The following is a 110,995-nucleotide window of genomic DNA, read 5'->3' on the forward strand; positions in this document are numbered from 1 at the left end:
CATCAGGCCGCCGACGGTGCCCAGGAAGACGACGTAGAGCAGCGAGATGAACAGGTCGAGCTGGCCGATGGAGCGCAACAGCGCAAAGACGACGCCGCCGGCAGCGGAGCCGGCGATGCCGCCTATGAGCAGCACCGTGCCGAGCTTGAAGTCGAGGGTGCCGCGCTTGAGATGGGCGAGCGCGCCCGAAAACGACGAGGCGATGACCTGGTTGGCGCCGGTGGCGACGGCGATGGCGGGCGGGATGTTGTAGAAGATCAGCAGCGGGGTGATCAGGAAGCCGCCGCCGACCCCGAACATGCCCGACAGGAAGCCGACCGCCGCGCCCATCGCCAGCAGCACGAACACATTGACCGACATCTCAGCTATCGGGAGATAAATGCCCACCCGTCAGTACTTCCCAGAAAGCTGCTAAAGTCTCAGCTGGCAATCCGCAATTCTTGCGGTTCTTATGCCTGCCGGCGTGATGTCGTGCCGCGTTGGACCGGCGTGTCGTCCGGCCTTGTCTTGCGCAAGGCGGCAGGCCCAGGGCCACGCATGTAGTGCTTCTCCGGATGATATCGTTCACGCGTGCCGGTGCCCAACAATTCGGTAACGGTCCTCATAAGGACGAACAGTTTTTGAAGCGATGGCATTTGATTACGTCGGTCAACGGGATTGATGAGACGCTATCAGCACCGTGAAGGCATTACGTATAGCGACTGTGACCAACTGCATTCCTGGAAGGAATGGCAATCAGGCTGAGGCCTGCGAACAAGGTCGGTAAGCTGCTATCGCGGCAATTGCTTGCCAGGGCTTTCTTGCTGTTTGGGAGCGGTGCGCGGGCGAAGAGGCTCGAAATCAAGGAAACTTGATTGCAACACAGTGCGGGACGCTGGCTTGTCCTGCAAGAAAATGCGCTGGTCACGAGAAATAGTGGCTGGGGAACCTGGATTCGAACCAGGACTAACGGAGTCAGAGTCCGTGGGTCTACCGTTAACCTATTCCCCAACGAGGCCGATCTTCAGTTCGGCCGCGACGCAGTCATCAACAACGCCGCCGGTGCGCGCCTTGTAACCGGAGCCGGAAAATAGTCAACCCCGCAAGACGCGCCAATTTTTGATTTTCACACATCGCCCTCGCGGCCGCGCCGGCCGAACTGCGAATGCTCGAAGCCGAGCACCGCAATCACGCCCAGGATCAGCGGAATGATGAGGTAGAACAGCCGGAAGACGAGCAGGGCGGCAAGCACAGCTGCCGGATCCATTTCCGACAGGCCGGTGAGGAACACGACCTCGAGCACGCCAAGGCCGCCTGGCGCATGCGAAGCCTGCGCCACCGCAAACGAGAACAGGAAAATGCCGAGCACGATCAGGAAGCCCGGATTGTTTTCTGCCGGCAGGGCGAAATAGATGATCGCAGCGGCAGCGACGATCTCGAGCGGGCCGATGATCAGCTGGCGCGCGACGATCGGCAGGGCAGGGTAGTGCAGACGGAACTTGCCGATCGCCAGCGGCTTGAGATGCAGCCAGCTGCCGAACACATAGGCAGCGACGAACACCAGCATGCCGATGCCGAGCGCGATCCACCAGGCTTCGTGGCTGCCTTCGGTATAGCGGTCGAGCAGTCCGGGTTCGATCAGGATCACCACGCCGCCGACGAGCACCGAGGACAAGACGAAGGTGAACCAGCAGATCGCCACCAGCACACCGACATCCTGGCCGGTCAGCCCCTTTGTGCCATAGGCCCGGTAGCGGATGACCGCCCCCGAAAAGACCGAGCCGCCGATGTTGTGCGACAGGGCATAGGTGGTGAAGGAACAGACGGTGACGAAGAACCAGGAGACGCGCTTGCCGATATGCAGCAGCGCGATGTGGTCGTAGCCTGCAAGGGCAGCATAGGCGACGATGGAACTGAGCGCCGCCAACAACCAGCCATGCGCAGGGATGGCCTCAAGCCCGCTCCAGACATCTTCGAGGGAGATTTCGCGCCACTCGTGATAGAGCAGCCAAGCAGATACGGCGACAGCGCCGAGCCCGACGACGGGCCAGATATAATCTTTGATTCTCATGCGGTTGAGCTTGCCCGCTCCTTTCGCTCCTGCGTTTCTTCCCCTCGTTGGGCCGCATCGCCGCTCGCTTTGGGCGACCCATGTATGAGGTTTGCCTGATCGACGCCGGCTATTCAACCCAAGGCGTTGCTTTCTGTGCGGAAAGGGGCAGTACAGGGTGCGCCGGCAAAAATACGCAGGCGTGGCCTTGGTGATCGTGGCCGGCACTGATAGTCTCATTTTCAACACAAGATGAAATGCGCGTGCAGCGTCCGAAAGGTTCGCGCGGCGCCGGAAGGAAATTGCAAGGTGAAGGACCGCGAAGCTGACGCTGGCGCGTCGGATGCGGGTGTCCCAGGGGATGGTCCGTCGCCGCAAGGCACGGGGCGGTCCCAACGTGGCCGCAAAGCCACGGCGCGGCCGCAGAATGGCCAGGCCAACGGGGATGTCACGCAGCAAAAGACCAGGAAGAGGCGTAAGCGCCGCCGCGGACGCAAGGTTTTTGCGCGCGACGGCGCGCAGCCGCAGGCAGCTGGAGATGGTGCCGCGGCGGCCGCACATGCCGTGCCGAGCAAGTCTGCGACAGCACCGGCCACTCAGCCGAAACCTGCGGCAAAGCCCGCCCAATCCGATTTGCCGCGACGGCCTGCGGTCTCGGACCTGCCTGTCTTTGCCGCGCTCGACCTCGGTACCAACAATTGCCGCCTGCTGGTGGCAGTGCCTGGCCGACCCGGTCAATTCCGCGTCATCGATGCCTTTTCGCGCATCGTCCGGCTGGGCGAAGGACTTTCGGCGTCGGGGCGGCTGGGCAAGCCGGCCATGGACCGGGCCATCGAGGCGCTCAAGATCTGCGGCGACAAGCTGCGCAACCGCAAGATCAGGCGGGCGCGCCTGATCGCCACCGAGGCCTGCCGCTCGGCCGAGAATGGTGAGGAGTTCATCGACCGCGTCGAGCGCGAAGCCGGGCTGAAACTCGAGATCATCGACCGCCAGACCGAGGCGCGGCTTGCCGTCTCCGGCTGTGGCTCGCTGGTCGAGCGCGACACCGATGGCGTCGTGCTGTTCGATATCGGCGGCGGATCGTCCGAGATCGCGCTGATCGACGTCTCGCGGCACCGCTCGCCGCGACTTGCGAATCACATCGTCTCCTGGACATCGCTGCCGGTGGGCGTCGTCTCGCTCGCCGAGCGTTTCGGCGGCCGCACGGTGACGCGCGAGATTTTTGCCGCCATGGTCGACGATGTTGCAGCCCGCCTGCATGCCTTCGACGGGCGCGACCGGCTCAGCCACATCGTCGCGAGCCCGAAATTCCACCTGCTCGGCACGTCGGGCACGGTCACCACGCTGGCTGGCGTGCATCTGGAACTCGAACGCTACGACCGTCGACGTGTCGACGGTCTGTGGATGGACGGCACCAGTGTCGATCGCATGATCGAGAAGGTGCTCGGCTGGGATTTTCACGAGCGCGTGGCCAACCCCTGCATCGGCGCCGACAGGGCTGACCTTGTGCTGGCAGGCTGCGCTATACTTGAGGCCATTCGCGCCGTATGGCCGTCCGAGCGGCTCAGGGTTGCCGACCGCGGCCTGCGCGAGGGCATATTGAGCGAACTGATGGCCGATGACGGCGTGTGGCGGCGCAACTGGCGGAGCGGACAGCGCGGATGACCAAGAAACCGACCAAGTCAGGCACTTCTGCAGGCGCGACCCGCGTTCTCCGGACCAAGATCAAGAAGAAGAGCGGGCTCAAGGAATCGTCGCGCCGCTGGCTCGAACGCCACATGAACGACCCTTACGTGCAGCGCTCGAAGGCGGATGGTTATCGGTCTCGCGCGGCCTACAAGCTGATTGAGATCGACGACAAGCACCATCTGCTCAAGCCGGGCCTGAAGGTTATCGATCTCGGGGCCGCACCCGGCGGCTGGTGCCAGGTGGCGGCAGCCCGCACAAGTTCGACGGCCGAAAACCCGCATGTCGTTGGCATCGATTATCTCGAGATGGACGCCGTTCCAGGCGCGCCCGTCCTGTTGATGGATTTCCTCGACGACGATGCTCCGGCTCGCCTGTCGGAGGCGCTTGGTGGCGCACCCGACCTGGTATTGTCAGATATGGCGGCGCCGACGACCGGTCATCGTCGCACTGATCACATCCGCACGATGCATCTGTGCGAAGTGGCGGCCGATTTTGCCATTTCGGTGCTTAAGCCAGGTGGCCATTTCCTCGCCAAGACGTTCCAGGGCGGAACCGAGGCCGATCTTCTGACCTTGCTCAAGAAAAACTTCCGCACCGTCCATCACGTCAAGCCGCCGGCATCGCGTGACGAATCGGCCGAACTCTATCTGCTCGCCAAGGACTTCAAGGGCCGCAGCGAACCCGAACAGTCATAGCTGCTGCGGCTCTTCCGCCGGCATTTCGGACTTGCGGTGGCCTGAGATGGCGCCGCCGGCATCGGGCGCCATCCGCGCGAACATCAGGATCGGCATTGCCGTGATCACGGCAATGACCAGGAAGGCGAAGGTGAAGCCGGCGCCGCCGATGGCCTGGTCGGTGAACAGGCTCCAAAGTTCCAGCGCGCCACCGCCAACGGCGACGCCGAGGGCAACCGTGATCTGCTGTGCCGCCGCCGAAATCGCCGTTGCCTGTCCGCTCTGGGCCGGTTCCACGTCGGCGAATACCAAGGCGTTGGACGAGGTGAAGAACAGCGAGCGCAGGAAGCCCGCCAGGAACAGCACCGACAGCACCACCAGATAAGGCGTCTGCGCGGTGAAGAAGCCGTTGATCGCAATCAGGCAGGCCGACGCTCCCGAGGCGACGAGCAGCACGGTGCGAAAGCCGATCAAGCGTAGGATGCGTGGCGCCACGAACTTCATCGACAGCGCGCCCGCGGCGGTGGCGAAGGTGATCATGCCCGATTGGAATGGCGTCAGCCCGAAGCCCAGCTGGAACAGCAGCGGCAGCAGGAAGGGCGTTGCACCGACGCCGATGCGAAACAGCGAGCCGCCGACGATGGCGGTCCTGAAGACCGGGTTGGAGAACAGCTTGAGATCGAGCAGCGGATAGGCCGTCTGCCGCGCGTGCTGGATGTAGAGCAGGGCGCAGACCACGCCGACGCTGATGGTCATGGCTCCCACGACGGGCGGCAGCGCCGGCAGGCTGACGACCGAAAGGCCGAAGACGATGCCCGATGCCGCAATCGCCGACAGGAAGAAGCCTTTGACATCGACGGGCTGCGTCGGCTCCGGCGGAATTTCAGGCAGGAAGCGCCCCGACAGCCAGATGCCGACGATGCCGATCGGGATATTGATCAAGAAGATCCAGTGCCAGGCGAAGAAGGTGGTGATGAAGCCGCCCACGGGCGGCCCGACCAACGGGCCGATGAGAGCAGGGATCGTCAGCGTCGCCATCGCCGAGACAAGTCCGCTCTTTTCGGTCGTCCGCACGAGCACCAGACGCGCCACCGGCGTCATCATCGAGCCGCCCATTCCTTGCAGGAAGCGCGCCAGCACGAAGGCGCCCAGCGAGTTTGACAGCGCACAGGCGATCGAGCCGACCATGAACACGCCGATTGCCACGCGGAACACACGCTTGGCGCCGAAGCGGTCGGCCATCCACGAACTGATCGGAATGAAGATGGCGAGCGAGACGAGATAGGCGGTGAGTGCCAGCTTCAGCGCAATCGGGCTTGTGCCGATGTCGGTGGCGATCGCCGGCAGCGACGTGGAGATCACGGTCGAGTCCATGTTCTCCATGAACAATGCAACCGCGAGAATGAGCGGGGTGGTTCGGTTTATGGATGCACTCGACATTGAGCTACTCTGGGCAACGGCTGGCTGGCCGATTGGTGGGCTATCACGGAAATGCCAACGTGTCCGCTGCCAGGGCCGGTTGCTGCTCGGGCCAGTCAGTTCGAGGCGGTAATCTCGCGGGCATAACGTTGTGTTTCGGCGATGCGTTCCGGGGTTGCAGGGTGTGTTGACAGAAAGTTGCCTTCGGCGTGATCGCCGAGCTTGTTACGCAAAAGTTCGAAGAAGCGGGCAATGGCGGCGGGGTCCTTGCCGGCCTTGTGCATGAGCTCCACGCTGAAACGGTCGGCGTCGGTCTCGGCGTCGCGCGAGTAAGACAGGCTGAGCAAGGCCGCGCCCTGGACCATGATGTCTTCGGTTCCCGAACCGATGTCGCCGCCGATCAGCATGATAAGTGCCGTAACGCCTGCCGCACGATAAAGCTGACGCAGGCTGTGCCTGTGGTCGACATGGCCGATCTCGTGTCCGAGCACACCAAGGATCATGTCGTTGTCCGCGCCCGCCAGCTCCACCAGCTCATCGGTCAGGACCACGGTTCCATCGGGCAGGGCAAAGGCATTTGGCCCGATGGGACCGCCGGCGCGAAAGTTGAGCGAATAGGCGGGACGCTTCGACGCCGGCTCGTCCGTCAGCGCGACGAGTTCGGCAAAGCCGTCGCTGAGTGACTTCTGGCGTTCAGGGCTGAGCTTGCTCGGCTCGAAGATCGCCTGGTCGAGCGAGGCCAGCGTGCCCTTGCTCATCAGGGTGCTGACCGCAGGTGGGGTGACCGCAACGGCGACCTCGACCAGCAGCGGCACGGCGTAGCGATAGACTGCGGCACCAAGCAGGACGGTTGCAAGCACGAAGGCGATCAGCCGCGGGCGGAACCGCTCCAACTGGTGGATGAAACCGACAGGACCTTTCGCGTGGCGCCCGACAAGCCGGTCGATGCCGTCATTGTCTGATGTCTCGAACACGCCGCTGCCGGGGAAGGTGATCTTCCGGGGGATCGAGCCGACGCGATCGGACACCTTGGTGCCCTGAAATGCGCCCCAGGCAAGCACAGTGCCCGCGCCGTCGGTGACGGAGGTCGTGCCATCGGCGGCAATCGCCAGTCGCGCATCGACGGCTCGGGCTTCTCCCGCTTTCCGCCAAAGGCCGGCGACGGGCGCCTGTTCAGAAGCCAAGGTCGAACCCCTCTACATCAAGGAATTCGGAACCTGTCGCTGTACCTGCGTTCTGCAGGTCGCTGGCATAGGCGTCCAGCGACCCGGTCGTGTCGAGTGCGGTCACCGTCGCCATGTAGCTCGCCATCCTGATCGCCGCCCATGGCCGGGCGAGGCCGAGGGTGAACAACGTGGCGAAGAGATTGCTGATCGAGATCCAGGCAAAGCGCCCGCGGCCGATGGACGAGGCCAGCATGTGCCGCCCATCGATGACGGTTTCGTTGAAGACGACATTGCGGACGCCGGCGCGATAGATCAGGCCGGCCAGCATGACCACCAGGAACAGCGGGATCATTGCGACATACAGGGTGACCACCATCATCCCGATCGACCAGCCGCTGGGATTTGCGCTGTCGATTTCAGGTAGTCTTCCCGACATCAGGATCGCCATCACGATGCCGAAGCCGATTATGCCTCCGCCGATCAGAATGAACGCCGGCAGCCACATCTGGCCGTAGAGCTTGTTCAGCCGGGGATCGCACTCGATTGGCCGCCCGCCATAACGCAGGTTGCCGAGCATGTAGTGCCACATCCAGCGCGAAGAGATGGGCGTGAGCAGCCCGGCGGAGAGATAGATAAGCAGGCCGCCGACAATATAGGCCATGAAAGCCCCCCAATATCCGCCGGTGAAATCGAAGCGGACATTGCGATAGCTCGTCACGCGCGCGTTGAAGCGCAGCCCGCGCATGATGAACCAGGGGATCGCAAACAAGAAGATCGCGAACACGAGCAGGCCGAACACAGGGAAGAAGTTCACGACGACGTTGTAACTGACCAGCATCGCAACGACGATGATGCGCCCGACAAGGATGCGCCATGGCAACGCGTGATAGTCGAAGGTGGCACCGGCAAGATGCGTGTTGCCATAGAAGTAACGCTGGCGGCGCACCTTGGCCCATGCCGAGTAGATGCCAAGTGTGAGGATCGTCAAAAGCACGTTGACGATCCAGATACCGAAATATTCGCGTGGGGTACCCGTGAAGCTGAATGGCTCACGGTGCATTGCGAGACTTGGCACGGCAGCCGGCAGCGGGCCTGACATGTCGTTCATGTTGCTTTGTCCCCTGCAATTCCAGGCTGAATGCCACTCTGAGCACCTTGCCAAAAAAGTGAGTCGGCGCAAGCGGTGGCGATCCCTGCTGCGTCGATTGGCCTGCAACGCGCGCTTTTCATTGGCGCGAAGACGTGTTACCAGCCAGCGCCAATCCTGAAAGGGAAATTGAGGAGTCGGCGCTGCATACCTTTGGTTCCAGCGCCCTTTTTCGCATTCCCTTTTCTGCACATATGTAAGGAGTGGCCATGGCGAAAATCATCGAATCCTCCACCGGCGCGCTGGCGCTCACTTTTGACGACGTGCTGCTGCAGCCCGGTCATTCGGAAGTCATGCCCGGCGAGACAGATATCCGCACCCGCATCGCCGGTGATATCGACCTCAACGTGCCGATCATCTCGGCCGCCATGGACACGGTCACCGAGGCGCGCCTCGCCATTGCCATGGCCCAGGCCGGCGGCATCGGCGTCATCCATCGCAATTTCACGCCGGCCGAGCAGGCTGAGCAGGTCCGCCAGGTCAAGAAGTTCGAATCGGGCATGGTCATCAACCCGGTCACCATCGGGCCGGATGCCACGCTCGCCGACGCGCTGTCCTTGATGCGCCACTATACGATTTCGGGCATTCCGGTCGTCGAGAACGGTGGCACCGGCGGTCAGAAGACCGGCCGTCTGGTCGGCATCCTCACCAATCGCGACGTGCGTTTCGCTTCGGACCCCGCCCAGAAGGTCTACGAGCTGATGACGCGCGAGAACCTGATCACGGTCAAGGAGAACGTCGATCAGGAAGAGGCGAAGCGCCTCCTGCATAAGCACCGCATCGAAAAGCTGCTGGTCGTCGACAAGCAGGGCAATTGCGTCGGTCTCATCACTGTCAAGGACATCGAGAAGTCGCAGCTCAACCCCAATGCCACCAAGGATTCGCAGGGCCGCCTGCGTGCTGCCGCCGCCACCAGCGTCGGCGATGACGGCTTCGAGCGTGCCGAGCGCCTGATCGATGCAGGTGTCGACCTTCTGGTCATCGACACGGCCCACGGCCATTCGCAGCGCGTCCTCGACGCCGTTGCCCGCGCCAAGAAGATCTCGAATTCGGTCCGCATCATGGCCGGCAATGTCGCAACCGCCGAGGGCGCCCAGGCGCTGATCGACGCGGGCGCCGATGCGGTCAAGGTCGGCATCGGCCCCGGCTCGATCTGCACCACCCGCATCGTCGCCGGCGTCGGCGTGCCGCAGCTTTCGGCGATCATGTCGGCGGTGGAAGCGGCGCAGAAGTCGAATGTCACTGTGGTGGCCGACGGCGGCATCAAGTTCTCGGGCGATCTCGCCAAGGCACTCGCCGCAGGCGCTGGAGCGGCCATGATCGGCTCGCTGCTGGCTGGCACCGACGAGAGCCCGGGCGAGGTCTATCTGCACCAGGGCCGCTCCTTCAAGGCCTATCGCGGCATGGGTTCGGTGGGCGCCATGGCGCGCGGTTCGGCCGACCGCTACTTCCAGGCCGAGGTGCGCGACACGCTCAAGCTCGTGCCCGAGGGGATCGAGGGCCAGGTCCCCTACAAGGGCCCGGTTGCAGGCGTGCTGCACCAGCTCGCCGGTGGCCTCAAGGCGGCCATGGGTTATGTCGGCGGCCGCGATCTCGAGGACTTCCGCCAGCGCGCTACCTTCGTGCGCATCTCCAATGCCGGCTTGCGCGAAAGCCACGCCCATGACGTGACCATCACCCGCGAAAGCCCGAACTACCCGGGCGGCGCGTGATCCAAACGATCCTCAGGCTGCGCCGACACGCAGCCGCACTCAGCTTCGCCTCGGCGGCGGTCTTCGCCGCCATGACGATGCTGGAGTTCCTCTACTTCCGCAGATTGAGCGGCGGCATGTCGTCGCTCGATCTCCGGTTCTGGGGTTTTTCCGAGAGCGAGGGCTTTGCCTGGGTGGCGGGCCTCGGTCGCCCCGGCGCCGAGACCATCCTGGTCTGGCATTACCTTACCTTCGATCTGGTCTTCCCGACATTGCTGTCGGCCACGCTGGTCAGTCTGATCCTCAAGTCAGGAGATCGCCTGCCGCGCTTTTCAACCCTGTCTGATCGCCTGCGGGCAACCCTCGCGCTGGTTCTGGTGCTGCCTTACACGATATCGGATTACGCCCAGAACCTCGTCGTCGCGCGCATCCTCTCCGACCCGCCATCGGCTGGTGCCGAGGCGATGGCGCTCGCATCCGGTCTGATCGTCGTCAAGTTTGCATTCCTGGCGGTGCCGGTCATTACAATCGCGGCCCTTGTCCTGGCGGCGAGGCGAGCGCGGCCGAATTCAGCTGACCTCGGAAGCCACGGGGCCAGCTGATCGGCTCACAGCCGTATCGAGATTTTCTGCTTCTTCTCGGAGACCGATCCGTCGATGAACTCGAGGTAGTGGGCAAGCAACCCGCGCAGGGTTTCGCCCCTAGTGCGTTCGTTGCGGTCCTTCCTGGCGGCGTCCAGGGACATGGCCGTCAGGTCCAGATCCGGCTCGTGGCCATCCTCGACGGGCGCAGTCTGCCAAGAGGATGCGGCTCCACTTATGCCGCTCAGTGCCTGGACAATGGCCCGTGCCGCCTGTGAACCGTCCGCGCCCGACGGTTCCTTGCTCGCCTGGGCTTCCTTCAGTGCCTTCTGGACTTTCTCCGGAATGGCTGCCGCTTCCTCGAGCTTTTCCTTGGCTTCGGCGGTCTCGATGGCCTTCAAATCCTCGGCGGTCGTTTCCTCGTCAACGACGTCGATCGAGGATTTCTTCTGGCCAACGAGCGTCTCTTCGACCGACTTGGCTCCCCAAGTGACTGCTTCCAACCGTTGCGACGCCTTGCTGCCGGCCTGGCCGGCAAGCCCTTCCGATACCGCCTCGTAGACCCTTTTTGCGGACTCGCCTTCAGGTTCGGCGAATGCTTCGAAGAGGTCGACGACGTTCATGCCGCCGAGGCGGAAGCCAATGGCATCCTCAAGCATCTTCCTGAGACCGCTGTCGCTTGCCAGAAACTCGGTCTTGAATTTTTCGAGGACGAGCTTGGCGACGGCACGAAAGGTGACGCCGTTCTCGCCGGGTTTCGGGATCGAAAAATCGTCCTGCGAGCCGACGCCGATACTCTTGATCAGAGCCTTGTCGCGCCAGCTGCTGCCTTCCTCGACGGCCTTTGGATCGCCGTCACGGCCGACACCCATCTTGCCGTTGAGATAGTCGACGGCCCTCTCGACCATTGCGAACATTGCTTCCATCGGCGTCAGACTGATGCCGAAATAGTGTTCGTTGATCGCCTGCATGTCCTTTGGACGCGCCGGCGTTGCCGGTGCCATTCCGTTGAGCGGCGCCAAGCCCGAACCCCGAACGTCCTCGCGCATCGCGCGCTCGCGTGCGTAGGTTGCCGACTGAATGACGGTCAGGGCAGGCTGATAACGATTGGCAGTTGCCGGAAGCATCATGTTCGGTCGATCATTGAACTGCGTTGGGAAAGATTCAGCCGAAACCTGTAAATTCTCCATTAAGCACAGCGGGCATGCAATGCTTGAGCTTAACCTGAAATAGATCGCTGATCCGAGGAAAACTGATGAACCAAACTGCCATCTTCTGGCCCATGCTTGCGCAAGTCTTGCTGGTCTATATCGTCTATGGCGTGCTTTCGGCGCGGCGCCGGAACGCGGTCCGCTCGGGCGAGGCCCGCATCAATCAGTTCAAGACGCGCGCTGCCGAGCCCGAATCGAGCATCACCGCCGCCAACAACATCATCAACCAGTTCGAATTGCCGGTGCTCTTCTACGCCGCCTGCCTGTCGCTCTACATGACGTCAGGCGTGTCTTATGTCGCGCTCGTTCTGGCCTGGCTGTTCGTAACGACGCGCTATGCGCATGCCTGGTTCCACCTGACCACCAACAGGGTCAAGTTCCGCAGCCGGGCATTCATCCTCGGCGCAGCGCTGCTGGCGTTGTTGTGGATCTGGTTTGCGCTGCACCTCGCAGGCGCAGTCTAGGAAGAGGAGGGGCGAGGCTCTGCGCCTCAGCCCTCGATGTCGAAAATCGCGATGCGGCGCTTGTCGAACTTGATTGCGATCTCGCCGCGCACCAGCCGGAGCGCAGATTCGCCGAACACGGCACGGCGCCAGCCCTGCAGGGCTGGCACGTCGGCGGCTTCGCCTTCGGCGGCGATCCGGTCGATGTCGTCGCCCGAGGCAAGCACCTTGGTCGCCACGCCTTCCTTCTCGGAAACCAGCCTGAGCAGGACCTTGAGCAGTTCGGCTGCGGCGCTCGAGCCTTCCGGCGGCTGGAACGTCTTGGGCAGGCGGGGCATCTGGTCGCGCGGAATGTCGAGTGCCGCGTTGACCACGGCAAGCAATGACGCTGCCGGCGACGAGCGTTCCCAGCCCTTGGGCGTGGTGCGCAGACGGGAAAGTGCGGTGGCGTCGCGCGGCGCCTGCTGGGCGATCTCGTAGATGGCGTCATCCTTGAGCACGCGGCCGCGGGGCACGTTGCGATCGCGCGCCTCGCGCTCGCGCCAGGCGGCAACCGCCTGCACGATGGCGAGCTCCTGTGGCTTGCGCAGCCGCATCTTCAGCCGCTTCCAGGCATCCTCGGGATGCGGGTCGTAGGTATCGCGGGAGGTCAGGACCTCCATCTCCTCGTTCAGCCAATGGGCGCGGTTCTCGCGCTCCAGCTCGGTCTTCAGGTGCTCGTAGACGCCGATGAGATGGGTGACATCGGCCAGCGCATAGTCGAGCTGCTTTTCCGACAGCGGGCGGTGTCGCCAGTCGGTGAAGCGCGACGACTTGTCGATGCGCCCGCCCGTCACCTTCTGTACGATCTGTTCGTAAGAGACGCTGTCGCCGAAGCCGCAGACCATCGCCGCCACCTGGGTGTCGAAGACAGGGTGCGGAATGAGATTGCCCAGGTGGAAGATGATTTCGATGTCCTGCCGGGCGGCATGGAACACCTTGGTCACCGCTTCGTTGCCCATCAGCCGGAAGAACGGCGCAAGATCGAGGCCGGGCGCCAGGGGGTCGACAAGCGCCGACACGCCGGGTGCCGCCATCTGAATCAGGCAGAGCTCGGGCCAGAAAGTGGTTTCGCGAATGAACTCGGTGTCGACCGTAACGAAATTGGATTTTTCGAGCGCGGCTACGGCAGTTTCGAGTTCTTCCTGGGTCGTTATTACATGCATAATATTGCTTTGGTCAGAACGCGTTGTCTTTCCATTTCAGCCACGCGCCCATTCGTCAAGCGTTCGTCGCGCCGTCCGACGGTTAGACGGCGTTTGAATCGTTGCCATTGCCTGTGCGGCCGGCAAAACGCGCAAAAATCGGCGATGTTCTCAAGAGGGCGAAGAATCGGCTGCGATGCCCTGCGGGCACCGGCGAGCGCGCGCCCATGCGATAGGCGATGACGACGATGAAGATGAGATAGATGCTGGCGGCGAATGCAAACAGCGAATGCGGCCCATAGCGTTCCATGAACAGCGAGGCGACCAGCGGTCCGGCAATCGCCCCCACCGAGTAGAACAGCATCAGCGCTGCGTTCACCAGTACGAACTCGCCTTTCTCGGCCCGGTCGTTGGCGTGTGCTGCCGACAGCGAGTAGAGCGGCATCGCAAACGAGCCGAAGACGAAGACGAGCGCGAAATTGGCAATCGTCGAGTTGCCGGCGAGGAAAACGAGCATCAGCGCCGAGATCATGGCACCGGCGGTGGTGACGAGCAGCACAAGCCGCCGGTCCCACAGGTCTGACAGATAGCCGAGCGGGTACTGGATCAGCGCGCCGCCGATGATGCCGACGCTGACGAAGGTGACGACGTCCGTCACCGACATGCCGATCTGCTCGGCATAGATCGGGCTCATCGTGCGGAAGGCGCTGTTGGTGATGCCGACGAAGATGCAACCCACCGCACCCAGCGGTGAAATCTGCCAGGCGCGCTTGAGGTCGAGCTTGACGTCTTCGGGCGGTGTCGGGTTGGAGCGGTCGCCGAGCGACACCGGCACCAGCGACAGCGTGATCATGATCGACATGATGGCGAAGATGGTGAAGCCGCCTGCGCCAAAGACGGGGATCATGAACTGCGCGCCCGTTACCGAGCCGATGTCGATGATGCGGTAGATCGCCAGCACCCGGGCGCGGTCGTGGTTGGAGGCGCCGGAGTTGAGCCAGCTTTCCATTACGGTGAACAGCCCGGCAAAACAGAATCCGGTGGTGAAGCGGATCAGCGACCACATGAACGGATCAATGATCAGCACCAGCGTCAGCGTCGCGGCCGCGGCGATGGCTGCAAGGGTGGCGAAGGCGCGAACGTGGCCGACGGCCTTCATCATCCGGGTGATGAAGATGCAGCCCAAAAGGAAGCCGATGAAATAGGCCGTTCCCATCAGCCCGATGGTTGCGGGCGTGAAGCCTTCCTGGGCGCCGCGCAATGCGATCAGCGTACCCTGCAGGCCGTTGCCGCCCAGCAAGATGCCAGCCGTGATGAGAAGGGGGATCAGGGGGCGTATGGAGTACATTCGACAGCGCGACAAAAACCTGACTTGGCTACAGTTACCCCGACCGGTCAACGTCTTACCGTCACTGGTGCGACATATTTCGTCGGCTGCGCCAACCTTGGCTTTCAGGTAGCGGATAGCTTGCGCTCCCGCCCTCAGAGCGCAGGGAGCCTGATATGACCACGCTGACCGTCAGCACGAGCATCGACAGCGAAACCGCAAGCCTCATCGGCGACGGGCTTAATGCCTACAACCACAAGGCGGCCGGGCCGCACAACGACCAGGATCTGTGGATCGTCGCCCGCGACGGCCAGGGCATGGTCGCAGGCGGCCTCAAGGGCTCGTCAGAATACACCTGGCTGTTCGTCGAGTGGCTGTGGATCGGACCTCAGCATCGCGGCAGTGGCCTCGGCACGCAGCTTCTTGCCAAAGCAGAGGAAGAAGCCCGCCAGCGCCGCTGCATCGGCATCCATCTCGATTCGTATACGTTCCAGGCGCCGGAGTTCTACAAGCGGCAGGGATATGAGGAGTTCGGCCGCATCGACGATTATCCGGTCGGTCATTCCAGGGTGTGGCTCAAGAAGCGGTTTTGACCCCACTCTAAGGCGGTCTAAAAACCGCTTTACCTTGACAAAGCCGGGTACGCATGCGCTTTTCGCGCGAATTTTAGGCCCCGGCGCATCAGGCGCTGACGGCGCCGCGCAACAATAGCCCGAACCGGAACTTTGCCATGCACCGTTACCGCAGCCACACCTGCGCACAATTGAGGAAATCCGACGTCGGCTCCGCCGTCCGCCTGTCCGGCTGGGTGCACCGCGTCCGCGACCACGGCGGCCTGCTGTTCATCGACATGCGCGATCATTATGGCCTGACGCAGATCGTCGCCGATCCTGATTCGCCCGCCTTCAAGGTCGCCGAGACCGTGCGCGGCGAGTGGGTCATCCGCGTCGATGGCGAGGTCAAGGCGCGCATGGCCGAGGCCGTCAACGGCAACCTGCCGACCGGCGAGATCGAAGTCTTCGCCAAGGAAATCGAGGTGCTGTCGGTTTCCAAGGAATTGCCGCTGCCGGTGTTCGGCGAGCCGGAATATCCTGAAGACATCCGCCTCAAGTACCGCTTCCTCGACCTGCGTCGTGAAACGCTGCACAAGAACATTGTCGCGCGCACCAAGATCATCGCCGAAATGCGCAACCGCATGGGCGCCGAAGGCTTCACCGAATATTCGACGCCGATCCTGACGGCTTCGTCGCCGGAAGGCGCTCGCGACTTCCTGGTGCCGTCCCGCATCCATCCGGGCAAGTTTTTCGCGCTGCCGCAGGCCCCGCAGCAGTACAAGCAGCTGTTGATGGTCGCTGGCTTTGACCGCTATTTCCAGATCGCGCCGTGCTTCCGCGACGAAGACCCGCGCGCCGACCGCCTGCCGGGCGAATTCTATCAGCTCGACCTCGAAATGAGCTTCGTGACCCAGGAAGACGTCTGGAACACGATGGAGCCGGTGATGCGCGGCGTGTTCGAGAAGTTTGCCGACGGCAAGCCGGTCACCCAGAAATTCCGGCGCATTCCTTATGACACGGCGCTGCGCACCTACGGCAGCGACAAGCCCGACCTGCGCAACCCTATCGAGATCCAGGAAGTCACCAGGCATTTCGATGGCTCGGGCTTCAAGGTTTTTGCGGGCATGATCGCCTCGGACCCGAAGGTTGAAGTCTGGGCGATCCCGGCCAAAACAGGCGGCAGCCGTGCATTCTGCGACCGCATGAACGCCTGGGCGCAAAGCGAGGGCCAGCCAGGCCTCGGCTATATCTTCTGGCGCAAGGAAGGCGACAAGCTCGAGGGAGCAGGTCCGATTGCCAAGAACATCGGCGAAGAGCGCACTGAGGCGATCCGCCAGCAGCTTGGCCTGTCGGATGGTGACGCGGCATTCTTCGTTGCTGGCGACCCCAAGAAGTTCGTCTCGTTTGCAGGTGCCGCGCGCACGCGCGCAGGTGAGGAATTGAACCTCGTCGACCGCGACCGCTTCGAGCTTTGCTGGATCATCGACTTCCCGTTCTACGAATGGCTGGAAGACGAAAAGAAGATCGACTTCGCCCACAACCCGTTCTCAATGCCGCAGGGCGGCCTGGATGCGCTGACCAACCAGGACCCGCTGACCATCAAGGCCTATCAATACGACATGGTCTGCAACGGCTTCGAAATCGCATCCGGTTCGATCCGCAACCAGCTGCCCGAGCTGATGGTCAAGGCGTTCGAACTGACCGGCAAGACGCGCGAAGAGGTCGAAGAGCAGTTCGGCGGCCTCTACCGCGCCTTCCAGTACGGCGCGCCGCCGCATGGCGGCATGGCGGCCGGTGTCGATCGCGTCATCATGCTGCTCGTCGGGGCAAAGAACCTGCGTGAAGTGACGCTGTTCCCGATGAACCAGCAGGCGCAGGATCTGCTGATGAACGCTCCGGCCGAAGCCACGCCGCAGCAGCTGCGCGAGCTGTCGCTGCGCGTCGCTGTGGCCAAGAAAGAAGCTTAAGACATCAGCGCAAGCGACTCTTTCGACTCGATAAAGTCACTACAAAAAAGCCCGGCATCGTTGCCGGGCTTTTTCGTTTCAGGCTGGAGCAGCCAGGATCAGTCCTGGTTGGCCTTGACCGTGAGGCCGAGCGTGTTCGGCAGTTCCTTCGGGTTGGCCATGCCGTTGGCGGCCAGCAGCGCGAACGGAACCGGCGAACCGGGCTTGGCCGCGATCTCGAGCGACTTCGGGTCGTCTAGATAGGCCGTCACGGCGTCCGTCACCTGCTTCGTCAGCTCGGCGTTGTTGAGCTCCATCATCATGAACGGCACGATCGCCTTGGCCTGGTTGGCAATGTCCTTGGCCGTCATGCCCTGCTGCTTGGCGACGTAGTCGAGCACCTTGTTGGTGATCGAGTCGTCGTCGAAGCGCACCGTTGCCGCGTTGAAGGTCAGCTGCTGCATCAGGCCGAGCATGGCCAGGCCCTGGGCCGAATTGTCGGCACCCTCAGGCTGGGCAGCCATCTGCTTCTGCAGGTCCTGCACCGACTTCAGGAAGGCCAGCGTGTAGCCGCCGAGGTCGAAGGTCATGCCCAGCGTGCCGGCGTTGTCGACGGTGATGTCGTACTTGGTCAGCGCCATGTTGCCGTCGGTCGGCTGCCATGTGCCGGCCATGTCGAAGCTGCCGCTGATCGCCTGATAGCCGAGAGCGTCGATCACTTCCTTGGACTTGGGGTCCTCGACGAGACTGAGATCGGCCGTGAACTTCTCGGCGCCGCCGGTGAAGTCCATCGCCTTGCCATCCTTCGGCGGCGTGATCTGGGCCTCGAAGTTGCTCATCTGGAAGGCCTGCTTGTCGCCGACCTTGATGCTGACATTCTCGAGTGCCGCCGTCTCGTACATCATGATGGAGCCGAGCGGCTCGGTGGAGCCTTCTGCCGGCAGCGAAACGTTGCCGAGCGTGAACTCGCTCACGTCGACCGTCGCACCGTCCTTGTTGAGATTGTACGGCTCGGTGCTGATCGTCTCGATCTTGTAGCCGCCATTCTCCTCAGTGACCCCGCTGAGCGTCAGCTTACCGATTTCGAAGGGCTTGTCCTCGCCCGCCACCGTGATCGTGGTGCCTTCGAGCACCATCTCGGATGCGTCGCCGGACACGCCGCTCCAGCCGAGGGTCACGTTCTGCAGGGCCATCAGGCCTTTCAGCCGCTCGGCGACCGCCGTGGCGTCCTGCGCAAATGCGCCATGCAGCGGCAAGGCCACGAGAAAGGTTGTAAGTGCGAGCTTGCGGAATGCAGAGCGGTGTTGCGTCATCATGGTTCCCTGAGACTGTGAGGAATCGTTTCGCCTTTCGTCCGTCACGAACTGGACTGGAAGAAGGCACCGTGGCGACAATGGCCGCAATTCGGCGAAAAAGGCAATCGCTGCAATGCAACACGCGTAAAAATGGTGAATGAGCCGCTGATCCAGAGAATGCTACTTTAGCGAGCGGAGAAATTTGTCGCATCCGGGCGCCATCCGCCCTTGCTTTTGCCGACAAGGCTTGCTGCGAATCGCCCGTTCCGTTAGTCCAAACCCCATGGGAAAAGGGCTTGTGCCGCCTGCTGGCGGCAGTGACAACATCGAACCGGTCGACCTCAAGAAGGCGCTCGAAGAGCGCTATCTCGCCTATGCGCTGTCGACCATCATGCATCGGGCGCTGCCCGACGTGCGCGACGGGCTGAAGCCGGTTCATCGCCGCATCATGCATGCCATGCGGCTGCTCAGGCTCAACCCGGACCAGGGCTTTGCCAAATGCGCCCGCATCGTCGGCGAGGTCATGGGCAAGTTCCACCCGCATGGCGACCAGTCTATCTATGACGCGCTGGTGCGCCTGGCGCAGGATTTTTCGGTCCGCTATCCGCTCGTCGACGGGCAGGGCAACTTCGGCAACATCGATGGCGATAGCGCTGCTGCGATGCGCTACACCGAAGCGCGCATGACCGAGGTGTCGGTCTCGCTGCTCGAAGGCATCACCGAGGACGCGGTCGATTACCGCCCGACCTATAACGAGGAGGACGAAGAGCCTGTCGTCCTGCCGGGCGCGTTCCCCAACCTGCTCGCCAATGGCTCGTCCGGCATCGCGGTTGGCATGGCGACGTCGATCCCGCCGCACAATGCGGCCGAGCTGTGCAGTGCTGCCCTCTACCTCATAGACAATCCCGAAGCCTCGGTCACCGACCTGATGACCTCGCCGGGCGAGTGGGACCGTATCAAGGACGATCCCGAGCAGCGCTTTGCTTGCAAGGTGCGCGGTCCCGATTTCCCCACCGGCGGCAGCATCGATGACGACTGGGCGACCATCGTCAATGCCTATGAGACCGGTCGCGGCGGCTTCCGCGTCCGCGCCATGTGGGAGCAGGAGGATCAGGGCAGGGGCACCTGGAACATTGTCGTCACCCAGATCCCCTATGGTGTGCAGAAGGCGCGGCTGATCGAAAAGATCGCCGAGCTGCTGATCGCCCGCAAGTTGCCCTTGCTTGAAGACATCCGCGACGAAAGTGCTGAAGACATCCGCGTCGTCCTGGTGCCCAAGAGCCGAACGGTCGATCCGGGCCTGTTGATGGAATCGCTCTACAAGCTCACCGAGCTTGAAAGCCGCTTCCCGCTCAACATGAATGTCTTGTCGCGCGGCAAGGTGCCGAACGTGCTGTCGCTGAAGAGCGTGCTGCGCGAATGGCTCGACCACCGCCGCGAGGTGCTGGTCCGCCGCTCGAAGTTCCGCCTCGGCGAGATCGAGAAGCGGCTGGAAATCCTCGGCGGCTACCTGATCGCCTATCTCAACATCGATGAGGTCATCCGCATCATCCGCGAGGAGGATGAGCCCAAGCGTGCCATGATGGCGCGCTGGGACCTGACCGACAATCAGGCCGAGGCCATCCTCAACATGCGCCTGAGGGCGTTGCGCAAGCTCGAGGAATTCGAGATCCGCAAAGAGCACGACGCACTCAGCACCGAGAAGAAGCAGATCGAAGCGCTGCTGGCATCCGACACCAAGCAGTGGGCGACCATCAAGTGGGAAGTGAGCCAGGTTCGCGAGCATTACGGACCTGAGACCGAGCTTGGCCGCCGACGCACCAGGTTCACCGATGCGCCCGACCACGACCTGACCGACATCCAGCACGCGATGATCGAGAAGGAGCCGGTGACGGTCGTCGTCTCCGAAAAAGGCTGGCTGCGAGCGATGAAGGGGCATCTCGCCGACTTCTCGCAGCTGTCCTTCAAGGAGGGCGACAGCCTCAAGCTCGCCTTCCATGCCCAGACGACAGACAAGATTCTGGTCTTCACCACGGGCGGAAAATTCTACACCATCGGCGCCGACCGACTGCCGGGCGGCCGCGGCCACGGCGAGCCGATCCGCATCATCGTCGACATGGAAAACGACCAGGACATCGTCACTGCCTTTGTCCACGATCCCAAGCGCAAACTGCTTTTGGCCAGCTACGAAGGCAATGGGTTCGTGGTGCCAGAGGAAGAGGTCGTCGCCAACACCCGCAAGGGCAAGCAGGTGATGAACATCAAGACACCGGATGAAGCCAAGCTGTGCGTGCCGCTGGCCGGCGATCACGTCGCCATCGTCGGCGAAAACCGCAAGATGCTTGTGTTTGCCTTGCAGGAAATCCCCGAGATGACCCGCGGCAAGGGTGTCCGCCTGCAGAAATACAAGGATGGCGGGGTGCTCGACCTGAAGACTTTCGCCATGGAGGCTGGCCTCACATGGCAGGATTCGGCCGAGCGCACCTTCACACGGACGCGTGAAGAGCTGATGGAATGGATCGGCACGCGCGCGACCGCCGGCCGCATGGTGCCCAAGGGCTTCCCGCGCACCGGCCGCTTCGGCTGATGGCACGGGACTTAAGCCCGGTCACAAAGTTTTCGTGCGTGGCGATGTATAAGGCACTATGATCCTCGCACCGGCGACCTTGCTGTCGCCGGGCGTGCAACACGGGTCCACTGCAGGGCCGAGGAGATCAAGGCCCTTGAACGCGAAAGACCCACGCAAACCAGAACGCGAACCGAGATTGCTCGGCCCGGCGACGCCTCTGCGGGCAGCCCTTGTACCGCCATTGTCGGCGGCGCGCTGGCTTCTGGTTCTGATCGTTGCGGCGGGCATCTACTTCTTCCACGGCTTCCTCGTGCCGGTGCTTGCGGCGCTCGTCATCGCCTTTGCCAGCTGGCCGCTCTATCGGCGTTTGCTGGTCGCCGTTGATGGCAACAGGACCATCGGCGCCACGCTGGCGCTGCTGTTCATCATCGCTTTCCTCGTGGTGCCGATCTCGTTCGCCTCGACCTACGCCATCAATGAAATCCGCGAATGGTTCAGCTGGGCCGTAGACACCAACCGGCATGGCGCGCCGACGCCTCTGTGGATCGCCAATTTGCCCATAGCGGGCGAATGGCTGAACGAGCAGTGGACGCGCTACATCGGCCATCCCGGCTCGATCGGCGAACTGATCCAGATCGTCAGCGGCGCCAACATAGGCACCATCTATCGCGGCGTGCTCGCCGCCGGCGGCAGCGCCTTCGGCATTCTGCTGACGTTGCTGTTCATGTTGATTGCACTGTTTTTCACCTATCGCGATGGCGAGCATTTCGTCGGCCAGCTCGACCGTCTCGGCGAGCGCATCCTGCCGATGCGCTGGGAGCGCATCTCGCGCGTCGTGCCCAAGACGATCAGCGCGACAGTCACGGGAATGACACTGATCGCCATCGGCGAAGGCGTGGTGCTGGGCGTCGCATACTGGATTGCCGGCGTACCCTCGCCAGTCACGCTTGGCGTGCTCACCGGCTTCATGGCTCTGATTCCCGGAGGCGCGCCGCTGGCCTTCACCCTGGTGTCGATCTACCTGGTCGCCAGCGGCTCGCCCGTGGCAGGCGTAGCCCTGTTCGCATGGGGCTCGATAGAACTCTTCATTGTCGACAAGACCCTGCGTCCAAAGCTGGTCGGCGGCCCGATCAAGTTGCCGTTCCTGCCGACCTTTTTCGGCCTGATCGGCGGCGTCAAGACGATGGGTTTCCTGGGGCTGTTCATCGGCCCCGTGCTGATGGCGCTGCTGGTCGCCATCTGGCGCGAATGGATCCGTGAGATCGAATTGTCCGACGAGGCGACCCTGATTGCCGCCAACGCCCCGCTGGAAGGCGAGGCACCCCGGGCGCTCGAGCCGCCGCGGGACGAAACCCAGCAGAAGCGTACCCAGGCTGGCTGAGCCTGGGTTAAGCCGCCTGCTGGAGGGCGGCGCCGAAGCGGCGCTTGCGGCTTTCGGAAAGCTGCCAGATTGAATGGGCAACCAGCGTGACGATGAGGATCGCGCCGCCGATCAGGCTGTTGGTCGTCGGCACCTCGGCAAAGATCATCCACACCCAGATTGGCGCCAGCACCGTCTCCAGCAGGTAGAACATCGCGACCTCCGGTCCAGACAGATATTTCGGGCCATTGGCGAGACAGAAGAACGAGATCGGCATTATCACCGCGCCGTTGAAGATGATCCACCACGGCGCGTCGATCTGGAAGCCTGTCTTCGACACCATGAACATCGCAACCAGACAGGGGAAAAGCACGCCGACAAGTGCCGTGAAGCCCATGTCCTTGCCGCTGGCCCGCGAGATGGTGATGGCGGAGGCGATGCAGAACGCCGAGCAGACCGCCATGAAGTCGCCGAACAGATGGCCGGTGCCGATCGAACCGCCGACGATGATCAAAACGCCGCCGACCATGAACAGCATTGCCAGCATGGTTGCGGGGCGTGGCTTCTCACGCAGGAATATCCACGACAGCGCGGCCGCGAAGACCGTGTTGAAGGCGAGGATGAACACCAGGTTTGCCGTAGACGTGTTGTAGACGGCGGTGATGAACGTCACCGAGCCGATGCCGTAGAGGCTCGCCACCACAAGGCCAGCCTTGCCGGGAATGAGTTTCGGCGCGTTGCGATCGAACGAACGCCAGATGGACCAGATCACGATCGCCGCAAGGAATGTCACGCCGCTGCGTGTCATCAGGATCGACCAACTGTTGCCGGCGGCAAGCTTAATCAGAGGAATGTCGACGGTCAGCGCCAGCCCGCCAATCCCGGTCAGCAACAGTCCCTTGGAATGATTGGATTGCATGCCCGCCACGTTTCCCTCTGCCAGATGGTCGACGGCAGCGTGGAAAACGGGCCGGACTGTTCAGCTCTAGCCTTCGAAACGTTCCCAGCCCTTGGGGCCGAGATGCTCCTGCGGCGTGAAGCGCACCTTATAGTTCATCTTGCGCGAACCGTTGACCCAGTAGCCAAGATAGACGTGGGGCAGGCCCATGGCGCGCGCCCGGGCTATATGGTCGAGGATCATGAAGGTGCCAAGCGACCGCTCGTCCATTTCCGGGTTGTAATAGGAATAGACCATCGACAGGCCGTCGGCCATCTTGTCGGTCAGCGCAACCGCCATCAACTCGCCTTGACCCTTGCCGGTGATGAAGCTGTCGGGGCCACGGCGGCGATATTCGATCACCTTGGTGTCCACATGGGTGTCCTCGACCATCATGGCATAGTCGAGCACGGTCATGTCGGACATGCCGCCCCTGCGGTGGCGAGCGTCGAGATAGGAGCGGAACAGCGAATATTGCTCGGTCGACGGCTCTGCGTCGTGCATGGCGCCGATAAGATCGGAATTTCGATCGATCACCCGCCGCATGTTGCGTGTCGGCAGGAACTCCTGCGCCAGGATGCGGACCGAAACACAGGCTCGGCAGGTCTCGCAGGCCGGTCGGTAGGCAATGTTCTGCGACCGCCTGAAACCGCCCTGCGTCAGCAGGTCGTTCATTTCAGGCGCCTTGTCGCCGACAAGATGGGTAAACACCTTCCGTTCGAACTGACCCTCAAGATAGGGGCAGGGAGACGGCGCCGTCAGGAAGAATTGCGGAGAATGGGTAGGATGCTGCGTCATTGCGCGTCAGGAAGACTCCCCACGAACACCCCTAGCTTGGCCTTGGCGGCGAAAATTTCAACATGAATGTGAAGGCAAGTGGGTATTTTGCCTTCACATTTTGGCGCAAGCGCAGGTTTTGACTCGGTTTCTGCTCATTTCAGCGGTCGCTGCGGCTCACCACAGTGCCGAGAAGCAGGTCGTGCAGAGTGCGCTTGCGGTCCGAAAACAGCGTCACCAGCAGGATCAGCGGCGTCAGCACCACGTTGCCGGCCCAGAAAAGCACCGAGTGAACCACGGCCAGCATGCCGTCGACCGGCCTCCCGTCGAGGCGGTCGAGCCGGATACCCATCATGCGCATGCCTGTCGTCGCCTGGTTCGGGCCGCCCAGCGTCGACCACACATACATGATCGCCACCAGCGGGAATAGGAGACCGAAAAGCGCCCAGCCAAGGCCAAGCGTCAGGATGCCGAGAAAGAAGATGATGATGGCGAAGGGGATCATCAAAAGGCCGACGATCAAGTAGTCGACGCAGAACGCCAGTATCCGCCGCGTCCGCACCCCGTCATAGGCCCTGACGTCGTCGAGCCTGCTGGTGATGATTTCGCCGTCCAGAACGCGTGCGGTCATTGTTTCCTCTATGGCGGGCGAGCGTGCCCGCGCACGTATTCAGATGGGAATTGCTACGACGGATTCAAGAAACGCTATGGGTATCCGTCATGCTTGGAGGGAGTTCAGCCCTTCAGCATCTCCGCCACCTCGGGCGCGAAATAGGTCAGGATGCCGTCGCAGCCGGCGCGCTTGAAGGCCAGCAGGCTTTCCAGCATCGCCTTCTCACCGTCTATCCAGCCATTGGCACCGGCGGCCTTGATCATCGAATACTCGCCCGACACCTGGTAGGCGAAGGTCGGCACGCGGAACTCTTGCTTGAGCCGGTGGATGATGTCGAGATAGGGCAGGCCGGGCTTGACCATCAGCATGTCGGCGCCCTCCGCCAGGTCCTGCTCGGCCTCGCGCATGGCCTCGTCGGCATTGGCATGGTCGAGATAGTAGGTCTTCTTGTCGCCCTTGAGCAGGCCCTGCGTGCCGATCGCCTCGCGATAGGGGCCATAGAAGGCCGAGGCGAACTTGGTCGCATAGGACATGATCGCCACGTCCTGGAAGCCGTTGTCGTCGAGCGCGTCGCGGATCGCGCCGATGCGGCCATCCATCATGTCGGAGGGGGCGATGATATCAGCGCCGGCGGCGGCCTGCAGCACGGCTGCGGCCGCCACCTGGGCGACCGTCTCGTCGTTGACGATGATGCCGTCGCGCAGGATGCCATCATGGCCATGGCTGGTGAAGGGGTCGAGCGCGACATCGGTGATGATGCCGATCTCGGGCACCGCCGCCTTGATGGCGCGGGTCGTGCGATTGATCAGGTTGTCGGGCTCCAGGATGTGCGAACCCGTCTGGTCGCGCAGGCCCATGTCGACATTCGGAAAGGTCGCAAGTGCGGGAATGCCGAGCTTTGCCGCGCGCTCCGCTTCCTTGACCGCGAGATCGACCGAAAGACGGAACACACCGGGCATGGCCGGTATGGCTTCGCGGCGGTTCTCGCCGTCGATGATGAAGATCGGCCAGATCAGGTCGTCGACGCTCAGCTTGCTTTCCTGCACGAGGCGGCGCGACCAGTCGGCCTTGCGCATGCGGCGCAGGCGTCGGCTGCCGGTGATCTCGTCGACGCTACGCGCGCCGGCTGGCTTGGCGGGGGTGAACTTGTTCATCGATGGTCTCCGGATTGTGCGGTTTTTAGCATGCCGCTTTGCCGAAGACCAAGCCGCTGCATGCTGCCTGCGGCATTGACGCACCCACGCGCAGCACATTAGCTCTGCGGACGGCTTCGATGTGAGGGAATCTCTTGGACAAGGATTTTGGCGGCGGCGACGAAATCCGCTTCGAGCGGACCGGCAGGGCCGGCATCGTTACGCTGACGCGACCGCAGGCGCTCAATGCGCTGACCCACAACATGGTCCTTGCGTTGTCTCGCGCGCTCAAGGCCTGGGAGCACGACCGCGACGTGGCGCTGGTCGTAGTCAAGGCCGAAGGCAGGGCATTTTGCGCCGGCGGCGACATCATGAATGTTTACGAAAGCCGCAACATCGGCTCCCCGCCCGTGCAGTTCTTCGCCGACGAGTATCGGCTCAACGCGCATATCGAACGTTACTCCAAGCCCTATGTCTCGCTGATCGACGGCATTGTCATGGGCGGCGGCGTCGGCATCTCATGCCATGGGTCGCACCGGGTGATGACCGAGAACGCCTTGTTTGCAATGCCCGAGGTCGGCATCGGCTTTTTCCCCGACGTCGGTGGCAGCCATATCCTGCCCGACCTCGGCGGCTATTTCGGCATGTATCTGGCGCTCACCGGCAACCGCATCCGTTATGGCGATGCGCTCTGGTCGGGGCTTGCCACCCACACCATTGCCGCCGAGGGCCTGACAGGCCTGCTCGAACGCCTGTGCGAGACAGGCGAGGCGGAGGCTATCCTGCGCAATTATTTCCGAACCGCAACCCGCGAAACCGATCGCGACACGCTGGAGGCGATCGCGCTGCACTTCTCCAGGCCGACGCTTTATGACGTGATCGAAAGCCTGCAAGCTGAAGCAGCGTCGAGCGCGTTTGCCTCAAAGACCCTCGCCACCATCCTGACGCGCTCGCCGACCAGCCTTGCTGTCACGTTCCGGCAGGTGCGCGCCGGCCTCACCATGTCGATGGACGATTGCATGCGGATGGAGTTTCGCATCCTCAACCGCATGCTTTCAGGCCACGATTTCTACGAAGGCATCCGCGCCGTCCTGGTCGACAAGGGCTCGACGCCCGTCTGGCAGCCGGCGCGTCTGGATGATGTCGACCCGGCCGACATCGACCGTTACTTCGAGACCCTTGATGACAGGGAACTCGCCCTGTGAACGGAAGCGTCAGCCAGCTCCGCGAACTGCATCCTTCGGCAGTGGAAAGCGCATTTGCGATTTTCCTGCGCGTCGTCGCTGCCTATTGCCTGCTGTTCGGCATTCTTTACTGGACCCGGCTCATCGGCATCTATGAGGGTCCGCTCTGGCGTTTCGATCTGATGCCCATCCATTGGCAGGTCGCATCAGTCACCCTGTCCGTCTTCTTTCCCTTTGCGGCCATCGGCCTGTGGATGTTGTCGTCCTGGGGGCCGGTGATCTGGTTCATCTGCGCGACAACCGAGACCGTCATGTATGTCGGCTTCCCCGATCTCTTCGGCAGCCGGCCGTTGATCGTCGCCGCCCATCTGGTGGTGGCGCTCGCCTACACTGCATTCCGCGTCGTTTTGCACCTGCAAAGGCGCGGCAAAGAGCAGTAGCCAGCGCTTTCAACGCGTTGCCGGCCGTTCAATAAAATTCAAGGTTAATTATTCTTGCTCGGACGGGGGTTCGTTAACCCTCTTTCGAAACCAGTGCTTGGTAAGCCCTTGTTAAGCCTGACGTTTAAGTCGAATTTTATGGGTATTCGATAAGTTCGCGATCAAGGTGACAACAAACAAAAAAGTCACCAGGCGACAACAGAGAGGCAAAGACAATGATCAATTCGCGTCAGGCGGCCAAGCCCGCAATGGTATCCGAAGATCGCAACGAAGCGATCCGTTCGCTTTACATGGAATCCCTGCAGCTGGTCGAAAGACTTCATCGCCGTCTTCTTGATGTTATCAAGGATGAGTTCGACCGCAATGGCCGCAGCGATATCAATGCGATCCAGGCTCTGCTGCTGTTCAACATCGGCAATGCCGAGCTGACCGCCGGTGAATTGCGCTCTCGTGGCTACTATCTCGGCTCCAATGTTTCGTACAATCTCAAGAAGCTTGTCGAGCTCGGCTTCATCAACCACCAGCGCTCGCGCATCGACCGTCGCTCGGTCCGCGTCAGCCTGACGCCGAAGGGCCAGGACGTCGCTGAAGTCGTCGCCGGTCTCTATGACCGCCACGTCGGCTCGATCGAGCAGGTCGGTGGCATCAACACCGACGAATTCAAGCAGATGAACCGCGCTCTGCAGCGCTTGGACCGCTTCTGGAACGACACCATCGCCTACCGCATGTAAGCCTGACGGCTGGCGCGGCGCCGCAAGTCCGCCCAAAAGGAAACGACCTCCAGTCGCAGGGCCGGTTGCAGAAATGCACCGGCTCTTCCTTTTTTGGTCCGTGGGCTTGCAATGAAAGGCCTCATAGCCATTTTGCCGCCATATTCGGATGAAAACCGAAATGTCTGTGATGTGCCAAATGCTGCCAGTTCGGCCGTCAGCAATCCGCACGGTGACGCAACGTCTTCTGCGTCGGCGATGCAGGATTATGGTTGGCTAATTGTTAAGCATGGCCGTCGTATCGTCGCGGGGAAATTTTTCCTGCCGGTTGAGTTGCACGAACATGTCTGGGAAGCCCATGAAAACTAACCGCCGTTTCTTCCTCACCGGTGCCGGCGCGATCGCTCTGGCTGCCATCTCTGGCGTTGCCAGTGCCCAGGACGCGGTTAATGAAGTTCTCGGCTCCTCGCGCCGCGGCAACTGGGACGACGAGTTTGACGCCAAGGTAAGCCAGGGCGCCAAGGTCGCCTCGACGCTGCCCGTGTTCTCGCCCCAGACAATCGGCTTCACCCAGCAGGCGATTGCCCAGTACCAGAACATTGTCGCCCAGGGCGGCTGGCCGGTCGTTCCCGCCAACAAGAAGCTTCGCCTCGGCGACGAGGATGCAGACGTTGCCGTGCTGCGCAAGCGCCTGATGGTGTCGGGTGACCTGTCGCCGCGTGCCGGCATCTCCAATTCCTTCGACACCTATGTCGATGCCGCCCTCAAGCGCTTCCAGGCACGTCATGGCCTTCCGGCCGATGGCGTCATGGGCCAGTACACCTATGCGGCGATGAACATCAGCGCCCAGGTTCGCCTTGGCCAGCTCGAGACCAACTTGACGCGAATCCAGGCGCAGGCCGGCACGCTTGGCCAGCGCTACGTCAACGTCAACATTCCCGCAGCTCAGGTCGAGGCCGTCGAGGGCGATCGCGTCGTCCTTCGCCACACGGCAATCGTCGGCAAGGTCGACCGCCAGTCGCCGATCGTCAATTCGAAGATCAACGAGATCGTCGTCAATCCGTACTGGAACGCGCCGGTGTCGATCGTTCGCCGCGACATCATTCCGCTGATGCGCAAGAACCCGAACTACCTCACCGACAACAAGATCCGCCTCATCGCGCCCAATGGCAGCGAGGTCGATCCGATGACTGTCGACTGGTCGACGGAAGAGGCGGCCAAGTATCTGTTCCGCCAGGACCCGGGCGCCATCAACGCCATGGCTTCGGTGAAGATCAATTTCCCGAGCCCCGATGGCGTCTACATGCACGACACGCCGCAGCAGAGCCTGTTCAACAAGCTCATGCGCTTCGATTCCTCGGGCTGCGTGCGCGTCCAGAACGTGCGCGACCTCGTCACCTGGATCCTGCGCGACACGCCGGGCTGGAGCCGCCAGCACTTCGAGCAGACCATCAAGTCGGGCGCCAACACCCCGGTTCCCGTCACCAACCCGGTTCCGGTTTATTTCACCTATGTCTCTGCCTGGTCCACCGGAGATGGCGTCGTGCAGTTCCGCGACGACATCTATGGCCGCGACGGCGTCGACGAGCTGCAGATCACTTCGGCGCTCTGAGCCGACGCACAAGATGCAAAAAAGGCCGCCTTCGGGCGGCCTTTTTTGTTGCTGGCCGAAATGCGACCACGAAATTTCGCAGCCTACGTGGCGACGCTGGGGCAAGTATGTTAATTGCCCGCCGAACCTCCCCGATGCCCCTCCGGATCATTGTCCGGACCAGCAAGGATCAGAACCGATGGCAGCTTCGAAACACCTCGAATCCTTCTTTGGAACCCCGCTTTCGGAGGTGGATCCGGAGATCTTCGGCTCGATTCGCAATGAGCTTGGTCGCCAGCGCCATGAGATCGAGCTGATCGCTTCTGAGAACATCGTCTCTCGCGCTGTGCTCGAGGCTCAGGGCTCGATCATGACGAACAAATATGCCGAGGGTTATCCGGGCAAGCGCTACTACGGCGGCTGCCAGTTCGTAGACGTTGCCGAGGAGCTCGCCATCGAGCGCGCCAAGAAGCTGTTCGGCTGCAACTTCGCCAACGTCCAGCCGAATTCCGGCAGCCAGATGAACCAGGCGGTGTTCCTGGCGCTGCTGCAGCCGGGCGACACCTTCATGGGTCTCGACCTCAATTCGGGCGGTCACCTGACCCACGGCTCGCCAGTCAACATGTCCGGCAAGTGGTTCAAGGTCGTCTCCTACGGCGTCCGCAAGGACGACCACCTGCTCGACATGGACGAGGTTGCGCGCCTGGCCCGCGAAACCAAGCCGAAGCTGATCCTTGCCGGCGGCACGGCCTATTCGCGCATCTGGGACTGGAAGCGCTTCCGCGAGATCGCCGACGAGATCGGCGCCTATCTGATGGTCGACATGGCCCACATTGCTGGCCTCGTCGCCGCCGGCGTGCATCCGTCGCCGCTGCCGCATGCGCATGTCGTCACCACAACCACACACAAGTCGCTGCGCGGCCCGCGCGGCGGCATGATCCTCACCAACGATGAGGATATCGCCAAGAAGGTCAATTCGGCCGTGTTCCCCGGCTTGCAGGGCGGCCCGCTGATGCACGTCATCGCCGCCAAGGCCGTCGCCTTCGGCGAAGCGCTCAAGCCCGAGTTCAAGACTTATGCCGAAAACATCGTCGCCAACTCGAAGGCGCTTGCCGAGAGCCTCAAGGCCACCGGCCTCGACATCGTCTCGGGCGGTACCGACAACCATCTGATGCTGGTCGACCTGCGTCCCAAGAATGCCACCGGAAAGCGCGCCGAGGCAGCCCTTGGCCGCGCCAACATCACCTGCAACAAGAACGGCATCCCCTTCGACCCGGAGAAGCCCTTTGTCACCTCGGGCGTTCGCCTCGGCACGCCGGCCGGCACGACCCGCGGCTTCGGCACGGCCGAATTCCGCGAGATTGGCCAGCTGATTGCCGAAGTGCTCGACGGCCTCAAGGTCGCGAACTCGGATGAAGGCAACGCCGCCGTCGAGGCTGCCGTGAAGCAGAAGGTTGTCGCCCTGACCGAGCGTTTCCCGCTTTATCCCTATCTGGGGTAAGCTGACGCATCGGCCCGAAGATCGGAATCGGTTTTCGGAAAGCACGACTGAGGCCACAAAGGCCTTCACAATTTGAAGCCCTATGCCGGTCATCCCGGCATAGGGCTTCTGCTTTTCGGGATCATGCATTAAGCCTTTCCCGGTCGAGGATTCGAAAGACAAGGCCGAACATGCGTTGCCCCTATTGCCAGTCTGAAGACACGCAGGTGAAGGACTCCCGTCCCGCCGAGGATGGGGCCGCGATCCGCAGGCGCCGCATCTGCCCGGTCTGCGGAGGGCGCTTCACCACATTCGAGCGCGTCCAGCTGCGCGATCTCGTCGTGCTCAAGAAGTCCGGCCGCAAGGTGCCGTTCGACCGCGACAAGCTTGCCCGCTCGGTCGAGATCGCCGTGCGCAAGCGCAATGTCGACCCCGAGCGCATCGAGCGCGCCGTCACCGGCATCGTTCGCCAGCTCGAAAGCTCGGGCGAGAGCGAGATTCCCTCGGGCGAGATCGGCCGGCTGGTCATGGAGGCGCTGAAGTCGCTCGATGACGTCGCCTATGTGCGTTTTGCCTCCGTCTACCGCAATTTCCGCGAGGCCAAGGACTTCCACGAGGTGCTTGGTGAGCTCAAGGGCGACGAGGACGCCGGTTGAACCATGGCCGGTAGCGTCACTGCTGAGCAGGATCTCGTCGATCGGCGCTTCATGGCCGCCGCGATCCGCTTGTCTCGCCGCAATCTCGGCCTGACCTCAACGAATCCTTCCGTAGGCACTCTGATCGTCCGCGATGACGGCAACGGCCCCGTCATCGTCGGATGTGGCGTCACCGCCGTCGGCGGTCGTCCGCATGCCGAGCCGCAGGCGCTTGCCGATGCCGGTGAGCTGGCACGCGGCGCCACAGCCTATGTGACGCTCGAACCTTGTGCTCATCATGGCCGCACCCCGCCTTGCGCCAATGCGTTAGTCGACGCCGGCATCGCCCGCGTCGTCGGCGCGGCCAGCGATCCCGACACGCGCGTTTCCGGCAAGGGTTATGCCATCCTGCGCTCCGCCGGCATCGAGGTGCGCGAGCGCGTCCTGGCCGCCGAGGCTGCCGATCAGCTGGCCGGTTATCTGAATCGATCCGTCAACAAGCGCCCGGAAGTGATTCTGAAGCTTGCGCTTTCGGCCGACGGCATGATCGGCAGGCGCGGCGCGGGCCAGATCGCGATAACGGGCGAGATCGCCCGCCGGCAGGTCCACGTCATGCGCGCCGAATGCGATGCGATCCTGATCGGCATCGGCACTGCCATCGCCGACAATCCCGAGCTTACCGTCCGCCTGCCTGGCCTGCGCACGCGCTCGCCTGCACGCATCGTGCTCGACAGGCTTGTTCGCCTGCCGGTCACCTCGAAGCTGGCGATGTCGGCAAGGGATGTTCCGGTGCTCGTCGCTGCCTGTTCGGAGGGCGACGCCCCAAACAAGGCTGCCCTTGAGCGGTTGGGCGTAAAGTTCCTGGCGACCGAGAGCTTTGACGGCCGCGTCGCCTTGCCCGAGCTGCTCGAGGATCTGGCCAGCAAGGGCATGTCACGCATCATCGTCGAAGGCGGCGCCGATACGGCGCGTGCCTTCCTCGACGAGGGACTGGTCGACCGCATCGCGCTGTTCTACGGCCCGGAAGCCATCGGCACCGATGGCATTGCAGCACCCATCGGGCGAGACCATATACCGGCAGGGTTCAGCCTGGTGCGCGAGGCGCGCTTCGGCGAGGACATCTTTGCCGAATGGATAAGGGAAATCTGATGTTTACCGGTATCGTCACCGATGTGGGGACCGTTGCGTCCGCCGTTCCGCTCGACCAGGGCGTCCGCCTGCGCATCGACACCGTCTACGACCCCAAGACGATCGATATCGGCGCGTCGATCGCCTGCTCCGGCGTATGCCTGACCGTCGTCACCCTGCCGGAAGACACCTCCAATGCCCGCTGGTTCGAGGTCGAAGCATGGGAAGAGGCGCTGCGCCTGACCACGGCCAGCGACTGGCAGGCCGGGCGGAAGATCAATCTCGAACGCGCCCTCAAGATCGGCGACGAGCTCGGCGGCCACATTGTTTCGGGCCATGTCGATGGCATGGCCGAGATCGTCTCACGCGAAGACGAGGGCGAGGCGGTACGCTTCAGACTTGAAGCCCCGCGCGAATTGGCCAGGTTCATCGCGCCCAAGGGCTCGGTGGCACTCGACGGCACCTCGCTGACCGTCAACAAGGTCGAGGGCACCCGCTTCGACGTACTGTTGATCCACCATTCGCTCCAGGTCACGACCTGGGGAGAGCGCAAGGTCGGCGACCGGGTGAACATCGAGATCGACACCATGGCTCGCTATGCGGCGCGGCTGGCCGAGGCTGCGAAGGAAGGGCTCTGAGGGCAGGGGCGGCCCCGCGGTCATGGACCAGCAGTTTCCTTATGTGGTCATTAACACTTCGCTTGCGAACTCCCCCGGTTCGGCCTAATTGACCGGCTCTGCCGGAGATCGAACATGGCCAATGACAAGCAACTGAAGCTCCTCATCATCGAGGCGCGCTTCTACGACGACCTCGCCGACGCCCTTCTGGACGGCGCCAAGGCCGCGTTGAGCGAAGCCGGCGCTTCTTATGATGTGGTGACCGTGCCCGGCGCTCTGGAGATTCCGGCCGTGATTTCCTTCGCGCTCGACGCAGCTGACGACGAAGGTACCGAATATGACGGCTATGTCGCGCTCGGCACCGTCATCCGCGGCGAGACCTATCATTTCGACATCGTCGCCAACGAATCCTGCCGCGCCCTGATGGACCTCTCGGTCGCCGAGTCGATCGCTGTGGGCAACGGCATCCTGACAACCGAGAACGAAGAGCAGGCCTGGGCGCGCGCGCGCCGCAGCGAAGGCGACAAGGGCGGCTTTGCCGCGCGCGCCGCACTCACCATGATCGCCCTGCGCGAGAAACTTGGAGCGGCCCGATCGTGACCTCTTCCGAAGGCAAGGACCAGCCAGTCGTCCGCCACGCCAACAAGCGTGGCGCAGCCCGTCTTGCCGCCGTGCAGGCGCTCTACCAGATGGACGTGGCCGGCAGCGGCCTGCTCGAAATCACCGCTGAATACGAGGCGTTCCGCCTCGGCAAGGAAGTCGACGGGGCGCTCTACCGTGAAGCCGATGCCCAGTGGTTCCGCGCCATCCTTGCCGGCGTCGTCGAGAATCAGAAGTTCGTCGACCCTGTCATCCGCGAGTCGCTGACCGAGGACTGGCCGCTGTCGCGCCTCGATTCCACTTTGCGCGCTATCCTGCGCGCCGGTGTATTCGAGCTGATGAAGCGCCAGGATGTTCCGGTTGCGGTGATCGTCTCGGAATATGTCGACATCGCCAAGGCTTTCTACGTCGATGACGAGCCCAAGCTCGTCAACGCAGTGCTCGACCGCGTCTCTCGCAAGCTGCGCGGCGAAGGAAAGGGCAAAGACGCATTATGACCGGTGGCGAACGCGAAGCGCGGCGAACTGCCTATATCCTCGCCGCATCGCAGGCCATTATCGGCTCAGCTGCTCCCATTTCCTTCTCCATCGGCGGTCTCGCCGGCTACTATCTGCTCGGCGACGACAAGTCGCTGGCAACGCTTCCCATCACCGGCTTCAGCCTCGGCCTGGCGCTCGGCGCCCTGCCGGCAGCCGCCATCATCCGCGCCATCGGGCAGCGCAGCGGCTTCATGTTCGGCACCGCCGTCACGGCAGCTGGCGGCGCCATCGCCACGCTCGCGCTGTTCCGCGCCGAGTTCTGGCTGTTCGTTTTCGGCCTGCTGCTGCTCGGCGCAGGCGGCGCCTTCGTCCAGCAGTTCCGCTTTGCAGCTGCCGACAACGCGCCGCCCGAATTCAAGGCCAACGCCATCTCCTTCGTGCTGGCAGGCGGTATCATCACCGCCATCGTCGGGCCGCAGATCGTCATTTTCACGCGCGAGATGTTTGCGCCGGTCATGTTCGCCGGCTCCTTCGCCTCGATCATCGGCCTGGCTGCAGTCGGCGCCATCATCCTCTCCTTCCTGCGGGTCAAGGAACCTGCGCAGGGCCATGAGGCCGCATCCGATGCCGGCGCGCGGCCGCTGATGGAAATCATTTCCGAGCCGCGCTTCGCCGCGGCACTCACCTGTGCCGTCGGCAGCTATGCGCTGATGACCTTCATCATGACCGGTGCGCCGCTCGCCATGGTCGGCTGCGGCTTCTCGCCCGACGAGGCGACTTTGGGCATCTCCTGGCACGTCATGGCGATGTTCGGCCCCAGCTTCTTCACGGGCCGCATCATCCAACGTTTTGGTGCTGAGCGCGTCGTCGCCTTCGGCCTCTTCCTGCTCATCGGCTGCGCCATCGTCGCGCTGTCGGGCATAGCGCTCTGGCAGTTCTGGACCGCGCTCATCCTGCTCGGCCTCGGCTGGAATTTCGGCTTCATCGGCGCCACAGCGATTGTGTCGACGGCCTATCGCCCGTCCGAGAAGAGCAAGGTCCAGGGTTTCCACGATTTCGTGCTGTTCGGGACGGTGGCGCTCGCTTCACTGATGTCGGGTGCAGTCTACAACGCCTATGGCTGGGAGACGCTCAACTGGGTCGTCTTCCCGATCTGCGTCATCTGCCTGGCGGCACTCGCAACGCTCTCGATGGCGCGCCGCCGGCAGCCCTCTTGAGCCTTGTGCAGGCAAGCCAGAGCCCTTGATAAGGGCGGAGAGTGCATCTCGCCGCCTCCGGTGATCGCACAAGATCGGCATTGCACCGGCTTTAGGGCCGGTCACCTTCTCTCTGTATTGGTTGTCACGATCCTCTCCATGAACTTGTAAGGCCCTCAGCCTTCCTTAGGGGGGGCCTGAACCGTCTGCACTGGACTTCGTCTTGGAGTTCAGTGCCAAGAAACGGCAGGGGGCCATATGGTTTTCAGACTTGTGACTGGTGCAGCCATCCTGCTCACTTGCGTTAGCGGCGCAGGCGCAGCAACGTCCGCCAGTTGGAAAAAAAACGAACCAGACGGTACGCGAGGTTTACGTTTCTGGGCTTGGTGAGGGCATGAGTTGGGCGAATGTCTCAGCCAAAAGTGACTTGGGGTAAGTCCCTCTATTGCCTGCCTTCTCGACTCAGCCTCTCAGGCAGGAATTACATTTCAATCCTTGAAGACTACGCAGAGCGATACAGATTTGCAGGACCCTACGATCAAGAGGTCGCACTTCTTCTCCTATCCGCCCTACAAGAGATGTTCCCTTGCAAAGATTGACGTTGAGATTGCCAATCTCGAGTCAGGCGGCTCCTGACAAGACGTTGTCGGGAGGATGTCCTCCCGATTTTCTTTGATATTCAAAAAAATATTGCGCAGCCCCGGCGCATTGTGAAACCGTGTGCCCCGACGGAAGCTGGGTCGCCATGCTCATATGCGGCCACCGAATCCGAGAATGAGAAGGGGCTTCACCATGTACAAGATATCAATCGCCGCAGCAGTCATCGCGCTTGGCCTGGCCACGGGCGTTGCCAACGCCCAGGTGGTCGTGTCTTCCAAGATCGACACCGAAGGCAGCGTGCTCGGCAACATCATCAAGTCGGTGCTCGACGCCAACAACATCGCCACAACCGACCGCATACAGCTCGGCGCGACACCAGTGGTGCGCAAGGCGATCACAGCAGGCGAGATCGACATCTATCCCGAATACACCGGCAACGCTGGCTTCTTCTTCGAAAAGGCTGACGATCCGGTCTGGAAGGACGCCGCCAAGGGCTTCGAGACCGCCAAGAAGCTCGACTATGATGCCAACAAGATCGTCTGGCTGTCGCCGTCGCCGGCCAACAACACCTGGGCGATCGCGCTGCGCAAGGACGTCGCCGAGACCAACAAGCTCGCCACCCTCAGCGACTTCGGCAAGTATGTCGCCGGTGGCGGCACTGTCGTGCTGGCTGCGTCGTCCGAGTTCGTCAATTCGGCGGCAGCTCTGCCGGCCTTCCAGACGACCTACGGCTTCACGCTCAAGCCAGAACAGCTGATCACCCTGTCGGGTGGCGACACCGCTGCCACTATCGGCGCAGCCGCCAACCAGACCAACGGCGTCAACGCCGCCATGGTCTACGGCACCGATGGCGGCATTGCGCCGTCTGGTCTGGTCGTGCTCGACGACGACAAGGGCGTGCAGCCTGTCTACCAGCCTGCGCCGATCATCCGCGAAGCGGTGCTCAAGCAGCATCCGGAGATCGAGACCCTGCTCAAGCCGGTGTTCGAGAAGCTCGATCTCGTCACGCTTCAGGAACTCAACGGCCGCGTTCAGGTCGGCGGCGAGCCGGCCAAGGCCGTCGCCGAAGATTTCCTGAAGAAGAACGGTTTTCTGAAGTAAGCTTCCCTGGTGCGCCCCATGTACAGCGCCGCGCGTCCTTTTCGGATGTGCTAAGGACGCTGTAGGATAAGGCAATCTGTGCATGGCCCCGAAATCGGTTTCGGGGGCATGCGTCAGGGGGCGCGGCTCAGGAACTGGGGACGCATCGCAGTCGTGAGCATCAGGTTCGACAAACTGGGCGTGTTGATTGCCGCGATTGCTGGTTATGGCGCCTTCGTGGCGCCATTTGCCACTTTCCGGGCCAACCGCATCGTCGCGGGTGAGCCCCGCTCAATCCTCGAGGCCTTGCCGCAGCCATTGGGGCTTCTGCTGCTCGGTATTCTTGTCGCGGCAGCACTTGTCGCCTTGTTTCGCACGCCGCTGGTTCTGCGGCTGGCCGCCGGCGTCTCGGCTCTTGTTGCGCTCGCGGTCCTGGTCGGCGTCGCCGGCGCCTATCTCACGCCCGAGGGTAACACCTTCGCCCGCGTCTCGCCCGCTTCGGGTTTCTGGATCGCAATATTCGCGTTTACGCTGCTGCTTGCCGACGGCCTGACCCGGCTGCAGCTTTCTCCTTTAGGTCGCGTCGCCGTGCTTCTGCTCACTGCTGCGGCCATATGGGCGCTGCTGGCTTCCGGTGGATGGGACAGCCTGTCGATCCTAAAGGAATATGGAAACCGCGCCGACAGCTTCTGGAGCGAGGCAAGGCGCCATGTGACGTTGGCCCTCGGTTCATTGATCGGTGCCGTCGCCGTCGGCCTGCCACTCGGTATCTTCTGCCATCGCGTCGAAGCGTTGCGGGCAGGGGTGCTGAACACCCTCAACATCATCCAGACCATCCCGTCGATCGCCCTGTTTGGCATCCTGATCGCGCCGCTTGGCTGGGTCGCCGCCAACATTCCGGGCGCTGCCGCCATCGGCATCAGGGGCATCGGCGTCGCGCCCGCCTTTGTTGCGCTGTTCCTCTATTCGTTGCTGCCTGTCGTCGCCAACACGGTGGTCGGCCTTGCTGGCGTCCCCAGTGCCGCCAACGATGCGGCTCGCGGCATGGGCATGACCGGCCGGCAGCGGCTGACTGGAGTTGAATTCCCGCTCGCCTTTCCGGTCATCCTGACCGGCATCCGCATAGTGCTCGTCCAGAACATCGGTCTTGCCACGATTGCCGCCCTCATCGGCGGCGGCGGCTTTGGTGTCTTCGTCTTCCAGGGCGTCGGCCAGACGGCGATGGACCTCGTCCTGCTCGGTGCTGTGCCGACAGTGGCGCTGGCCTTTGCCGCCGCCATCCTTCTCGACGCGGTGGTCGAAACCATTGCGACCCGCAAATCCACCGAGGTGGCTGCCGCATGATCGAAATCGAACACATCACCAAGCGCTACGGCGAGACATCAGTCGTCGACGACGTCTCTTTGGTTATCCAGCCGCGCACGATCACGGTCATCGTCGGCACGTCGGGCTCCGGCAAGACCACGCTGCTGCGCATGATCAACCGCCTGGTCGAGCCGACATCGGGAACGATCAAGCTCGACGGTACGGACAATCGCTCGCTGCCTGGCCCGCAGCTGCGCCGCAGCATCGGCTACGCCATCCAGGGCAATGGCCTGTTTCCGCACCGCACGGTGGCGCAGAACATCGCCACTGTGCCGGTTCTGCTCGGCTGGGATGCCGCCCGCATCAAAGCCCGCGTCGATGAGCTGTTGTCGCTGCTGCAACTCGATCCCTTGGCCTTTGGTCCGCGTTATCCGCACGAACTGTCGGGCGGACAGCAACAGCGTGTCGGCGTCGCCCGTGCGCTCGCGGCCGAACCCAACGTGCTCCTGATGGACGAGCCCTTCGGCGCGCTCGACCCCATCATCCGCACCAAGGCGCAGGAAGACCTGCTCGCCATTCAGAAACGTTTCGGCACGACCATCGTGCTCGTCACCCACGATATGGAGGAGGCCGTGCATCTCGGCGACCGCATCGCGGTCATGGATGCGGGCAAGCTCGTGCAATACGCGACCCCGGCCGAAATCCTCGCCCGGCCGGCCAATGGTTTTGTCGAGACGCTGATCGGTGCGTCCGACCGTCCGTTCAAGCTCTTGTCTCTCGGTGAAGTGCGCGACGTCGTCGAGCCGGGCAGGGCTGACGGTAAGGCGATCGACGCCGAAGCCACCCAGCGCGACGCTCTGGCCGAACTGCTCTGGTCCGGCCGCTCGGCAATGCCTGTCGTCGGCGAGGACGGCCGGGCGCTCGGCCGCGTGACGGTCGACGAGCTGCTCAAGCGCGCCGCGAGGCCTGTATGAAGGCTTGGGTTCCCACTGCTCTCAGGCTCATCCTGCTTGCCGTTTTGGTGGCGTTTCTTGTCAATCCGGCATGGTTCGAACCGGTTTTCAAGCCGCTGACGCAGAACGGCGCGCCGGCCATCTACAATCAGGGCAGCCTGATGTCGCTGGCCCTCCAGCACCTGCGCACGGTGGCCATTGCCACCGCCGCGGCTATCGCCGTTGCCGTTTCGCTCGCCATCCTCGTCACGCGTCCCGCCGGTGCCGAGTTTCTACCGCTGTCGCGCAGCCTGGTGAACATCGGCCAGACCTTTCCGCCGGTTGCGGTGCTGGCACTGGCGGTCCCGGCAGTCGGTTTCGGCGAAAAGCCGACCCTGATCGCGCTGTTCCTCTACGGATTGCTGCCGATTTTCGAGAACACTCTGACCGGTCTTACCAGCACGCCTGCCAATGTCGTCGAAGCCGCGCGAGGCGCCGGTATGACCGGCTGGCAGCGCCTGACTCAGATCGAACTGCCGCTGAGCCTGCCGGTCATCCTGGCCGGCATCAGGCTGTCGGTGGTCATCAGTCTCGCCACTGCAACCATCGGCTCTACCGTTGCGGCTAAGACCCTCGGCGAGGTCATAATCGCAGGCCTCCAGTCCAACAACCTCGCCTTTGTGCTGCAGGGCGGCCTGGTCGTGGCGGCGCTCGCCGTGCTGATCTACGATGTCTTGTCGGCTTTGGAGCGCATGGCTGCCAGGCGCATGGGACAGGTGCCTGCGTCAGCCTGAGGTAAATCCTTCTTTGACGCGATTGCCCTAACGCCCGCGCATCGGATGATCGAGCGTGATCTCGAGCCGGCTGCTGCCGGCAGAAAGCACCCAGCGGCGCCTCAGTATGTAGAAGTCGGCGTCTCCGACTGAAACGATATCGCCTGTCTGGCAATCGCCGGAAATCCCCGCGCTGGCAAGCAATGAGGTTAGTCCCTGCCTGTCGGCGTAAGTTTTCGCCGAGGCTGTCAGGGAAATGGTCGCCGCCAGGCCTGTTGCGCCTTTGGCGCGACTCGCTTCTTCATTTGCGGGATGCCCCGATACTTGCTTTTCAGGAGATCTGGCCATGACCTTGCGTCTCTCTAAGATCGTGATGTCCCTTTGCCTTGCGGCATTCGCCTTCCTTGTAGCCTTCGGCAACATCACTGACTACGGCTCCAATTTTGCCTTCGTCCAGCACGTTCTGAGCATGGACACCACCTTCCCGGGCAATGCGCTTATGTATCGCTCGATCACCAGCCCGGCGCTGTGGACCGCTGGCTACTGGCTGATCATCTTCGGCGAGGCGCTCACCTGTGTGCTGTTCCTGATCGCAGCCCTCAGGCTGTGGCAGGCGCGCCATGGCACCGGCAAGGAGTTCAACGACGCCAAGGGTTTTGTCGTCATCGGCGCCACCATGGGCTTTCTGGTCTGGTTCCTCGGATTCATGGTCGTCGGCGGTGAGTGGTTCGCCATGTGGCAGTCGAGCACCTGGAACGGCCAGGAGGCCGCCTTCAAGTTCTACATGACGATGTTGGCCGTGTTGATCTTCGTCAACCAGCCGGATCACGATCTCGCTTGAACTGAATTTGTTGTTTGCGATCAGCTTATTCGGGGCGGGCGGCGAAAGCCGGGACAAAAGCTTGGCGATGTCTTGACGTTCGCTGCCCTGTTTCGGATGGTTGGCGGGAGCGGGGAAGCTGCACATCAAGGCTTGCCTGCCTCATTCACTCGCCCGGGGAGGGGAATTCCGGGCACAATCAGGGAAGAGAATTGGCAATGACAATGCTTTACGTGGTCATCGCCTGCGGCCTGCTTTCTGTCCTTTACGCCATTTGGGCGACGCAGTCGGTGCTCGCATCCGACCAGGGCAATGCACGCATGCAGGAAATCTCTGCTGCCATCCGGGAGGGCGCGCAAGCCTACCTCGCGCGCCAATACACAACCATCGCCATCGTCGGCGTCGTCGTGTTCCTGCTCGCTTGGTGGCTGCTTTCCGCAAGCGCGGCGATCGGCTTTTTGATTGGTGCAGTTCTTTCGGGCGCCGCCGGCTTCATCGGCATGCATGTTTCGGTTCGCGCCAATGTGCGCACGGCACAGGCCGCTTCCAACAGCCTGGCTGCCGGCCTCGACATCGCCTTCAAGTCGGGTGCCATCACCGGCATGCTGGTGGCCGGATTGGCCCTGCTTGGCGTTTCCGTCTACTACTGGGTCCTGACCGGCCCGATGGGGCATGCCCCGGCCGACCGCGCAGTCATCGATTCGCTTGTGGCGCTCGGCTTCGGCGCTTCCCTGATTTCCATCTTCGCCCGCCTCGGTGGCGGCATCTTCACCAAGGGTGCCGACGTCGGTGGCGATCTCGTCGGCAAGGTCGAGGCTGGCATCCCCGAGGATGATCCCCGCAACCCGGCCACCATCGCCGACAACGTCGGCGACAATGTCGGCGACTGCGCCGGCATGGCTGCCGACCTGTTCGAGACCTACGCGGTGACCGTGGTCGCCACCATGGTTCTGGGCGCCATCTTCTTTGGCGGCTCGGCGGTGCTGTCGAGCGTCATGCTCTATCCGCTCGCCATCTGCGGCACCTGTATCATCACCTCCATCGTCGGTACTTTCTTCGTCAAGCTCGGCGCCAACGGCTCGATCATGGGCGCGCTCTACAAGGGCCTGATCGTCACTGGCCTGCTGTCGATCCTTGGCCTCGGTGCAGCGACCTCGCTCACCATCGGCTGGGGCGAGATCGGCACGGCCGGCGGCATCGCCGTCAGCGGCAAGAACCTGTTCATCTGCGGCCTGATCGGCCTTGTGGTGACGGGCCTGATCGTTGTCATCACCGAGTACTACACCGGTACCAACAAGCGCCCGGTCAATTCGATCGCCCAGGCGTCGGTCACCGGTCACGGCACCAACGTTATCCAGGGTTTGGCCGTATCGCTCGAATCGACGGCACTTCCAGCTATCGTCATCGTTGGCGGTATCCTGGCCACGTTCCAGCTTGCCGGCCTGTTCGGCACTGCCATCGCTGTCACCACCATGCTTGGCCTCGCTGGCATGATCGTGGCGCTCGATGCCTTCGGCCCGGTCACCGACAATGCCGGCGGCATCGCCGAAATGTCGGGCCTGCCCAAGGAAGTGCGTCATTCGACCGACGCGCTCGATGCGGTGGGCAATACCACCAAGGCCGTCACCAAGGGTTATGCCATCGGTTCGGCCGGTCTCGGCGCGCTGGTTCTGTTCGCAGCCTACAGCTACGACCTACAGTACTTCGCGGCGAACCCAACACAGTTCCCGTATTTTGCCGACATCGGCACAGTGTCGTTCGATCTGTCCAACCCCTATGTCGTCGCCGGCCTGATCTTCGGTGGCCTGATCCCCTACCTCTTCGGCGGCATTGCGATGACCGCCGTGGGGCGGGCGGCCAGCGCGATCGTCGAGGAGGTGCGCAAGCAGTTCCGCGAGAACCCCGGCATCATGCAGGGCACCGCCAAGCCGAATTACGCGCGCGCCGTCGATCTGCTCACCAAGGCCGCGATCAAGGAGATGATCATCCCGTCGCTGCTGCCGGTGCTGGCTCCGCTCGTCGTCTATTTCGGTGTCCTGCTGATCTCGGGCTCCAAGGCATCCGCCTTTGCGGCGCTCGGCGCTTCGCTGCTCGGCGTCATCGTCAATGGCCTGTTCGTGGCTATCTCGATGACTTCGGGTGGTGGCGCCTGGGACAACGCCAAGAAGTCGTTCGAGGACGGCTTCACCGACAAGGACGGGGTCAAGCATCTGAAGGGGTCAGAGGCTCACAAGGCATCCGTGACCGGCGATACCGTCGGCGACCCCTACAAGGATACGGCCGGTCCTGCCGTGAACCCGGCGATCAAGATCACCAACATCGTCGCACTGCTGCTGCTCGCCGTCCTGGCGCACAGCGGCATCTGACGGTCAAGCCATCCAGGAAAGCCCTGGCCGTGTTGAGCGGTCGGGGCTTCTTCTTTGCCGTTCCGGAAAAGAGAAAACCCGCGGGATTGCTCCCGCGGGTCCTGTTGCCTGAGATTTCTGGAGCCTGCCAGGCGGCTTATGTGCCGCCGAAGATGCTGCTGGCCGCACTCGAGCCCATCTTGCCGGCACCTGCGAGCAGCTGTCCCAGGAAGTTCTGGTCCTTGCCGCCGGTCGGCGTCGTGCGCGAGATGAAGTCGAACACCTTGCCGTCCTGCATGCCGTAATTGGCGATGTTGGTGACGCGACCGTCGGCGCCGAAATAGACGGCCAGCACGCGCTGTTCGATCAACTTCGGCTTGGCGAAAGCGACAGAGCGCTTGCGCGTCTGCGAGATGTAATAGAACACCTCGTTGTCGAAGGTCGCGGTCGTCGACGGCGTACCCAGCGCAAGAAGCACCTGCTCGCGGCTCGAGCCGACAGGCACTGAATCAATCGACTGCTGGTCGATGACATAGCCCTGGGTCAGCGTTTCGCTGGGGGTCAGGTCACCGAAGGTCTTGGACGTATTACACGCCGAAAGCATGGCCGCGGCCGCAATAAGCGAGACCGCGCCGACCGGGCGCAACGAAAATGGCATCTTGAATTTCAGCGCGTGCAACAACAACTCCATCCTGTCGTGCCAGGGGCTCTAGCTTGCGCGAAGCCGCAAAACCGGTAAACCAGCTTGCGTGCCGATGCAACAAGGCCACCTAACGAAACGGGTCCCCGGGAGACCGCCCTCTCATGTTCCAGCGTCTGTTTGGCCGCGAACGCCAAGCCAACCGCGCTATCACCGACGCGCTCTATACACGAATCGTGGCGGCTGCGCGGCAGGAACCATTTTATTCTGCATGGAATGTACCTGACACGCCGCTCGGACGTTTCGAGATGCTTTCCCTGCATATGTTTCTGTTTCAGGACCGGCTTCGCGGCGAGCCGGGGGCTTCCGCCGAGATCGCCCAGCGGCTGATCGACGAGTTTTTCCTCGACGTCGATCATTCCCTGCGCGAGCTCGGCATCAGCGACACCGGCGTTCCCAAGCGGATGAAAAAGCTTGCGAAAATGTTCTACGGGCGGACGCAATCCTACAAGGATGCGCTGGAGCGCGACGATCATGCTGCACTTGCTGCGGCCCTCATGCGCAATGTACGGCCTGACGCCACCGAATGGCCCGAAGCGGCTGCGCTGGCGAGCTATGTGCTCGAGGCGAATCGCGTGCTTTCGGCTCAGCCATCCGAGGACATCTGTGCCGGCAACCTTATATATCCGGCACCACAGGCAGCCTGAAGGAGGCCACCCATGCACCATGTCGAAATCAAGAGCCCGGTGTCCTTCCCGGTCAACGTCGCACGCCTGCCGCAAAAGGGCACGACCGTCGTCGTCGAAGCAACTGAGGCGCAGCGCGCCGCACTTGCCGAAGAGCACGATCTTCTCTCCGTCGAGCGCTACCATGCCGAACTGCTCGTCACCAAATGGAAGCGCAACGGCGTCAAGGTTCGCGGCCGCGTCGAGGCCCGGATCACCCAGGCCTGCATCGTCACCCTCGATCCGGTCGAGGCAGTGATCGACGAAGAGGTCGAGGGTGTGTTCCTGCCTGAGGATTCGAAGCTTGCCAGGCACGGGTTCAATGCCGCAGGCGAAATCCTGCTCGACGCCGAGGGGCCGGACAGTCCGGAAACCTTCACCGGCGACACGATCGATGCCGGCGCGCTGGCAGAGGAATTCTTCGGCCTGGCGATCGATCCCTATCCGCGCAAGACGGGCGCTTCCGTGGCGACCGCCGGCGACGATATCGAGCCGGTCGAGAGCGAATTCCAGAAAAAGCTCCGTCTTATTTCCAAGAAGCTTTGAAAACGGCCCGCGTTTCGCGTAATCCCGGTTGTGCGGTCATTCAAAACCGCTATTTTCGCCGGACTTTTGCGTGCCCCTACGCCAACAGTGAGATGACCGACGCGTGATCAAGATTTCCATTGATGCCATGGGCGGCGACCACGGACCTTCCGTGATCATTCCCGCGCTGGCCAAGGTTGCCATCAGGCGCAGCGACATTCGCTTCATCATCTATGGCCGCGAGGAACTGGTCCGTCCCGAACTCGCCAAGCAGCCAAGGCTCGCCGCCGTCAGCGAGTTCGTGCACTGCGAGGTTTCCGTGCGCATGGACGACAAGCCGAGCCAGGCCCTGCGCCACGGCCGCTGGAAGTCGTCGATGTGGAAGGCCATCGAGGCGGTCAAGTCGGGCACGGCTGACGCCTGCGTTTCCGCCGGCAACACCGGCGCGCTGATGGCGATGTCCAAGTTCTGCCTGCGCACTATGGCGACCATCGACCGTCCCGCGATTGCTGCCCTTTGGCCGACGACGCGCGGCGAGAGCGTCGTGCTCGACGTAGGCGCCACCATCGGTGCCGACGCGCATCAGCTTATCGATTTCGCCATCCTCGGCACGGGCATGGCGCGCGCCCTGTTCGGCGTCGAGCGGCCGACCGTCGGCCTGCTCAATGTCGGGGTCGAAGAGATCAAGGGCCAGGAAGAGGTCAAGGAAGCCGGGCGCATGCTGCGCGAGGCCAACATGGCGTCGATGAGCTACCAGGGTTTCGTCGAAGGCGACGACATCGGCAAGGGCGTCACCGACGTCGTCGTGACCGAAGGCTTCTCCGGCAATATCGCGCTCAAGACCGCCGAGGGAACGGCGCGCCAGATCGCCGGCTATCTGCGCGAGGCGATGAGCCGGACGCTGATGGCCAAGATCGGCTACATCTTCGCCAAGGGCGCTTTCGACCGCTTGCGCGAAAAGATGGACGTGCGTCGTGCCAATGGCGGCGTGTTTCTTGGGCTCAACGGCATCGTGGTGAAAAGCCATGGCGGTGCCGACGAGGATGGCTTCGCCGCGGCCATCGAAATGGCCTATGATATGGTGCGCAACCGGCTGCTCGACCGCATCGAGGCAGATCTTGACCTGTTTCACGCACGCAACCCGCATGCCGCGATGGGCCGTCCCACCGCTGCGGTCGAAGATCAGGAATAGGATTTTTTCAACGTGATCAGATCAGTTGTGCGCGGCATTGGTTCGGCGCTGCCCCGCCGCATCATGAAGAACGCAGATTTTGAAGGCATGGTCGAGACCTCGGACGAGTGGATCGCCCAGCGCACGGGCATCCGCCAGCGCCACATCGCTGCCGACGACGAAACGACAGCATCGCTGGGTGAGGCTGCGGCGCGTGCCGCGCTCGAAAACGCTGGCCTGACGCCGGACGACATCGACCTGATCGTGCTCGCCACCTCGACACCCAATAACACCTTCCCGGCAACCGCCGTCGAGATCCAGAACCGGCTCGGCATGCGCCATGGCTTCGCCTTCGACATGCAGGCGGTGTGCAGCGGCTTCGTCTATGCCGTCACCACGGCCGACCTCTACATCAAGGGCGGCTTGGCCAAGCGCGTGCTGGTCATCGGCGCCGAAACCTTCTCGCGCATCCTCGACTGGAGCGATCGCTCCACCTGCGTGCTGTTCGGCGATGGCGCCGGCGCGCTGGTGCTCGAGGCCGAGCAAGGCGATGGCACCATCGCCGACCGTGGCGTGCTGGCGGCCAGCCTGCGCTCGGACGGCGTCCACAAGGACAAGCTTTATGTCGACGGTGGCCCGTCGACGACAGGCACTGTCGGCCATCTGAAGATGGAAGGCCGCGAGGTCTTCAAGCATGCCGTGGGCATGATCACCGACGTGATCGAGGACGTTTTCGCCCAGACCGGCGTCTCCGCCGAGACACTGGACTGGTTCGTTCCGCATCAGGCCAACAAGCGCATCATCGACGCTTCGGCCAAGAAACTAGGCATTGCCGATGAAAAGGCCGTGGTCACCGTTCATATGCACGGCAACACCTCGGCGGCGTCGGTACCGCTCGCACTTTCGGTTGCGGTGGCCGATGGGCGCATCAAGAAGGGCGACCTCGTGATGCTCGAAGCCATGGGCGGCGGCTTCACCTGGGGTGCAGTGCTCGTCCGCTGGTGATTTGGGCCGCAAAGGCCTCAATTTGATACTTGCCCGAAGGTCATGGCATCGGTCCTTGACCTTGACGTTTCAACGACTTAACCTCCGGCGCGTTTGCTAAATCGTTGTTTTTGGGGATTGGACCGTCGCATGGGGGGAAAGACACTTACGCGTGCCGACCTCGCCGAGTCCGTTTATCGGAAAGTCGGCCTTTCACGTACCGAGTCGGCACAGCTCGTGGAAACGGTTCTTGACGAGATTTGTGAGGCAATTGTTCGCGGTGAGACAGTGAAACTGTCGTCCTTCGCCACCTTTCATGTCCGGGACAAGAATGAGCGTATCGGTCGCAACCCCAAGACCGGCGAGGAAGTGCCGATCCTGCCGCGCCGGGTGATGACGTTCAAGGCATCCAACGTGCTGAAAAGCCGTATCCTGCGGGCGCACCAGGGGCCCAAGGCCAAGGGCGGCAAGTAGCAGTTTCTGATGCTATCCGGTTGACAGCCTGGCGCTTCCGCAGCGCCGGGCTTGAATGTTTTTGCGCAAACCGCTGAAATGAATCACGAATCGTTTGCGAAAGTGGCGACCATGGACAAGAGCCCCGACGCCTTCCGCACCATCAGCGAAGTGGCCGAAGATCTGGACTTGCCGCAGCATGTGCTGCGCTTCTGGGAAACCCGTTTCACCCAGATCAAGCCGATGAAGCGCGGCGGCGGCCGGCGCTACTATCGCCCGCAGGATGTCGAGCTGATCAAGGGCATCCGCCACATGCTCTACGAGCAGGGCTACACCATCAAGGGCGTGCAGAAGCTGTTGCGCGACAATGGCAACCAGTTCCTCGTCGCCATCGGCAACGGCGACATGAAGGCTGTTGAGGCTATTGCCCAGCGCAAGGCAGCCGAAGCGCCGCTCACCCCGGCCGCCCAGCCGCGCACCGACGAGGAAATGCTGGTGGGCGAGGCGCGGGCCAAGCCCAGCCGGCGTTTCTTCGGTCTCGGCAAGGGGGACGACGAAGGGCCTGTTCCCGCCGATTCGGGCAAGCTTTCGCGCGACAATAGGGCGTTGCTGCAGGAGGCTCTTTTCGACCTTCTCGAGTGCAAGCGCCTGCTCGATCAGGTGCGCTGAGGCGGCCTTCCGCAGCGCTCCTGGCCTTTGTCCGCAGGCCGGTTTCGACAATGAACAAGATTGGCGGAAAAGCTGCCGAATTGGGTTGACCGCGACGTCATAATCAAGGTAGATCGCGGCCGGTCCGGAGTGTAGCGCAGCCCGGTAGCGCACTTGACTGGGGGTCAAGGGGTCGTCGGTTCGAATCCGGCCACTCCGACCATTTTTCCCTTCCCCTGATTTCTTCCTGATGAAAATCCGACTTGAGCGGGCGGCTAGAGCCGCCGCCATGTCGGCCTGTCTTCTTTGAAACGCTGGTATCTCAAATAGAGAACGCCACGGACGGGGAGGGCGTCCGTGGCGTTGTTGGTGTGGCAAGGCGCGCCTTCGGCGCGTCGCCTGGCATCACATTGCGTGGCCTACAAGAACGTAGTCGATCTTGGCGCCATTATCGTGCTCGGAGATCGCCACCTTCTTGCCGGCGGCAATGTTGGTCGGGATCGCAACGTCCATCGGGATGGTGTAGCTTTCGCCGTCCTTGAGCGTGATGACGCGGGTATGCGGGTTGAACTTGGCGACGACACCGTCGACTTCCGAGGCCATGGCTGCACCCGACATGAGGGCGAGAGCGGCGGCTGCAAGAACAAACTTTCTCATCGTACTTCTCCTGTTTGCTTATCTTCGAAGCGTTGGGTCATTGTTTCCATTGCTTGACGATAAATAAACGGGCGGCTGGGCGAATGGTTACATGCTGTTCGGTAAACTCGATACACAACTCATTCACGCTTTATTGTGATTGCTGCGATGCAACCAAACCGGAGTGCAAAGGCGAATCCGGAGGGGAACGGGGCGATGTTCCGTGGGGCATGAATTAAAAAAAACGCCACGGAGAGGCCCCGTGGCGTTTCTTGTCGGTGTCACCGGCGTTGCGCCGGTCGGCGTTGATCAGAGCGACTTCAAAACGCCCGTAACACGGTCGCCGTCGCTGTTGAGCTGGATCGATACCTTCTCGCCGTTCTGGATCGAGGGCACCGCCACGTCACGCGGAATGGTATAGCTCTGGCCGTTGTCGAGGGTGATGACGCGGACGTCGCTGTTGTACTTGGCAACGGTGCCGTCGGTCGATGACGCCAGGGCAGCGCCCGACATCAGGGCGAGGGCTGAGGCAGCGAGGATGAGCTTCTTCATTTTGGTAGTCCTTTGTTTGGTGGAGCGCGGACATCGCTTGTTCAGGCGTCACGCGCTCTGGGGGGCGGCGATCGTGGGAGGGCGATCGTCGTCGGGAAGAAACGGATGGCTTACAGCGACTTCAGGACGGTGGTGACACGGTCGCCTTCGCCGTTGAGCAGGATCGTTACCTTCTCGCCGGTCGAGATCGACGGCACGGCAACATCACGCGGGACCGTGTAGCTCTTGCCGTCGTCGAGGGTGATGACCCGGGCCTCGCTGTTGTACTTGGCGACGATGCCATCGTTGGAGGCAAGCGCTGCACCAGACATCATGGCGAGGGCCGAAGCGGCGAGGATGAGCTTCTTCATTTTGGTATTCCTTTCGTTTGGTCGAGCGCGGACGTCGCTTGTTCAGGCGTCACGCGCTCTGGGGGGGCAGCAATCGTGGGAGGGCGATTGCCGTTGGGGAGAAATGGTTGGCTTACATCGACTTCAGGACGGTGGTGACGCGGTCGCCTTCGCCGTTGAGCAGGATCGTTACCTTCTCGCCGGCCGAAATCGACGGCACGGCCACGTCGCGCGGGATGGTGTAGCTCTGGCCATTCTCGAGCGTGATGACGCGGACATCGCTGTTGTATTTGGCGACGATGCCGTCGGCGGACGAAGCCAGGGCGGCGCCCGACATAAGAGCGAGGGCCGTGGCAGCAAGGATGATCTTCTTCATGTCAAAGTACCTTTCATTTTCGAACAGCGGCGGCTGTCTTTTGTCTGGTCGCTTCGCCTCCGCTTTGCGGCAGGTCCTGGCGCCATGGGCCGTCTTGCTGTTCGCCTTTCTTGGGGGATGCCGGCACGAGTTCGACTTTTCCCGCTCCTTGCGGGGCGAGTTGTCTATCCGTGCCGGGTAGTTGGGAGCCGGGGGTGGGAGGTTCCGCGGCCCCTTGACTTGGGAGGTTAGGGAGACTGTCTGGAAAGAGAGGCTTGATAGCCGTTACAGCGACTTCAGCACGCCCGTCACGCGGTCGCCTTCGCCGTTGAGCTGGATCGAGACCTTCTCGCCAGTTCGGATCGAGGGCATAGCAACGTCACGCGGTACGGTGTAGCTGTTGCCGTTTTCGAGAGTAATGACGCGGGTGTCGGCATTAAATTTGTCAATAACACCGTCAGTAGAAGATGCAAAAGCGGCTCCTGACATCATGGTGATGGCTGCAGCGGCAAGGATGATCTTCTTCATGTTCGTATTCCTTTCATCGGTCGTTAGCGCGACCGGATTTTTATTCCGTCTGTTCGCTTACAGGTTTTAGATAGGCGCCTATCTTTCGAATTACCATGGGTGGGACAGTCACTCTGATTCACAAAACGGTCACGGCGATGTGAGCCGGCAAATCGGTGCCGGACCGTTCACAAAACGGACGGGATGTGAGCAATGGCCGCGCGCGACGGAGACTCAGGCAACCTGCCGGGCGAGCCTGTGCTGATGGCGGGTCTCAAGCGCAATCGCGCCCCAGATCAGGCCGAGCAGCAGGTAGAAATGGCGCCAGTGGTCCGTGTCGATCACGGAGCCGAGTGCGATATGGCCGATGAGGACGACATAGGCAGAGAGCAGGTAGGGCTGCCACGGCCGGTCACGCAAAAGGATGCGGAAGCCTGCCGCCACAGTCCACACGATCATGGTCAGCCACGACGCGAAACCCAGCCAGCCATAATCCATCAGGGCCTTGAGCCAGATGTTGTGGGTGTCCTCTCCATAGATCTGGCCGAAAACGAGCGGGCCGATGCCGAAGGGATTTTCGGTGGCGAGCATGAAACCGATGCCATAGCGGGCAAAACGGCCGACGCGTGCGCCGTCATAGTCCTGCACCAGCTTGGCGCGCGTCGTGAACAGCTCGCCGATGCTGGGGATCTGCAGGACGATCAGCAGTGCCACTGCGAGCAATGCGACTGCGGCGATGCTCATGATGACCACACGCAGCCGGAACCTGCCGCTGTTGCTCTGCAGGAAGAGGAAGCCGGTCAGCAGGATCGCCGAAGCGCCGAACAGGCCCCATGCGCCGCGCGAGAAAGACAGGAATATGCCGCCGGTGACGATCAGCAGCGGCACTGCATAGAATGCCATCTTGGCCGGGTTGCCGGTCAGGACGCGATAGAGCAGGTAGACACCAGGCAAGGTGAGATAGGGGCCGAACACGTTCGGATCCTGGAAGGCGCCGGCGGCGCGCCCGAACTTGGTGAACATGTCCGCGCCCGGCACCGCGCCGAAATAGCCGAGAATGCCGAGCAGCGACGTCACTACGGCCGCCGTCATCCACGACAGGAAGATGACGCGATAGAGCCTGGGGTCGGCGGCGGTGACCGCGGCGAAGAAGATGGCCGTGAAGGCGAGGAACAGCGACACCGCCAGGTAGAGCGGCGTGCTCATCAGGTTTTCCATCTGCGTCATGGAAATCATGCCGCCGATATTGAAGGTGACGAGCAGAACGACCAGCGGCGCGATGGCGCCCGGTATGCGCAGGCCAAACAGCGCCCAGATGGCGATCAGGACGGCCATGTAGATTTCGTAAGGCGCCGGCTCGCGGATGACGAAGCCGGACAGCAGCACGCCAAGGGCAATCGCACCCGTCGAGATCAGGCTGATCAGCTTGGCGTTGACGGCCGCTCGCGGCAGCTCATAAGCGATCGCGCTCAATAGGCGTTTTCCGTGTTGAGCAGCCGGATCGGCGTCAGGAACAGGATTTTGATGTCGAACCAGAGCGACCAGTTCTCGATGTAATAGAGGTCGAGTTCGGTGCGCTTACGGATTTTCTCGTCGGTGTCCATCTCGCCGCGCCAGCCATTGATCTGCGCCCAGCCGGTGACGCCTGGCTTGACCTTGTGGCGGGCGAAATAGCCGTCGACCACCTCGTTGTAGAGCAGGTTGTGCGACTGCGCCGCCACCGCATGCGGACGCGGCCCGACCAGCGACAGGCTGCCGAACAGCGAATTGAAGAACTGCGGCAGCTCGTCGATCGAGGTCTTGCGGATGAAGCGGCCGACGCGGGTGACGCGCGGGTCGTTCTTGGTCACAGACTTGCGGGCGGTCGGATCGGACTGGTCCGCATACATCGAGCGGAACTTGTAGACCTCGATGACCTCGTTGTTGAAGCCGTGGCGCTTCTGCTTGAACAGCACCGGACCCTTGCTGTCGAGCTTGATGGCAATCGCGGTCGCCAGCATGACCGGCGAGAAGGCGACGATGCCAAGCAGGCTGAAGAGGATGTCGAAGGCGCGCTTGGCAACCGAATCCCAGTCGTTGATCGGTTTGTCGAAGATGTCGAGCATCGGCACCGCGCCGATGAAGGAGTATGAGCGCGGCCGGAACTGCAGCTGGTTGGAATGCGCTGAAAGCCGGATGTCGACAGGCAGCACCCAGAGTTTCTTCAGCAACTGCAGCACCCGGGTCTCAGCCGTCAGCGGCAGCGATACGATCAGCATGTCGATGCGGGCGATGCGGGCGAACTCGAGCAGCTCCGACACCGTGCCGAGCTTGGGATAGCCGGCGACGATAGGCGGTGAGCGGCGGTTGTCGCGGTCGTCGAAGATGCCGCAGATTCGGATGTCGTTGAACGGCTGCTGCTCGATCGAGCGGATCAGCACTTCGGCTGCCTGGCCGCCGCCGACGATGACGGCGCGGCGCTCCATACGCCCGTTGCGCGCCCAGCGTCTGATGACGCGCGCGACAATGAGGCGAAGCCCCACCAGAAGCACGATACCTGCGGCAAACCACGCGCCGAAGATCAGGCGCGAAAAGTCCTCGGATACTTTCATGAAGAAGGCGGCAACGGCCATCATGGCGAAGGTGCCAACCCAGCACAGCAGCGCCCGTCCGAGGGCGGAGCCGGGCTTCAGCAGCGATTGCAACTGATAGCAGTCGGCGATTTCGAGGAAAATCACCGTTGCCAGGGACGCGGTCAGGATGACGACGGGGTATTGCCAGCCGAGGTGGCCGAGGAAGCCGAGATAATAGATGTAGATGAGGAAGCCTGACGTGAGCAGCAGCCCGAATTCGATCAGCCGCACCCCGCCGCTGACCATGACCGGGGACATGGTGTCGCGCCGGTACTGCGCCGCCACTTCCTGGGCGACCTTGCTCAGCGAGGCCGCGCCTTCCTTCTTGCCGTCGTCGCTGGCGGCCTTGACCGCTTCGGCGGTGAAGCGATGCGCTGGATCTTTTTCGGTCATCGTCATCGATCTGCCGTTAGGCAGCCCTGTCTAGCAGGACTGGCCTAACACAGATGGCCTAAGAAACCCTTGAGCGGGATCAGGCCGCAACCGGCGCGAGCACGGAAAGATAAGCGCCTTCGACATCGGCGGCCATGACCCTCGCGCTGAAGCGGGATTTGAGCTCGTCGGTGTCGGGGAGCTTTGCGGCATAGGCGGCCGGTGCGCTCAGGACTTCCGTCATCTTGGCCGCGATCTGATCCCTGTCGGGCATCACCAGGGCGGGGGATTTGTCGCCGAGGATCTCCGGGATGCCGCCCACTGACGTCGCCACCATCGGCTTGCCGGCGGCAAGCGCCTCCAGCACGATGTAAGGCATGGCCTCGGCGCGCGACGGTACCACCACGCATCTGGCGAGGGCAAAGGCCTGGCGGGCCGGCATCGGATCGTGAAAGCGGACCTGACCCGCAAGTCCTAGCCGTTCGACCTGCTGGCGGTAGCGGGGCAGGTCGTCTCCGGCGCCGACCATGGCGGCGGAAACGTTTCCGGCAACCTTGTCGCGGATCGAAGCCAGCGCGTCGATGAAGAGGTCGGGCCCCTTCAGGTCGCGCATCATGCCGATATAGAGAAAGTCGGCGGCATTTTCATTTGCAGGAACGGGCTCGAACTCGCTGTCGCGCAGCCCGTTGTAGACCAGGCTGTCGGGCACCAGGGGAGCGCCCACCTTGCGCACGAAGGTGCGCCGCTCGTAATCGGAGACGAACAGCAGGTGATCGGTGAACCGCTCCATCAGGCGTTCCAGCCCAAAGAACAGTTTTCCGGTCGACGTCCGCTCGTCATAGTGCAGACTGCCGCCATGCGGCGAGTAGAAGCGGGCCACGCGAGACCTTGAAACCCGCAACAGTGAGCCGAACGCACGCGCATAGACGCCACCCTTGGCGCCGTGCCCGTGCAGCACGTCCGGCTGCAATTCCTTGATGATCCTGTAGGTGCGCCAACCCGAGGCGATGTCGCCGGGGCCGATATGGCGCTGCATGGAGGTGCGCCGGATGCCGAGTGTCAGCATCGGGCGGATCGCCTCGAACAGGCGCTCTTCGTGTTCGCCGCCGGTGGTTGAATCGCAGATGAGGCCGACCGAATGGCCGGCGGCCACCTGGGCCTCGGTCAAGTCGCGCACATGCCTGAAGATGCCGCCGACCGGCGACCTGAAGCAGTGAACGATCCGGAGCTTGCGGGGTGGGATCTGGAGCACGGCGTCTTAGAACAGCCGTTCGCGGATATAGATCGTGTCGCCGGGCAGCAGCGGGTCGCTGGTGACCACGCGGCCGGTCATCACCTTGCCGTTGATGTCGCGGGTGATGTCGACATTGGCCTGGTTGGCGCGGGCGCTGAACCCGCCGGCCATCGCGATGGCCTTCTGCACGGTGAGGCCCGGCACATAGGAATATTGCCCGGCGGCGCCGACTTCGCCCATCACGAAGATCGGGCGGTAGCGGTCGACTTCGACCGACACGTCGGGATCACGCAGGAAGCCCTGGCGCAGCTTTGCGGCCAGCGCTGCCTCGACCTGCTGGGCCGTCTGGCCACGCGCCGGCACGGCGCCGACGAGCGGGACTGAGATGTAGCCGGACTGGTCGACGCTGTAGGTGTTGGTCAGGCCTTCCTGCTCGAACACCGTGACACGGATGCGGTCGCCTGCGCCGAGACGATAGGGCTGGTCCAGCGCTTCGTGGAAGGCGGCGGGAGCAGGCTTGTAGCTCGAGCAGCCGGCTGCGACGAGCATGACGGCGACGAGCGCATGACGGACTGGAGAGAAGCTTTTCATATCGGGCGACGCGTCTCGGCTGCTTGCCGCCGCTTCGGGCGACTGGTTCGCCTCAGTTATCGTCTTGTTAGGGTTAATGCCCGGTAAAGGCTGCGCACCCAACTCAACTTCGGCTCTGCAACTTGCCCGGCAATCTTAACGCCTGGGTTACCATGTTTGTTTACCGTGCAACCGCTCAGCCTCGGAGTAGGAATGCATGTCAGGCGTTCAGTCCACCACCGGTGATGTCGATGTCGATCTCGGCCAGCTCTTTGCCAGTCTCCTCAGGAACTGGGTGCGTCTGGTTGTCGTTGCGGTCGTTGTGACGGCGCTTGCATTCGTCTTCGCCTCGATGGCGACGCGATATTACAAGGCCGAGACACGGCTTCTGATCGAGACGCGCGAGTCGGTGTTTACGCGGCCCGACGGCAACACCGAAACCGATCGCTCCAATCTGGACGAGGAGGGGGTGACCAGCCAGGTCGAACTCGTCGGCTCGACAGACATTCTCAAGCAGGTCGCCAAGAAGCTCGATCTTGCCAGCCGTCCTGAGTTCGATCCGGCAGCCAAGATGTCGACGCTGTCGCGTCTGCTCGTGCTCGTCGGCCTGAAGAGCGATCCAAATGAATTGCCGCCTGAGGAGCGTGTCCTCAAGGCGTTTCGCGAAAACCTGAATGTCTATCGTGTCGAGAAGTCGCGCGTCATCGTCATCCAGTTCTCGTCCCAGGACCCCAAGCTCGCCGCCGATGTGCCCAACGCCATCGCCGACGTTTATATGGAGTTTCAGCGCGGCGCCAAGCTCGAGTCGAACACCGAGGCGACGGATTGGCTGAAGCCTGAGATCGCCGACCTCACCAAGCGAGTGAAGGACGCAGAGAGCAAGGTTGCCGCCTTCCGCGCCGAGTCGGACCTGCTGGTCGGCCAGAACAATTCGGTCCTGTCCACCCAGCAGCTTTCCGAGCTGTCGAGCGAGTTGTCGCGCGTTCGCGCCAACCGTTCGGCGGCCGAAGCCAATGCCCAGGGCGTGCGCCAGGCGCTGAAGCAGGGCGGCTCGATCGATGCGATGCCTGAGGTGCTGTCGTCGGGTCTGATCCAGCGGCTGCGCGAACGGCAGGTTCAACTGCGCAACGATATTGCCGAACTGTCGACGACCCTCCTGCCCAATCACCCGCGCATCAAGGCGCTGAACTCGCAACTTGCCGATCTCAATGCTCAGATCAGGTCGCAGGCCGAGAAGGTCTTGACCGGTCTGGTCAACGAGGCGAGCACCGCCTCCTTGCGCGAACAGCAGCTCGTCGCCGACCTGAACACGCTGAAAGTCGAATCAGCCCGCGCTTCCGAGCAGGAGGTCGAGCTTCGGGCTTTGGAACGCGAGGCCGCGGCCCAGCGCGCACTGCTTGAATCCTATCTCACCCGCTACCGCGAGGCGACCTCGCGTCAGGACCGCAACTACCTGCCGGTCGACGCCCGTGTCTTCTCGCGCGCCAACGTGCCATCGGAGCCATATTTCCCCAAGGTCGTGCCGATCGTGGGTGCTGCCTTCGTCGGTTCCTTGCTGCTCATGGCCATCGTCACGCTTCTGCAGGAGTTGTTCTCCGGCCGCGCCATGCGTCCGGCTGCCGGCTCGCGCGTCGTCCCGGTTGCCCAGGTGGCGATGCCGGCGCGGCGCGCTGCCAGCCTTCCCGACGAAGCGCTGCCGCAGGCATGGCATTCTGAGGAAGAGCCTGTCGAGGCCCTGGCTCACCACGATCTCGGGGAGGTGCCTGCCTATGCCAACGACCAGGCTGAGCCCGTTGCCGCGACTGCAGGCCATGTCGGCATAGGTATCGAATCCGCTGCAGAAAAGTTGATCACCAGCGGTGCCGCCCGTGCCATCTTCGTTTCACCCGAAGGCGACGAGGCTGCAGCCACGGCGGTACTGGTGGCGCGCGAGGTGGCGGATGTCGGCCTTAGGGTGCTGCTGCTCGACCTGACCGCCTCAGGCGCTGCCTCGCGGCCCATGCTCGACGGCGGCCGTTATCCTGGCATCACCAATCTGCTCGCCGCAGAGGCGCAGTTCACCGATGTCATCCGCGCCGACCATTATTCGGACTGCGATGTCATGCCGATCGGCACCGCCGATCCGGCACGCGCCATGCGCGCGGCCGACCGCCTGCCGATCATCATGCAGTCGCTGACGACGGCCTATGACCTCGTGGTGGTCGAGTGCGGGCCGGCCGATGCCGATGAAATTCATCGCCTGGTCGGCGACGGCACCGAGGTGCTGGTCAGTTTCCTCGAACATGACGAGCAGGTTGCCGATGCTGCGGCAGGCCTTCGCGCCGGTGGTTATGAGGATGTCATCCTGGTCACGCCTATCGGCCACGACCTGCCGACCACGCCGCAACCAACCCGCTCGGCGGCCTAGAACAATTTCAGGAAAAGTGCGCAGCGGTTTTCCGCCCGGAATTGCGCAAAACAAAGAGATAAAGGGTTTCCGCGTTTCGAAGAAAAGCGGAAACGTTTTAGGCTCAATCGTCTTCGGCCGGTGCTGCGGCTTTGCCGCGCGCTCCGGTGCGCAGGCGCTTGATGAAGGCCCATGCCGCGGCATTGCTCTTGATCGCCGCCTTGACGCGCGAGCTTGCCTTGAGGCCGGCGGCATAGATGTGGCCCTTGGCCGTAAGTGGCACGAAAACATCTGCCTGGCGTATTTCGAGATCGCACCACTGGCGCTTGTAGGGCTCGTCGCCGACGCTGAAATCGTAGATGCCGAAACCTTGTTCGCAGGCTTCCTCGATGTTGTCGAAAAACAGATATTCGCCGGGACTGGCATAGGCGATTTCGTCGTCGGCGATCGCCCCAAACTCGCAGACCAGCCGGCTGCCGGCACGGCTTGAGCCGGTGACGGCGCGGTATTTGCCGGCAACCTCCAGCCCGTGCAGCACGAAGGCCGGCTTGTCCTGGCCAAGCGCATCCGCAAACAGACGGCGGAAAAAGCTGCGGACCTCGGCTGGGCCGAAAACGTCGGTGATGCCCATCGCGCCGAAGCGCTGTTCCTTCATGGCGAAGAAGGCATCGAGCATGGCGTTCACTTCGGCTTCGGTCGTGGCCAATAGGCGTCTTGCCCCGCCGATCGCCTCGTATTTGCGCGCCTGGCTGCGATGGCGCTTGCGTTTGCGCTTACCGCTGGTGCGGCCAAGCACTGCCTCGAAACCGCCGTCGAGATCGACCGCCAGAGCCACGTTGGGGCTTTGCGACGATGGCAGCTTGAGCAGTGGATTGGGCAGGCCGTCGAAGTCGGTGGCCAGGCGTTCGAGCGTCAGAATGTCGATGTCCGATCGCGCCGCCTTGATGGCTGCGACGATCTTCTGCAGATCGGCCAGGTTTGCCTGCGCCAGCCATTGCACGTCGGCAGCGGGAAAATTACCGTTGGCATGCTTGCCGCCGGCAAAGCGGGCAACGCGGAAAGGTCCCTGCCTGCAGATTTCGAGGGCCAACGACATCACAGGCCGATCCCGCGACCGCATGGTGGCGACAACCATGTCGGCCTTGGCGGCTTCGGCCCAACCGGTAACCCATTCCGGGCTCTGCGCCGGTGCAAAGACGGACTTCCGGGCGAAGTTCGCGTAAGTGGCAAACACCTCCAGCGAGACCGGGGCAACCGCAACAGTCGTCGTCTCCGCGGCGGCTGCCGTCGGATGCAACACGGTGTTGCTTTCGCGCGAAAGGGTGGCGTCAACCATACTTCAATCCTTGCCGTCTATGCATTTGGTGAATGTGCATTGCCTCGGCGTGATGCGGCCAAGCCTAACCACCAAAGGTGAAGGAATGATCGACACAGCCCGGAAGCTTGCTTTCCTGCTGATCGGCTATGGTGGATTGGGCGCGCTCGCCAGGCCGCTGGTCGGCAGCGTCGGCGTCATTCTGATGTTGCACAGGGTGACCACCTTGCTGAAGCGTCCCGACAGCCCCAACCGTCATCTGGCGATAACGCCCGAGTTCCTCGACCTGCTTGTCGGCGAGATGAAGCGTCTCGGCTATGCCTTCGTGTCCATGGATGAAGCCGTGGCTCGCCTGCGCTCCGGTCGCAGGGAAGGGCCGTTCGCAGTCCTCACCGCCGACGACGCCTACCGTGACAATCTCACCGAAGCCTTGCCCGTTCTCGAAAGCCACGGCGCGCCCATCACCGTCTATGTCGCGCCGGGTCTCACGTCGGGCGATGCCGATTTGTGGTGGGAGGTGCTCGACGAGGTCGTCGAGGCGGGCAAGCCGCTGATGGCTACGATTTCAGGAGAGGAGCGTACATTCGGCTGCGCCACCGCGCAGGAGCGCAGGGCGGCATTCGCGGAGCTGTCGGCCTTTCTCACTTGCGACGTTCAGGAGGAAAAGCAGCGGCAGATCCTGAGAGGTCTGGCCGAACAGGTCGGCGTCGATGCCTCCGCCCCGAACCGCGAACTCTTGATGGACTGGGCCGAAATCAGGCAAGCGGCAAGCCACCCGCTCGTCACCATCGGCGCACATACCGTGCACCACTACAACCTGAAGCGGCTCGACGCCGACAAGGCGCTGCGTGAAATGCACCGCTCCCGCAGCCTGATCGAGGCCGAGTTGGGCGAGGCGCCGCACCATTTCGCCTATCCCTATGGTTATGCCGCTGCCGCCGGCATGCGGGAAACCCATCTTGCGCGTGAGGCAGGTTATCTCTCGGCAGTGACCACCCGGCACGGCGTGTTGGTACCTGCCCATGCCGGACATCTGCATGCGCTGCCGCGCCTTTCGGTCAATGGCCGCCACCAGGATATGGCCGCGATGCGTGCCATGCTGACGGGAGCGACGACGCTGATGGCCAATCGTGGCAAGCGACTGGTGACGATCTAGGGCAATCCAGGAAGAGGCATTTCCGTTCGGAAATGCGCGGGGAGGTCAGCGGCCGGCATTCTTTGGCGGCGTGACCATCCACTTGATGATCCACATCGCCGGAAGGATCCACAGCAGGCCGGTCAGGATGAAATAGATCAGGTGGACGACCGCGCTGGATTCGGCCAACTGCGCTACGGCCACCATAGTCGCAACGAGTGCGTAGACGGTCACCAGCAGCACCAGCAGCACGGTTCCGATCAGCTTCTTGACGCGCACGGGCATTTGTTCATCCTCTGTCGGCGAAGGGCATAGTCTCTCCTGGTTGCCTGCGCAACCGGGGAGGGCTGGCGGGCCGGCGGCGCGACCGCGTGTCGCGTGGCCCGAACTTGCCAGCCGGGCCGCTATGGTCCACCAGTCCGCGGTTCAGAAGTGCCGGGAACGATCGCCATGACCGCCATGACAAACACTGCCGCACCGCTTGCCGCTCGTAGCAGGGACCTGCGCAACCGCACGCTGGTGCGCGGCTGGCTCTACATAGTGCTCCTGGTGCTCTTCGCGCTCGTCATGGTCGGTGGCGCCACGCGCATGACTGGTTCAGGCCTGTCGATCACCGAGTGGAAGCCCATCCACGGCGTTATCCCGCCGCTCAACCAGGCCGAATGGCAGGAAGAGTTCGAGAAGTACCAGCAGATCCCGCAATACGAGCAGGTCAACAAGGGCATGACCGTCGACGAGTTCAAGGGCATCTTCTGGTGGGAATGGGCTCACCGCCTGCTGGCCCGCGGTGTGGGCTTCCTCGTCGCCATTCCGCTTGTTTTCTTCTGGCTGTCGGGCCGGCTTGAAAGCCGTCTCAAGCCCAAGCTCGTTGGGCTGCTCGCATTGGGCGGCCTGCAGGGCGCGATCGGCTGGTGGATGGTGGCGTCCGGCCTTTCGGAGCGCGTATCTGTCAGCCAGTATCGTCTGGCGATCCACCTGACCTTCGCTTGCATCATCGTCATTGCCGTCGCCTACATAGCGCGCGGGCTGGCGGTCTATTCGGCCAAGCCGGCAGACAGGCGCGTCCAACGCTTCGCAGGCATCATGGTGCTGCTGGTGCTGTTCCAGATCTATCTCGGCGCGCTGGTCGCCGGCCTGCATGCAGGCCTCAGCTACAACACGTGGCCGCTTATGGACGGCGCCATTGTCCCTGGCGACCTGCTCGTCATAGAACCGATGTGGCGCAATTTCTTCGAAAGCCCCAAAACGGTCCAGTTCGTGCATCGCATGTTCGCCTACACGCTGCTGGTTGCTGCCTTCTGGCATACGTTTGCCACCATGCGCATCGCGCCGCAGACAACCCATGCCCGCCGTGCCTGGGTGCTGGCGCTGCTGGTGGTGGGGCAGGCGGCCATCGGCGTCGGCACCTTGCTGATGCAGGCGCACATGCACTGGGCGCTGTTGCATCAGGGTTTTGCGCTTTTGGTGCTGATCTTCGCGACGGCGCACTGGCGCGCCACCAAGGGCGCCTATCCTCTCGAAAACGAAGTCGAGTTCAGAACCTAGACCGCACCGAACGGATCGCCGCCACGACAGCGAGTTCGCTCTGCTCGTCCTTGTCGTTGTTGTCCTCGGCATGCCAGGACGACGACAGGCAGCCCCAGGCAATTGCGTGGTCGAGAATGGCGTCGGGGCGCTGGCCCAGCGTTTTTGCGAATGTCTCAGCCATGTAGGCGATGCGCTCGGGATCGAGGCTGAGGTCGTGGCGGTCAAGCGGATTGTAAAACAGGTTCGCAGCGTCGAAAGCGGGATCGCCGAGCAGGCCCTTGGGGTCGATCGCAAGCCAGCCGCGTGCGCCGAGCAGGATGTTGTCATGATGCAGGTCGCCGTGCAGAACACGCACGTCGTGCGGATCTGAAAGCAGGCGCTCGGCAATCGTTGCGGCCTCGACATAGAGGCCTTTTGCCCCGGCATTGCGATCGGCATTGGCCTTGCCGAACAGGCTGGCGTAGCGCTCCCTCAGCGGCTGCAGGTCGGCGGGCGGCGGGGTATCGGACGGCGAGAACAGCCGCACCATCACCTCGTTGGCAATGTCCGTAGCGTGGCGGTCGCCGTGCTCGTTCAATTCGTCTGCCAGCAACCGGTCGCCGGCATATTCGAGCAGCATGTCCTGCCCCTCGAAACCGAGCAGCCGGACCGCGCCGATGCCGTCGCGCCAGTCGAGATAATGCGCGCCGCGCAGTTCGTCGCCGACATCGTCGAACGGCTTCAGCGCCTTGACGATCACCGGCTCGCCATTGGCCGTCAGCACCTTCCAGATGCGGCTGGAGAACGTTTCGGCGATCAGTTCCGGGTCGCTGACGTCCCAGTGAGCAGGAAAGACCGCCTGATCCATTCAGTGATGCAGGCCGAGCATCAGGTCGAGGTTCTGCACCGCAGCCCCTGAGGCACCTTTGCCGAGATTGTCGTAGACGGCGATCAGCAAGGCCTGAGCGCGGCTGTCATTGGCACTGACATAGAGCTTCATCTTGTTGGTGCCGTTGTAGATCTCGGGCTGGATGTCGCCGCTGCGCTCGAAATCGACCAGCGGCGCGACCTCGACCACACCGCCCTTCAGGCCGGCATAGTGATCGGCCAGCGCTGCGTGCATCTGTGCACCTGTCGGCACCTTGGCGAGGCGGCCGAGCTGCAGCGGCACCACGGTGATCATGCCCTGGGCGAAGTTGCCGACGGCCGGCTGCATGATCGGGTCATGCGCCAGCTTGGCGTAGGCGCGCAGCTCCGGCACGTGCTTGTGCTTGAGCATCAGCCCATAGGGCAGGAACTCGGGCGACTCCTCGCCCTGCGCTTCGTAATCCTCGATCATCTGCCGGCCACCGCCGGAATAGCCCGAAATGCCGCTGACGCTGACGGGCAAGTCGGCCGGCAGCAGGCCGGCCGAAATCAGCGGGCGCAGGCCGGCGATCGGGCCCTGTGGCCAGCAGCCGGGATTGGCGACACGCTTGGAGACGGCGATCGCCTTCATCTGCGCAGCGTCCATCTCGGGGAAGCCGTAGGTCCAGCCTTCGGCGACGCGATGGGCCGTGGATGCGTCGATCACGCGCGTGGTGTCGTTTTCGATCAAGGCCACGCTCTCCTTGGCCGCATCGTCAGGCAGGCACAGGATCGCGACGTCGGCGGCGTTGAGGAATTCCTTGCGCGCGGCCAGGTCCTTGCGGCGCTCGACAGGCACCGAAATCACTTCGAGGTCGTTTCGTCCGGCAAGCAGCGCCCTGATCTGAAGACCTGTCGTGCCGTGTTCGCCGTCGATGAAGATTTTCGGTTTCATGTGCCTGTCGTTCCGTCGAAAAATAAGCAGTGTCAGAGGCTTGTGGCCAAATTCGGACTCATTGTCCGAACCAGTTGAATCGCTTTGTCAGGCGCTTTCGCGTGCCTTCTTTTCGGCCAGCAGGCCAAGATAGTGCATGGCGACAGTCGAGCCGGCGATGGCCGTAATATCGGCATGGTCGTAGGCCGGTGCAACCTCGACGATGTCGGCGCCGACAATATCGATCTGGTTCAGCTGGCGCAGCACCGAGAGGATCTTGGCCGAGGATGGGCCGCCCGCCACGGGCGTGCCGGTTCCGGGCGCATAGGCCGGGTCGAGGCAGTCGATGTCGAAGGTCACGTAGGTCTTCCGGCCGCCAGTGCGTTCGACGATGGCATAGGCGATGTCGGCGGCGCGCATCTCCTCGACATCGTGGCCGTAGAGGATCTTGATGCCGCAATCGTCGGGCGCGTGCGTGCGGATGCCGATCTGGATAGAGCGGTCGGGATCGATGATGCCGTCCTTGACCGCGCGCGCCACGAACGAGCCGTGGTCGATGCGCTTGCCGTCGTCAGGCCAGGTGTCCTGATGAGCGTCGAACTGCACGAGCGCCATGGGGCCGTGGATCGCCGCATGCGCCTTCAGGACCGGCCAGGTGACGAAATGGTCGCCGCCGAGCGTCAGCAGGAAAGCGCCGGACTTCAGGATCTTGGCGGCCTCGCGCTCGATGGCGCCAGGCGTCTTCTGGTGGTTGCCGCTGTCGAGCAGGCAATCGCCATAGTCGATGACCGAGAGGTCTTCGAACAGGTCGCGGTTGAACGGGTATTGCGGGTCGCAGTCGAAGATCGCCGAGGCGCGGCGGATGGCCTGCGGGCCGAAACGCGCGCCCGGCCGGTTGGTAACGGCTGCGTCGAAGGGGATACCCCAGACGACCGCGTCGGCCCCAGCAACGTTCTTCGAATATTTGCGGCGCATGAAGGACAATGCCCCTGCATAGGTCGGATCACCCGAGCGCCCCTTCTGGGTTCGCGCGGTGAAGGCGTGATCGATCGACGAAGAGGGCATGGGCAATCTCCTTTCTCGGCTTTCGCAATTTCGAGGCGCAAGAACTACAGAAGCCCGGCCCAACATGCCAGCCCCATGGCGAAAAGCATGTGACAGCCCGCATTCATCCCCCTGTCATGCGCCTTTCACGCCCGTGTCATCGCCGCCGCCTAGGTCGTTTCCGGCATCTTCAGCGATGGAGCGATTCCCATGCGGGCAGTTCTGACAGGCGTAGTCTCGTTCTTGCTGACCTTGGGGCTGGCGACACCGGGCCATGCCGACACTCGCGTCGACCAGATTCTCGAGCGCTTCGAAAATGCCAACCAGTGGCGCGACCACGTCATGGTTGTGGCCCACAGGGCCGGCGGCCTGCAGGACGGCAAACGCCGCTTCGCCGAGAACTCGATTGCCGCCTTGCGCGACGCGATCTCGCTGGGCGCCGAGATGGTCGAGATCGACATCAGGCGTTCAAGCGACGGCGAACTGGTCGTCATGCATGACAGCTGGCTCGACCGCACCACCGATTGTAAGGGCGAGGTGCTCGCCTACAGGATGGCTGAACTGAGGAAATGCCGCCTCGTCGTCGAAGGCACCGGAGCTGTCACCGCCGAGCCGGTGCCGACGCTGCAGGAGTATCTGGCGGTCGCCAAAGGCAAGATCCTGGTCAATCTCGACAACAAGCTCGAAACCGCCGACCTGGTCGACATGGTGGCGCTGGCGCGCGCCATGGCCATGGAAGCGCAGGTGGTGGTCAAGGCCAACCTCTGGAACGCCGAGCGGGTCGCCTCCGTCAAGGCGATCATGGCTAAGGTGGGAAATGGCTTTCAGTTCATGCCGGTCATGGCCGACGATGCCGTGCGCGATCCCGCCTTCGTCGAGGCGGCTGGCAAGGCCTTCGCCGCCAGCGCCGTGGAGATGATCGCCTGGCGCGGTGACGCAGTTGGTATGACGGACACCGGCGGCCCGTTGTTTTCGGCGCGCGTGAAGGCCGCGTCCGTCCGCGGCAACTGGCACATCTGGGTCGACACGCACGCCATCGTCAACAAGCCCGGTGGCTATCTCTCCGGCGGTCGCGGCGATGAACTGGCGGTGGCGGCAGGCTTTCCAAGCGAGGTCTTCGGCTTCTGGGCGGAGCGTGGTGCCACCATGATCCAGACCGACGAGCCCCGCGCTGCCATCAATTGGCTGGCCGCCAACGGCTATCGTGTGCCTTACTCCGATATCGAGGAGCCGGTCGCCTCGGTTGTGGGGCAGGCGGTGCTGCCGCCGACCAACTGACGGCCTGCGTTACTCAGCCGATTGCCGGAGGTTCTTGCGCCTCTCCTTGAGCGAGTACTTCGACCCACCTTCCTTGAGCAGTCGCTTGCCCTGCTTGCGGCAGTGGTTGTCTGCCTTCTTGGCAGCTTTGTGCTCGTCGGCGCCTTTTTCCAGCGCCTTTTCATGCGCGCGCATCCAACAGCTGTCGAACGTCGTCGCCCGTTTCAGAAACCTGTTCGTGGCGGCATCCGCCGTTGCGGCGGGAAAGGCGATGGCCAGGGCGGTCGCCAATGCGAGCATGCGGGCCATGGATGTCTCCCATAGGGCGTTCAGGCGCCAGCAGGGCACATCATAGGGCCGCACGGTCGGGACGGCACGCCAAAAAGAAAAGGCCGCCCGGAGGCGGCCTTTCCAAATTCTGGTTCCGGGAAGCTTAGCGCTTCGAGAACTGGAACGAACGGCGGGCCTTGGCCTTACCGTACTTCTTACGCTCGACCGTACGGCTGTCGCGGGTCAGGAAGCCGCCCTTCTTGAGCACGCCGCGCAGCGCCGGCTCGTAGTAGGTCAGTGCTTTCGAGATGCCGTGACGAACAGCACCGGCCTGGCCCGACAGACCGCCGCCGACAACGGTGGCGATGATGTCGTACTGGCCGACGCGGTTGGCCGCGACGATCGGCTGGTTCAGGATCATCTGCAGCACCGGACGGGCAAAGTATGCCGCGAATTCCTTGCCGTTGACGATGATCTTGCCGGAGCCGGGCTTCACCCAGACGCGGGCGATGGCGTCCTTGCGCTTGCCGGTGGCATAGGCGCGGCCGCTCTTGTCGAGCTTCTGGACGTGGACCGGAGCAGCCGGCTGGGCGGCGGCGACGGTGCCGAGCTCTGCGAGCGAGGAAAGATCAGCCATTATCAAGCCCTCTTGTTCTTCGCGTTCAGCGCGCCGACGTCGAGCGTCTCGGGCTGCTGGGCGACATGCGGATGTTCTGCGCCTGCATAGACGCGGAGATTCTTCATCTGGCGACGGCCAAGCGGACCGCGCGGGATCATGCGCTCGACGGCCTTCTCGAGCACGCGCTCGGGGAAACGGCCCTCGATCAGCTGGCGAGCGGTACGCTCCTTGATGCCGCCGGGGTGGCCGGTGTGCCAGTAATACACCTTGTCGGTGTACTTCTTGCCGGTGAACACGACCTTGTCGGCGTTGATGATGATGACATTGTCACCGTCGTCGACGTGAGGCGTGAAGGTGGGCTTGTTCTTGCCGCGGAGGATGTTGGCGACGATGGTGGCGAGACGGCCGACGACGAGACCCTCGGCGTCGATCAGCACCCACTTCTTCACCACGTCCGCAGGCTTCTGCGAAAAGGTTGCCATGGTTACATGCTTTCGTTTGGGACCTTCCGGAGAAGGCGTTTCTTGTTGCTTTCATTGGCAAGAAGCCGGAGCCATCAGCCAATAACAAAACGGCGACCATTGCGGGCCGCTGTTTCGAATGGGCTTATAGGCGAGGGGTTTCGCATCGTCAAGCCGATGAGATTGGATCCCAAAGGCGAAAAGATAAGTGAAAACAATTAAATAGAAGAGTGGTATTATTTTACCGCATGCCGGCGGCCTGAATCAAGCCGCGCCTGGCGCTTCCGGCAGCGGTGGCCGCTGACTCGTCGTCAGTGTCCTTGTCAAAGCGTTCCTGGGCCGCCAGCACTGCCTCGATGTTGGTTTCGGCCCATTCGGCGATGATCGAGATCTTGTCGGAAAGTGTCTGGCCCAGCGGTGTGATCGAATACTCCACCGTCACCGGCACGGTGGCGAAGACCTCGCGCGAAATCAGCCCGTCGCGGCCGAGCCGTTTCAGTGTTTGCGACAGCACCTTGGTCGAAATGCCCTCGACGTCGCGGCGCAACTGGTTGAAGCGCACCGGGCCTTCGGCGATCTTCCACAGCACCAGCGCTGTCCATTTGTCGGCGATGTGGTCGAGCAGCATCCTGGTCGGGCAGTTCTTGGCGTAGACGTCATAGACGGGCATCGCGGCATCCCTGGGGCGATTTCCTGGAGGTAACCTGGTGGCGAGCTCGGGCACCTCATTACCGGAAAGTGCCTTCTTTCTACCTCTGTATCATCTGGCTATCAACCATCCATTGGAAAGTCGCTTTTCAATGGAAACTGGATGGAGTTTGAAATGTCTGAAGGAAAAATCCTGGTTCTGGCCGCAACCGGCAATGTCGGGGCGCTGCTGGTGGCCGAACTGCTGCGCAGGGGAGAGAAGGTGAAGGCTGCCAGCCGCCACGCCACGCCCCAACTCGTAGCTGGCGCCGAGGTCGTGCAACTCGATCTTGCCGACCCGCACAAGCTTGCTTCCGCCCTTGAAGGGGTAGACCGCATCTTTGCCCTGTCGCCGACCGGCTATCTCGATCCGGTCGGCCTGCTCGGGCCCGTGGTGGAAGCGGCAGCGGCGCGCAACATCAAGATCGTGTTGCAGACAGCGCTTGGTGTCGACGCAAGCGATGCCATCCCGCTCCGCCAGCTGGAGCTGAAGCTCGAGCGTTCCGGTGCGCCTTTTGTCATCCTGCGCCCCAACTGGTTCAGCGACAACTTCGCCACCTACTGGGCAAATGACCTGCGACGCGGCGAAATCCGCGTGCCGGCAGGCGAGGGCAAGACGAGCTTCATCGATGCCGTCGATGTTGCAACAGCCGCTGCCGGTGCGCTGACCACCGACCGTTTTGACGGCAAGGCCTTCGCGCTGACGGGGCCTGCGGCATACGGTTATGCCGACGCAGCGGCGCTCTTGTCCGAAGCCTTGGGGCGGCCGATCCGATATAGTCCCGTCGACGATCGCAGCTTCGTTATGGAAGCGGTCGCAAACGGCCTGACGCAAGGCTACGCCGAATTGTTGGCGGCGATCTTCCATCCGGTTGCGCAAGGATGGACGTCATCTGTCACCGGCGACGTCGAATTGCTAGCGGGCAGGGCGCCGCGGTCGCTGAAGCAGTCTGCCGGCGATATTGCCGCTCGCATCACGGCCCAGGTCGCAGCGTAACGAGGGTCCCGCCTTTAGGCTCAGCGCTTCGGCGGGATCGAATAGGTGCCTGTTGCATGCGCCACAGTGTGGCGGTCGGGTCCGGCGACGATGTCGATGTCGAACACCATCAGGCTCTTGCCGAGCTTGAGAATACGGCAATGGCCGTCGATCGGCCCGGCTTCCGCCTTGCGCATGAAGTTGATGTTGAGATTGGTCGTCACCGACAACGCGTCGGGACCGGAATGGCTGAGCACGCAGACATAGCCGCCGATGTCGGCAAGTGTGAACAGCGACGGCCCCGAAACCGTGCCGCCGGGCCTGAGATGGCGCTCGTCGGCATTGAGCCGCACCGTGCAGCCGCCCGGAAACACCTCGGTCACCTGGTAGAAGTCATATTGATCGTTGAGTTGGGGATAGGCGCTCCGCAACAGCGCGTTGACCTCGGTCGCGGTCATCACAGGCTTCAATCCGTTCTGTTCCGGCATTTGCGGACCCATCTTCCGGGCCGGCACGCTTGGCCGGCGTAAACGTCTGGTTGCATTCGAACCTTTGGCGCCGCTCCAGTCACATAGTTGGGAACCAAAATTCGAGCGCATGCGTATATGCGTAGGATCCGATGCAGGCGATTCTAGGCTGCTCGAATCCTAAGAGGGACACTATGGCAGAAATCGTCACCCTGGCGCGCACCACTTCCGACGGGCCTGTTTGGTCCAGCCTCGACAAGGGCGTGCTGCGCCTCGTGCTCGCCAACCCGCCTGCCAATGCCCTGTCGCTCGACACAATGGCTGCCCTTCAGGCCCAGCTCGACCGTGCTCGTGACGACAAGGCCGTGCGCGTCATCATGCTCGCGGCGTCGGGCAAGGTGTTCTGCGCCGGCCACGACCTCAAGGAGATGACAGCGCACCGCAAGGACACCGACCACGGCCGCGCCTTCTTCGAGCTGACCATGTCCAGATGCTCTGAGCTGATGCAGTCGATCGTTCGCCACCCCAAGCCGGTCATTGCTGAAGTCGACGGTCTCGCCACCGCCGCGGGCCTGCAGCTTGTCGCCAGCTGCGACCTTGCCATCGCCACCGATCAGGCCGCCTTCTGCACGCCGGGCGTCAACATCGGCCTGTTCTGCTCCACGCCGATGGTGGCGCTGTCACGCAACGTTTCGCGCAAGCAGGCGATGGAGATGCTGTTGACCGGCGAGACGATCGACGCGACCACCGCGCGCGATTTCGGCCTGGTCAATCGTGTCGTGCCACGCGAATACCTGAATCACATTGTCGGCAAATACGCCCAAACCATTGTTTCTAAATCGTCTTTGACGCTTAAGCTTGGCAAGGAAGCGTTCTATGCGCAAGCCGAGATGGGCCTTGCCGAGGCCTATGACCACGCGGCGCGCGTGATGGTCGAGAACATGCTGGCAAAGGACGCCGAGGAAGGAATCGGCGCCTTCATAGAAAAGCGTGATCCGCTCTGGACAGGAGAATAGGCACGGGTCGCTGGGTTGACCCTGATCAAGGGATCAAGGCGCGCTTGGCGTCATCTCGCAAGATGGCCGGACTTACGCGCATAGAGGAGGTCGCTGGACATGGAACCAAGGATTTCGCTTGTCACCCTTGGCGTCGAGAACCTCGACCGCGCCGTGCGTTTCTATGAGGCGATGGGGCTCAAGCGGAACCAAGCCATAACCGATGGCGTCGCCTTCTTCCAGATGGGCGGGTTGGTGCTCGGACTGTGGGGTCACGAGCATCTGGCCGACGATGCCGGCATAGCTGCCGGCAAGGGCAGCTTTTCCGGTGTATCGCTCGCCTACAACACACGCTCCGACACCGAGGTCGACGAAGTCCTGGCCGCAGCCGAAAAGGCCGGCGGTCGCATCGTCAAGCCAGCCCAGCGCGCCTTCTGGGGCGGCTGGTACGGCTATTTCGCCGACACTGAAGGCCATCTCTGGGAGGTCGCCCACAATCCCGATTTCCACCTGGCCGACGACGGCACCATCTCGCTGCCGTGAGGTGTTGAGGTGGCGGCAGCGGTTAGCCCCGCTCGGCGAAGGCCTTTTCGACCACATATTCGCCAGGGGCTGCATTGTTGCCTTCGCTCATGCCGAGGCCTTCCAGGATCTCGCGCATGTCGGCGATGAAGGCGGGGCTGCCGCAGAGCATGGCGCGATCTTCGGCCGGGCTCATCGTCGGCAGGCCTATGTCGCTGAACAGCGCGCCGGAGCGAACCAGGTCCGTCGTGCGACCGCGGTTGCGGAAGGGCTCACGGGTGACTGTTGGATAATAGATCAGCTTCTTGGACAGCAACGCGCCGAAATATTCGTTTTCGGGGAATTCGCCGGTGATCTGCTCCTTATAGGCCAGTTCGCTGGCCTGTCGGCAGCCATGGACGAGCACGACGCGTTCGTAGCGCTCGAAGGTCTCGGGGTCGCGGATCAGGCTCATGAAGGGAGCGAGGCCGGTTCCGGTGCTGAACAGATAGAGATTGCGGCCAGGCCGCACGTTGGCGAGCAAAAGCGTGCCCGTAGCCTTGCGTCCCACCACGATGCTGTCGCCGACAGCAAGATGCTGGAGCCGCGAGGTCAGCGGGCCGTCGGGAACCTTGATCGACAGGAACTCGAGCGTTTCGTCGTAGTTGGGACTGACGACGCTGTAGGCGCGCAGCAGCGGCTTGCCGTCAACCTCCAGCCCGATCATCGCGAACTGCCCGTTCTCGAAACGGAACGAGGGATCGCGCGTCGTCGTGAAAGAAAACAGCGTGTCGGTCCAATGATGCACGCTCAGCACTTGCTGTTGGGTAAGGTTGCTCATTCCCTGTGCTCCTTGGCTTAGGGGTGGGGCCCGCACGGGCTTGGCTTCTTGTCTTGGTGGGAGGAGCGCTAGACCGCCAAATGGCGCTGCTTGATATCGGGGTCGGCGTCGAAATCCTGCCAGCTGCCGCGGAAGGCGATGCGGCCGGTGTCCATCACCAGTACGGTGTCGGTGGTCTGGCGCGCGAACCAGATGTTCTGCTCGCAGAGCAGCAGTGCTGCCTGCTCGGCCTCGCACATCTCGCGCACGCTTACCGCCAATTGCTCGACGATGGCAGGGGCCAGCCCCTCGGTCGGCTCGTCGAGCAGCAGCAGGCGCGGCCGGCAGGCAATCGCCCGCGCAATCGCCACCATCTGCTGCTGGCCGCCGCTGATCTGGCCGCCGCCGCGTTCGGCGATCGGCTGCAGCATCGGAAACCGGTCGACGATCTGCTGCGCCGGAATGGGCGTGCGCCCTGGCGCCGTGGCATAGGCGGCCATCTTGATGTTCTCGCGCACGCTGAGATGCTGGTAGATGCGGCGGTCCTCCGGCACCAGCTGCAGCCCGAGCCGCGCCCGCTTGAAGGTGGGTAGGCCCGCAATCGACTGGCCCTCCCAGCGAACCTCGCCGCTGACGGTCGGGCCGGCGTTCATGATCGACTTCAGCAATGTCGACTTGCCTGCGCCGTTGCGGCCGATGACGGCCACTCTGCCGAGAGCAGGGACGTCGAGATCGACGCCGTGCAGGATATGGCTGCCGCCATAGAAAGCGTTGATGCGACTTGCCTCAAGCATGATGCGCTTCCTTGCCGAGATAGACGTCGCGCACGACGGGATCGGCGCGGATGTCGTCGATGCTGCCTTCGGCGATCTTACGACCCTGGTTCATCACCATGATCCGGTCGGCCAGACCGAAGATGACGCCCATGTCGTGCTCGGTCATGACGACGGTCAGTCCGCTGTCCTTGCCGCTGATGCTGCGGATCAGTTCGGTGACCCCGACGCGCTCGCTCGGCGACATGCCGGCGGTCGGCTCGTCCAGCATCAGCACCTTGGGGCGTCCGGCAAGCGTGATGCCGAGTTCGAGCCGTTTCTTGTCGCCATGCGACAGTTCGGCGGCATGCGTTCCAGCCTTGCGGTCGAGAGATAGCCTCGCAAGCAGGTCACGGGCTTCGTCCCGCGCTGCCCGCGACGGCCTGACCTGATACCACGGCGCGTCGGACTGGCCGGCGTTCTTCAGCCGCGCCTCGATGGCGACGACGATGTTTTCCTCCGCCGTCATCTCCTTGAACACGCGCGCGACCTGGAATGTGCGGCCCATGCCGGCGCGCGTACGCTTGTAGGCGGGGTCTCTCGTCACGTCCTTGCCGAGGAATTCGACCGTGCCGGCCTCGCAGCCGACTTCGCCGGTCATCACTTTGAACAGCGTGGTCTTGCCGGCTCCATTGGGGCCGATGATGGCGAAGGTCTCGCCCTCCGAGATTTCGGCGTCGACGCCATGCAGCACCTTGAGCGCGCCATAGCTCTTGTCGACGGAGCGCAGTCGGATCATTGCCATGGGCTCACTCCTTGACCGTCTGGAGGGCGGGTGCGGCGATCTTGGCCTCCTCGCGCCGCGTCAGGCGGGCGACAAGCGCGTTCCAGGCGCCGGCAACGCCAGTCGGGAACAGCAGCACCACGCCGAGCAGGATGGCGCCTGTGATGATTTCCTGGATGCCGACCAGCGTGCGGGTCGAGAACTCGATGGCCGAGAACAGGAACGCGCCGATCATCGGGCCCCAGAAGGATGAGGCGCCGCCGAGCAGGGTAAACAGGATCGGCTGGGTCGAGCGCATCATGTTGCCGATGTCGGGTGTGACGATCTGCGCCCAGGGGGCAAACAGAGCACCGGCGCAGGCGGCAATCGCACCCGAGATGGTGAAGGCGACCAGCCGGTAGCGATGCGTGTCCACGCCCATGAAGGCGGCGCGTTCGATGTCGAGGCGGATGGTTCGCAACGTCCGGCCGAAACGGCCATGTGCGATCCACCAGCAAAGGCCAACCAGCAAAGCGCAGGCGAAGCACATGAACCAGTAGTAGTGGTTGCCGCTGGAGAGATCGACCGTGGCAAGACCGACGGAGAAGTTCGGCCGCACGATGCTTGGTATGCCGTCTTCGGCGCCGAGCCAGTGGATCTTGGCGAGCGTGATGCGCAGCAGTTCGGCCAGTGCCAGCGTCAGGATGGCGAGGAAGATGCCGGTCGAGCGCCGGAGTGCAACAAAGCCGATGGCGAATGCCACAGCCCCGCCGACCAGCGTCGACAGCGCGATCAGCAGCAGGAACTGCCCTTCAAACCCGCCGCGCAGCATCACTGCCATCGTGTAGGCGCCGATGGAAAACAGGCCGCCGCTGCCGAAGCTGGCGAGGCCGGCATAGCCGAACAGGAGGTTCCAGGAGAGTGCGAAGACGCCGACCACCATGGTCGTGCCGGCGAGGAAGACCAGTCCGGAATTGGCCCATAGCGGGAGCAGAATCAGGACGGCGCCAACAAGGCCCAGCAGCAGGCCGGAAAGTGTGCGATTCATAGCCGGCTTTCCCCCAGAATACCGTTTGGCCACATCAAGAGGAAGGCGACCATGCCGACATAGATGGCAACGCCCGGATAGGCCGGCAGGAACATGGTGTTGAGGCCGTCGATGAGGCCAAGCAGGATGGCGGCGATGAAGGCGCCGCGCACATTGCCCAGGCCGCCGATGACCACGGTGATGAAGGCGAGCAGCAGGAAGGTGTCGCCGAGTGCCGGCGACAGCGTCTGGTTGGGCAGCAGCAGCCCGCCGGCCAGTCCGGCCAGCGCGAAGCTGCCGCCGACGGCCGCCATGATGCCGGCCGGCACGTTGATGCCCAAGAGCTCAGCCATCCAGCCGTCGCGGGCAATGGCTGTGATCATCTTGCCGGTCCAGGCGCGGTGGATGACGAAGTCGAGCACGAGGAAGACGACGACGCCCGAACCGATGATGAACAAGGAGAAGGAGGGGACGAACAGGCCGAATATGTCGACGCCTGTGTCAATGCCGGGGGGCGGGTCGACCGAAAGGAATTCCAGCCCCCAGATCAGTTTGACGAAGCCGACGCAGACAAGCATCACCGCGAAGGTGGCGATCAGCATGTAGTGCTCGTCGACATGCTGAATGCGCCGGAGGACGAAACGCTGGACAACGATCCCAAGCACGCCGACCACGAGCGCTGCAACGACGGCCGCGGCAATGAGCGCCAGGACCGAACGCGGCGCCGAGCCGACGAGCGTGCTTGCGACATAGGCGCCGATCATGAAGAAGGCACCATGGGCGAAGTTGAGGATGCGCATGATCCCGAAGACGAGGGTCAGCCCCGCGGCAACGAGAAACACCGCCATCCCGGTCGTGAGACCGTTGACCAGCGTGAACATCTGACTTTTCCGCCCTTTAGTTGAGCTTGGAGCCGGGGGTTGCCCGCTCCAGGAACTCGGCGCCCGGAAGCTGTGCCGTCTCGAACACACTCCAGCCATTGGCATTCTTGTCGTCGCGGCCGAAGCGGATGTAGGTGAGGTCGCCGGCGAAGGCGTGGTCTTCCTTGCGGAAATGGATCTTGCCCAGCGCGCCCTGCGGCGTCTCGGCCTCGATCGTCGGCACCAGCTTGGCTGCATCCAGCGAGCCTGCCTTGCCCACCGCGTTGGCAATCGTCAGGATGCTGTCGTGCGAAACGCCGATGTACCAGTTCGGATATTCGTCGCCGCGCAGCTTGATATAGGCCTTGTGAACTTCGTCGCTGACGGCGTTGTCCTTGTTGGCCGCCGGATACCAGCCGGTCCAGCTCCACAGCGACGCCGGCGTGTTGGCGCCCATCGCCTTGGCGATGGCGAACTCGTTGGCGGAGTCGCACAGCACCTTGAACTTCTCGTCGAGGCTGAAGGTGCGCGCCTGCTTGTAGTAGCTGATGGCGTCGGCGCCTTGCAGCACGTTGAACAGGCCCGGCGCGCCGGAGCCGATGATGTTGGAGATCTGGTTGCGGAAGTCGGCGCCGCCATAGGGCACCAGCACCGGATCGAGGACCTCGACCTTGCGGCCGGCCTTTTCCGTTCCGGCCTTGAGGCCGTTCGAAAAGGCGTTGGTGATGTCGGCCAGCGCGGTCACGTCGGACCGCAGCATCGCCCACTTCTCGATCTCCGGATGTTTCTGGGCCATGAGGTTGCCGTAGCCGCCGAAGCACATAGGCGACGAGAAGCCGAGACGGAAGGCGCGCGGATTGAAGGCCTCGTGCGTCAGCGCCAGCGCTGATGCGCCGACCATCACCATGGTGACATCAGCCTCCTCGAGCAGCGGTAGTGTGCCGAGCAGATTGGCCGTGAACGTGCCTTGGGCGAACAGCTTGATGCCGTTGCCGGTCAGTTCGCGGAATGCGGTCACAGCACCTTCGGGCGAGTTCTTGTCGTCGCGCACCACCAGTTCGATCTTGGCGCCGTTGACGCCACCGGCTGCGTTCAGCCGTTCGACGGCGATCTCGCAGCCGTCCTTGATGTAGTTGCCATAGAGCTGGCCCGGACCGCTCAGCGTGGTGATCAGGCCGATGCGAACCGTCTCGCCCTGCTGTGCCCGCAGGACGCCGGGCATGGCGAGCGCGCCGATGCCGGCGGCCGAAGTCGCTAGAAAATGTCTTCTGTTCAATTTCATGTCTTCCTCCCAAAAGACCGGGGCTTCCTCCTCCCCGGGTTGAAAATCCGTGTCAGTGCATTTGCAGGACCAACTCCCTGACCCGCGAGCGCATGATCTGTCCGGTTGCCGGCGTCTTCGGCAGCTCGTCGACGGCGACGATGCGGCGCGGATGTTTGAAGGCCGCCAGCGATTGGCCGAGATGGTTGCGGACGGCGTCGAGGCTTGGGCATTGGCCGGGCTGGTCGAGCACGACGGCAGCGCAGACCAATTCCCCCCACACAGGATCCGGCAGGCCGACGACTGCGACGGAGCGGATGCCCGGACAGCCGGCGAGCGCCAGCTCGACCTCGGCAGGCGCCACCGTCTCGCCGCCCGAGCGGATGACCTCGCGTCGACGGCCGGTGATCGTCAGGAAACCTTCCTCGTCGGCTTCGGCGAGATCGCCGCTGCGGTACCAGCCGTCGACGAACACTTCGGCCGTCTGCTCCGGCAGCTCGAAATAGCCGTCCATCATGCTTAGCGAGCGCAGTTGCAGTTCGCCGTCGACGATACGCGTCTCGTTGCCGGGCAATGGCAGGCCGACGCAGCCCGGCTTGCGGTCTATGTCGGAATCGTTGAGGCCAAGTGCCGCGCCAAATTCGGTCGAGCCGTACATCGCCGCCCGATAGGCGCGGGGGAAGCGTTCGCGGATACGGTCCATCAGCACCGGATCGAACCGCGACGTGCCCGACGCCGCTGAGCGCACGACAGATCCGTCGAAGGCGACGTTGGAGGCGAGCAACCGTTCCCAGATCGCCGGGATGCAGTAAAGGAACGCCGGTTTCCAGCGGTCGATGGCGCGGGCGAGCATGTCGCCGTCGGGGCGGCTGACGAAATGGGCGGCACGCCGGTGCGCCCAGTTTTCCATCAGATAGTTCCAGCCGGCCCAGTGGAACATCGGAAAGGTCATCAGCTCGCCGCGGCCACCCGAGGTGACGAAACGCGAGGCGCCGAGATACGAGCGCAGCCAGCTCGCCTTGTGCGAAACAACCACACCCTTTGGCAGGCCGGTGCTGCCGCTGGTGAGGAAAATGGCGTGGGTGTCTTCTTCCGAGACACCGAACTCGGGCAAGGGGGCCGCGCTCGCCTTGACCGCGAGGGCATCGAGATTGACGCCTGCTGTTGCCGTTTCACCTGCTCCAAGGATGGCGACCGCGATGTCGGCGAGCGACGTCCCGAAATTGCCGGCGTTCTGGCGCGCCGGATCGAGCACCAGAAGGTCGGGGCGAATATATGCGGCGATGGGCCTGATTTCCTCGCGCGACAGCGCCGGGTTCAGCGGCACGAAGGCAGCCCCGAGCCGTTGGGTGGCGAAATAGAAGGCGAGATGGTCGAGCGCCATCTCCGCCTGGAATAGGACGCGGCTGCCGCGCTTGATGCCGAGCGACTGCAGCGCCCGCGCCATCGCGTTTGCTGCCTTGTCGACCTCGGCGAAGGTCACCGTGTGTTCGTCCAGCGACGCAGCCAGCGCGTTGGGCGTCGAGCTGACGGCGAGGTCGAGGATGCGATGGGTCAGACGCAGCATTGCTTCATTCCGCAGCCGAAATGTCCTTGATCTCGCCCAGCGGATAGGTTTTGCCGAGCGATTCCATCATGTAGTCGGCTCCACCAGAGGCGGGCACGAACCAACCGGTCGGGCACATGGTCAGGATCTCGACAAGGCTGAGCCCTTTCTTTTCCATCTGCCGCTGGAAGCCTTTGCGGATCAGCCGCCGCGTGGCGGCGATGGAAGCCGCGTTATGCACTGAGCCGCGCGCCACATAGGCCGAGCCGGGCATGGCAGCCACCATGTCGCCGATGACGATCGGATGGCCGTGATAGGCGGCGTCACGACCTTCCAGCGTGTTCTTGGTGCGCTGGCCGATGACTGAAGATGCGGTCATCTGGCCGCCTGTGTCGCCGAAAACGCCATTGTTGAGCAGGATGCAGGTGATGTTTTCGCCGCGCGCCGTGGCGTGCAGGATCTCAGCCAGGCCCTCGCTGGTCATGTCGCCATCGCCCTGCAATGTCCAAACGGCAACCTCCGGGCGCATGCGCTTGAGGCCGGTGGCAACAGCTGGGGCGCGTCCGTGAAGGCAGAGCGTGGAGTCGACGTCCATCGTCATGATGAAGGAGCCGTAACAACCGTGCCCGATGATCGATACGTTCTTTTGAGCTAGGCCGAGCTCCTCGATCACTTCAAGCACGAGGCGGATGGCCACCGGTTCGCCGCAACCGGGGCAGAGGTGGTGTTCTTCCGTCTGCAGCAAAGTCGGCTTGAACGCAGCCACCTTGTTGCTCGGCGCCTCGGGCGGGCGCGTGGTCATCACGATGCTCATTGGCTGGCTCCATTGACGGCTAGCTCGATGCGTTCGCGGATCACCGTCGCATCCATGAGGGGGCCGAGGTTCAGGCCGGACTCGTCGAAGCTGACACCGCCGATGGCCTTGACCAGCTTGCGGTCGCGCACGTTGAGCCTGACGTCGTCGATCATCTGGCCGGCGTTGAGTTCGAACACCAGCACGCGCTTGCAGTCCTGCGATGCCGCTTCCAGCGCGTCACCCGGGAAAGGCCACAGAGTGATCGGCCTGAAATAGCCAACCTTGTGGCCGTCGGCGCGCATCTCTCGCACCACATGTTCGACGAACTTGCCGCCGGAGCCGAAGGCCACGACAAGCGTCTCTGCGTCCTCGACGAAACCCTGCTCATGACGCGCCTCGACTTCGGCGATGGCGTCGAACTTCGCGGCGATCCGCTCCCAGTGCTTGCTCGGGCCGGGGCCGGGGTCGTTGGTCTTGCCGCAGCCGAAGGTCCAGATCTGCCGCGACTTGCCGGTGCCGCCAGAGGTGCCGTCGAGCTGCCAGTCCTTGGGTGGCAGCGGCTCGAGGTCAAGCTGGGGCAGCGTCGTTCCCATCTGCGTGCGGGCAAGCAGATTGTCGCCCATGAAGATGACCGGTACCCGGTATTTGTCGGCGAGGTGGAAGGCGAGCTGGGCGTGTTCGACCGCCTCGTGCAGGTCTTTGGGCGCCAGCGTGATGGTGCGGTAGTCGCCCCAGCCGCCACCGCGGGTCGCCTGGAAATAGTCCTGCTGGTTGCGCGCCATGTTGAAGATGACGACAGGCGTCTCGTTGAGCGCGGCTTCGGCAATCGCCTCCTGCATCAGCGCCAGGCCCTGGCCGCAGGAGCCGCTGGCGGCGCGGAAGCCCCCCGCTGCGGCACCCAGCGCCATGTTGACGCCCTCGATCTCGGTCGCCGCGTTGATGCAAACACCGTCATGGTGCGGCAGCTTCTCGGCCATGTATTCGAGAAGCTCGGTCGCCGGCGACATCGGATATCCGGCATAGAACCGCAGGCCCGCCTGGATCGCTGCCTCGACGATCGCTTCGCTGCCGTCCATCAAGCGCATCGTCATCACTGCATCCTTTCGGCGTCCGAGCCCGAAACGATCGGCTCGTGGTACTTGTAGACTTCGAAGACGAAGTCGGGGCAGACCTGCTGGCAGGCAGTGCAACCGGTGCAGCCGGGCGAGAGTTCGGGATAGAGATAACCTGTCGCATTGCCTGTCCTGGACATGGTCAGCACCCGGGGAGGGCAGGCGACGATGCAGAGTTCGCAGCCCTTGCAGCGATCGGCATCGATGACGAGTGTGCCGCGCGTGACCTGTCTCATGCGACCTCCCGTGCGTCGAAGTCGACGGCGAAGGCCAACGGCGTGACAGCGGCCGCCCCTGCGCGGATCGCCCGCTCATTGGCGTCGATGTGCTGGCGGCGATAGGACGGGATCTGCTCGGCCATGGCAGCCACGGCGCTGTCGATCTTCACCGCGCCGGTCAGGGCCGCGAAGGCGCCCAGCATCACCATGCCGGCGGCCATGCGGCTGCCCTGTTCGGTGGCAATCGCTGTGGCCGGCAGCTTGACCATCCGGTGCCTTTGCATGTCGGGCAGGTCGGCGGCGATTGTCTCTTCGGCGAGCACCAGCGAGCCGGGCCGCAGCCGCGAGCCGACACGCTCCCAGAACAGGTGCGACATGGCGATGGCTGAGCCGGCATGCGGCAGGATCGGCAGCGCCTTCAGCGGTTTGGCGCCAATGACAACAGTGCCGACCGAACTGCCGCCACGCATATGGCCGCCATACTCGCCGGCAAGCATCACATGTCTGCCGTCCCTGATGGCAGCAAGCGCCAGCGACTTGCCGACAAGCTGGATGCCCTGGCCGCCGATGCCAGAAATGAAAAGGTCGAGTTCCAACTAACCCCTCCCGGTTACTCGTGGCCCTAGAGCTACGGGCATCCGGTCCCGGGCGCAAGACATTTTTTCTACTCCAACAAGAAATTTCCTGTTGAAGTGTAAAAAATGTTCGCTAGCTTCCGGCCACCGCTTTGGAGGGATGACAAATGGCCTATGTGGTGACCGACGCCTGTGTGCGCTGCAAATTCACCGACTGCGTGGCGGTCTGCCCGGTCGATTGCTTCCATGAGGGCGAGAACATGCTGGTGATCGATCCCGAGGTGTGCATCGACTGCGGTGTCTGCGAACCCGAGTGCCCGGCCGACGCCATTCTCGCCGACACCGACCCACGCGCCGCGAAGTGGCTGAAGATGAACAAGGATTATGCGGCCAAATGGCCTGTCATCTCGGCCCAGCTGCCGCCGCCTGAAGATGCCGATGCGTTCAAGGGCCTCGAAGGAAAGCTCGAGACTCATTTCTCGCCGAAGGCGGCAGCGCGCTGACCGTTATGACGTCGGTTGGCCGCGTGGGGACATGCCGTCGAACAGGATGTCGAGGATCTGCACCGCCAGGTCTGTCGGCGTCAGTGCACCCGGCCGGTACCATTCGCGGGTCCAGATCAGGGTGCCCTGAAGCACCTGGTTGGCGAGCGACACATTTATGCCCGACCTCAATTCACCCGCCTCGGCCGCCGCCGCCATCAGGTCGCGCCAGATCTTGTTGGTCTCGTTCAGCAGGCCGAAATGCCTGTCGCGCACGTCCTGAGGGATCTGGTTGATGACGTTGCCATGGGCGGCGATGTAGTCGAGCTTCGTAAGCGTCGTGTTGAGATAGGTGATCGCGGCCGCCTCGATACGCTCGCGATAGCGCGCCTCGGGCGGCATCTGCTGCAGCGTTGCCAGAAGCCTGATGTGCAGTTGCCGGGTCAGGCTGTTGATCATCTCCTCGACCAGCACGTCTTTGGTCGGGAAGTGATAGCGAAGCGCCGTCACATGCAGGCCGATTTCGTCCGAGATATCGCTGAGCTTGGTCAGCTGGTAGCCCTTCTGGGCAAACACCTTGGCAGCGGCGTCGAGGATCTTTTCCTGCACGCCTTCGGTCTTGCGGCTCGGCTTACGGCCCGAAGCGTTGCGAGCAGTGCGGTTGAGCTCGCGCACCGCACCTTCGGCCTCCGGCATCGCCAGTTCTTCCGGTTCGTTCGATGTCATCTTCCGCACATCCGAGCCTGCCTGTTCGCCCGGCCTATCTTCGCTATTCCCAGTCATTTGTAACGTGCCTCCGTGCCTTCAAACCACAGCTTTCCCATCCGTGGCTTGCCATCCGGCGCCGCCTCCTGCTGTCGCAGGACCGGCAATGGAATGCGGCTTCGTCGGGCATTCAGATTCGGTACCATGGCGACGCGGACTGTCAGTGCAAGGTAATTTTCTGCTTGAGCATGAAATTTTTGCGGATAGGTTTGCCCGCGAGGATTTTCAGGGAGCCTAAAAAATGTTCGATCTCGGTCTGAAGGGGCGCCGTGTGGTCGTTGCCGGCGGCAGCAGGGGGTTAGGCCTGCACACCGCACTCGCTTTCGCTGCGGTCGGCGCTTCGGTCTCGATCTGTGCACGCGGCGCGGCCGACCTGGAAATGGCCCGAGGCCGCATTGCCGCGCATGGTGTCACCGCCCATGCCGGGCTGTGCGACCTCGCCGACCTCGGCTCGATAGAGGCCTATGTCGCCGATGCCGCCACAGCCCTTGGCGGCATCGACATCCTGGTCAACAACGCCACCGGCAAGGCGAGTTCCGGCGCGGAGGACGATTGGGCCGCGAGCCTCGGCATCGATGTGCTTGCCACCGTGCGTGTTTCCCGCTCCGCCCAACCTCATCTTGAAAAGGGCACCAATCCGGTAATCGTCAACATCTCGTCGCGCACCGCCTTCGCCGCAGCACCGATGACGCCAGCCTATGCGGCGGCCAAAGCTGCAATCATGCATTTCACCCGCTCGCAGGCAGCGGCGCTGGCCAGGAAAGGAATTCGCGCCAACTGCGTCGCCCCCAGTTCGCTCGAATTCCCAGGTGGCTGGTGGAACAAATGCCGCGTCGACAATCCCGACCTCTACACCAGGACGCAGGCAAGCTTCCCCTTCGGACGCTTCGGCACCCCAGAGGACATCGCCCGCGTCATCCTCTTCCTGGCGTCGCCGCTGAGCGGCTGGATCACTGGCCAGACCCTGCTCGCCGACGGCGGCCAGACGCTTGCCGCCTGACGCGTCGGTTTGCGCGACAGCCTGAAAGGCGGTATCCGGAACCGTCGAGCGAGGACGGCTATGAACCACGATGCCTATGACGATGCCTATGTCGCCGAGATATTGAACACGGTCAGGACGATCGCGGTGGTGGGGGCCTCGGCCAACGACGTCAGGCCGAGCTACTTCGTCACTAAGTACCTGATCGACAAGGGTTACGAGGTCTTTCCCGTCAATCCCGGCCATGCCGGCAGGGAGATCCTCGGCCGCATGACCTATGCCAGCTTGGCCGACATTCCTGTCGCCATCGACATGGTTGACATCTTCCGTGCCGCAAGCGCGGTGCCGGCGATCATCGATGAGGTGCTGAACCTCGATCCGCTGCCCAAGGTCGTCTGGATGCAGCTCACCGTCCGCAATGACGAGGCCGCGGCGAGGGCGGAGGCGGCGGGCATCAAGGTGGTGATGAACCGCTGCCCCAAGATCGAATATGCCCGCCTTGCCGGCGAAATCGGCTGGACGGGTGTCAATTCAGGCGTGCTGTCGTCGAAGCGCCCGGTCATGCGCCAGGGTTTCCAGAGCTTCGGCATCCGCGCAAAATAGTCTGTTTTCGCACGGCCACTTCGGCCGCCGCGCAAATTATGTCTGTTGTTGCAGGCGGTTGTGAAATTTTCGTCTTTGCTTTCCGCCGCGGCCTTCGCCAAAGATGTCAGCCGATTTGACTGACCTGTTCTTTGGAGGAAAAAGATGTCCCAGCGCACCCCGGGCTTCAACACGCTCGCCGTCCATGCCGGCGCCAAGCCCGATCCGGCCACCGGCGCCCGTGCCACGCCCATCTATCAGACGACGTCCTATGTGTTCGACAACGCCGACCACGCGGCCTCGCTGTTCGGGCTCAAGGCCTTCGGCAACATCTACACCCGCATCATGAACCCGACGCAGGCCGTGCTCGAGGAGCGCATCGCCGCGCTCGAAGGCGGCACGGCGGCGCTCGCCACAGCATCTGGTCATGCCGCCCAGATGCTGGTGTTTCACAATCTGATGCAGCCCGGTGACAACTTTGTCGCAGCAAACAAGCTTTATGGCGGCTCGATTAACCAGTTCGGTCATGCCTTCAAGAATTTCGGCTGGGAGGTCCGCTGGGCCGACACCGGTGATATCGCAAGCTTCGAAAAGCAGATCGACAGCAAGACCAAGGCCATCTTCATCGAGAGCCTGGCCAATCCCGGTGGCACCTTCGTCGACATCGACAAGATCAGCGACATCGCCCGTAGGCACGGCCTGCCGCTGATCGTCGACAACACGCTGGCGAGCCCCTATCTCATCCGTCCGATCGAACATGGCGCCGACATTGTCGTGCACTCGCTGACCAAGTTCATTGGCGGCCACGGCAATTCGATCGGTGGCGTCATCGTCGACGGCGGCACCTTCGACTGGTCGAAGTCGGGCAAATACCCGATGCTGTCGCAGCCGCGCCCCGAATATGGCGGGGTGGTGCTGCACGAGACCTTCGGCAATTTTGCCTTTGCCATTGCCGCGCGCGTGCTTGGCCTGCGCGACCTCGGCCCAGCGATCTCGCCCTTCAACGCCTTCCTGATCCTTACCGGACTTGAGACGCTTCCGCTGCGCATGCAGCGCCATTGCGACAACGCGCTCACCGTCGCCGGCTGGCTCTCCGACCACCCCAAGGTTGCATGGGTGGCCTATCCCGGCCTCAAGAGCGACAAGAACCATGCGCTGATGAAGAAATATTCGCCGCAGGGCGCAGGCGCCGTCTTCACCTTTGGCCTCAAGGGCGGCTACGAAGCCGGCGTCAAGTTCGTCGAGGGATTGGAGCTGTTTTCGCATCTCGCCAATATCGGCGACACCAAGTCGCTGGTCATCCACCCGGCCTCTACGACCCACCGCCAGCTCTCCGACGAGCAGAAGGTGGCGGCGGGCGCCGGCCCCGATGTGGTTCGTCTCTCCGTCGGCATCGAAGATGTCAGCGATATCATCGCCGACCTCGAGCAGGCGCTGGCCAAGGCCTGATCGGCCGTGCAAGAGTTGGACCCCGGCAGTTTCGCGCTGCCGGGGTTTTTCATGTCTGGAGCAGGATCTTGGCGAATTTTCTGACCATCGACGTCAACGGCATCGAGCCGGAAGCCGGAGCGCCGGCCGAAGGGCGGCTGATCTCGGGCGATCCGAAATTCCGCACCTGGAACGCCGAAGAGGCCGATGGCGGGCTTTATGCCGGCATATGGGAATCGACGCCAGGCAAGTGGCGCATCGAATATGACGAATGGGAGTTCTGCCACATCCTCGCGGGCGTCTCGGTGATTGCGGAAGACAGCGGCGAAGCCCGCACAGTGCGCGCCGGCGACAGTTTCGTCCTCAGGCCCGGCTTCAGGGGAAGCTGGGAAGTGCTCGAGACGACCCGCAAGGAATATGTGATCCGGCTGTAGGGCCGGCGGCGACGGGGCTAGCTGTCCTTCGTCGCCAGCACATAGAGCCAGTCTGTCGGCAGGCCGTCATAGCCGCCGCCGGCAGCTTCGCCGATTTCCACATTCTGCCAGCCAACGTGGCCATAGGCGCCGGACAGCCATTCGGCCGATGGATAGTTGTAGTAACGACCGAAGCCGTCGCGGCCTTCGGCGGTGCCTGCCTTGTAGCTGGCGTAGAAGACGCCGTCTGGCCGCAGCGCAGCTTGTATTCTGGCGATGATGCCGGGCAGGTCGACGCGCGGCACATGCCGCAGGCAGGCGTTCGCCCAGACGCCATCGTAGAGTTCGTGTCCGTCGATGTCGCCGAACAGCAGCACCTCGACCGGCCGCCCCAGTCGCCTGGCTGCTGCAGCGGCCATCTCGGGCGTGCCGTCCGACGGCGTGACGTCGAAGCCGAGCGCAATCATCGCCTCGCTGTCCTGGCCCGCGCCGCAACCAAGCTCCAGCACCTTGCCGCCGAGGGGCAGGCGCTCGACGAAACGTTCGAGCCGTTCGGTTGCCGGCTTGCTGCGTGACGTATAGGCATCCGCTTCAATCCCGTAGAAGCCGATGGTCGCATCGTCCCGGGCTTCGCTCATTGTCTCGTCTCCCTCGCTTATGCAGGCTTGCTTGCACATCTTGCGCAATGGCAAGGCGGCATCCTATTTACAGGGCAAAGCCTCTGAACCGATTCTGCCCGTCCGGCGCTGGAATCCCATCTCGATAAAGGGATAGTCGATGAAGAACCCCGTCGAAACATACATGAACCTCGTTCCGATGGTGGTCGAGCAGACCAATCGCGGTGAGCGGGCCTATGACATCTTCTCGCGCCTGCTCAAGGAGCGCATCATCTTCATCACCGGTCCGGTCGAGGATGGCATGGCGACGCTGGTCTGCGCCCAGCTTCTGTTCCTCGAAGCCGAGAACCCGAAGAAAGAGATCAACCTCTACATCAATTCGCCCGGCGGCGTCGTGACCTCGGGCATGGCGATCTACGATACCATGCAGTTCATCAAGCCGGCGGTCTCGACGCTCTGCATCGGCCAGGCGGCTTCGATGGGATCGTTGCTGCTCTGCGCCGGCCACAAGGACATGCGTTTTGCCACGCCGAACGCCCGCATCATGGTGCACCAGCCTTCCGGCGGCTTCCAGGGGCAGGCGTCCGACATCGAGCGCCACGCCCAGGATATCGTCAAGCTCAAGCGTCGCCTCAACGAGGTCTACGTCAAGCACACGGGCAAGGACTACGAGACCATTGAACGGACGCTCGACCGCGATCATTTCATGACCGCCGACGAAGCGCGCGACTTCGGTTTGATCGACAAGGTCATCGAAAGCCGTGACGTTGCCGAGGGTGCCACGGCTTCGTGATTGGACGCTGCGACCTGCATACGAGGTCACATCTCGCATTTTTGAGATGCCTTGCGGCATTTCGGACACAATTTGCTGTTCCCTCGGCGCTTGCGGCAGCCTACGTTAAGGCTGCGTTGAGTTTCGACGGCTTAGCGTCGTCCGTGGGTGCCGCGAATCGTTGCAGCGACTTCTGGAATGTGTGTTGTACGGATTTCGTTGCGGCGGCCTGGGATGGCGGTAGCGGCGTCCGTCGTTAGATTGCATATGCGTCACTGGCCAGGCGACCGGCAGGACGGCTGTGAAAGGACTTGGACACGATGAGCAAGGTCAGCAACGGCGGCGGCGACTCCAAGAACACGCTCTATTGCTCGTTCTGCGGCAAGAGCCAGCATGAGGTACGCAAACTCATCGCCGGCCCGACCGTCTTCATCTGCGACGAGTGCGTCGAACTGTGCATGGACATCATCCGCGAGGAGAACAAGACCTCGATGGTGAAGTCGCGCGAAGGCGTGCCCACCCCGCAGGAGATCCTCAAGGTACTGGACGACTATGTCATCGGGCAGCCCCACGCCAAGCGCGTGCTGTCGGTGGCCGTCCACAACCACTACAAGCGCCTGGCTCATGCCGGCAAAAGCAACGACGTCGAATTGGCGAAGTCGAACATCCTGCTGATTGGCCCGACGGGCTGCGGCAAGACGCTGCTCGCCCAGACGCTCGCCCGCATCATCGACGTGCCGTTCACCATGGCTGACGCCACGACGCTGACCGAAGCCGGTTACGTTGGCGAGGATGTCGAAAACATCATCCTCAAGCTGCTCCAGGCTGCCGACTACAATGTCGAGCGGGCCCAGCGCGGCATCGTCTACATCGACGAGATCGACAAGATCAGCCGCAAGTCGGACAACCCCTCGATAACCCGCGACGTCAGCGGTGAGGGCGTTCAGCAGGCGCTGCTCAAGATCATGGAAGGCACCGTCGCTTCCGTGCCGCCGCAGGGCGGCCGCAAGCACCCGCAGCAGGAGTTCCTGCAGGTCGACACCGCTAATATTCTGTTCATCTGCGGCGGCGCCTTTGCCGGCCTCGACCGGATCATCTCCGACCGCGGCCGCAAGACCTCGATCGGCTTCGGTGCCACCGTTGCTTCGCCGGAAGATCGCCGCACCGGTGACCTGTTCCGCCAGGTTGAGCCTGAAGATCTGCTGAAGTTCGGCCTGATTCCCGAATTCGTCGGCCGTCTGCCCGTCCTGGCGACGCTCGAGGACCTCGATGAACCGGCGCTGATCCAGATCCTGACCGAGCCGAAGAACGCGCTGGTCAAGCAGTACCAGCGCCTGTTCGAGATGGAGAATGTTGACCTGACGTTCCACGAGAACGCTCTGTCGGCGATCGCCAAGCGCGCCATCGAGCGCAAGACCGGCGCCCGCGGCCTGCGTTCCATCATGGAAGCGATCCTGCTCGACACCATGTTCGAGCTTCCGGCGCTGGAAGGCGTACAGGAAGTGGTGATTTCGGAGGAAGTGGTGACCGGCAGCGCCCGGCCGCTCTACATCTACTCCGAACAGAAGGAAAAGAAGGGCAACGTCAGCGCCTGAGGGCTTGGCAAACTGCCTGCCGCTTCGTGAACGCGCGATGCGGCGATACGGACTACCGCTCCAGCGAACGGCGCCCCAGCGGCGCCGTTCCGCATTTTGGGGCTTCAGGGAAACGTGTGCCAAACCTGTTGGGGATTGGCCTTGATGTTTACCCGGCGAAGCTCCAACTAACGGAGATGAGGCGATGGGTTATGTTCCGTGCTCTAATGCACCGCGCGGTAATCGGCGGTAGGCGGAACCGTCCATGGTCGTTAATATGAGATTCGCGGCTGGCGCTTGCGCGGCTGCGATATGAAAGGTTGGACAATGGCCAAAATATCCCGCTCTTCCAGCGAAGGAACCTTCGCGGTCCTGCCGTTGCGCGACATTGTCGTGTTCCCGCACATGATCGTCCCGCTTTTCGTGGGGCGTGAAAAGTCGATCAAGGCTTTGGAAGAGGTAATGGGTCAGGAAAAGCAGATCCTGCTTGCGACCCAGATGAATGCCGCCGACGACGATCCCGAGCCGGATGCCATCTATGACATCGGCACGCTCGCCAATGTGCTGCAGTTGCTGAAGCTGCCCGATGGCACCGTCAAGGTGCTGGTCGAAGGCACAACGCGTGCCAAGATTCAGTCCTTCACCGACAAGCCCGACTTCCACGAGGCCCACGCTCTCATCCTGAGCGAACCGGAAGAGGAGGCAGTCGAGGTCGAGGCGCTTGCGCGTTCGGTGGTTTCCGATTTCGAAAACTACGTCAAGCTGAACAAGAAGATTTCGCCCGAGGTGGTTGGCGCAGCCGGCCAGATCGAGGACTATTCCAAGCTCGCCGATACGGTCGCTTCGCATCTCGCGATCAAGATCACCGAGAAGCAGGAAATGCTTGGCACGCTCTCCGTCAAGGAGCGGCTGGAAAAGGCGATGGGCTTCATGGAAGCCGAGATCTCCGTCCTTCAGGTGGAAAAGCGCATCCGTAGCCGCGTCAAGCGGCAGATGGAGAAGACCCAGCGCGAGTACTATCTCAACGAGCAGATGAAGGCGATCCAGAAGGAGCTCGGCGAGGGTGAGGACGGCCGTGACGAGGCTGCCGAGATCGAGGCGCGCATCAAGAAGACGAAGCTGTCCAAGGAGGCCCGCGAAAAGGCGGAGGCCGAGCTGAAGAAGCTTCGGACGATGTCGCCGATGTCGGCAGAATCCACTGTCGTGCGCAACTACCTCGACTGGCTGCTGTCCATTCCGTGGGGCAAGAACTCCAAGGTCAAGCAGGACCTGAACTTTGCCCAGGAGGTGCTCGACACCGATCATTTCGGTCTCGACAAGGTCAAGGACCGCATCGTCGAGTACCTGGCCGTGCAGAGCCGCCAGAAGAAGCTCAAGGGCCCGATCCTGTGCCTCGTCGGTCCTCCCGGCGTTGGCAAGACCTCGCTCGGCAAGTCGATCGCCAAGGCGACCGGCCGCGAGTTCATTCGCATGGCGCTCGGCGGCGTGCGTGACGAGGCCGAGATCCGCGGTCACCGCCGCACCTATATCGGCTCGATGCCCGGCAAGGTCATCCAGTCGATGAAGAAGGCGAAGAAGTCCAACCCGCTCTTCCTGCTCGACGAGATCGACAAGATGGGCCAGGACTTCCGCGGCGACCCGTCGTCGGCGCTGCTCGAGGTGCTCGATCCGGAACAGAACGCAACGTTCATGGATCACTATCTCGAGGTTGAGTACGACCTCTCGAGCGTGATGTTCGTGACGACGGCCAATACGCTGAACATCCCTGCGCCCTTGATGGACCGCATGGAAATCATCCGTATCGCCGGCTACACCGAGGACGAGAAGGTTGAGATCGCCAAGCGGCACCTGATGCCGAAGGTGGTTCGCGACCACGCGCTCCAGCCCAAGGAGTTCTCGGTCTCGGAAGATGCGATCCGTGCCGTCATCCAGACCTACACTCGTGAAGCGGGCGTGCGCAGCCTCGAGCGCGAGCTGATGAAGCTCGGGCGCAAGGCCGTGACCGAGATCCTGAAGACCAAGAAGAAGTCGGTGAAGATCACATCGGCCAATCTGGACGAGTATCTCGGCGTGCCGCGCTATCGTCACGGCCAGGTCGAAGGCGAGGATCAGGTCGGTGTCGTCACCGGTCTGGCCTGGACCGAGGTTGGCGGCGAGCTGCTGACCATCGAAGGCGTGATGATGCCGGGCAAGGGCCGCATGACGGTCACCGGCAACCTGCGCGACGTCATGAAGGAGTCGATCTCGGCCGCGGCATCCTATGTCCGCAGCCGTGCCCTCGACTTCGGCGTCGAGCCGCCGCTGTTCGACAAGCGCGACATCCACGTGCATCTGCCGGAAGGTGCGACGCCGAAGGATGGTCCGTCTGCCGGCACCGCGATGGCCACCGCCATCGTCTCGATCCTCACCGGTATCCCGGTCAGGGCAGACGTGGCGATGACGGGCGAGATCACGCTGCGTGGTCGCGTGCTGCCGATCGGCGGCCTCAAGGAGAAGCTGCTTGCAGCGCTTCGCGGCGGCATCAAGAAGGTGCTGATCCCGGAAGAGAACGCCAAGGACTTGGCCGACATTCCGGAAAACGTGAAGAGCGGCATGGAGATCATCCCGGTCAGCCGCATGGGCGAGGTCATCAAGCACGCCCTGGTGCGCCAGCCAGAGCCGATCGAATGGACCGAGCCGGTCGATGTTCCGGCGGCCAAGCCGGACGCTTCTGAGGATGTCGGCGCGAGCTTCGCTCATTAAGCTGCACCTTAAGTTGCACTGCAAACAAAAAGCCGGACTTCGGTCCGGCTTTTTTCATGTGAAAAACCCCGGAATTCCGGGCTTTTTTCGATTTTTGGGGCCTTTTAGACTTGGTTGTGGCGGAAGCTTTTTCTAAAGTCCTCCTCCTACCGGCTGAGTCTTATGTCCCGGTTTTCTCATGGAAGGGAATTTGAATGAACAAGAACGAACTAGTGTCCGCTGTCGCCGAGGCTTCCAAGCTCTCCAAGGGCGATGCGCAGTCCGCTGTTGATGCGGTGTTCTCCGTCATCACCGGCGAACTGAAGAACGGCGGCGATGTCCGGCTTGTCGGTTTCGGAAATTTCACCGTGTCAAAACGCGCGGAGTCCACTGGCCGTAACCCGCAGACGGGCGCGGAAGTGAAGATCCCGGCCCGCACGGTCCCGAAGTTCTCGGCCGGCAAGGGCCTGAAGGACGCGGTCAACTGATCGCTGCCTTCCAGAATTGATTGAAAAGCCGGGCTTGCCCGGCTTTTCTTTTTTTGACGGCCGGCAACCTGTGCCGCGACTGCTTCGGCCGCTCAGTTGACTTCGGTCCTGGTCTTGCTGATGAAGAAGCCGTGGCCGTCGTTGCGGGCGCAAGTCAGCCCGGCTTTTGCCGACGTACAGGTGAACGGACCTTTCCTCCAGCTGTTGCCGTAGTCGAGCGTGTGCGTGCCATCGCAGCATCCGGTGTCGCCGACATTTTGGTAACGCTTGGCTTTCCCCGCCTTGCCGAGGATGAACCTCTGGTAGGTCGGCTCGATGCGGTCGCAGCCGAGTTCGGGGCCGCCATCCTCGGGCATGTAGACGTCCGATCCGCCTGATGGCGTGTACTGGCAACCGACATTGCCTGAGGGCATGTTGAAGTAGATCAGGCCGCCATCGGCCGGAAAGGTCTGTTCCGCGGCGTTCGCTTGTAATGAGATCAACGCCGCTGTCGCCAAGAGAAAAGAACGCACCGCCCCCTCCGCGCAATGTTCCGGCTCCTGACCGCGACGATACCACCCGCGCCAGGAAAATGAATGGCCTGCTTGTCACATCGTCCGTCGTTGCGGGGGCAGGTGGGGGCATTGCGCCAAAGAAAAAGGGCCGCGGTTGCGGCCCTTTCCTTGTTCGATTGGAGTGGCGAAGGCTCAGGCTTCGACCAGGAATGCCTCGCGCGGCAGGTCGGACAGCACTTCCGCGCGGTTGCCGCGCAGGATTACGATCTCCTCGAGCCGCAGGCCGAAGCGGCCCTGCAGGTAGATGCCGGGTTCGATCGAGAACACGTTGCCTTCCTGCAGGATCGTTTCCGACGTGCCGGTGATGTAGGGCTGCTCGTGAATGTCGATGCCGAGCCCGTGGCCGGTACGGTGCAGGAAGTTCGGGCCGTAGCCGGCGGCGGTGATGACGTCGCGAGCGGCCTTGTCGACTTCCTTGGCGGCAACGCCGGGCTTGGCGGCGGCGATGGCTGCCTGCACAGCGCGCTCCAGCACGCTATGCACCTCGTCGAAGCCCTCAGGCTTGTCACCGAACACCCCGACACGGGTCATGTCGGACGGGTAGCCGTCCTTGCGGCCGCCGATGTCGATCAGCACGGCTTCATTGGCCTTGAGCTTGCGGTTGCCGGTGTGGTGGTGCGGGAAGGCGCCGTTCTCGCCGAAGCAGACGCTGGCGAACTCGGCGGTGGCACCGTTGGCTGCGAAGAAGTCGCGGATCGCCTTGGCCACTTCCAGCTCGGTCACGCCTTCCTTGAGGGCGGCGAAACCTGCCTTCATGGCGCCGTCGTTGAGCACGGCGTTCATCTTCAGGAGCGCATACTCGGCCTCGTCCTTCTTGCCGCGCAGGAAGCTGACCGTGTCGTTGAGGAAGCTGCGCTTGACGCCGGGCAGGGCATCGAGGGCAAGCAGCGCGAAATCGGCGCGCATGGTCTCGTCGAGGGCTACCGAGACGTCGCCATCCTTGGCGCCGCAATCGGCGAGCAGCTGCGACAGCGCTGCCTGCGGGCCGTCTGCGTCGGCCCAGGGGTAAAAGGGCAGCTTGGTGTGGGGACGCTGGCTGTCGGCGTTCAGAACTGGCATCAGGAAGCCCGCGTGCTTCTGCGACACGATCAGCATGACCGGGCGCTCGTCGCCATGGGGCGACATGCCCGCGAGCCACACCAGATGCGACGAGGGTCCGACGATCACGAGGTCGGTTCCCGTCTCAGCCATGCGTTCGCGCAACCGCGCCATCCGCTCTTCGTACATTGTCTTTGCCTTCTAGGATTGTGCGTGGGGTAAGGAAAAGGGGCCGCCCTTGCGAGCGGCCCCGGGTCGTCTGCCTGGTCAGTTCTTCTTGACGAGGCGGTAGTAGACGAAGTCGGAGGTTGCGCCGTTGACGTAGCCCTCGACGTTCTTGGCGCGGGCCACCTGGGTGGCTGCCTGGAACATGATGACGATCGGCGACTTCTCCTGCACCTTCTTCTGCAGATCGACATACATGGCGCTGCGCTTTGCCGGATCGGCTTCGGCGAGAGCTGCCTTGGTCTCCTTGTTCAGCTCTTCCGGCACTGCCCAGCTGTTACGCCACGTGGTGGTCGACTGGTAGTTTCCGTCAGAGTTGTCGGTGTTGTAGGCGAAGGCCTTGGCGTTGGAGTGCGGGTCCATGAAGTCAGGCCCCCAATACAGAAGCATCGCCTCATGCGTGCGGGCACGGTACTTGGTGATCACCTGCGAGCCGGTGCCCGGGATGATGTCGAAGTTGATGCCGGCTTCGGCAAAGCTTGCCTGCAGCGACTGCGCCATGTCGGTGAACGGCGTCGAGTTGATGACGTCGAGCGTCACCTTGATCGGCGTCTTGATGCCGGCATCGGCCAGGATCTTCTTGGCCTTGGCGGGATCGTAGCTGTAGGGCGTCTCGTCGAGCGAACCGGGGAAGCCCTTCGGCCAGAAGGCCTGGTGCGTCTGCATCTGGCCCTTGAGGAAGGTGTCGGTCATACCCTTGTAGTTGACCAGGTAGCGGGCGGCGTCCCACACGGCGGGCGGCGTCAGCGTCTCGGTCTTCTGGTTGAACGACAGGAAGTGCACGGCAGCCTGCGGATAGGTCTCGGTCGCCACCTTGTCGTTGCCGGCAAGCGTCGCGATCTGGTCCGACGTCAGGTTCTTGGCCATGTCGACGTCGCCCGACTGCAGCAGCAGCTGCTGGGTCGCAGCTTCGGCGACGTGACGGATGATCACGCCCTTGATCGCCGGGGCGCCGTTGAAATAGTCGGCGTTGGCGGTCAGGTTGATCAGCTCGCCCGGACGGAAGGCCTTGAGCGCGAACGGGCCAGTGCCTGCCGAGTTCGACTTCAGCCACGCGTTGCCCATGTCGCCATTGGCTTCGTTGGCCTGCAGCGTCACTGCGTCGACGATCGAAGCCGGACGGGCTGCGAGCACGTTGAGCACGAAGGCCGACGAGAAGTCGCCTTCATACTTCACCACTACCTTGTTGCCGTCGGCAGTGACCATCTTGTCGTAGTTCTCGGGCGTCCAGCCGAGCTGCGTCAGAATGAAGGCAGGAGCCTTGTTGAGGGTGATGACGCGCTTCCACGAATAGACCACGTCCTCGGCGCGCAGCGGGTTGCCGGAAGTGAACTTGACGCCGTCGCGCAGCGTGAAGGTGATGGTCTTGTTGGCGTCGTCGGCAGCCCATTCCTTGGCGAGGCCGGCGGCAAGCGTCTTGGTGTCGACGGCGTCATACTGCACCAGGCGATCGTAGGTCTGGGCGACATATTCGCCCGACGAGAACTCGTAGGCCTCGGCCGGGTCGATGCTGACGATGTCGTCGATGTTCTGCGCCACGACGAGCACATTGGCCGGCGTCGCCGCCAGGCTGGCCTGCGGCATCATCGGCATAGCCAGGGCTGCGGCGAGCAGCGCGGCCTTGAACATTTTGGTCATTTTCTCTCCTTTTTGGTTCCCAATGTCTTTGTCTCGGCCCTTGAACCGCGTAGGGCCGGATGCTCCGTGCGTGACCTGAACATCGGCAAGGTGCCGGTCCAGAGCATGCGCGCGAACTTGTCGGTGTCGTTCGACCAGGAGTGCGGACGGTTGCCGCGGAAATGCAGGCTGTCTCCGGCCGAAAGCACCATTTCGTCGTCCTCGAGGCGCTGGGTGATCTTGCCTTCGAGGATGAACAGGATTTCCTCGCCTTCGTGGCTGACGGTCTCGGACCGGTAGCCGGGCGGAACGTTGAGGATGAAGGACGACAGCACGTTGCCGGTGAAGTCGGCGGCGATGCGCTCGTAGATGATCGAAGAGCCGTCGACCGAGAAGCGGTTGCGCTGGTCGGCGCGGGTCAGCCCATCTTCCATCGAGGGGGTGGCGATGAAATAATCCACAGCCACGTCGAGGCTGCGTGCCAGCTGGGCGAGGGTGCCGAGGGAAGGGGTGGCATGGTCGCGTTCGACTTGGCTGAGATAGCCCACGGAAATGCCCGCGGCGTCGCACAATTCCTGCAGTGTCATCGACAGCTGCCGGCGGCGAGCACGGATCAGTGCGCCCACCTTTGGTTGGCTCGCCATCGCGGTCTTGCTGGCCTCCGAGGACACGCTCAATTTTGCTCCCATCAAAATTTTTTTGATCTAAGCAAAATTATTTGTATAGTCCAAGCAGAATTTTGCTGGACAGAAAACATCCGTGCCGCATCAGCGGTGCGGCCAATGTGGTAGGAACCGACACCGCGTGGCATCAGAAACCGACTCCGCCGTACAGGCGCTTCCAACAGGGCCCGGCGGCTCGTCGCGCAATGCGCGGCACGCCTGGAAAACGGCAAAGGGGGTGCTTGGCGTCCTTGCTGCCGTTGCATTCACCTTCCTGGGCCTTTTGGCCATCACCTTCTTCATCGGCCGCGTGGTGCCAATCGACCCGGTGCTCGCCGTCGTCGGCGACCGCGCGCCGCGCGCCGTCTATGAGGCCGCCCGCATCGAGATGGGCCTCGACAAGCCGCTGATCGTGCAATTCCTCCACTATGTCGGCAACGTGCTGACGGGAGATCTCGGCATGTCGGTTTCGACCGGCAGGCCCGTCGCCGAGGATCTGGCCCGCGTCTTCCCGGCAACGCTTGAGATGGCGACGTTGGGCATCATCATCGGCGTGCTCATGGGCGTGCCGATGGGCGTTTATGCCGCCAGCCGGCAGGGCAGTCTCCTCGATCAGGTCATCCGTGTCGTCGGCCTGCTCGGCTATTCGGTGCCGGCCTTCTGGCTTGGCCTCGTCGGTCTTGCGCTGTTCTACGCCAAGCTGCAATGGGTCGGTGGCCCCGGCCGCCTCGATATCTTCTATGACGGCATGGTCGACCCGGTGACCGGCCTGATCCTGATCGACAGCCTGCTTGCCGGCGAAACCGAGATATTCTTCAACGCTTTCTCGCACATCGCGCTGCCTGCGGCCGTGCTCGGCTTCTTCAGCCTGGCCTACATCGCCCGCATGACGCGTTCCTTCATGCTCGACCAACTGGCGCAGGAATATGTCACCACCGCCCGCGTCAAGGGCGTGTCGGAGCGGCTGGTGCTGTGGCGTCATGCCTTCCGGCCGATCCTCGTGCCGCTCATCACCGTCATCGGTCTGTCTTATGCCGGCCTGCTCGAGGGCTCGGTCATGATCGAGACCGTCTTCTCCTGGCCCGGCATCGGCAACTACCTGACGACCGCGCTGCTCAACGCCGACATGAACGCCGTGCTCGGCTCGACGCTGGTCATTGGCGCGGTCTTCATCGGCATCAACAAGATTTCGGACGTGCTTTACCGCGTCCTCGACCCGAGGGCACGCTGATGGCGACCACCCGCGACTGGCTTCTCGACGATTCGCCGTCCTCGCGCCTGCAGGCGCGCCTTGGCCGCAGCTATCGTCTTTCGCGCTCCTTGATGCGCAATCCCCTGGCCGTGGTCGGCGCGATCATCGTGCTGGCCCTGATCCTGGTCGCGCTGTTTGCGCCCTGGATCGCCACGCATTCGCCCATCGGCCAGGACCTTGCCAACCGGCTCAAGCCACCGAGCGCCGAAAACTGGATGGGCACTGACGAGCTCGGCCGCGACATCTGGAGCCGCGTCGTCTACGGCGCACGCATCACTTTGATGATCGTGGCGCTGGTGGCGGTGCTCGCGGCCCCCGTCGGTCTGATCGTCGGTGCTGTCGCTGGCTATTTCGGCGGCTGGACCGACCGCATCCTGATGGGCATCACCGACATCTTCCTGTCGATGCCGAAGCTGATCCTGGCGTTGGCCTTCGTCGCGGCTCTTGGGCCCGGCATCCAGAACGCCATTATCGCCATCGCCATTGCCACCTGGCCCGGCTATGCCCGCATCGCCCGAGCCGAGACGCTCACCATCCGCAACTCCGAGTTCGTCTCCGCGGTCGAGTTGCAGGGGGCTTCGCCCTTGCGCGTCATCGTCAACCACATCTTGCCGCTCTGCACCTCGTCGATGATCATCCGTGTCACACTCGACATGGCCGGCATCATCCTGACGGCGGCCGGCCTCGGCTTCATCGGTCTCGGCGCCCAGCCGCCGCTGCCGGAATGGGGCGCGATGATCTCGCGCGGCCGCTCCTTCATTCTTGACCAGTGGTGGGTTGCGACCATGCCCGGTTTCGCCATCGTCATCGTCAGCCTCGGCTTCTGCTTTCTCGGAGACGGCCTGCGCGATGTCCTCGACCCCAAACATGGAGACCGCCAATGAGCGCGCTCCTGGAAATCGAGAACCTGCGCGTCACGTTTCCGACGGCGCGCGGCCCGGTGGACGTGGTCAAGGGCCTATCGCTGACGCTCGGCCGCGAGCGTCTCGGCATCGTCGGCGAAAGCGGTTCGGGCAAGTCGATGACCGGCCGCTCGATCCTGCGGCTGATCCGTGCCCCCGGCAGGGTCACAGCCGACAAGCTGCGCTTCGATGGCATCGACCTGCTCGCCCAGTCGGAAAAGCAGATGCGCGCCGTCAGGGGCGCACGCATCTCCATGGTCATGCAGGACCCCAAGTTCTCACTGAATCCGGTCATGACCATCGGCGACCAGATCGCAGAGGCGCTTCTGACGCACCAGAAGCTTGCCCGCGCCGACATCAGGGGCCGCACGCTGGCCATGCTCGAGGCGGTGCGCATCAACGATCCCGAGCGTGTGCTTGGCCTCTATCCGCACGAGGTTTCGGGCGGCATGGGCCAGCGCATTATGATCGCCATGATGCTGATCCCCGAGCCGGACCTGCTGATTGCCGACGAGCCGACCTCGGCGCTGGACGTTTCGGTCCAGGCACAGGTGCTCGAGATCATCGACGACCTCGTCAAGCGCAAGGGCATGGGCCTGATCCTGATCAGCCACGACCTCGATCTGGTGTCCACCTATTGCGACCGCATCCTGGTGATGCGGGGCGGCGAGGTGGTGGAGGAGTGTGCTGCCGGCGAACTCCGCAACGCCAAACATCCCTACACGCGCGGCCTGCTCGCCGCGATCCCGCGTCTTGACGAAGATCGCGAGGAGCTTCCGGTCCTGCAACGCAACGAGGCTTCGACATGAGTGCGCTGAAGATCGAACACCTCGACATCTCCTACGGCGATTCGAGGGTCACCCACGACATCAGCCTTTCGGTCGCCGAGGGCGAGAGCTTTGCGCTTGTCGGCGAGAGCGGCTCGGGCAAGACCACCGTGCTCAAGGCCATTGCCGGCATGGCAAGGAGCTGGACCGGCTCCATCACCGCCTTCGGTCACGCCCGCACACCCGGTATCGACCGCGGCTTTGCCCGCCAGTGCCAGATGGTGTTCCAGGACCCCTATGGCTCTCTGCATCCGCGCAAGACAGTCGACGCAACGCTGAGCGAGCCGCTGGCCATCCATGGCATCTCCGACAATGGCGAGCGCGTCGACGAGGTGATGCAGTCGGTCGGCCTCGACCGCCGCTTCCGCTTCCGCTTCCCGCACCAGCTGTCGGGGGGGCAGCGTCAGCGCGTGGCGATTGCGCGCGCGCTCATCCTCAAGCCTAAGTTGCTGTTGCTCGATGAGCCGACGTCGGCGCTCGACGTGTCGGTGCAGGCCGAAATCCTCAACCTGCTCAAGCGCCTGCGTCGCGAGCAGGGGCTGACCTATCTCATGGTCACCCACAATCTCGCCGTCGTCTCCTTCCTCTGCGACCGTCTGGCCGTCATGCGCCATGGCCGGATTGTCGAAGTAGCCAACGTCGACCAGCTCAAGCGCGGCGCGCTGGAGAACCCCTATTCGCGCGAGCTGATCGAGTTCAGCGCGTCTCACGCCAAGGCTTGAAACCCTTGACGCTCCCAAACTGAAGTCCCAAGACCTGAAATATCGAGGTAATCATGACTGACACTGCATTCGCCGAGGCGCTGGCCGCCTTCGATGCCGCCATTGCGACCACGACCGAAGTCAAAGGCGTGTGGAAGGCTCTTGAGGCGCTGGCCGACGTTGTGGTCGGCGCCAAGCTCTTCACCGTCATGAAGCTCGATTGGGCCAAGGACCTTTCGGGCCGCACCTATACCAGCCATCCGGACGCCTATCCGGTCTCCGGCACCAAGCCGATCAACCGCACCCATTGGTTCGACACGATCCACGTCCAGCGCAAGCCCTTCGTTGCCAACACAATCAAGGACATCGCCGACGTTTTCCCTGATCACGAGACGATCTGGTCGCTTGGCTGCGGTTCGGTGCTCAATTGGCCCGTCTTCGTCGGCGACACCATGCTCGGCACGGTCAATATGCTGCACGAGGAACACTACTACACGCCCCAGCGTGTCGAAGCCGCCAACCACCTGTCGCTGGCCGCCAAGGCTGCCTTCCTGGCCGTGGAACACATCGAGCGCCGCTGAGGCGCTCCAGCACCGCAGGCGGCAACGCCTCAAGATCATCCGCCGGCGCCTCGTGTGCCGGCGGATTTTTTCTGCCGTCCGCATTCGATGGCTCGGCCGCGCCGTTCGTCGTCAAGCGGACGTCTCGCCAACGCGCAAGTCAGCATCTTCGGTGTAAGCGAAGCGCTCAATCAACTGAGCGGCTTGAGCTCGGAATAGGACCAAAGGCTGGCGCCGGTGGCACATTGGTCCGGCTCGGGGGCGTATCGGTCGCAGGACGCTGCACATGTGAGCGAGGCTGCGGCAGGGTGGTTCTTGCAAGACGATCCATGGCGCATCGCGCCGTGCGAACGAAAGGAGCCCTAAGATGCGTGCAAGATCCTCCCTGCAACTCACCTTGCTCATGCTTCGTGCCTCCGCCGCACTCGCCTTGACTGCCGCGCCGCTGCACCTCGCCTTCGACGGCGCCATGCCGAAGCTTGTGGCGGCAACTGCATTGGCCGACAGCGACGATTCCGGCGGCGGCGGTGATCGCGATTCGGGCGGCCATGACAGCGATGACAACGACGGTGGCGACGATCATGGCGGCGGCCATGACGATGACGATGATGACGACGACCATGGCGGCTCAAGCGGCCATGGCAACGACGATGACGATGATGACGACGATGACAAGGGTGGCGACCACCACGTCAATCCGAGCACCGGCGATCGCGTCGAAGTCGACGGTGACAACATCCAGGTTCTGCATCCCGACGGTACGAAGGAGGAAATCGACGGCGGCGTATATGAAATGAAGGACGCCCGAGGGCGGACCATCATCGAGCGCCGCGCGACACAAGCCGACATAGATCGGCTGGCGGCCTTGGCAAGCTGACGCCAGCCAGGGCCAGTCTCATCACGCCGCAACCGGATGAGACCCCAACGCTGCCGGTTCATGAACAACCCCGACCAGGTTTACCCGCCCGGTTCCCGATCATGCCCCGGCCAACTCAGGCGACAGGCTGGAAAGGTTCAAGACCTTTCCGGCCTTTCCTTTGCCCGGTTTCAACCCGCTATCCGCGGCTAGGCCGTCTTGTAACTGACCATCGTTCGCACCCAACTCGCCGAACTCAAGGCGCGCCAGGCGCGGCTCGTCGCTGAGCGCGACAATCTCGATTGGGTCGCGTTCCCAACCGAACTGGTCCAGAACCAGCATGGGTTCGATGTGGTTTCGGCAGGTGAAATGCGCCTGTTTCGCGGCAACCAGCTGAACCGGCGCAGCCAGAAGGACCAGCTTGAACTCGGCGTCCGGCAGCTTGGCGAGGAGGTAAAGGGGCTGGAGGCCCAGCTGAAATCCAAGTCCGATGAGATTGCGCTCGTCGCCAAGGAAGCCTCGAAGATCAAGGGGCTGGCCGACCGCCGCCTGATCGAGGGCGCTCGTGTTTACAACAGCGAGCGGGACACCGCCCGCCTTGGCGGTGAACGTGCCGAGATCGAAGCGGGGATCGCGCGCGCCAGGGCGAGGATGAGCGAGATCAGGCTCCAGATCATCGCCGTCGACGAGACCGCGCGCACCGAGGCCCAGCGTGAACTGAGCATCGTCGAGCCCAAGATATCCGAGCTCCACGAAAGACGTGCGGCGATCGAGGACGTGCTGTCACGCACCGACATCAGGGCGCCGATCGCCGGCACCGTCAACGAGCTTTCCGTGCACACCATCGGCGGCGTCATCACGCCGGCCGAAAAACTGGTCACGTTGGTTCCCGCCGAAGCCAAGCTCAAGATCGAGGCCCGGCTTTCGCCCACCGACATCGACCAGATCTCCATAGGCCGCCCGGCCAAGCTCAGGTTCTCGGCGTTCAACCAACGCACGACGCCGGAGCTGCAAGGGGCCATCGCCTATGTCTCGCCGGCAACGAGCAGCGATCCCGCCAGCGGTCAGGTCTATTATGTCGCCAATGTCACGGTGACATCAGACGAATTGGCAAAGCTCGAAAACAACAAGCTTCTGCCGGGCATGCCCGTGGAAATCTACATCTCGACTGACGAGCGCACGGCCATGTCCTATCTGGTAAAGCCGCTTTCCGACCAGTTCAACCGGGCGTTCCGCGAGCAGTAGTCGCGGGCAGGGCATACCCGAAACGATCAGTGGTATTGTGGCTAAGTTGCCGATGTCACGGCAACAGCGGACGAAATGGAAATGCCGGGGCGAGGTTCTACAGGCACGTTGATCTGGGCCCTGCTTCGCGACCTGCGGACTGTCAGATGATGCCGCTGTCGCACCGGATGTTCCGAGAGCCGCATCAAGACAACGCCGTGCCTGCAGCGATCAGCGCGCGCCGGCCCTGACCTCGTGAATCAGCATTGCGGCTTCGGTGCGGTTGCGTACGCCGAGTTTGGCAAAGACCTTGGTCATGTGGTGCTTGATGGTCTTTTCCTGCAGGTTCAGGCGCAGCGCCACTTCCTTGTTGCTGAGCCCGCCGCCGACCAGCCGCAGAATCTGGTCCTCGCGCTTGGTCAGCTGTTGCAGTGGATCGCCGCTGCCGTCCCTGGAGATTCGCGCTTCGAGATCTTCGACAAGACGGGCGGACAATTGCGGCGCGACATAGGTCTCGCCGCCTGCGACGCGGTGCAGAATCTCGGCCAGCGAGCGCGCCCCGACGCCTTTGAGGATGTAGCCGCGAATGCCGAGCTGCAGTGCCTCGATCAGGTCGCTCATCGCCTCTGATACGGTCAGCAGCGCGATCCTGAGGCCGGGCCGGTCGGCCAGGATGGTCCGGGCCGCGTTGAGCCCACCACCCGGCATGCTGATGTCCATCAGCATGATCTCGGGATCCTCTTGCATCAGCCGGACGGCATCTTCCGACGAAGCACCCTGGCCGACGATCTCGAACCCGCCGATCTCAGACAAGCTGCGCACCACGCCTTCGCGCAGAAGGGGGTGGTCGTCGACTACCGCCAGACGGATCATGCCGGCACCTTCAGCTCTTTCGAGCTTCTTGTAGTTGGCCTTTGCACACGCGCTGCCGTGCAGCAGAATGGGGCTAGGTTAGCGGCTTGTGCAATCCGGGAAAGTGACCAAGGTCGCACGGAGAACGGGACATTTGGGCCCTTCGGACTGGGCGAGGGGGATCACAGGGCCGCCGCCGCTTCGAGGATCGACCGCGCTTTCCGATACCGCTCAAGCAGGCTCGAATCGAGCTTGGCGGCCTCGACGCGATCTGGCCTCATATTGTCATCGATGTCGGCCAGCTTAACCCGTCTTGCGATGTCATTGGTGGCGCAACGCGCGATGAAACTGTCGTATGTCTCTCCATGCCCGCGCGTCAGGGCTAACACGGCCTCGATGACGGATTCCGAGAAGCCTTTACAACGCAGATCGCCGGCGCTGATCTCAGTGTCTTCGACAACATCGTGAAGCACCGCCACTATGCGATCATCCTCTCGTTCAAGGGCGAGCATTACGCGGAGCGGGTGGAGGACATACGGCTGCCCGGCCTTGTCGATCTGCCCTTGGTGAGCCGCAGCGGCCAGTTGGATGGCTTTTGTCAAATCGCTCATCGGCGCTTTCCTTGCGGTGTGGCTGCTCGATAGGCCGCTGTGCGTGTATGCCGAAGCGCTGCCCATTCTTCCCAGACACCAGTGTTGTAGTAATGCAGCCGCGAGCAATAGAGCTTGCGGCAACCCAAACCGCAAATTCCAGCAGCCCGCTGCCACCATCTCCTTGACCCTATCAGCGGGTAGGGAATTGCCGCCGATTCATGCCCATGCAGGTTCGGCGAACCTGTTGAGCACTTCGTAAATCTGACCGCGAAGCCAGAAAACATAACAATTTCAGAGAGAAAATGGTGGGCGATGACGGGCTCGAACCGCCGACATCTTCGGTGTAAACGAAGCGCTCTACCAACTGAGCTAATCGCCCCAACCGGCGGACGTTTAAGCGGTTCGCCGCTGATCTGCAAGGTCAAATACTGATGGTCGTCGAAGGGCAGGGCAAGTTGACGTAGCGTTTCCAGTCTGTGGAAAATGAGACGACAAAGAATGTCGAATATCTCTTCGATGTCGCTTGACACTCTCCATCGAACCCCGTAATTCACCGCCCAACGACGCGGCGCCTTGCGCCAACGTCTGGAGCGCGGGTGTAGCTCAGTCGGTTAGAGTGCCGGCCTGTCACGCCGGAGGTCGCGGGTTCGAGCCCCGTCACTCGCGCCATATTTTCCAAAGGCTATTGCCTTTTCTAACTCCAAAAACCATCGACTGATGCAAAGCTGGTGTGGTTGCTGCCTGCATGTTCCGTGCGGCGTCTTGCTTGCGCAGTGCTCGTATCGCGACTCGTCGGCGGGCCGGTGAGATCTGCGAATTGAAATGATCGGCTGTGCGATGTGGCCGGTGGCCGATTCATGTCCCGGAACAACCGGGGATACGGCCGTTCGAAGGCCTGGGTTTCCTTCGTTCTGCACAAAGGTCGTGGGCAGCTAAGATCGCCATTTGACAGGTGCGACAGAACCCCGTAATGCAGCGCCAACGACGCGGTGCCCAGCGCCAACGTCCAGAGCGCGGGTGTAGCTCAGTCGGTTAGAGTGCCGGCCTGTCACGCCGGAGGTCGCGGGTTCGAGCCCCGTCACTCGCGCCAGTTTCTCAAGGGTTTCGGCCCGTTTGCTGATCCTCCAGATTAAGCCGGTTGAAAGCGCCGATGGCGCCGTTCGGTTTGTATTTCTGTCGTGCGAAACAGATTTGAGCCGTCGCCATTGGCAACGCCCGCGAGGCGGGTAAAGATCGCTAATGGCGAATCGCGTTTGGTGCAAAGCGCCTTCGGCTGGCTGCGTTTGCTCACTCAGTCGGCCTGGCGCTTTCGCAGCATGATTCTGGCTGATCAGGTGGATTCGCAACTGCGCCCTGTCTAAAGGGCGCCGCAGATCATTGAACCCGTGGACGAAACCGTCCGGAAACCGCCTTGGTGTTCCGGATTCGCACCTAGAGATACGGGCCGAGTTTCTTGCCGGCCTTGATGAAGCGCAGGGGGTCTATGGCATTGCCGTCTTCGCGCACTTCATAGTGCAGGTGCGGGCCGGTCGAGCGGCCGCTGCTGCCGACTTCGCCGACCTGGTCGCCGGCCGACACCTTTTGATCGGGTGCCACCAGGATCTTGCTCAGATGCGCGTAGCGGGTGACGAAGCCGTCGCCATGGTCGATTTCCACCATCCGGCCATAACCGCCGTTCCAGCCGGCCTTGGTGACGGTGCCGGCGGCCGTGGCGCGGGCCGGCGAGCCGAAGGGGGCGCGGAAATCCATGCCCGAATGAAGCGCCAGCGTGCCGATGAGGGGGTCCTTGCGCACGCCGAAGCTGCTGGAGATCGGGCGCCCCGCCGCCGGATTGGCGAGTGGCAGCTTGCGCGCCTGTTTTTTCAGCCGGTCGAGCGCGTCGAGTGCTTCGTCGAGTTCTTTCACCTTGCTGTCGAACATCGTCGATTTGTCGATGGCCACCAGCGGGCCGCCGACATCTGATTTGCCGTAGTCGTCGGCTACCGCCAGCCCGGCGCTCTGCAAGGTCTCCGAGATGGCATCGGCTGCCTGGTAGGCGCCATCGGTGAGCGTGTCTATGCGCTGAACCTGGTCGTCCTCGATGCTGCGCAGCGACTTGTTGATGGCGACGAACAGCTTGTCGGCGCGGTCGGCCGGGCTCTCGCTGTCGGCGTCGCTCGACCGTGTCGACCAGAACGAGAAGGGGCGTGCGGCAGCACTGCTGGCGTCGGCATAGGCGAGTGCTGCCGTGCCGCCAATGGTCTTGCTGTCGAGTGCTGCTCGCTCGTCGATGATCTTTGCAGGGGCGGGGGCTGTTGCTGGAGCCTCGGTCGGTGCCTTGTCGAGCAGCGGCTCCAGCCGGCCGTTGCGCTCACTGAGCTTGGACTGCCGCGCCAGAAGTTCGGTGACCTTGGTTTCCATAAGTTGCTGGTCGAGCAACTGTCGGCTGGTGATGCGGTCGACCTGGGCCCTGAGCGCCGATATGCGGTCCTCATACGCGTGCTGCATGCGCGCCTGGCGCGCCGTGGTCGCGCCGATCAGATCGTCGCGAAAGACGAGATAGGAGGTTGCCAGCAGATAGCCGATGGCGATCGTGGCAAAGGCTGACCCGGCAAGGGCAGCAGCCCACGGACGCACCGTGAAGTGACGGATCTCGTTGCCGCGCGCGATGATGACCGTATGGGGTTCCTTGCGCCTGCCGAAGACGGCGGTCTCAGCTTTTGTTTTCAACGGACCGAACTCTCACCCGGAGATACCGACAGTCCGATTACACATTATTAGGGTTAACAAAGCTTTGCCGCCCGGGCTTGGTCGGCCTAGCACCCCGCGCGGAAGGGGGCTACCCGGCCTAGAGCGCGCGCACCGCCGCCAGCACCTCTTCGGCGTGCCCCGCCACTTTCACCTTATTCCAGATTCTGGCTATCTTGCCGTCCTTACCGATCAGGAAGGTGGTGCGTTCGACGCCCATATATTTGCGGCCGTACATGCTCTTTTCGGTCCACACGCCATAGGCCGAGAGCGTATTTAGCTGTTCGTCGGCTACGAGATCGATGCCGATTTGGTGTTTGGCCTTGAATTTGTCGTGTTTCTTGGTGCTGTCGGGCGACATGCCGACCACGATCGCCCCTGCCTTCTCGAATTCGGGCTTGAGGCGGCTGAAGTCGATCGCTTCCTGCGTGCAGGCGGGCGTATCGTCCTTCGGATAGAAATAGAGGACCACAGGTTTGCCGGCGAAGTCGGAAAGGGTCAGGATGCCGCCGCCGTCGCGCGGCAGTTCGAATTGCGGTGCGGCCTGGCCAATGACGAGTTCAGACACATCGAACCCCTTGTTTGAAGTTACGCGTGAGCGCGCAACGATGTCAGGTTATTAATGCCGGACTTGGATTCGTCCACGACCACAACGAGTACGGGACAAAGCGTGGCTCAGGAAGTGCCTCGGCACGAGAAAATCCGGTTCAGGCGCGACGAGATCACCGATCTCGGCGCGTTGCCTTCGGCTGCCGGCCAGGAGTTGCAGCATCCGCGCAACTCGGGCTGGCGTCGCGCCGGCCATTGCCTGCTGGCGGCCGTTGCCGTGCTGGGCTCGCTGGTTTTGCTCGCGATCATCGCCATCGAGGCCGTGAGCTATTCCGGCATCGGCCAGGACCGGCTGCGCCGCGAGGCGGAGCGCGCCATCGAACAGATGGCCGGCGTCGACGTGGTGGTCTCCATGGGGCAGGCACGGCTTGCGCTCGATGGTCTCCGCCTGGTCGCCGTCGAGGTGCCCGACGTCAAGCTGACGCGCAGCGACGGCACTCCCATGGTCGAAGCCGGGCTCATGCGTTTCGGTATCAGGCTCCTGCCGCTGCTGTCGGGCGATGTCACGCTTGGCGATGCCAAGATCTCCGACGCCCGCTTTGTCGTCGACGCCATGCCCGAGACCGGTGGCGGCGACTGGAGCGAGGTCCTGCGCAACCAGAACGGCCTGTTCGACCCGCAGAAGCTGCTGCGCGAGACATTCCGCGGCGTGCATCGCGGGTTCGATGCACTCCGCTTCGACGGCATGCGGCAGATCGCCTGGAGCAATGTCGATTTTGTGTTGCCGGCGGGCGGCGAGGTCAAGGTCGTCAGGGTGGTGCACGCGGCTGTCTCGAAGACGCTCGCTGGCGAGTTGCTCATCGACGCCAGTTTCGATGTCGACGGACGTGAAGTGGAGCTGGCGGCTTCGGCGACGCGCGACGAAACAGCAAGCCGCATCGCCACGCTCGATGCGACGGTTTCCATGGACGACCCGCATGCGGGCCAGTCCGACCTGCCGCCCAGCAAGGCGAGCCGCATCGGTTCGGCCGACCTCATCATCACCGGACACGAAGGCCCCGGCGGCGACGGTTCCGAGCTGATCGCACAGGGTGCCATCAGCAAGTCGACTCTCGACCTCGGGCCGCGGGGACAACTGGTCGGCGACGTGTCTCTCGACGTCAGGTTGGCCGACGGCCAGGACAAGCTCGACATCCGCCAACTGCAGGTGACCACAGGCCGCTCGAGCTTCGATTTCAGCGGTGCTGTCGGGCCACGCCCGCCGACTGGCGTTGCCGGAGACAATCCGGCCTATCGCTTCGAGCTGATGAGCCGGGAGTCGCGTCTGGGGCCGACCGAGTCGCCCGAGCCGGTGCTGAGCTTCATCGCCCGCGTCGCCGGTAGCTATGATATCGTCACCAATACGCTGACCGCCGAACAGATAGGCATCAAGTCAGGCCCAGGCGGCGAGGCACTGGGCAAGGCTTCGGTCCAGTTTGTCCAGGACAAGGCGCCTGGCATCTTCGTCGCCTTCAACGTCCACGACATGGAGGTCGCGCACGTCAAGCAGCTCTGGCCCTGGTTTTCGGCCTACAATGCGCGCATCTGGGTTCTGCAGAACCTGTTCGGCGGCCGAGTGGTCGACGGCAACATCCAGTTCAACGTTCCGCCGGATCGGCTGGGCAATGGTGTGCCGCTCAACTCGCAGGAAATCTTCGGCCGCTTCGAGATCGACGGTTCGCGCTTCGACGTTGCCGGTCGCATTCCGCCCATCCGCGATGCGAAGGGCATTGTCGAGTTCCACGCCAACGACGTCGACGTATCGCTGTCGGCGGGCACGGTCTTCATGCCCAGCGGCCGCACGGTTGCCGCCAGCAATGGCAAGCTCAAGGTTACCAAGGCCAATATCATGCCGGTCATCGGCGCGCTCGACATCGATGTCGCCGGCAGCGCCGACGCCATTGCCGAGCTCGCCTCCTACGAGCCGATCAACGCCATGCGCCATGTCGGCATCCTGCCGGAGGAACTGGCGGGCGACGTCACCGGCAACGTCAAGGCTGACATTCCGCTGACCAAGGGCATCGACAGCGACAAGCTCGGCTGGACCGTAGCGCTGAACTATGAGGGCCTGGCGGTCGCAAAGCCCTTCGACGGCCAGAAGCTGTCGGACGCCAAGGGCACGATCACGGTTACGCCCGAAAAGGCGGTCATTTCCGCCAACGGCAAGCTCAACGGCGTGCCCGCCGAGCTCGACCTTGTCGAGCCGCTGCGCGACGACACCGTAGCCAAGGAGCGCAACGTCCAGTTCGTGCTCGACGACAAGGCGCGCAACACGCTCATTCCGGGCCTGTCCGACTTGCTGTCCGGCACCATCAAGGTCGATGTCGACCAGTTGGAAGAGGGCAAGCGCGACATCGTCGCCGATCTCACGGCCGCCCGGCTCGACTTTCCCTGGGTCGGCTGGAGCAAGGGCCCCGGCATTCCCGCCAAGGTGTCCTTCAGGATGAACACCGACGGCGAGCGCTCGACGCTGACCGACTTCCGGCTCGAGGGCAAATCCTTCGGCCTCAGGGGCGACGTGACGCTTACCAACGGCGCCCTGTCGTCGGCCCGGTTCGATCAGGTGCAGCTCAACCGCGACGATGATGTCGCGGTCAACGTCAAGCGAGCCGGCAAGGGTTATGCGGTGCAGGTCAAGGGCAACACGCTCGATGCCCGTGCGCTCATCAAGCAGTTCATGGCCGATACCGACAGCGCCACTAAGTCGGCCGGCTCCAATTCCGTCTCCGTGACCGCCTCCGTGGGAACCTTGATCGGCTTCAACAACGAGAAACTGACCAACGTTTCGCTCGATTATTCGGGCTCGGGCTCGAAGGTCGACGGCCTCCAGGTCAATGCGACCGCAAGCTCCGGCGGCCAGATATCCGTTGGCAATGTCGCCAAGGGCGACGGCCGCCGGCTCGACGTGCGTTCGGCGGACGCCGGTGCCATCCTGCGCTTCCTCGACGTCTACGCGCGCATGCAGGGCGGCAGCCTGGCGCTGGCGCTGGAATCGGCCGGCGGCGGGCCGCTCAAGGGTCAGGTTGACGTCCGCGACTTCTGGGTGGTCGACGAGCCCCGGCTGGCTTCCATCGTTTCCAGCAAGCCCTCAGGCGACGATCGCAGCCTCAACCAGGCGGTGCGCAAGGACATCGACGTCTCGCGCGTCAAGTTCGAGCGCGGCTTTGCCCAGATCGACAAGCGGAAGAAATATCTGGCGCTGGAAAACGGCGTGCTGCGTGGCCCGCTGATCGGCACGACTTTTCAGGGCACGCTCTACGATCCGCAAGGCCAGATGAACATGACCGGCACCTTCATGCCGGCCTACGGCCTCAACCGCATCTTCGGCGAATTGCCGCTGGTCGGCGTGATCCTGGGCAACGGCCGCGATCGCGGCCTGATCGGGGTGACCTACAAGCTCTCCGGCGACGCCAACGCGCCCAAGCTGCACATCAATCCATTGTCGGTGATCGCTCCCGGCATCTTCCGGACCATCTTCGAGTATTGAGAGCTGCAGGATCGCCACTCACCTCCAGATACGAAAATGGCCGGCGCTGCCGGCCATTTCTGTATCTGCGAGATTGCTGTCCCTTAGGCCGGGCGCACCAGAATGTGTTTCTTCTTGCCGAGCGACAGCTTGACGACGCCCTCGGGCGTGAGGTCGGCTGACGTCACTGCGCGGCGCTCGTCGCTGACCGGCTGGTCGTTGAGCCTGACTGCGCCGCCCTGGACGTGTCGGCGGGCTTCGCCGTTGGAAGTGGCAAGCCCGGCCCGTACGACAAGCGCCAACAGGCCAATGCCGGCCTTGAGCTCGTCGCCCGCTACCTCGACGGTCGGCAGCGTGTCGGCCAGCGCCCCTTCCTCGAAGGTCTTGCGCGCCGTTTCGGCAGCCTGTTCGGCGTTGTCGCGGCCGTG

The 110,995-nt window shown here is 62.9% G+C and carries 114 protein-coding genes and 5 tRNA genes (1 of these 119 cut by a window edge); 60 read left to right on the forward strand and 59 right to left on the reverse strand.

Going from position 1 to position 110,995, the window contains the following annotated elements:
* From NDO48_RS02510 to NDO48_RS02520, 3 genes are all read right to left on the reverse strand, one after another.
* On the reverse strand, positions 1 to 387 hold a 387-nt coding region (locus tag NDO48_RS02510), incomplete at its 3' end, for a sulfite exporter TauE/SafE family protein (protein WP_267320805.1).
* A 529-nt stretch (positions 388 to 916) separates the two neighbouring features.
* Positions 917 to 990, reverse strand: a tRNA-Gln gene (locus NDO48_RS02515).
* Positions 991 to 1,105: 115 nt separating this feature from the next.
* A complete protein-coding gene (locus NDO48_RS02520) occupies positions 1,106 to 2,050 on the reverse strand; it encodes a lysylphosphatidylglycerol synthase transmembrane domain-containing protein (protein WP_267320806.1) in 945 nt (314 codons plus the stop codon).
* A gap of 231 nt (positions 2,051 to 2,281) precedes the next feature.
* On the opposite strand from NDO48_RS02520, the gene NDO48_RS02525 reads away from it, so the two are divergent.
* Together NDO48_RS02525 and NDO48_RS02530 are read left to right on the forward strand one after the other, a co-directional pair.
* Positions 2,282 to 3,694: a Ppx/GppA phosphatase family protein gene (locus NDO48_RS02525; RefSeq protein WP_416377173.1), complete on the forward strand. Its 1,413-nt coding sequence runs from the start codon at positions 2,282 to 2,284 to the stop codon at positions 3,692 to 3,694.
* A complete protein-coding gene (locus NDO48_RS02530; protein WP_267320808.1) occupies positions 3,691 to 4,413 on the forward strand; it encodes an RlmE family RNA methyltransferase in 723 nt (240 codons plus the stop codon). The genes NDO48_RS02525 and NDO48_RS02530 overlap by 4 nt, the downstream gene beginning before the upstream one ends.
* Here the strand turns inward: NDO48_RS02530 and NDO48_RS02535 are convergent.
* The 3 genes from NDO48_RS02535 to NDO48_RS02545 all read right to left on the reverse strand — a co-directional run bounded on the left by NDO48_RS02535 (position 4,408) and on the right by NDO48_RS02545 (position 8,085).
* Positions 4,408 to 5,832: an MFS transporter gene (locus NDO48_RS02535; protein ID WP_081623453.1), complete on the reverse strand. Its 1,425-nt coding sequence runs from the start codon at positions 5,830 to 5,832 to the stop codon at positions 4,408 to 4,410. The two genes, NDO48_RS02530 and NDO48_RS02535, sit on opposite strands and share 6 nt — an antisense overlap.
* Before the next feature lie 95 nt (positions 5,833 to 5,927).
* A complete protein-coding gene (locus NDO48_RS02540; protein WP_267320809.1) occupies positions 5,928 to 6,995 on the reverse strand; it encodes a M48 family metallopeptidase in 1,068 nt (355 codons plus the stop codon).
* Positions 6,985 to 8,085, reverse strand: a complete 1,101-nt coding sequence (locus tag NDO48_RS02545) for a YjgN family protein (protein ID WP_267320810.1) — start codon at positions 8,083 to 8,085, stop codon at positions 6,985 to 6,987. Before NDO48_RS02545 ends, NDO48_RS02540 begins: the two co-directional genes overlap by 11 nt.
* 248 nt (positions 8,086 to 8,333) lie before the next feature.
* Between NDO48_RS02545 and guaB the strand changes: the two genes are divergently transcribed.
* Complete coding sequence (gene guaB / locus NDO48_RS02550) at positions 8,334 to 9,836, forward strand: IMP dehydrogenase (RefSeq protein ID WP_018427335.1); 1,503 nt, start codon at positions 8,334 to 8,336, stop codon at positions 9,834 to 9,836.
* Positions 9,833 to 10,417, forward strand: coding sequence for a hypothetical protein (locus NDO48_RS02555; RefSeq protein ID WP_267320811.1), 585 nt, complete (start codon positions 9,833 to 9,835; stop codon positions 10,415 to 10,417). Before guaB ends, NDO48_RS02555 begins: the two co-directional genes overlap by 4 nt.
* Positions 10,418 to 10,422: 5 nt before the next feature.
* Here NDO48_RS02555 and NDO48_RS02560 read toward each other — a convergent pair whose 3' ends face one another.
* Entirely contained in the window at positions 10,423 to 11,526 is a 1,104-nt protein-coding gene (locus NDO48_RS02560; protein ID WP_267320812.1) for a hypothetical protein, read from the reverse strand.
* A 125-nt stretch (positions 11,527 to 11,651) separates the two neighbouring features.
* On the opposite strand from NDO48_RS02560, the gene NDO48_RS02565 reads away from it, so the two are divergent.
* Positions 11,652 to 12,071: an MAPEG family protein gene (locus NDO48_RS02565; RefSeq protein WP_018427338.1), complete on the forward strand. Its 420-nt coding sequence runs from the start codon at positions 11,652 to 11,654 to the stop codon at positions 12,069 to 12,071.
* Between the two features lie 26 nt (positions 12,072 to 12,097).
* Here the strand turns inward: NDO48_RS02565 and rnd are convergent, their stop codons facing one another.
* The gene (rnd, locus tag NDO48_RS02570) at positions 12,098 to 13,255 is read right to left on the reverse strand and encodes a ribonuclease D (RefSeq protein WP_018427339.1); all 1,158 of its coding nucleotides are present in this window, start codon (positions 13,253 to 13,255) and stop codon (positions 12,098 to 12,100) included.
* 82 nt (positions 13,256 to 13,337) lie between these two features.
* Positions 13,338 to 14,582, reverse strand: coding sequence for an MFS transporter (locus NDO48_RS02575; RefSeq protein WP_018427340.1), 1,245 nt, complete (start codon positions 14,580 to 14,582; stop codon positions 13,338 to 13,340).
* A 155-nt stretch (positions 14,583 to 14,737) separates the two neighbouring features.
* On the opposite strand from NDO48_RS02575, the gene NDO48_RS02580 reads away from it, so the two are divergent.
* Both NDO48_RS02580 and aspS read left to right on the forward strand, forming a co-directional pair.
* Positions 14,738 to 15,154 (forward strand): GNAT family N-acetyltransferase, encoded by a 417-nt coding sequence (locus tag NDO48_RS02580; RefSeq protein ID WP_267320813.1) that lies wholly within the window; start codon positions 14,738 to 14,740, stop codon positions 15,152 to 15,154.
* A 137-nt stretch (positions 15,155 to 15,291) separates the two neighbouring features.
* Positions 15,292 to 17,082 carry an aspartate--tRNA ligase gene (gene aspS / locus NDO48_RS02585; protein ID WP_267320814.1) on the forward strand — a complete coding sequence of 597 codons (1,791 nt, stop codon included), beginning with the start codon at positions 15,292 to 15,294 and terminating at the stop codon, positions 17,080 to 17,082.
* Positions 17,083 to 17,180: 98 nt separating this feature from the next.
* Here aspS and NDO48_RS02590 read toward each other — a convergent pair whose 3' ends face one another.
* A complete protein-coding gene (locus NDO48_RS02590; protein WP_026227055.1) occupies positions 17,181 to 18,374 on the reverse strand; it encodes a hypothetical protein in 1,194 nt (397 codons plus the stop codon).
* Between the two features lie 265 nt (positions 18,375 to 18,639).
* Here NDO48_RS02590 and parC point away from each other — a divergent pair, with 265 nt between their 5' ends.
* Entirely contained in the window at positions 18,640 to 20,943 is a 2,304-nt protein-coding gene (parC, locus tag NDO48_RS02595; RefSeq protein WP_018427344.1) for a DNA topoisomerase IV subunit A, read from the forward strand.
* 136 nt (positions 20,944 to 21,079) lie between these two features.
* Positions 21,080 to 22,306, forward strand: a complete 1,227-nt coding sequence (locus tag NDO48_RS02600; protein WP_026227056.1) for an AI-2E family transporter — start codon at positions 21,080 to 21,082, stop codon at positions 22,304 to 22,306.
* A gap of 7 nt (positions 22,307 to 22,313) precedes the next feature.
* On the opposite strand, the gene NDO48_RS02605 is transcribed toward NDO48_RS02600, so the two are convergent.
* The 4 genes from NDO48_RS02605 to hemB form a co-directional block, all read right to left on the reverse strand.
* On the reverse strand, positions 22,314 to 23,204 hold the full coding sequence (locus tag NDO48_RS02605; protein WP_018427346.1) for a DMT family transporter: 891 nt from the start codon (positions 23,202 to 23,204) through the stop codon (positions 22,314 to 22,316).
* A gap of 66 nt (positions 23,205 to 23,270) precedes the next feature.
* The gene (locus NDO48_RS02610) at positions 23,271 to 24,020 is read right to left on the reverse strand and encodes an arginyltransferase (RefSeq protein WP_018427347.1); all 750 of its coding nucleotides are present in this window, start codon (positions 24,018 to 24,020) and stop codon (positions 23,271 to 23,273) included.
* 139 nt (positions 24,021 to 24,159) lie between these two features.
* On the reverse strand, positions 24,160 to 24,630 hold the full coding sequence (locus tag NDO48_RS02615) for an RDD family protein (RefSeq protein ID WP_018427348.1): 471 nt from the start codon (positions 24,628 to 24,630) through the stop codon (positions 24,160 to 24,162).
* Between the two features lie 104 nt (positions 24,631 to 24,734).
* On the reverse strand, positions 24,735 to 25,766 hold the full coding sequence (gene hemB / locus NDO48_RS02620; protein ID WP_267320815.1) for a porphobilinogen synthase: 1,032 nt from the start codon (positions 25,764 to 25,766) through the stop codon (positions 24,735 to 24,737).
* Between the two features lie 134 nt (positions 25,767 to 25,900).
* On the opposite strand from hemB, the gene NDO48_RS02625 reads away from it, so the two are divergent.
* The 16 genes from NDO48_RS02625 to NDO48_RS02700 all read left to right on the forward strand — a co-directional run bounded on the left by NDO48_RS02625 (position 25,901) and on the right by NDO48_RS02700 (position 40,516).
* Positions 25,901 to 26,950, forward strand: coding sequence for an enoyl-CoA hydratase/isomerase family protein (locus tag NDO48_RS02625; protein ID WP_018427350.1), 1,050 nt, complete (start codon positions 25,901 to 25,903; stop codon positions 26,948 to 26,950).
* On the forward strand, positions 26,947 to 27,369 hold the full coding sequence (locus NDO48_RS02630) for a DUF6163 family protein (protein WP_018427351.1): 423 nt from the start codon (positions 26,947 to 26,949) through the stop codon (positions 27,367 to 27,369). The genes NDO48_RS02625 and NDO48_RS02630 overlap by 4 nt, the downstream gene beginning before the upstream one ends.
* Before the next feature lie 215 nt (positions 27,370 to 27,584).
* Complete coding sequence (gene ldtR, locus NDO48_RS02635) at positions 27,585 to 28,100, forward strand: transcriptional regulator LdtR (protein WP_018427352.1); 516 nt, start codon at positions 27,585 to 27,587, stop codon at positions 28,098 to 28,100.
* A 111-nt stretch (positions 28,101 to 28,211) separates the two neighbouring features.
* The gene (locus tag NDO48_RS02640) at positions 28,212 to 28,448 is read left to right on the forward strand and encodes a hypothetical protein (RefSeq protein ID WP_267320816.1); all 237 of its coding nucleotides are present in this window, start codon (positions 28,212 to 28,214) and stop codon (positions 28,446 to 28,448) included.
* Positions 28,438 to 29,691 carry a L,D-transpeptidase family protein gene (locus tag NDO48_RS02645; protein WP_018427353.1) on the forward strand — a complete coding sequence of 418 codons (1,254 nt, stop codon included), beginning with the start codon at positions 28,438 to 28,440 and terminating at the stop codon, positions 29,689 to 29,691. Before NDO48_RS02640 ends, NDO48_RS02645 begins: the two co-directional genes overlap by 11 nt.
* Positions 29,692 to 29,869: 178 nt before the next feature.
* Positions 29,870 to 31,171 carry a serine hydroxymethyltransferase gene (glyA, locus tag NDO48_RS02650; protein ID WP_018427354.1) on the forward strand — a complete coding sequence of 434 codons (1,302 nt, stop codon included), beginning with the start codon at positions 29,870 to 29,872 and terminating at the stop codon, positions 31,169 to 31,171.
* A 170-nt stretch (positions 31,172 to 31,341) separates the two neighbouring features.
* A complete protein-coding gene (nrdR, locus tag NDO48_RS02655; protein WP_018427355.1) occupies positions 31,342 to 31,806 on the forward strand; it encodes a transcriptional regulator NrdR in 465 nt (154 codons plus the stop codon).
* 3 nt (positions 31,807 to 31,809) lie between these two features.
* On the forward strand, positions 31,810 to 32,934 hold the full coding sequence (gene ribD, locus NDO48_RS02660; protein ID WP_018427356.1) for a bifunctional diaminohydroxyphosphoribosylaminopyrimidine deaminase/5-amino-6-(5-phosphoribosylamino)uracil reductase RibD: 1,125 nt from the start codon (positions 31,810 to 31,812) through the stop codon (positions 32,932 to 32,934).
* Positions 32,934 to 33,551, forward strand: a complete 618-nt coding sequence (locus NDO48_RS02665) for a riboflavin synthase (protein ID WP_018427357.1) — start codon at positions 32,934 to 32,936, stop codon at positions 33,549 to 33,551. Before ribD ends, NDO48_RS02665 begins: the two co-directional genes overlap by 1 nt.
* A gap of 114 nt (positions 33,552 to 33,665) precedes the next feature.
* Positions 33,666 to 34,130, forward strand: a complete 465-nt coding sequence (locus NDO48_RS02670) for a 6,7-dimethyl-8-ribityllumazine synthase (RefSeq protein WP_018427358.1) — start codon at positions 33,666 to 33,668, stop codon at positions 34,128 to 34,130.
* Positions 34,127 to 34,627: a transcription antitermination factor NusB gene (gene nusB / locus NDO48_RS02675; protein ID WP_018427359.1), complete on the forward strand. Its 501-nt coding sequence runs from the start codon at positions 34,127 to 34,129 to the stop codon at positions 34,625 to 34,627. The genes NDO48_RS02670 and nusB overlap by 4 nt, the downstream gene beginning before the upstream one ends.
* A complete protein-coding gene (locus tag NDO48_RS02680; RefSeq protein ID WP_267320817.1) occupies positions 34,624 to 35,826 on the forward strand; it encodes an MFS transporter in 1,203 nt (400 codons plus the stop codon). The genes nusB and NDO48_RS02680 overlap by 4 nt, the downstream gene beginning before the upstream one ends.
* Before the next feature lie 771 nt (positions 35,827 to 36,597).
* Entirely contained in the window at positions 36,598 to 37,506 is a 909-nt protein-coding gene (locus NDO48_RS02685; protein WP_267320818.1) for an ABC transporter substrate-binding protein, read from the forward strand.
* A 108-nt stretch (positions 37,507 to 37,614) separates the two neighbouring features.
* A complete protein-coding gene (locus tag NDO48_RS02690) occupies positions 37,615 to 38,829 on the forward strand; it encodes an ABC transporter permease (protein WP_018427363.1) in 1,215 nt (404 codons plus the stop codon).
* Entirely contained in the window at positions 38,826 to 39,764 is a 939-nt protein-coding gene (locus NDO48_RS02695; protein WP_267320819.1) for an ABC transporter ATP-binding protein, read from the forward strand. The genes NDO48_RS02690 and NDO48_RS02695 overlap by 4 nt, the downstream gene beginning before the upstream one ends.
* Positions 39,761 to 40,516 carry an ABC transporter permease gene (locus NDO48_RS02700; RefSeq protein WP_267320820.1) on the forward strand — a complete coding sequence of 252 codons (756 nt, stop codon included), beginning with the start codon at positions 39,761 to 39,763 and terminating at the stop codon, positions 40,514 to 40,516. The genes NDO48_RS02695 and NDO48_RS02700 overlap by 4 nt, the downstream gene beginning before the upstream one ends.
* Before the next feature lie 27 nt (positions 40,517 to 40,543).
* On the opposite strand, the gene NDO48_RS02705 is transcribed toward NDO48_RS02700, so the two are convergent.
* A complete protein-coding gene (locus NDO48_RS02705; protein WP_267320821.1) occupies positions 40,544 to 40,843 on the reverse strand; it encodes a hypothetical protein in 300 nt (99 codons plus the stop codon).
* Here NDO48_RS02705 and NDO48_RS02710 point away from each other — a divergent pair.
* Positions 40,842 to 41,336, forward strand: a complete 495-nt coding sequence (locus NDO48_RS02710) for a DUF2165 family protein (protein WP_018427367.1) — start codon at positions 40,842 to 40,844, stop codon at positions 41,334 to 41,336. The two genes, NDO48_RS02705 and NDO48_RS02710, sit on opposite strands and share 2 nt — an antisense overlap.
* 197 nt (positions 41,337 to 41,533) lie before the next feature.
* On the forward strand, positions 41,534 to 43,681 hold the full coding sequence (locus tag NDO48_RS02715) for a sodium-translocating pyrophosphatase (RefSeq protein WP_267320822.1): 2,148 nt from the start codon (positions 41,534 to 41,536) through the stop codon (positions 43,679 to 43,681).
* A 136-nt stretch (positions 43,682 to 43,817) separates the two neighbouring features.
* Here the strand turns inward: NDO48_RS02715 and NDO48_RS02720 are convergent, their stop codons facing one another.
* On the reverse strand, positions 43,818 to 44,351 hold the full coding sequence (locus NDO48_RS02720) for an outer membrane protein assembly factor BamE (protein ID WP_018427369.1): 534 nt from the start codon (positions 44,349 to 44,351) through the stop codon (positions 43,818 to 43,820).
* 113 nt (positions 44,352 to 44,464) lie between these two features.
* Between NDO48_RS02720 and NDO48_RS02725 the strand changes: the two genes are divergently transcribed.
* The 7 genes from NDO48_RS02725 (at position 44,465) to NDO48_RS02755 (ending at position 49,029) form a co-directional block, all read left to right on the forward strand.
* Entirely contained in the window at positions 44,465 to 45,007 is a 543-nt protein-coding gene (locus NDO48_RS02725; protein ID WP_018427370.1) for a ubiquinol-cytochrome C chaperone family protein, read from the forward strand.
* Between the two features lie 12 nt (positions 45,008 to 45,019).
* On the forward strand, positions 45,020 to 45,571 hold the full coding sequence (locus NDO48_RS02730) for a YceD family protein (RefSeq protein WP_267320823.1): 552 nt from the start codon (positions 45,020 to 45,022) through the stop codon (positions 45,569 to 45,571).
* Between the two features lie 103 nt (positions 45,572 to 45,674).
* A complete protein-coding gene (gene plsX / locus NDO48_RS02735; RefSeq protein ID WP_018427372.1) occupies positions 45,675 to 46,742 on the forward strand; it encodes a phosphate acyltransferase PlsX in 1,068 nt (355 codons plus the stop codon).
* 12 nt (positions 46,743 to 46,754) lie between these two features.
* Positions 46,755 to 47,726, forward strand: a complete 972-nt coding sequence (locus NDO48_RS02740; RefSeq protein WP_267320824.1) for a beta-ketoacyl-ACP synthase III — start codon at positions 46,755 to 46,757, stop codon at positions 47,724 to 47,726.
* 129 nt (positions 47,727 to 47,855) lie between these two features.
* Entirely contained in the window at positions 47,856 to 48,179 is a 324-nt protein-coding gene (locus NDO48_RS02745) for an integration host factor subunit alpha (protein ID WP_018427374.1), read from the forward strand.
* A gap of 111 nt (positions 48,180 to 48,290) precedes the next feature.
* The gene (locus NDO48_RS02750; protein WP_026227060.1) at positions 48,291 to 48,827 is read left to right on the forward strand and encodes a MerR family transcriptional regulator; all 537 of its coding nucleotides are present in this window, start codon (positions 48,291 to 48,293) and stop codon (positions 48,825 to 48,827) included.
* Between the two features lie 125 nt (positions 48,828 to 48,952).
* A tRNA-Pro gene (locus tag NDO48_RS02755) sits at positions 48,953 to 49,029 on the forward strand.
* Positions 49,030 to 49,211: 182 nt separating this feature from the next.
* Here NDO48_RS02755 and NDO48_RS02760 read toward each other — a convergent pair.
* The 9 genes from NDO48_RS02760 to NDO48_RS02800 form a co-directional block, all read right to left on the reverse strand.
* On the reverse strand, positions 49,212 to 49,463 hold the full coding sequence (locus NDO48_RS02760; RefSeq protein WP_157632703.1) for a DUF1344 domain-containing protein: 252 nt from the start codon (positions 49,461 to 49,463) through the stop codon (positions 49,212 to 49,214).
* Between the two features lie 288 nt (positions 49,464 to 49,751).
* On the reverse strand, positions 49,752 to 49,994 hold the full coding sequence (locus tag NDO48_RS02765; protein WP_018427377.1) for a DUF1344 domain-containing protein: 243 nt from the start codon (positions 49,992 to 49,994) through the stop codon (positions 49,752 to 49,754).
* A gap of 110 nt (positions 49,995 to 50,104) precedes the next feature.
* Positions 50,105 to 50,344 (reverse strand): DUF1344 domain-containing protein, encoded by a 240-nt coding sequence (locus NDO48_RS02770; protein ID WP_267320825.1) that lies wholly within the window; start codon positions 50,342 to 50,344, stop codon positions 50,105 to 50,107.
* Positions 50,345 to 50,456: 112 nt separating this feature from the next.
* Entirely contained in the window at positions 50,457 to 50,699 is a 243-nt protein-coding gene (locus NDO48_RS02775) for a DUF1344 domain-containing protein (RefSeq protein WP_018427379.1), read from the reverse strand.
* A gap of 264 nt (positions 50,700 to 50,963) precedes the next feature.
* The gene (locus NDO48_RS02780) at positions 50,964 to 51,206 is read right to left on the reverse strand and encodes a DUF1344 domain-containing protein (protein ID WP_267320826.1); all 243 of its coding nucleotides are present in this window, start codon (positions 51,204 to 51,206) and stop codon (positions 50,964 to 50,966) included.
* Positions 51,207 to 51,419: 213 nt separating this feature from the next.
* On the reverse strand, positions 51,420 to 52,658 hold the full coding sequence (locus NDO48_RS02785; RefSeq protein ID WP_018427381.1) for an O-antigen ligase family protein: 1,239 nt from the start codon (positions 52,656 to 52,658) through the stop codon (positions 51,420 to 51,422).
* Positions 52,655 to 54,190, reverse strand: a complete 1,536-nt coding sequence (locus NDO48_RS02790) for an undecaprenyl-phosphate glucose phosphotransferase (RefSeq protein WP_267320827.1) — start codon at positions 54,188 to 54,190, stop codon at positions 52,655 to 52,657. The genes NDO48_RS02785 and NDO48_RS02790 overlap by 4 nt, the downstream gene beginning before the upstream one ends.
* A gap of 79 nt (positions 54,191 to 54,269) precedes the next feature.
* Positions 54,270 to 55,421, reverse strand: coding sequence for a glycosyltransferase family 4 protein (locus NDO48_RS02795; protein ID WP_267320828.1), 1,152 nt, complete (start codon positions 55,419 to 55,421; stop codon positions 54,270 to 54,272).
* 6 nt (positions 55,422 to 55,427) lie between these two features.
* Positions 55,428 to 55,994, reverse strand: coding sequence for a polysaccharide biosynthesis/export family protein (locus NDO48_RS02800; protein ID WP_018427384.1), 567 nt, complete (start codon positions 55,992 to 55,994; stop codon positions 55,428 to 55,430).
* A 196-nt stretch (positions 55,995 to 56,190) separates the two neighbouring features.
* Here NDO48_RS02800 and NDO48_RS02805 point away from each other — a divergent pair, with 196 nt between their 5' ends.
* Complete coding sequence (locus NDO48_RS02805; protein ID WP_267320829.1) at positions 56,191 to 58,380, forward strand: GumC family protein; 2,190 nt, start codon at positions 56,191 to 56,193, stop codon at positions 58,378 to 58,380.
* A gap of 103 nt (positions 58,381 to 58,483) precedes the next feature.
* Here NDO48_RS02805 and NDO48_RS02810 read toward each other — a convergent pair whose 3' ends face one another.
* Complete coding sequence (locus tag NDO48_RS02810) at positions 58,484 to 59,695, reverse strand: GNAT family N-acetyltransferase (RefSeq protein WP_018427386.1); 1,212 nt, start codon at positions 59,693 to 59,695, stop codon at positions 58,484 to 58,486.
* An 85-nt stretch (positions 59,696 to 59,780) separates the two neighbouring features.
* On the opposite strand from NDO48_RS02810, the gene NDO48_RS02815 reads away from it, so the two are divergent.
* A complete protein-coding gene (locus NDO48_RS02815) occupies positions 59,781 to 60,830 on the forward strand; it encodes a polysaccharide deacetylase family protein (RefSeq protein WP_018427387.1) in 1,050 nt (349 codons plus the stop codon).
* 45 nt (positions 60,831 to 60,875) lie between these two features.
* Here NDO48_RS02815 and NDO48_RS02820 read toward each other — a convergent pair whose 3' ends face one another.
* Positions 60,876 to 61,094, reverse strand: coding sequence for a DUF2842 domain-containing protein (locus tag NDO48_RS02820; RefSeq protein ID WP_018427388.1), 219 nt, complete (start codon positions 61,092 to 61,094; stop codon positions 60,876 to 60,878).
* A 165-nt stretch (positions 61,095 to 61,259) separates the two neighbouring features.
* On the opposite strand from NDO48_RS02820, the gene NDO48_RS02825 reads away from it, so the two are divergent.
* Positions 61,260 to 62,354, forward strand: a complete 1,095-nt coding sequence (locus tag NDO48_RS02825) for a COX15/CtaA family protein (RefSeq protein ID WP_018427389.1) — start codon at positions 61,260 to 61,262, stop codon at positions 62,352 to 62,354.
* Here NDO48_RS02825 and NDO48_RS02830 read toward each other — a convergent pair.
* The 3 genes from NDO48_RS02830 to speB form a co-directional block, all read right to left on the reverse strand.
* Positions 62,344 to 63,183, reverse strand: a complete 840-nt coding sequence (locus NDO48_RS02830) for an aminoglycoside phosphotransferase family protein (RefSeq protein ID WP_018427390.1) — start codon at positions 63,181 to 63,183, stop codon at positions 62,344 to 62,346. The two genes, NDO48_RS02825 and NDO48_RS02830, sit on opposite strands and share 11 nt — an antisense overlap.
* Entirely contained in the window at positions 63,184 to 64,116 is a 933-nt protein-coding gene (gene argC, locus NDO48_RS02835; RefSeq protein WP_018427391.1) for an N-acetyl-gamma-glutamyl-phosphate reductase, read from the reverse strand.
* 87 nt (positions 64,117 to 64,203) lie between these two features.
* Positions 64,204 to 65,160: an agmatinase gene (gene speB, locus NDO48_RS02840; RefSeq protein ID WP_018427392.1), complete on the reverse strand. Its 957-nt coding sequence runs from the start codon at positions 65,158 to 65,160 to the stop codon at positions 64,204 to 64,206.
* Positions 65,161 to 65,349: 189 nt separating this feature from the next.
* Here speB and NDO48_RS02845 point away from each other — a divergent pair, with 189 nt between their 5' ends.
* Positions 65,350 to 66,417: a glycerophosphodiester phosphodiesterase family protein gene (locus NDO48_RS02845; protein WP_267320830.1), complete on the forward strand. Its 1,068-nt coding sequence runs from the start codon at positions 65,350 to 65,352 to the stop codon at positions 66,415 to 66,417.
* Between the two features lie 9 nt (positions 66,418 to 66,426).
* Here NDO48_RS02845 and NDO48_RS02850 read toward each other — a convergent pair whose 3' ends face one another.
* The 4 genes from NDO48_RS02850 to NDO48_RS02865 form a co-directional block, all read right to left on the reverse strand.
* Positions 66,427 to 66,705 carry a hypothetical protein gene (locus NDO48_RS02850; protein ID WP_018427394.1) on the reverse strand — a complete coding sequence of 93 codons (279 nt, stop codon included), beginning with the start codon at positions 66,703 to 66,705 and terminating at the stop codon, positions 66,427 to 66,429.
* 124 nt (positions 66,706 to 66,829) lie between these two features.
* Entirely contained in the window at positions 66,830 to 67,303 is a 474-nt protein-coding gene (rpsI, locus tag NDO48_RS02855; protein ID WP_018427395.1) for a 30S ribosomal protein S9, read from the reverse strand.
* Between the two features lie 2 nt (positions 67,304 to 67,305).
* Complete coding sequence (gene rplM / locus NDO48_RS02860; RefSeq protein ID WP_018427396.1) at positions 67,306 to 67,767, reverse strand: 50S ribosomal protein L13; 462 nt, start codon at positions 67,765 to 67,767, stop codon at positions 67,306 to 67,308.
* Between the two features lie 220 nt (positions 67,768 to 67,987).
* The gene (locus NDO48_RS02865) at positions 67,988 to 68,416 is read right to left on the reverse strand and encodes a winged helix-turn-helix transcriptional regulator (protein WP_018427397.1); all 429 of its coding nucleotides are present in this window, start codon (positions 68,414 to 68,416) and stop codon (positions 67,988 to 67,990) included.
* Between the two features lie 153 nt (positions 68,417 to 68,569).
* Between NDO48_RS02865 and NDO48_RS02870 the strand changes: the two genes are divergently transcribed.
* Entirely contained in the window at positions 68,570 to 69,430 is an 861-nt protein-coding gene (locus NDO48_RS02870) for an NAD(P)H-binding protein (protein WP_040456629.1), read from the forward strand.
* 20 nt (positions 69,431 to 69,450) lie between these two features.
* On the opposite strand, the gene NDO48_RS02875 is transcribed toward NDO48_RS02870, so the two are convergent.
* Positions 69,451 to 69,897, reverse strand: a complete 447-nt coding sequence (locus NDO48_RS02875) for a PaaI family thioesterase (protein ID WP_026227063.1) — start codon at positions 69,895 to 69,897, stop codon at positions 69,451 to 69,453.
* A gap of 173 nt (positions 69,898 to 70,070) precedes the next feature.
* Here NDO48_RS02875 and NDO48_RS02880 point away from each other — a divergent pair, with 173 nt between their 5' ends.
* Entirely contained in the window at positions 70,071 to 70,892 is an 822-nt protein-coding gene (locus NDO48_RS02880) for an enoyl-CoA hydratase (protein WP_018427400.1), read from the forward strand.
* A gap of 99 nt (positions 70,893 to 70,991) precedes the next feature.
* Complete coding sequence (locus NDO48_RS02885) at positions 70,992 to 71,414, forward strand: VOC family protein (protein ID WP_018427401.1); 423 nt, start codon at positions 70,992 to 70,994, stop codon at positions 71,412 to 71,414.
* Positions 71,415 to 71,436: 22 nt separating this feature from the next.
* On the opposite strand, the gene NDO48_RS02890 is transcribed toward NDO48_RS02885, so the two are convergent.
* From NDO48_RS02890 to NDO48_RS02940, 11 genes are all read right to left on the reverse strand, one after another.
* Positions 71,437 to 72,213, reverse strand: coding sequence for a ferredoxin--NADP reductase (locus NDO48_RS02890; protein ID WP_026227064.1), 777 nt, complete (start codon positions 72,211 to 72,213; stop codon positions 71,437 to 71,439).
* Positions 72,214 to 72,281: 68 nt separating this feature from the next.
* Complete coding sequence (locus tag NDO48_RS02895) at positions 72,282 to 72,986, reverse strand: ABC transporter ATP-binding protein (RefSeq protein ID WP_018427403.1); 705 nt, start codon at positions 72,984 to 72,986, stop codon at positions 72,282 to 72,284.
* Positions 72,979 to 73,749, reverse strand: coding sequence for an ABC transporter ATP-binding protein (locus NDO48_RS02900; protein ID WP_026227065.1), 771 nt, complete (start codon positions 73,747 to 73,749; stop codon positions 72,979 to 72,981). Before NDO48_RS02900 ends, NDO48_RS02895 begins: the two co-directional genes overlap by 8 nt.
* Positions 73,750 to 73,753: 4 nt before the next feature.
* Positions 73,754 to 74,755, reverse strand: a complete 1,002-nt coding sequence (locus NDO48_RS02905) for a branched-chain amino acid ABC transporter permease (RefSeq protein WP_018427405.1) — start codon at positions 74,753 to 74,755, stop codon at positions 73,754 to 73,756.
* Positions 74,752 to 75,615, reverse strand: coding sequence for a branched-chain amino acid ABC transporter permease (locus NDO48_RS02910; RefSeq protein ID WP_018427406.1), 864 nt, complete (start codon positions 75,613 to 75,615; stop codon positions 74,752 to 74,754). Before NDO48_RS02910 ends, NDO48_RS02905 begins: the two co-directional genes overlap by 4 nt.
* A gap of 16 nt (positions 75,616 to 75,631) precedes the next feature.
* Positions 75,632 to 76,876, reverse strand: coding sequence for an ABC transporter substrate-binding protein (locus NDO48_RS02915; protein ID WP_267320831.1), 1,245 nt, complete (start codon positions 76,874 to 76,876; stop codon positions 75,632 to 75,634).
* A 52-nt stretch (positions 76,877 to 76,928) separates the two neighbouring features.
* Complete coding sequence (locus NDO48_RS02920) at positions 76,929 to 78,422, reverse strand: class I adenylate-forming enzyme family protein (RefSeq protein ID WP_018427408.1); 1,494 nt, start codon at positions 78,420 to 78,422, stop codon at positions 76,929 to 76,931.
* A gap of 4 nt (positions 78,423 to 78,426) precedes the next feature.
* A complete protein-coding gene (locus tag NDO48_RS02925) occupies positions 78,427 to 79,215 on the reverse strand; it encodes a thiamine pyrophosphate-dependent enzyme (protein ID WP_018427409.1) in 789 nt (262 codons plus the stop codon).
* A complete protein-coding gene (locus NDO48_RS02930) occupies positions 79,212 to 80,288 on the reverse strand; it encodes a thiamine pyrophosphate-binding protein (RefSeq protein WP_018427410.1) in 1,077 nt (358 codons plus the stop codon). The genes NDO48_RS02925 and NDO48_RS02930 overlap by 4 nt, the downstream gene beginning before the upstream one ends.
* A complete protein-coding gene (locus NDO48_RS02935) occupies positions 80,288 to 80,545 on the reverse strand; it encodes a 4Fe-4S dicluster domain-containing protein (RefSeq protein WP_018427411.1) in 258 nt (85 codons plus the stop codon). Before NDO48_RS02935 ends, NDO48_RS02930 begins: the two co-directional genes overlap by 1 nt.
* Entirely contained in the window at positions 80,542 to 81,123 is a 582-nt protein-coding gene (locus NDO48_RS02940; RefSeq protein WP_018427412.1) for a 2-oxoacid:acceptor oxidoreductase family protein, read from the reverse strand. The genes NDO48_RS02935 and NDO48_RS02940 overlap by 4 nt, the downstream gene beginning before the upstream one ends.
* A gap of 146 nt (positions 81,124 to 81,269) precedes the next feature.
* Here NDO48_RS02940 and fdxA point away from each other — a divergent pair, with 146 nt between their 5' ends.
* Entirely contained in the window at positions 81,270 to 81,605 is a 336-nt protein-coding gene (gene fdxA / locus NDO48_RS02945) for a ferredoxin FdxA (protein ID WP_018427413.1), read from the forward strand.
* Positions 81,606 to 81,608: 3 nt separating this feature from the next.
* On the opposite strand, the gene NDO48_RS02950 is transcribed toward fdxA, so the two are convergent.
* Entirely contained in the window at positions 81,609 to 82,310 is a 702-nt protein-coding gene (locus tag NDO48_RS02950; RefSeq protein WP_018427414.1) for a TetR/AcrR family transcriptional regulator, read from the reverse strand.
* A 280-nt stretch (positions 82,311 to 82,590) separates the two neighbouring features.
* On the opposite strand from NDO48_RS02950, the gene NDO48_RS02955 reads away from it, so the two are divergent.
* The 4 genes from NDO48_RS02955 to NDO48_RS02970 all read left to right on the forward strand — a co-directional run bounded on the left by NDO48_RS02955 (position 82,591) and on the right by NDO48_RS02970 (position 85,772).
* Complete coding sequence (locus NDO48_RS02955; RefSeq protein ID WP_018427415.1) at positions 82,591 to 83,349, forward strand: SDR family NAD(P)-dependent oxidoreductase; 759 nt, start codon at positions 82,591 to 82,593, stop codon at positions 83,347 to 83,349.
* Positions 83,350 to 83,409: 60 nt separating this feature from the next.
* Complete coding sequence (locus tag NDO48_RS02960) at positions 83,410 to 83,931, forward strand: CoA-binding protein (protein ID WP_018427416.1); 522 nt, start codon at positions 83,410 to 83,412, stop codon at positions 83,929 to 83,931.
* Between the two features lie 144 nt (positions 83,932 to 84,075).
* The gene (locus tag NDO48_RS02965) at positions 84,076 to 85,359 is read left to right on the forward strand and encodes an O-acetylhomoserine aminocarboxypropyltransferase (protein ID WP_018427417.1); all 1,284 of its coding nucleotides are present in this window, start codon (positions 84,076 to 84,078) and stop codon (positions 85,357 to 85,359) included.
* A 68-nt stretch (positions 85,360 to 85,427) separates the two neighbouring features.
* The gene (locus NDO48_RS02970) at positions 85,428 to 85,772 is read left to right on the forward strand and encodes a cupin domain-containing protein (RefSeq protein ID WP_018427418.1); all 345 of its coding nucleotides are present in this window, start codon (positions 85,428 to 85,430) and stop codon (positions 85,770 to 85,772) included.
* 17 nt (positions 85,773 to 85,789) lie between these two features.
* Here NDO48_RS02970 and NDO48_RS02975 read toward each other — a convergent pair whose 3' ends face one another.
* A complete protein-coding gene (locus NDO48_RS02975; protein WP_267320832.1) occupies positions 85,790 to 86,389 on the reverse strand; it encodes a class I SAM-dependent methyltransferase in 600 nt (199 codons plus the stop codon).
* Positions 86,390 to 86,528: 139 nt separating this feature from the next.
* Here NDO48_RS02975 and NDO48_RS02980 point away from each other — a divergent pair, with 139 nt between their 5' ends.
* The 4 genes from NDO48_RS02980 to NDO48_RS02995 all read left to right on the forward strand — a co-directional run bounded on the left by NDO48_RS02980 (position 86,529) and on the right by NDO48_RS02995 (position 91,923).
* Entirely contained in the window at positions 86,529 to 87,161 is a 633-nt protein-coding gene (locus tag NDO48_RS02980) for an ATP-dependent Clp protease proteolytic subunit (RefSeq protein ID WP_018427420.1), read from the forward strand.
* 299 nt (positions 87,162 to 87,460) lie between these two features.
* On the forward strand, positions 87,461 to 88,735 hold the full coding sequence (clpX, locus tag NDO48_RS02985; RefSeq protein WP_018427421.1) for an ATP-dependent Clp protease ATP-binding subunit ClpX: 1,275 nt from the start codon (positions 87,461 to 87,463) through the stop codon (positions 88,733 to 88,735).
* A gap of 306 nt (positions 88,736 to 89,041) precedes the next feature.
* On the forward strand, positions 89,042 to 91,456 hold the full coding sequence (gene lon, locus NDO48_RS02990) for an endopeptidase La (protein ID WP_018427422.1): 2,415 nt from the start codon (positions 89,042 to 89,044) through the stop codon (positions 91,454 to 91,456).
* 194 nt (positions 91,457 to 91,650) lie between these two features.
* On the forward strand, positions 91,651 to 91,923 hold the full coding sequence (locus NDO48_RS02995) for an HU family DNA-binding protein (protein WP_018427423.1): 273 nt from the start codon (positions 91,651 to 91,653) through the stop codon (positions 91,921 to 91,923).
* A 92-nt stretch (positions 91,924 to 92,015) separates the two neighbouring features.
* On the opposite strand, the gene NDO48_RS03000 is transcribed toward NDO48_RS02995, so the two are convergent.
* From NDO48_RS03000 to NDO48_RS03015, 4 genes are all read right to left on the reverse strand, one after another.
* Entirely contained in the window at positions 92,016 to 92,435 is a 420-nt protein-coding gene (locus tag NDO48_RS03000) for a DUF6636 domain-containing protein (RefSeq protein WP_267320833.1), read from the reverse strand.
* 174 nt (positions 92,436 to 92,609) lie between these two features.
* Positions 92,610 to 93,704, reverse strand: a complete 1,095-nt coding sequence (locus NDO48_RS03005; RefSeq protein ID WP_267320834.1) for a M24 family metallopeptidase — start codon at positions 93,702 to 93,704, stop codon at positions 92,610 to 92,612.
* A gap of 78 nt (positions 93,705 to 93,782) precedes the next feature.
* Positions 93,783 to 95,378 carry an ABC transporter substrate-binding protein gene (locus NDO48_RS03010; protein WP_018427426.1) on the reverse strand — a complete coding sequence of 532 codons (1,596 nt, stop codon included), beginning with the start codon at positions 95,376 to 95,378 and terminating at the stop codon, positions 93,783 to 93,785.
* Positions 95,375 to 96,028, reverse strand: coding sequence for a helix-turn-helix domain-containing protein (locus NDO48_RS03015; protein ID WP_245262308.1), 654 nt, complete (start codon positions 96,026 to 96,028; stop codon positions 95,375 to 95,377). The genes NDO48_RS03010 and NDO48_RS03015 overlap by 4 nt, the downstream gene beginning before the upstream one ends.
* 229 nt (positions 96,029 to 96,257) lie before the next feature.
* On the opposite strand from NDO48_RS03015, the gene NDO48_RS03020 reads away from it, so the two are divergent.
* The 6 genes from NDO48_RS03020 to NDO48_RS03045 all read left to right on the forward strand — a co-directional run bounded on the left by NDO48_RS03020 (position 96,258) and on the right by NDO48_RS03045 (position 101,138).
* On the forward strand, positions 96,258 to 97,250 hold the full coding sequence (locus NDO48_RS03020) for an ABC transporter permease (protein WP_018427428.1): 993 nt from the start codon (positions 96,258 to 96,260) through the stop codon (positions 97,248 to 97,250).
* Positions 97,250 to 98,155, forward strand: a complete 906-nt coding sequence (locus NDO48_RS03025; protein WP_018427429.1) for an ABC transporter permease — start codon at positions 97,250 to 97,252, stop codon at positions 98,153 to 98,155. The genes NDO48_RS03020 and NDO48_RS03025 overlap by 1 nt, the downstream gene beginning before the upstream one ends.
* Entirely contained in the window at positions 98,152 to 98,982 is an 831-nt protein-coding gene (locus tag NDO48_RS03030) for an ABC transporter ATP-binding protein (protein WP_018427430.1), read from the forward strand. The genes NDO48_RS03025 and NDO48_RS03030 overlap by 4 nt, the downstream gene beginning before the upstream one ends.
* The gene (locus NDO48_RS03035) at positions 98,979 to 99,722 is read left to right on the forward strand and encodes an ABC transporter ATP-binding protein (protein ID WP_267320835.1); all 744 of its coding nucleotides are present in this window, start codon (positions 98,979 to 98,981) and stop codon (positions 99,720 to 99,722) included. Before NDO48_RS03030 ends, NDO48_RS03035 begins: the two co-directional genes overlap by 4 nt.
* A 53-nt stretch (positions 99,723 to 99,775) precedes the next feature.
* Positions 99,776 to 100,282: a GAF domain-containing protein gene (locus tag NDO48_RS03040; RefSeq protein ID WP_018427432.1), complete on the forward strand. Its 507-nt coding sequence runs from the start codon at positions 99,776 to 99,778 to the stop codon at positions 100,280 to 100,282.
* A gap of 346 nt (positions 100,283 to 100,628) precedes the next feature.
* Positions 100,629 to 101,138: a hypothetical protein gene (locus tag NDO48_RS03045; RefSeq protein WP_026227069.1), complete on the forward strand. Its 510-nt coding sequence runs from the start codon at positions 100,629 to 100,631 to the stop codon at positions 101,136 to 101,138.
* Positions 101,139 to 101,237: 99 nt separating this feature from the next.
* On the opposite strand, the gene NDO48_RS03050 is transcribed toward NDO48_RS03045, so the two are convergent.
* Entirely contained in the window at positions 101,238 to 101,459 is a 222-nt protein-coding gene (locus NDO48_RS03050; protein WP_018427434.1) for a hypothetical protein, read from the reverse strand.
* On the opposite strand from NDO48_RS03050, the gene NDO48_RS03055 reads away from it, so the two are divergent.
* Entirely contained in the window at positions 101,349 to 102,362 is a 1,014-nt protein-coding gene (locus NDO48_RS03055; protein WP_245262309.1) for an HlyD family type I secretion periplasmic adaptor subunit, read from the forward strand. The two genes, NDO48_RS03050 and NDO48_RS03055, sit on opposite strands and share 111 nt — an antisense overlap.
* A gap of 210 nt (positions 102,363 to 102,572) precedes the next feature.
* Here NDO48_RS03055 and NDO48_RS03060 read toward each other — a convergent pair whose 3' ends face one another.
* The 3 genes from NDO48_RS03060 to NDO48_RS03070 all read right to left on the reverse strand — a co-directional run bounded on the left by NDO48_RS03060 (position 102,573) and on the right by NDO48_RS03070 (position 104,165).
* Positions 102,573 to 103,214, reverse strand: coding sequence for a LuxR C-terminal-related transcriptional regulator (locus NDO48_RS03060; RefSeq protein ID WP_267320836.1), 642 nt, complete (start codon positions 103,212 to 103,214; stop codon positions 102,573 to 102,575).
* Between the two features lie 161 nt (positions 103,215 to 103,375).
* Positions 103,376 to 103,804 (reverse strand): HD domain-containing protein, encoded by a 429-nt coding sequence (locus tag NDO48_RS03065; RefSeq protein ID WP_018427436.1) that lies wholly within the window; start codon positions 103,802 to 103,804, stop codon positions 103,376 to 103,378.
* Positions 103,805 to 104,089: 285 nt separating this feature from the next.
* Positions 104,090 to 104,165 (reverse strand) — tRNA-Val (locus NDO48_RS03070).
* A 213-nt stretch (positions 104,166 to 104,378) separates the two neighbouring features.
* Here NDO48_RS03070 and NDO48_RS03075 point away from each other — a divergent pair.
* A tRNA-Asp gene (locus NDO48_RS03075) sits at positions 104,379 to 104,455 on the forward strand.
* A 344-nt stretch (positions 104,456 to 104,799) separates the two neighbouring features.
* Positions 104,800 to 104,876: transfer RNA gene (locus NDO48_RS03080), tRNA-Asp, on the forward strand.
* A 341-nt stretch (positions 104,877 to 105,217) separates the two neighbouring features.
* On the opposite strand, the gene NDO48_RS30450 is transcribed toward NDO48_RS03080, so the two are convergent.
* A complete protein-coding gene (locus NDO48_RS30450) occupies positions 105,218 to 106,495 on the reverse strand; it encodes a M23 family metallopeptidase (protein ID WP_018427438.1) in 1,278 nt (425 codons plus the stop codon).
* A 118-nt stretch (positions 106,496 to 106,613) separates the two neighbouring features.
* Positions 106,614 to 107,081: a peroxiredoxin gene (locus NDO48_RS03090; protein ID WP_018427439.1), complete on the reverse strand. Its 468-nt coding sequence runs from the start codon at positions 107,079 to 107,081 to the stop codon at positions 106,614 to 106,616.
* A gap of 102 nt (positions 107,082 to 107,183) precedes the next feature.
* Between NDO48_RS03090 and NDO48_RS03095 the strand changes: the two genes are divergently transcribed.
* Positions 107,184 to 110,588 (forward strand): DUF3971 domain-containing protein, encoded by a 3,405-nt coding sequence (locus tag NDO48_RS03095; protein WP_267320837.1) that lies wholly within the window; start codon positions 107,184 to 107,186, stop codon positions 110,586 to 110,588.
* An 83-nt stretch (positions 110,589 to 110,671) separates the two neighbouring features.
* Here the strand turns inward: NDO48_RS03095 and tyrS are convergent, their stop codons facing one another.
* Positions 110,672 to 110,995 carry the 3' end of a tyrosine--tRNA ligase gene (tyrS, locus tag NDO48_RS03100; protein ID WP_018427441.1) on the reverse strand. It continues 930 nt past the right edge of the window, so 324 of the gene's 1,254 nt are visible here — the last part of the coding sequence; the start codon falls outside the window, past its right edge; its stop codon occupies positions 110,672 to 110,674.

The organism is Aminobacter sp. MET-1, assembly GCF_026521175.1.
GTDB lineage: Bacteria > Pseudomonadota > Alphaproteobacteria > Rhizobiales > Rhizobiaceae > Aminobacter.

Coding starts and splice junctions, on each gene's coding strand:
- NDO48_RS02520 (WP_267320806.1), bottom strand. CDS start 2,050: ATGAGAATCAAAGATTATATCTGGCCCGTCGTCGGGCTCGGCGCTGTC.
- NDO48_RS02525 (WP_416377173.1), top strand. CDS start 2,282: ATGAAATGCGCGTGCAGCGTCCGAAAGGTTCGCGCGGCGCCGGAAGGA.
- NDO48_RS02530 (WP_267320808.1), top strand. CDS start 3,691: ATGACCAAGAAACCGACCAAGTCAGGCACTTCTGCAGGCGCGACCCGC.
- NDO48_RS02535 (WP_081623453.1), bottom strand. CDS start 5,832: ATGTCGAGTGCATCCATAAACCGAACCACCCCGCTCATTCTCGCGGTT.
- NDO48_RS02545 (WP_267320810.1), bottom strand. CDS start 8,085: ATGAACGACATGTCAGGCCCGCTGCCGGCTGCCGTGCCAAGTCTCGCA.
- guaB (WP_018427335.1), top strand. CDS start 8,334: ATGGCGAAAATCATCGAATCCTCCACCGGCGCGCTGGCGCTCACTTTT.
- NDO48_RS02560 (WP_267320812.1), bottom strand. CDS start 11,526: ATGATGCTTCCGGCAACTGCCAATCGTTATCAGCCTGCCCTGACCGTC.
- NDO48_RS02565 (WP_018427338.1), top strand. CDS start 11,652: ATGAACCAAACTGCCATCTTCTGGCCCATGCTTGCGCAAGTCTTGCTG.
- rnd (WP_018427339.1), bottom strand. CDS start 13,255: ATGCATGTAATAACGACCCAGGAAGAACTCGAAACTGCCGTAGCCGCG.
- NDO48_RS02575 (WP_018427340.1), bottom strand. CDS start 14,582: ATGTACTCCATACGCCCCCTGATCCCCCTTCTCATCACGGCTGGCATC.
- NDO48_RS02580 (WP_267320813.1), top strand. CDS start 14,738: ATGACCACGCTGACCGTCAGCACGAGCATCGACAGCGAAACCGCAAGC.
- aspS (WP_267320814.1), top strand. CDS start 15,292: ATGCACCGTTACCGCAGCCACACCTGCGCACAATTGAGGAAATCCGAC.
- NDO48_RS02590 (WP_026227055.1), bottom strand. CDS start 18,374: ATGACGCAACACCGCTCTGCATTCCGCAAGCTCGCACTTACAACCTTT.
- parC (WP_018427344.1), top strand. CDS start 18,640: ATGGGAAAAGGGCTTGTGCCGCCTGCTGGCGGCAGTGACAACATCGAA.
- NDO48_RS02605 (WP_018427346.1), bottom strand. CDS start 23,204: ATGCAATCCAATCATTCCAAGGGACTGTTGCTGACCGGGATTGGCGGG.
- NDO48_RS02610 (WP_018427347.1), bottom strand. CDS start 24,020: ATGACGCAGCATCCTACCCATTCTCCGCAATTCTTCCTGACGGCGCCG.
- NDO48_RS02615 (WP_018427348.1), bottom strand. CDS start 24,630: ATGACCGCACGCGTTCTGGACGGCGAAATCATCACCAGCAGGCTCGAC.
- hemB (WP_267320815.1), bottom strand. CDS start 25,766: ATGAACAAGTTCACCCCCGCCAAGCCAGCCGGCGCGCGTAGCGTCGAC.
- ldtR (WP_018427352.1), top strand. CDS start 27,585: ATGATCAATTCGCGTCAGGCGGCCAAGCCCGCAATGGTATCCGAAGAT.
- NDO48_RS02640 (WP_267320816.1), top strand. CDS start 28,212: ATGAAAGGCCTCATAGCCATTTTGCCGCCATATTCGGATGAAAACCGA.
- NDO48_RS02645 (WP_018427353.1), top strand. CDS start 28,438: ATGAAAACTAACCGCCGTTTCTTCCTCACCGGTGCCGGCGCGATCGCT.
- glyA (WP_018427354.1), top strand. CDS start 29,870: ATGGCAGCTTCGAAACACCTCGAATCCTTCTTTGGAACCCCGCTTTCG.
- nrdR (WP_018427355.1), top strand. CDS start 31,342: ATGCGTTGCCCCTATTGCCAGTCTGAAGACACGCAGGTGAAGGACTCC.
- ribD (WP_018427356.1), top strand. CDS start 31,810: ATGGCCGGTAGCGTCACTGCTGAGCAGGATCTCGTCGATCGGCGCTTC.
- NDO48_RS02665 (WP_018427357.1), top strand. CDS start 32,934: ATGTTTACCGGTATCGTCACCGATGTGGGGACCGTTGCGTCCGCCGTT.
- NDO48_RS02670 (WP_018427358.1), top strand. CDS start 33,666: ATGGCCAATGACAAGCAACTGAAGCTCCTCATCATCGAGGCGCGCTTC.
- NDO48_RS02680 (WP_267320817.1), top strand. CDS start 34,624: ATGACCGGTGGCGAACGCGAAGCGCGGCGAACTGCCTATATCCTCGCC.
- NDO48_RS02685 (WP_267320818.1), top strand. CDS start 36,598: ATGTACAAGATATCAATCGCCGCAGCAGTCATCGCGCTTGGCCTGGCC.
- NDO48_RS02690 (WP_018427363.1), top strand. CDS start 37,615: ATGCGTCAGGGGGCGCGGCTCAGGAACTGGGGACGCATCGCAGTCGTG.
- NDO48_RS02695 (WP_267320819.1), top strand. CDS start 38,826: ATGATCGAAATCGAACACATCACCAAGCGCTACGGCGAGACATCAGTC.
- NDO48_RS02700 (WP_267320820.1), top strand. CDS start 39,761: ATGAAGGCTTGGGTTCCCACTGCTCTCAGGCTCATCCTGCTTGCCGTT.
- NDO48_RS02710 (WP_018427367.1), top strand. CDS start 40,842: ATGACCTTGCGTCTCTCTAAGATCGTGATGTCCCTTTGCCTTGCGGCA.
- NDO48_RS02705 (WP_267320821.1), bottom strand. CDS start 40,843: ATGGCCAGATCTCCTGAAAAGCAAGTATCGGGGCATCCCGCAAATGAA.
- NDO48_RS02715 (WP_267320822.1), top strand. CDS start 41,534: ATGACAATGCTTTACGTGGTCATCGCCTGCGGCCTGCTTTCTGTCCTT.
- NDO48_RS02720 (WP_018427369.1), bottom strand. CDS start 44,351: ATGGAGTTGTTGTTGCACGCGCTGAAATTCAAGATGCCATTTTCGTTG.
- NDO48_RS02725 (WP_018427370.1), top strand. CDS start 44,465: ATGTTCCAGCGTCTGTTTGGCCGCGAACGCCAAGCCAACCGCGCTATC.
- NDO48_RS02730 (WP_267320823.1), top strand. CDS start 45,020: ATGCACCATGTCGAAATCAAGAGCCCGGTGTCCTTCCCGGTCAACGTC.
- NDO48_RS02745 (WP_018427374.1), top strand. CDS start 47,856: ATGGGGGGAAAGACACTTACGCGTGCCGACCTCGCCGAGTCCGTTTAT.
- NDO48_RS02750 (WP_026227060.1), top strand. CDS start 48,291: ATGGACAAGAGCCCCGACGCCTTCCGCACCATCAGCGAAGTGGCCGAA.
- NDO48_RS02760 (WP_157632703.1), bottom strand. CDS start 49,463: ATGAGAAAGTTTGTTCTTGCAGCCGCCGCTCTCGCCCTCATGTCGGGT.
- NDO48_RS02765 (WP_018427377.1), bottom strand. CDS start 49,994: ATGAAGAAGCTCATCCTCGCTGCCTCAGCCCTCGCCCTGATGTCGGGC.
- NDO48_RS02770 (WP_267320825.1), bottom strand. CDS start 50,344: ATGAAGAAGCTCATCCTCGCCGCTTCGGCCCTCGCCATGATGTCTGGT.
- NDO48_RS02775 (WP_018427379.1), bottom strand. CDS start 50,699: ATGAAGAAGATCATCCTTGCTGCCACGGCCCTCGCTCTTATGTCGGGC.
- NDO48_RS02780 (WP_267320826.1), bottom strand. CDS start 51,206: ATGAAGAAGATCATCCTTGCCGCTGCAGCCATCACCATGATGTCAGGA.
- NDO48_RS02790 (WP_267320827.1), bottom strand. CDS start 54,190: ATGACCGAAAAAGATCCAGCGCATCGCTTCACCGCCGAAGCGGTCAAG.
- NDO48_RS02800 (WP_018427384.1), bottom strand. CDS start 55,994: ATGAAAAGCTTCTCTCCAGTCCGTCATGCGCTCGTCGCCGTCATGCTC.
- NDO48_RS02805 (WP_267320829.1), top strand. CDS start 56,191: ATGTCAGGCGTTCAGTCCACCACCGGTGATGTCGATGTCGATCTCGGC.
- NDO48_RS02810 (WP_018427386.1), bottom strand. CDS start 59,695: ATGGTTGACGCCACCCTTTCGCGCGAAAGCAACACCGTGTTGCATCCG.
- NDO48_RS02815 (WP_018427387.1), top strand. CDS start 59,781: ATGATCGACACAGCCCGGAAGCTTGCTTTCCTGCTGATCGGCTATGGT.
- NDO48_RS02820 (WP_018427388.1), bottom strand. CDS start 61,094: ATGCCCGTGCGCGTCAAGAAGCTGATCGGAACCGTGCTGCTGGTGCTG.
- NDO48_RS02825 (WP_018427389.1), top strand. CDS start 61,260: ATGACCGCCATGACAAACACTGCCGCACCGCTTGCCGCTCGTAGCAGG.
- NDO48_RS02830 (WP_018427390.1), bottom strand. CDS start 63,183: ATGGATCAGGCGGTCTTTCCTGCTCACTGGGACGTCAGCGACCCGGAA.
- argC (WP_018427391.1), bottom strand. CDS start 64,116: ATGAAACCGAAAATCTTCATCGACGGCGAACACGGCACGACAGGTCTT.
- speB (WP_018427392.1), bottom strand. CDS start 65,160: ATGCCCTCTTCGTCGATCGATCACGCCTTCACCGCGCGAACCCAGAAG.
- NDO48_RS02845 (WP_267320830.1), top strand. CDS start 65,350: ATGCGGGCAGTTCTGACAGGCGTAGTCTCGTTCTTGCTGACCTTGGGG.
- NDO48_RS02850 (WP_018427394.1), bottom strand. CDS start 66,705: ATGGCCCGCATGCTCGCATTGGCGACCGCCCTGGCCATCGCCTTTCCC.
- rpsI (WP_018427395.1), bottom strand. CDS start 67,303: ATGGCTGATCTTTCCTCGCTCGCAGAGCTCGGCACCGTCGCCGCCGCC.
- rplM (WP_018427396.1), bottom strand. CDS start 67,767: ATGGCAACCTTTTCGCAGAAGCCTGCGGACGTGGTGAAGAAGTGGGTG.
- NDO48_RS02865 (WP_018427397.1), bottom strand. CDS start 68,416: ATGCCCGTCTATGACGTCTACGCCAAGAACTGCCCGACCAGGATGCTG.
- NDO48_RS02870 (WP_040456629.1), top strand. CDS start 68,570: ATGTCTGAAGGAAAAATCCTGGTTCTGGCCGCAACCGGCAATGTCGGG.
- NDO48_RS02875 (WP_026227063.1), bottom strand. CDS start 69,897: ATGCCGGAACAGAACGGATTGAAGCCTGTGATGACCGCGACCGAGGTC.
- NDO48_RS02880 (WP_018427400.1), top strand. CDS start 70,071: ATGGCAGAAATCGTCACCCTGGCGCGCACCACTTCCGACGGGCCTGTT.
- NDO48_RS02885 (WP_018427401.1), top strand. CDS start 70,992: ATGGAACCAAGGATTTCGCTTGTCACCCTTGGCGTCGAGAACCTCGAC.
- NDO48_RS02890 (WP_026227064.1), bottom strand. CDS start 72,213: ATGAGCAACCTTACCCAACAGCAAGTGCTGAGCGTGCATCATTGGACC.
- NDO48_RS02895 (WP_018427403.1), bottom strand. CDS start 72,986: ATGCTTGAGGCAAGTCGCATCAACGCTTTCTATGGCGGCAGCCATATC.
- NDO48_RS02900 (WP_026227065.1), bottom strand. CDS start 73,749: ATGGCAATGATCCGACTGCGCTCCGTCGACAAGAGCTATGGCGCGCTC.
- NDO48_RS02905 (WP_018427405.1), bottom strand. CDS start 74,755: ATGAATCGCACACTTTCCGGCCTGCTGCTGGGCCTTGTTGGCGCCGTC.
- NDO48_RS02910 (WP_018427406.1), bottom strand. CDS start 75,615: ATGTTCACGCTGGTCAACGGTCTCACGACCGGGATGGCGGTGTTTCTC.
- NDO48_RS02915 (WP_267320831.1), bottom strand. CDS start 76,876: ATGAAATTGAACAGAAGACATTTTCTAGCGACTTCGGCCGCCGGCATC.
- NDO48_RS02920 (WP_018427408.1), bottom strand. CDS start 78,422: ATGCTGCGTCTGACCCATCGCATCCTCGACCTCGCCGTCAGCTCGACG.
- NDO48_RS02925 (WP_018427409.1), bottom strand. CDS start 79,215: ATGAGCATCGTGATGACCACGCGCCCGCCCGAGGCGCCGAGCAACAAG.
- NDO48_RS02930 (WP_018427410.1), bottom strand. CDS start 80,288: ATGACGATGCGCTTGATGGACGGCAGCGAAGCGATCGTCGAGGCAGCG.
- NDO48_RS02935 (WP_018427411.1), bottom strand. CDS start 80,545: ATGAGACAGGTCACGCGCGGCACACTCGTCATCGATGCCGATCGCTGC.
- fdxA (WP_018427413.1), top strand. CDS start 81,270: ATGGCCTATGTGGTGACCGACGCCTGTGTGCGCTGCAAATTCACCGAC.
- NDO48_RS02950 (WP_018427414.1), bottom strand. CDS start 82,310: ATGACATCGAACGAACCGGAAGAACTGGCGATGCCGGAGGCCGAAGGT.
- NDO48_RS02955 (WP_018427415.1), top strand. CDS start 82,591: ATGTTCGATCTCGGTCTGAAGGGGCGCCGTGTGGTCGTTGCCGGCGGC.
- NDO48_RS02960 (WP_018427416.1), top strand. CDS start 83,410: ATGAACCACGATGCCTATGACGATGCCTATGTCGCCGAGATATTGAAC.
- NDO48_RS02965 (WP_018427417.1), top strand. CDS start 84,076: ATGTCCCAGCGCACCCCGGGCTTCAACACGCTCGCCGTCCATGCCGGC.
- NDO48_RS02975 (WP_267320832.1), bottom strand. CDS start 86,389: ATGAGCGAAGCCCGGGACGATGCGACCATCGGCTTCTACGGGATTGAA.
- NDO48_RS02980 (WP_018427420.1), top strand. CDS start 86,529: ATGAAGAACCCCGTCGAAACATACATGAACCTCGTTCCGATGGTGGTC.
- clpX (WP_018427421.1), top strand. CDS start 87,461: ATGAGCAAGGTCAGCAACGGCGGCGGCGACTCCAAGAACACGCTCTAT.
- lon (WP_018427422.1), top strand. CDS start 89,042: ATGGCCAAAATATCCCGCTCTTCCAGCGAAGGAACCTTCGCGGTCCTG.
- NDO48_RS02995 (WP_018427423.1), top strand. CDS start 91,651: ATGAACAAGAACGAACTAGTGTCCGCTGTCGCCGAGGCTTCCAAGCTC.
- NDO48_RS03005 (WP_267320834.1), bottom strand. CDS start 93,704: ATGTACGAAGAGCGGATGGCGCGGTTGCGCGAACGCATGGCTGAGACG.
- NDO48_RS03010 (WP_018427426.1), bottom strand. CDS start 95,378: ATGACCAAAATGTTCAAGGCCGCGCTGCTCGCCGCAGCCCTGGCTATG.
- NDO48_RS03025 (WP_018427429.1), top strand. CDS start 97,250: ATGGCGACCACCCGCGACTGGCTTCTCGACGATTCGCCGTCCTCGCGC.
- NDO48_RS03030 (WP_018427430.1), top strand. CDS start 98,152: ATGAGCGCGCTCCTGGAAATCGAGAACCTGCGCGTCACGTTTCCGACG.
- NDO48_RS03035 (WP_267320835.1), top strand. CDS start 98,979: ATGAGTGCGCTGAAGATCGAACACCTCGACATCTCCTACGGCGATTCG.
- NDO48_RS03040 (WP_018427432.1), top strand. CDS start 99,776: ATGACTGACACTGCATTCGCCGAGGCGCTGGCCGCCTTCGATGCCGCC.
- NDO48_RS03045 (WP_026227069.1), top strand. CDS start 100,629: ATGCGTGCAAGATCCTCCCTGCAACTCACCTTGCTCATGCTTCGTGCC.
- NDO48_RS03050 (WP_018427434.1), bottom strand. CDS start 101,459: ATGCTGGTTCTGGACCAGTTCGGTTGGGAACGCGACCCAATCGAGATT.
- NDO48_RS03060 (WP_267320836.1), bottom strand. CDS start 103,214: ATGATCCGTCTGGCGGTAGTCGACGACCACCCCCTTCTGCGCGAAGGC.
- NDO48_RS03065 (WP_018427436.1), bottom strand. CDS start 103,804: ATGAGCGATTTGACAAAAGCCATCCAACTGGCCGCTGCGGCTCACCAA.